Source organism: Pseudomonas sp. GD04015, from assembly GCF_029837675.1.
Classification (GTDB): Bacteria; Pseudomonadota; Gammaproteobacteria; order Pseudomonadales; family Pseudomonadaceae; genus Aquipseudomonas; species Aquipseudomonas paralcaligenes.
The window spans coordinates 1-113585 of record NZ_JAOEEE010000013.1; the positions used below are offsets into that span (position 1 = coordinate 1).

Below are 113585 nucleotides of genomic sequence, written 5' to 3' on the forward strand. Positions count from 1 at the left end.
CGGTATTGCTCGCCCGTGCCATCGGCCAGGCGCAGGCCGATAAGTCTATTGAGGCGATCGTAGTGGCGAACCACCCGCTGGCCCAGGGGATCACGGCTGGCGATGAGCCGGCCTTGGTCATCGTATTCGTGGTGGGTGGTGTGGCCCGAGCAGTCGGTGTAGCTGACCAGTTGGCCGTAGCGGTTCCAGGCCAGGGTCTTGGCACCGCCCTTGGCGTCGATGATGCGGGTGGGGCGGTCGGGCAGTTGCGGGTGGGTGTATTCGTAGCGGGTCTGTTCGCCCAGCGGGTCGAGTATATGGGTGAGGTTGCCGCGCTCGTCGCGGGTCAGGGCCCAGCGTCGGCCCTCGGCGTCCTGCAGGCCGAGCGGCCAGCCGGTCTCGGGGTCGAGGGTGTGGCGCTGCGAGGCGCCGCCGGGGCTTTGGGTTTCCAGCGGGCGGCCTTCGCCGTCCAGGTAGCGCCGGCTCGTCCGGCCCAGAGCGTCCCGGGTCGCCACCAGCCGGCCGAACAGGTCGTGTTCATACTCGACCCGGCTGCCGTCGGCGCGCACGTGGGCGCTCCAGCGGCGCAGACCGCCTTCGCCGGTGAATGCGTAGCGCTGGCTGCGGCCCAGGTTGTCGGTGACTTCGGTGTAGTCGTCGCGGTAGTGGTAGGTGTGGGTCAGGCCGTCCGCCTCGATCTGGCGCAGTACCTTGCCCTGCGGGTCGTGGCGGTCCCATTCGTAGCGCATGTCCACGCCGCCGGGCTGGCCGTGGCCGGTCATCAGGTGGTTGTGCCAGGTGAAGGTGCGCACCACCTCGCCGATGCGGTTGCGCACTTGGCTCAGGTCGCCCTCGGCGCTGAAGTCGTAGCGCACCAGCCAGTCGTTGTCCGGGTGGGCGGGGTCGAAGCCGGCGGGGATAGGGCCGGCCGGATTGGCCAGGATCACGCCGAGCAGGCGCAAGCCATGGTCCGTCTCGCGGGCCTCGAACAGGCGCTGGTAGACCAGGGCGTAGCTGCGCCCGGCGCTGTCGCGCACGCTCGACAGCACGCCCTGCTCGCCCCAGCCGAATTCGCTGCGGTAGCCGTTGCGGTCGAAAGTGGCGTGCAGGCGCCAGCGTCCGGCCGGCTCGCGGCGGAAGTGCACGAAGCCCTGGCCGGACAGTAGTACGACGGAGCCTTCGTGCTGCTGCACCGCCTCGGGCACGCCGGTCCAGCGCCGGCCCCATGGCTCGCAGGGCTGGTCCGCTTCGGCGCCGCCACGGCGCATCCACAGCCGCTCGCTGCCGGAGTAGTACGAGGCGCCCGGCTTCAGGGCAGGAAAGGCAATGCGCCGACCCTGGGCGTCGGTGAGGGTGGTGCTGTCGGTATCCAGTTCCAGGCCCAGTCCCTCGCCGGGCAGGGACCAGCCCTGGCCCAGGCTGCCGATGCGCACGTTGCGCGACAGGTAGCCACGGCTGAAGGTGAAGGGCATCGGTGCCGGCAGGACGAAGTCGGTTTCCGCCGGCAGCAGCTTGGCGCCCAGGATCGGGTTGACCGGCTGGCCGACGCTCGGCGAGCAGGCGGAGGGCTGGTCGGCCATCCCCACCGCCGTGCTGCCGACGAATACGTTGGGGGAGCCGGTAACGATCACCGCACCCGCCACTTCGTGGCCGATATGCGACACCGGCAGGCCTGCGGATTCCGTCATCTGGACCCTCCTTGGTTCAGCAGTTGATGTCGACTTTGGGCGACAGGATTTCGATTTCGCTCGGCGTGATGCGGATGATGCTCTGCCCACAGCGCAGGGTGATCTCGCTGTCCGCCTTCAGCTCGATGGTGTCGCTGCTCAGAGTGATGCTGGAGCCGTCGATGTCCACCGAACTGGCGCCACCACCCGGGGACGCTCCCTCTCCGGACGGCGCCACGATGTTCTTGGCCATGCTCTGACCACCACCGGCGCCTCCCCCACCGCCGCCACCCACGCTGAGGCTGTAGGACTTGCCCACCGACGCGCTGTGGCTCTGGCCGATGCGGTCGGAGCGGCTCATGCCCACGTTGGTGACCATCATCATGCCGACGTTGAGGTTGTACCCCAGCCCGACGTTTTCCATGCGCCCCAGGCCGACGTTCTGCATGTACGCCAGGCTGATCGTCTCGGTCTTGTTCATCCCCACGTTGATCGACCAGTTTTTGCCGATCCGGTCCGTCTCGTTCAGGTCCACCTTTTTCGTGCGGTTCTTGTGGATCGTCACCTTCTCGTTGCCATCCACCGTTTCCGTACGGTTCTGATGGATGTCGATGGTCTCGTTGCCGTCCACTTCTTCCTTGCGGTTGCCATGCACCGTGATCGTCTCGTCACGGTCCACCGTCTCCGTACGGTCGCGCTTGATGTGGCTGGTCTCGTCGCGGTCGATGGTCTTGCTGCGGTCGTTGCCTACCCAGTGCGTCTCGTCGTTCTCGACTTCGATGTCCTGGTTCTTCTCGGCGTGGATCCACAGCTGCTCCTCGCCCTTGCGGTCCTCGAAGCGCAGCGCGTTGGCGTTCTCGTAGCCACCGCCCAGGCTGGATCGGGTCAGGATGCCCGACTGGGTGGCGTTGGCCGGCAACTGCCACGGCGGCATCTGGAAGGCGTTGTACAGCCGACTGGTGATCACCGGACGGTCCGGGTCGCCGTTCAGGTAGTCGACCAGCACTTCCTGGCCGATCCGCGGCAGGTGGATGCCACCGAAGCTCGAGCCTGCCCACGGGTGCGACACGCGTATCCAGCAGGAGCTGTTCTCGTCCTTGCTGCAGTAGCGGTTCCACGGGAACGACACTTTCACCCGGCCGTATTCGTCGGTGTAGATTTCCTGGCCCTTCGGCCCCGTCACTGTCGCCGTGTCCGGGCCCATGGTCTGCGGCCGGGGTGTCAGCCGCTGGGCGCGGAACGGCTGGTCCGACGGGTGCGTCTCGACCCGGATGCGCAGTACGTGGCTGCTCGAGCCGCTGGCCGCCTCGTAGTCGTTGTCGCTGAACTGGTAGTGCGCCGCCACCACCAGGTATTCCCGGTTCTGGCTCGCGCTGGGGTGGCGCTCCAGGGTGAACAGGTAGCCCGGCGCCAGTCCCCGCGCCCGCCCCGTCGCCTGGCCGCGCAGGTGCGCGCTCTGCAGTTCCTCGACCCGCACCCGGGCGTAGGCCTCACCCTCGCCCAGGTTGGTGTAGCCACCCGGATAGTCGAAGATTTCGTAGCTGCCGTGGGCATGCCCGGGCGACTGGTCGCGGCGCACCGCCAGGTCCGAGCGCGGCATGGTGAAGTTGTAGTCGTGGGACATGTATTGCCCCGGCTTGACCGAGCCACCGGAGGACCAGGTGTCGATGTGGTCCTCGTCCGGGTAGGTCACGTCCGGGTCGAAGTAGGGAATGCTGGCGTAGCCGGGATAGGGGTTGCACAGCCCGATGTCGTCGCTGATGACCATCACGTGCTCGCCGGCGCTGTGCTCGAACCAGAACCAGATGCCCTCGTTCTCCAGCATGCGCATCACGAACTGGGTGTCGCTCTCGCGGTACTGCACGCAGTATTCCCACACGCGGTAGCTGCGGGTGAGCATGAAGCGGGTCGGGAACGGGTAGTTGCCCAGCACCTGCTTGACCATGTCCGGCGCGGTCATGTTCTGGAAGATGCGGTAGTCGCTGCGGCGCGTGCCGTACCACAGCCAGGGCTTGAGCCGGGCCTGGTAGAGGTAGTGGCGGCCTTCCTTGCCGACCAGGGCGAATTGCTCGCACTGGCCGTTGATGTGGCGCCGCGCACCGCCGGCCAGCTCGATCGCCACCGTCACTGGGGTGCCCAGGATGGCCTGGGGGTCCAGGCCCTTCTGCTCGCTCTTCATGACCAGCGTCATGTCGAACAGCCGGGAGATTTCCTCGTGGCCGTTCAGGGTCGAAAAGCGCAGCGCGTCGTCACCGAATACCGTGGTGACGTTAAGTACTCTGTTCATCCGCTCGCCTCCCTGCAAGCTACAGCTGGCCGTCGCCTCCTGCGACGGCCATACCGACCCTGTCAATTTCAACCGAACAGAGCAGCTACAACAATTCGGATTTGCCGTAAACGACGAACAGGTCTCACTTGTCGCCGGCGTTTGCAGGGTGCGCTACGCGCACCGGAAGCTGCAGAGACGCTCCTGCGCGGTGCACCCTACGAATGGCGTCATGGCGCGTGGCGGGCGGCGCTGGCCTGGACGATGCGCTGGGCCGGGGCGTGCAGTTGGGCCATCAGGTAGTCGACGAAATCGGGCGCGTAGCGCTGGCAGGCCACCGCGCGGGACATGCACACCAGCCAGGCCTCCGCCTGCTCCGGGCCGATCGGCCACTGAGCATGGAAGCTGGGAATGGCGATGGAGCCGTACTTCTCGGCGAACAGCTTCGGCCCGCCGAGCCAGCCGCTGAGAAAGCAGACCAGCTTGTCGCGCGCCACGGCCAGTTCCTCCGGGTACATCGCGCGCACCTCCGCGGCTTCCGGCAGCGCATCCATGAATCGGTAGAAGTCCTCCACCAGGCGGCGCAACCCTTCCAGGCCACCCGCGGCCCGATAGGATGCGTCGCCGACACCGTACTGTTCGCTCATTACCCGCTCCTCCTTGCAATGCCGGCATTCTAGCCCCGCCGGCAAGACGCCAAGTTGAGCTGGATCAGGCACTTAGCCCTCCCGCCGTTGCGCTGTGTGCATGGCATGCACGGCGAAGGACGGCAACTCCGGGTCGCATCCGCGACCGATCGCCGCAGGCATCGGGTGTAAGCTGCTGACCAGCGAGTCACAGGAACAGCCCATGGCCCTCAGCGTATTCGACCTCTTCAAGATCGGTATCGGCCCGTCCAGCTCCCACACGGTGGGGCCGATGCGCGCCGCCGCCCGCTTCGTCGAAGGGTTGCGCCGGGAGGGGCTGTTCGACGCCACGCAGAGCCTCAGGGTCGAGCTGTACGGCTCCCTCGGCGCCACCGGCAAGGGGCACGGCAGCGACAAGGCGGTGCTGCTCGGCCTAGAGGGCGAGCAGCCGGACCGCGTCGATACCTCGACCATCGACGCCCGCCTCGCCGCCATGCGCGCCAGCGGGCAGCTGAAGCTGGGCGGCGACAAGCCGATCCGCTTCGTCGAGAAGGAACACCTGGCGATGATCCGCAAGCCGCTGGACTACCACCCCAACGGCATGGTCTTCCGCGCCTTCGACGGCGCCGGCCTGCAGCTCCGCTCGCGCGAGTACTACTCGGTGGGTGGCGGCTTCGTGGTGGACGAGGAAGCCGCCGGCGCCGACCGCATCGTCGAGGACAAGACCGCCCTCGCCTACCCGTTCAGGACCGCCAGGGAGCTGCTCGGCCAGTGCGCCGAGCACGACCTGTCCATCAGCCAGCTGATGCTGGCCAACGAGGCGGCCTGGCGCCCCGAGGCCGAGACCCGCGCCGGGCTGCTGAACATCTGGCAGGTGATGCAGGACTGCGTGGCCGCCGGCTGCCAGAACGAGGGCATCATGCCCGGCGGCCTCAAGGTGCGCCGCCGCGCCGCCGCCCTGCACCGCCAGCTCAGCCAGAACCCCGAGGCCAGCCTGCGCGACCCACTGACAGTGATGGACTGGGTCAACCTCTACGCCCTGGCGGTGAACGAGGAGAACGCCAGCGGCGGCCGCGTGGTCACCGCGCCCACCAACGGCGCGGCCGGCATCGTGCCGGCGGTGCTGCACTACTACCGGCGCTTCGTGCCCGGCGCCAGCGACGACGGCGTGGCGCGCTTCCTGCTCACCGCCGCCGCCATCGGCATCCTGTACAAGGAGAACGCCTCCATCTCCGGCGCCGAAGTGGGCTGCCAGGGCGAGGTCGGCGTGGCCTGCTCGATGGCCGCCGGCGCCCTGTGCGAAGTGCTCGGCGGGACCATCGCCCAGGTGGAGAACGCCGCCGAGATCGGCATGGAACACAACCTCGGCCTGACCTGCGACCCGGTCGGCGGGCTAGTTCAGGTGCCCTGCATCGAGCGCAACGCCATGGGCTCGGTGAAGGCGATCAACGCCGCGCGCATGGCCCTGCGCGGCGACGGCCAGCACTTCATCTCGCTGGACCGGGTGATCCGCACCATGCGCGAGACGGGCGCGGACATGAAGAGCAAGTACAAGGAAACGGCCCGCGGCGGCCTGGCGGTCAACATCATCGAATGCTGAAGGTGGTAGAGGCCGCCTCAACCAGTATTTGAGAATAATTCTCGGGCGTATTACTCTCGCAACTTCAAGCCCAACCCTGCGCCGCCATCGAGCCATGAACACATCATCGCCCTTCCCGCCCCACCCTCTGCGCGAGCTGCACCCCATCCAGGAACTGGAACTGCTGTCGCGCCGCCTGCGCGGGCTGCCGCGACGCAGCCAGCAGGTATTCCTGCTCAGCCGCCTGGATGGTCTCTCCTACGAGAACATCGCCGAACGGCTCGGCATCTCCATGGATCTGGTGGAAAAGAACATGCTCCGGGTCCTTCGGCAGTGCCAGCGGAGCGGGACCCGAGGGTGAAGAGTTCCCCCGAACGGCAGCGCCAGGATACGGCGACCCACTGGTACGTGCGGTTGCAGAACCCGCAGCTGCCGGCCAGCGAGCGCATCGACTTCCGCCGCTGGCTGGACAGCGACCCGGCCAATGCCGAGGCGTTCCACGACGTCGAACTGCTCTGGCGGAAACTCGACGCACCGGCCCACCGGCTGGCCGGCAACGGCTGGTACCACCGCCCATCCCTGAGCCATCTGCGCGGCCCGGCGCTGGCCGCCTGCCTGCTCGGGCTGGCAATCGGCGGCCTGCTCTGGTGGGGCGCCCCCTAGGTTCTGTACAAAAAGTACCTGTGCTCGGTGATACTGCGTTAAAAAGAGACTCGGAATGCTCATTTACAGCCGTAAACTCCGCTTCCTCGCCTCTTTTGCCTTGTCTGACCTTCGCTCGACGACTTTTCGTACAGACCCTAGCGCAAACAACTATTGCGCCCAGGGAGGCGGCGGGGGTTCGTCGCGGGGGGCGTCCTCGGCGTTGCGGGCCGCCTCGCGGCGCTCCTGCTCGATCAGGGCGGCCTTGATCTCGCGCATCACCGCGCCGACGTCCGCCTGCTCCTCCGGCTCGTCGAAGTGGCCGGTGAGCGAAGTCTCGGGGGTCAGCTCGCCTTCCTCGTAGAGCGCCCACATCTCCTTGGCGTAGCGGGTCTCCAGCAGTTCCGGGGCGAACTGGCCGAAATACTCGGCCATGTTGCGCACGTCGCGCTCGAGCATGCTGAAGGCATGGTTGTTGGCAGCGGCGTCCACCGCCTGGGGCAGATCGATGATCACCGGGCCGTAGGGGTCCAGCAGCACGTTGAATTCCGAAAGGTCGCCGTGCACCAGGCCGGCGCAGAGCATCTTGACGATTTCGCCGATCATGAAGGCATGGAACTCGCGGGCATCCTCGGGCAGCAGGTCGACGTCGTTGAGCCGGGGCGCGGCATCGCCGTAGCCATCGTCGACCAACTCCATCAGCAGCACGCCGTCGAGGAAATCGTAGGGCTTGGGCACCCGCACGCCGGCCGCGGCCAGGCGGAACAGCGCGGCCACTTCGGCGTTCTGCCAGGCGTCCTCCTGTTCCTTGCGGCCATACTTGCTGCCCTTGGCCATGGCGCGGGCGTCACGGCTGTTGCGGGTCTTGCGCCCCTCCTGGTACTCGGCGGCCTGGCGGAAGCCGCGCTTGTTGGCCTCCTTGTAGACCTTGGCGCAACGCAGCTCGCCGCCGCAGCGCACCACGTAGACCGAGGCTTCCTTGCCGCTCATCAGCGGCCGTACCACCTCGTCGATCAGACCATCTTCGAGCAGGGGTTCCAGGCGTTTCGGGGTTTTCATCGAACTGATCGGGTTTCCACTGGTGACAATTCCGCCCTTATACGGCAATCCGCCCTCGCCGCCCAGCTAGCCCACCGTCAGCGAGCGCCGCAGGGCCTCGATGGCGTAGCGCACCTTGGCCGGCTGGGCGTCGCGCCGGGGCGTGACCAGGTGCAGGCCGATGGCCGCCGGCTGCCAGCGCGGCAGCACCACGAGCAGCTCGCCCCGGGCCAGCAGCTCGCGGATCTCCGGCTCCGGCTGCAGCGAGAGGCCCATGCCGGCCAGGGTGAACTGGCGCACCGAAAGAATGTTGTTGCACACCACCCGCCCCTCCACCCGCAGGCGCTGCACCGCGCCCGCCGGCCCGTGCAGCGTCACCTGGGCGCCGCGCTCTTGGCCGAGGCTCAGCCAGTCCAGTTCGCTCAGCCGCTCGGGCCCGTCGATCGGGCCGCAGCGCGCCAGGTAGGAGGGTGCGGCGCACAGCAGCATCGGCCAGTCGCCGATATGGCGTGCGACCAGACTGGAGTCCTCCAGGCTGCCGACGCGGATGGCCAGGTCGATGCGCTGCTCGATCAGGTCGATCTGCTCGTCCTGGAAGAACAGCCGCAGGCTCAGTTGCGGATGAGCGCGCAGCAGCGGCGCCAGGGCGTCGGTGATCAGGTGGCCGGAGAACCCCACCGGCGCCGCGATGCGCAACTCGCCCACCGGCGCATCGCGCAGCTCGGCCAGGCGCTGCTCGGCCTGCTGCGCCAGTTGCACGATCTGCCGGCAGCTCTGGTACAGCTGCTCGCCGGCTTCGGTCAGGGTCAGCCGGCGTGTGGTGCGGTGCAGCAGGCTGACCCGAGTGCTCTCCTCCAGCTTGCGGATCTGCTGGCTGACCGCCGAGGCGGTCATGCCCAGCGACTCGGCGGCGGCCACCATGGAACCCTTCTCCACCACCGTGGCGAACAGGGCCATGCGCTTGAGCTGCTCCATTATTAAGCTCCGCTTAATTGTCAAAGCGGATTAGGCCGCTTTTTCCTGGCTTTATCCAGCGGCGATTATGTAGACCACATTCAACGCACCCAGGAAACCTCCATGAAACTCGCCCTGATCGGCGCCACCGGCTACGTCGGTTCCGCCCTGCTCGAAGAAGCCCTGAACCGCGGCCACCAGGTGACCGCCCTGGTCCGCCACCCGGAGAAGCTGCCGCAGCACGCCAACCTCGTCGCGGTGCAAGCCGACGTGCATGACGTGGCCGCCCTCGCCAACCACCTGCGCGACCACGACGCCGTGCTCAGCGCCTTCAACCCCGGCTGGGGCGTGGCCGACATCCGCGAGCAGTTCATCGCCGGCAGCCGCGCCATCGTCGCCGCGACTAAGGCCGCCGGGCTCAAGCGCCTGCTGGTGGTGGGTGGTGCCGGCAGCCTGTACGTGGCGCCGGGCAAGCAACTGATCGACAGCGAAGGCTTCCCCGTCGAATACAAGGAAGGCGCCGAGGGCGCGCGCCAGGCCCTCGACCAGTTGCGCGAAGAGCGCGAACTGGAGTGGACCTTCCTCTCCCCCGCCGCCCACCTGGAGCCCGGCCCACGCACCGGCCAGTTCCGCCTGGGTGGCGACGAGCTGCTGCTCAAGGACGGCCAGCCGGGGCATATCTCGGTGGCCGACCTGGCCGTCGCCCTGCTCGACGAGACAGAGCAACCGCGCCACGTGCGCCAGCGCTTCACCCTGGCCTACTGAGGAGACCGTCCATGACTCATGTGCAATCCCGCGCCTTCGTCGCCACCGACACGCCAGCGCGCTACATTGGCCGCCTGTGCAAACACTTCGCCCACAAGGTCCCGGTCGAGTTCGACGAGCGCCAGGGGCGCGTGGAATTCGAGTTCGGCCTGGCCCTGCTGCAGGCGGAAGACGGCGGCCTGAGCCTGCGGGTGCAGGCTGCCAACGACGATGATCTGGAGAAGCTGGAACACGTGGTGGCCAGCCACTTCGAGCGCTTCGCCTGGCAGGAAGCGCTGGCGCTGGACTGGCAGAAGCAGGGCTGAGGCGGTCGGGCCGAAACGGCTGGAGCTGTGTCGACGGCGGGTTCTGCATCCGGGCAGTCGGGTGCAGACCCTATACGGACAAGGCATTCAGGAAATCCTGTCATTCCCGCGCAGACGGGAATCCAGTCGCGGGCAAGACAGCACATCCTGGGTCCCCGCCTGCGCGGGGACGACGGAGTGCGTGGAAGCCCAGCACCCCGCCTACCCAACCATCAATCGTCGCGGAAGATAGCGGCGGCTCTGCATCAGAGCCGTCGACTAACGACCTATACGAACAATGCAACCAGCAAATCCCGTCATTCCCGCGTAGGCGGGAATCCAGTCTCTGGGCAAGACAGCGCGTCCTGGGTCCCCGCCTTCGCGGGGACGACGGGGTCACTGAGGGGTACGTAGGGGCACAGCACCCCGCCTACCCAACCATCAATCGTCGCGGAAGATGACGGCGGCTCTGCGTCAGGCCCGTCGGCCGACGACCCCACACGAACGAGGCAACCAGGAAATCCCGTCATTCCCGCGCAGGCGGGAATCCAGTCGAGGGCAAGACAGCGCGTCCTGGGTCCCCGCCTGCGCGGGGACGACGGAGTGTGTAAAAGCCCAGCACTCCGCCTACCCAATCATCAAGCGTCGCGGAAGATGGCAGCGACTCTGTGTCAGGCCCGTCGGCTGACGACCCTATACGATCGAAGCAACCAGTAAACCCCGTCATTCCCGCGTAGGCGGGAATCCAGACGCGGGCAAGACAGCACATCCTGGGTCCCCGCCTGCGCGGGGACGACGGGAGCGTAGGTGGCACGGAGCATCCCGGTACCGATGCCCCGAACTAGGCCTCGGGAGCAGTCCTGCGCGCAGGCAGGGTCATTTCGATGGGCTCGCCGAGGGACTCTTCCAGCCGCTGCATCTCATAGTGGATGGCCGCGGCGCCGTCGGCATGTTCCCGGGCGATCCGTGCGAAGCGCTCAGCCGCCTCGATCAATGCCAACACTACCGAGGGGTCGAAGCGCGTGCCGCTGGCGGCGCTGATCTGCGCCACTGCTTCCTCATGCTCCAGCGGTTGCCGATAGGTGTGGCGGCTGGTCAGTTCCTCGTAGGCGCCGGCCACCGCCATCAGCCGCGCCGCCAGCGGGATGCTCTCACCGCGCAGCCCCTGCGGGTAACCGCCGCCATCCCACTGTTCGTGCTGGCTGTAGACGATGTCGCGGGCATCGCGCAGGAAGTTCGGCACGCTGCCCAGCTTGGCCTCGGCCGCCAGCAGCGCGTCGCGCCCGGCGATGATGTGGCCGTGCAGCAGCTCCAGGTCCTCGCCCTGCAAGGGCACCGGGCTGAGCAGGATGCGGTCCGGCAGGGTCAGCTTGCCGATGCCGTGCAGCAGCGCCGACTTGCCCAGCTGGGCGATGCGCTCCTCGTCCAGTTCGGCGGCCATGGGCGGTTGCTGACGGGCCAGGGTGGCGGCCAGTTCGACCATGTACAGCTCGATGCGCTCCAGGTGCCTGCCTCGCGGGTTTTCGCGCATCGACGCCAGCTTGGCCATGGCCTCGATGGTCACCTCCTGCAGGCGCTGAATGTCGCGGGTGCGGCGCTTCACCTCCAGCTCCAGGTACTCGCTCCTGTCGCGCTGGAAGTCGGCGCCGGCCTTGATCTGCAGGTGCGCGCGAATCCGCGCGAGGAGGAGGTGCGGGCGGATCGGCTTGGTGATGTAGTCCACGGCGCCGAGGTCGAAGCCGTACTGCTCGCCGTCGCGGTCGGCCATGGCGGTCAGGAAGATCACCGGGATCTCCGCGGTGGCGGGGTCGGCCTTGAGCCGGCGGCAGACTTCGTAGCCGTCCATCTCCGGCATCATGATGTCGAGCAGGATCAGGTCCGGCGGCGGGCTGGCGGCCGCGATGCGCAGCGCCATGGCGCCGCTGTCGGCGACCTTGACCCGGTAGCTGTCGGCCAGCAGCTCGCTCATCAGCATGAGGTTCTCAGGCGTATCGTCCACCAGCAGCAATACCGGCTGGTCGGGCCGGTCGAGCATCTCCGCCATCATCCGCTCCTTGTCCGGGGCCGCGCCGCCTCGCGCGGCGGGCCGTGAAGTATTGATCGCGCTCCGCTGAGTCGGTTCCTGGCAGGCGGCGGTTTGAAAGTCAGATGTGGATTGGCAGTACCGACGGACGGATCGACAATCGTTCCATGCAGATTCGGGGGACCGCCATTCGGCGAGCCACCACCGGGAGACCACCATGCTCGATCAGGACCACTGCTGGCAGGCCGTATGCGACCGCGACGCCGATCAGGACGGCCGCTTCGTCTTCGCCGTGCGCAGCACCGGCATCTACTGCCGGCCCAGTTGCCCGGCGCGCCGGCCGCGCCGCGACAACGTCAGTTTCCACGCCGACCCGGCCAGCGCAGAGGCCTCCGGCTATCGTCCGTGCCGCCGCTGCACGCCGCAGGGCCGCAGCCCGGCCGAACAGCTCGACGAGCTGGTGGTGGCCGCCTGCCGCCTGCTGGAGAACAGCGACAAGGCGCCGACCCTGGAACAGCTGGCGGCGCGCATCGGCCTGTCCGCCTCGCACCTGGCGCGCGCCTTCAAGGCCCGCACCGGGATGACGCCCAGAGCCTGGTTCGACGCCCGCCGCCGCCAGCGCCTGGAGGCCGCCCTGCCCCGCGCCGGCTCGGTGCTCCAGGCAGCGCTGGACGCCGGCTACTCCGGCACCCGCGCCCTGTACGAGCAAGCCTCCGCCCTGAGCCCCGCCGAGCGTCGGCGCAAGGGAGCCGGCGAAGTGCTGCGCTACGCCATCACCGACTGCCGGCTGGGCCTGCTGCTGCTCGCCACCAGCGACAAGGGCGTCTGCGCGCTGCTGTTCGGCGACGACGAGGCTGAGCTGGAAGCGGAGCTGCACCAGCGCTTCGCCGCCGCCGAACTGAAGCGTGACCAGCGCGGACTGCGCGACTGGCTGCGCGAGGTACTGGCCCAGGTCGAGGAACCGACGCGGGCCGCCAACCTGCCGCTGGACATGCGCGGCACAGCCTTCCAGCAGCAGGTGTGGCAGGCCCTGCGCAGCATTCCGCCGGGGCAGACGCGACGCTACGGCGAGCTGGCCGAGCAGTTGGGCAGCCACGCCCGCGCCGTCGCCCGCGCCTGCGCCAGCAACCCGCTGGGGCTGCTGGTGCCCTGCCACCGGGTAATAGGCGCCAGCGGCGCGCTCACCGGCTACCGCTGGGGCGTGCCGCGCAAACAGGCGCTGCTGGAAAAGGAAGCCGAGTAGGCGGGGCTTGCCGCGGCGCCCCTTCCGGCCGAAGCTATGCGCCCCGAAGGAGCGCTCCATGGACATCGCCGAACTCACCCGCCGCCTGCACGCCATCCGCGACCACAACGACTGGCGCCGCTTCCACAACCCGAAGAACCTGGCCATGGCCGCCAGCGTGGAAATGGCCGAGCTGGTGGAAATCTTCCAGTGGCTGTCGGAAGACCAGGCCCGTAAGCTCGATGCCGAGCGGCTGGAACACGCCGGCCAGGAGATCGGCGACATCGTGCTCTACCTCCTGCTGCTGTGCGCCGAGCTGGGCATCGACATGGACCAGGCGGTGCGTGCCAAGCTGGCCGACAACGAGCGGCGCTTCGTATCGTGACCCCGCCCTCGCACAGCGCCCGTGGAGGCACCCTTGACTGACCGGCACTTCGACGAACTCGCTACCCGCTTCGCCGAGAAAATCTACGGTGGCGCCAAGGGCGCCATCCGCCTGGCCGTACTCCAGGCCGACCTCAAGGAGGCGCTGCCGGAACGCCCGTTGCGGGTGCTGGACGTCGGCGCCGGGCTCGGCCACATGAGCCTGTGGCTGGCCCAGCGCGGCCACGCCGTGACCTTGGCGGAACCCGCCGAGCCCATGCTCGAAGGCGCCCGTCAGCGCTTCGCCGCTGCGGGCGTCGAGGCGCAATTCATCCAGGCGCCCTGGCAGAACCTGCTGGGCCGGCTCACCGAACCCTACGACCTGGTGCTCTGCCACGCCGTGCTCGAATGGCTGTCCGAGCCCCACGCCATCCTGCCCGTGCTGCACCAGCTCACCGCACCCGGCGGCTGGCTGTCGCTGGCCTTCTACAACAAGGATGCGCTGGTCTACCGCAACCTGCTCAAGGGCCACTTCCGCAAGCTGCGCAAGGAACGCTTCGCCGGCGAGGGCCAGAGCCTGACGCCGCAGAAACCGCTCGACCCGCGCGAACTGGCGACGCAACTCGAAGGACGCTGGCGGGTCGAAAACCGCAGTGGCGTACGCGTGTTCCACGACTACATGCCGAGCGAATTCCAGGCCAAGGCCGAACTGGCCGACCTGCTGGAAATGGAGCTGGCCTACCGGCGCCATCCCGGCTTCGCCGGCCTGGGCCGCTACCTGCACTGGATCTGCCGGCCGCTGTAGCTCCGGACACGGGGCGCACCCGGATTGCTTTCAGCTCCTGCGGAATCAGGCTGTCTACAGCGTCTTCGCAGATGCGGTTGGAGAAGGTGATTCACCCGAAAAGACGAGACTGAAAACGAGGCCTGCTCGCATCAGCTGTCACTATCGCAAAGGCTATGTCCCCGTTAGATGTTGCACGCCTTGTGGGAGCGGATTTATCCGCGAATTTCGCGGCCAATCGGAATGCCGCCCAGCCGCCCCCACTCATGGCCCCACGCGGACACACGAGGAGAACAACAACAATGACCCAGATCGCCTTCATCGGCCTCGGCCACATGGGCCTGCCCATGGCCCGCTACCTGCTCAAGAACGGCTTCGCCGTGTGCGTCTTCGACCTGGTCAAGGAAGCCGTCGACACCCTGGTCACCGAAGGCGCCCAGCCCGCCGGCAGCGCCGCCGACACGGTCAGGGACGCCGCCGTGGTGGTCAGCATGCTGCCCGCCAACCGCCACGTGGAAAGCCTCTACCTGGGCGAAGACAGCCTGCGAGCGTGACGAACCAGCTGTCACGCTCGCCCCGGCTCAGCGCAGGCGGACGATCTGCCCTTGCTGTGGCGGCAGGCGGCCGTGCACCAGACCGGAGATGATCTCGGCGGCGGCTTCGTAGCCTTCGTTATGCACCACCTCGACCAGCTGCGTGCCGCTGTTCTCCACGCGCTGGTAGAACTTCACCATGCCCTCGCCGACATAGCGCGAGACACCGCCCGAACCCCAGTCGACATTGCGTTTGCGCATCTGGATCGGCGCGAAGAACATCTTCGGCTCCGGCCCGCTGGCGGCCTTGTACTCGGCCTCCTCGGTGTTCTGCGCCGAGCCGGCCACACAGCTGTAGGTCAGCTGGTCGGCGAAGTGCGCATGCACCCGGTCGCGCAGGGCCAGGTCGCTGGAGAAATCGACGTAGACGGTCGGCACGCCGGCATCGAGTCGCTCCAGGTCCCGGTACGCCACGGCGCTGTCGTAGCAGCCAAGCTGCTCGACGAAGGCGATGTTGCCGGGCGAGGTGAGCCCGATGCACTCGATATCGTGTTCTTCCAGGCAGAACAGGGTGCAGTAGGCGGTCTTGCTGGAGGCGCTGGAGAACACCAGACGCCTGGCGCCGAAGAAATCGTTGTCGATGAGGAAATCGGCGAGCATCGCCGAGGTCAGGTACAGCGGTTTGAGCAGTGCCTGGAGGTCTTCGTGCGCCAGGCTGTAGTAGGGATCGGCCGAACACAGCGGGTACTGGTTGTACGGCGTCGGCAGCTCGGCACGGTGCTCGTCGAGGGCGCGGAAGCCACGCGGGGTCACGCCCGCCCTGATCCGGGCATAGGTGGCGATCGGGTAGTAGCCGTAGTAGCGGGCGCCCACCTCGATGCCCTCTACGCCCGACGCGACCACGTCGGCGAATCCCCACACGGGCATGTGCCCCCAGTCGGCCTCGCCTGTCGGGTAGAAATCCCAGTAGCGCATGGAGTCGCCGAACGCCGCGTAGGTGATGTTGTTGGTGGTCAGCGCGAAATGGTCGGGCTTGAGGATGACCTCTCCGGGCGCCGGGGTCAGGTCGAAGTCGAGGCTGTCGATGCGGCTCTGGTCGAGTGCGCCCTTGTGCGTGAGCAGGCGGGTCAGCTTGACGGATGGGGGCATTTGCGGGTCCTCTGGCGATCGACTGATGATGAGCCACAGGTTAGAGGGCGATGCACAAGAACGGGTTCGGAAACCGCGGCGCAACCAGCATGGAGGTGGAGAGGCCCAGAACCAAGCCGCTCAAGCGTCCACGCCAGGCACGCGCCCAGTTCACCGTGGAGGCCATCTACCAGGCCTTCGTTCGGATTCTGCAGCGCGACGGCTGGGACGCCGTCACCACCCGTGCAGTGGCGCTGGAGTCGGGCTTCGCGGTGGGCACCCTGTACGAATATTTCCCCGGCAAGGAGGCGCTGCTCTCGGGCTACATCCGCCACTGCATCGAGCAGCTGCTGGAGCACATCGACCAGCAGGTGATCACGCCGCCGCTGGACTGGCGTACCCGGCTGTCGCGCCTGCTGCGGCTGAGCTGCGGCCCGCAGGAATCCATGTACCAGCTGTTCACCTACGAAATGGCGGGGCTGGAGGCCAGAGTCGCCGAACCCAAGCACCACCTGCGTGCCTACCAGGAACTGCTCGGCAAGTGGCAGGAGGTATTCGACGCCTGCACGGACCTGCCTCAGCCCACGCCGCCAGTCCGGGTCGAGGCGCTGTTCCTGATGGTCTGGGGCGGCCGGCGCTACGCGGCACTCGGCCAGCTCGACGCCATGCGCCTGCAGGAATGGCTGGAGGAGACGGAGCGCCTGATACAGGGCGCCCTGGAAAGCCCTAGCGCTCCCTGAGCGCCTCCCCCCGCGCCCGGATGATCGGCTTGAGCAGATAGCTCAACACACTCTTGTGCCCGGTGATGATGTCCACCGACGCCACCATCCCCGGGATGATCAGTAGCGGGCTCTCCTCGCTGCCCAGGTGGCTCTTCTCCGTGCGCAGCTGGATCAGGTAGAAGCTGTTGCCTTCCTCGTCGGTGATGGTATCCGCGCCGATCTGCTCCAGCTGGGCCGGCAGGCCGCCGTAGATGGTGTAGTCGTAGGCGGTGAACTTGACCATCGCCTTCTGCCCGGGATGCAGGAAGGCGATGTCCTGCGGGCGGATGCGCGCTTCCACCAGCAGGGTGTCGTCCAGTGGCACGATCTCCACCAGGTCGCTGCCCGGCTGGATCACCCCGCCGATGGTGTTGACCAGCAGTTGCTTGACGATGCCGCGCACCGGCGAGGTGACCAGGGTGCGGTTGACCCGGTCCTCCAGCGCCTTGCCACTGGCCTGCACCTTGCTCAGCTCGGTGCGCGCCTCGTTGAGCTGGGTGAGCGCGTCGCTGCGGAAGCGCGAGCGGGTCTCGGCGATCTTGCGCTCGACCTCCTTGATCGCCGATTCGGCGCGGGGAATCGCCAGGGTGGTGGCGTCCAGCTGGCCGCGGTTCTCCACTTCCGAGCGGCGCAGGCGCAGCACTTCCACCTGGGATATCGCGCCCTTGGCCACCAGCGGCTCGGACATGTCGATCTCCTGGCGCAGCAGGTTCAGCCCGCGCTGGTACTGGTCGCGCTTGGAGACGTACTCGCGCAGTTCCTGGCGCCGCTGCACCAGTTGCTCCTCCAGGCCCGCCACCTCGTCCTGCAACTGCTGGCGGCGGCTCTGGTACAGCGCCTGCTCGCTGGCGGCCAGCCTCGGCACGGCCTCCAGCGCGTTGGCCGGCAGCTCCGGTTCGCGTTCCTCGACCTCGGCGGCCAGCCGCTCCACCCGCAGCAGCAGCGCCAGGCGATCGGCCTCGGTCTCGCCGACGTTGGAGGCGAAGCGGGTGTCGTCCAGGCGCAGCAGCGGCGCGCCGGCCTCCACCACCTGGCCCTCGCGGACGAACAGCTCGGCGACGATGCCGCCCTCCAGGTTCTGGATCTTCTGCAGCTTGGATGAGGGAATGGCCTTGCCGTCGCCGCGGGTGACTTCGTCGACCACGGCGAAATGCGCCCACAGCAGGGCGAACAGGCTGAAGCCGATCAGGCTCCAGAGGGTCAGGCGCACCAGCCGCGGGGCATCCTCGATCAGCGCCTTGCGCACTTCCGGCAAGGGCTGCCCGGCCAGGGACTCGCGACCGCGGAAGTAGCCGCGCAGCTGCTGGGAGAAGCTGTCACGCCACATGGATGCGCCCCCCCTTGAGCGCGTCCATCACCTCGGCCTTCGGCCCGTCGGCGACGATGCGACCGCGGTCGATCACCACCAGCCGGTCCACCAGGCTGAGCAGCGAGGTGCGGTGGGTGACCAGCACCAGGGTCTTGTCGGCGATGTAGGGTTTCAGGCGCTGCTTGAGGCGCTCCTCGCCGGTGTTGTCGAGCGCGCTGGTGGGCTCGTCCAGCAGCAGGATCGGCGGGTCCAGCAGCAGCGCGCGGGCCAGGGCCACGGCCTGGCGCTGGCCGCCGGAGAGCAGCTGGCCGCGCTCGCCCACCGGCAGTTCGTAGCCCTGCGGGTGCAGGCGGGCGAACTCGTGTACCCCGGCCAGTTCGGCGGCCTGCAGCACCAGTTCGTCCTCCACGTAGCGGGCGCCGCTGACCAGGTTGTCGCGCAGGCTGCCGGAAAACAGCTGGATGTCCTGGGCGACGTAGCCGATGTTGTGGCGCAGGTCGCCGACGTCCAGCTGGCGCACGTCCACGCCGTCCACCAGCAGGTGGCCGGCGTCTGCCTGGTACAGGCCCACCAGCAGCTTGGCCAGGGAGCTCTTGCCCGAGCCGCTGCGGCCGATGATGCCGACCTTCTCGCCGGGCGCGATGCGCAGGTCGATGCCACTGAGGGCAGCGCCCTGCTGCTGCGGATAGCGAAATTCCAGCTGACGGCATTCGATGGCCCCGCGCAGTTGCGGGCGGCTGAGGGTGCGGGCCTGCTCCTCGCGCTCCTGCGGCAGCGCCATCATCTGGTCGATGCTCTGCATGCTCACCCGCGCCTGCTGGTAGCGGGTGAGCAACCCGGACAACTGGCCGAGCGGCGCCAGCGCGCGGGTACCAAGCATGTAGCAGGCGATCAGCCCGCCCATGCTCAGCTCGCCCGCGATGATCAGGTACACGCCGAGAACGATGGTCACCACCCCGGCCAGTTGCTGGATGAAGCCGGTCAGGTTGAGCGCCAGGCTCGACAGCATGCGCGCGCGCAGCTCCAGGCGGCCGAGGGTGCCGATGGTCTGCTCCCACAGATACTGGCGCTCGCTCTCGGCGTTGTTGACCTTGACCGCGTCGAGCCCGGCCAGGGTCTCGATCAGGCTCGACTGGCGCTCGGCGGACAGCGCCATGGTGCGCTCCATGGTCTCGGCCAGCGGCCGCTGCAGCAGCCAGCCGAGGCCCAGGGCCAGGGGGAAGGCCAGCAGCGGAATCCACACCAGGTGGCCGCCGAGCCAGGCGATCACCGCCAGCACCAGCAGGGTGAACGGCAGGTCGATCAGGCTGGTCAGGGTCAGCGAGGCGAGGAAGTCGCGCAGCACCTGGAACTCGTGGATGTGCTGGGCGAAGCTGCCGACCCGCGCCGGGCGCATCTTCATGGCCATGCCGACGATGCGCTGGTACAGGCTGGCGGAGATGATCAGGTCGGTCTTCTTGCCGGCCAGGTCCAGGCACAGGCCGCGCATGGTCTTGAGCAGCAGGTCGAACAGGAAGGCGCCGGAAATGCCGACCGCCAGCACCCACAGGGTGGCCTCGGCCTGGTTCGGCACCACCCGGTCGTAGACGTTCATCACGAACAGCGGGGCGAACAGGCCGATCAGGTTGATCAGCACGCTGGCCGCCACCGCGTCGATATACAGCCAGCGCGAGCGCGCCAGGGTGTCGCGGAACCAGGCGCGGGTACGTGGAATCAGGCTCTCGCGGTCCTGATCGAAGGCGTGGCGCGGCTGGGCGAAGAACACTTCGCCGCTGTAGTCCTCCTCCAGCAGGTCGAGGGCCACGCACACCTCGCCGCCGTCGCTCTCGCCGAGCAGCAGGCGCGCCTGGTCGCCCTCGCGGGCCAGGAGGACGGCGGTGCGGCCCTCCTTGAGCAGCAGCAGCGCCGGCAGGGCGATGGCCGGAATCTGCCGCAGCGGCCGGTGCAGCCAGCGTCCCTGCAGGCCGGCGCGGGCGGCGGCGCGGGGCAACAGCTCGGGCGACAGGCGCTGGGCCGGCAGCGGCAGGCCGGCGCTGAGCATGGCCCGGGTGGCCGGGCGCCGGTGCAACGCGCAGAGCGCCAGCAGGCCGTCCAGCAGCGGGTCGTCATGGCGCGCACGGGGGTCGCCCAGGTGCAACGTCGGGTGGGGCACGGCGGACACGGGCTGGCTCTCGGTACTGCTCATCGGGTTCCCTCCGGCGAGCCCGGCCCGCCAACTCCTTCAGGTTCCACGCGCCCCGCCGCCGCGGCCGGCGACACGACCGTTGATCGGGACCGGGGAAGACGCCGCGCCATAGCAAAGTGACATGGCGGGGGCGATTGTTTAGCATGGCCGCCGCATGGTCAATACTTTGGCATTAACACAATAACCGCCGGGAATATGACAAATTTCTGGCGATAAAAAGTTGCCGCACCGTAGCAAACACGACGCCGGCGTCTCGCCGGCGTACGTCGGGAAGCCTGCGGAAGCCAGACAAAGGAGAGTCCGTCATGAGCAATGTCATCGCTGTTGTGAAAACCGTCGTCGGCCAGGTGATGGCCTTGTCTCCCGACGGTGTCCGGCGCCTGCTGGTCGAGGGCGACCGCCTGTTCCGCGGCGAACAGGTGCAGACCGGCGAGACTGGGCGGATCAGCCTGACGCTCGATGACGGACAGACCGTCGACCTGGGCCGCGCCAGCCAGTGGCCCGCCCCGGCCGGCGACCGGCCCGCGGTCACCGCCGCCCCAGCAGAGGCTGTCAGCGATGCGCCCTCGGCGGACGAACTGCAACAGGCCATCGCCGCCGGCGCCGACCCGACCACCGAGCTGCCGGCCACCGCCGCCGGCGCCAACCCCGGCACCACCAGCGGCGGCAGCGGCATCGCCGGCGGCCACGGCTTCGTGATGCTGGACGCCACCGCCGCCGAACTGGACCCGCAGGTGGGCTTCGAGACCCGCGGCCTGGACTTCGCCCCCCGCACCCTCGAGCGTGACGAGCGCATCGACGACTCCGTCCCCGCCGCCGCCGCGGCGGAACCGCCGCCCATCGAGCCGGAACCGGAGCCGGAAGCGCCGGAGCCGCCTGTGGAGGAACCGGAACCGCCGGTCGAACAACCCGAGCCGCCGGTGGAAGAGCCCGAGCCCCCGATCGAGGAGCCGGAGCCGCCCGTGGAGGAACCCGAGACGCCGGTCACCCCGCCCGGCCCGGTCGCCAACACGCCGCCGGTGGCGGTCGCCGACAGCTACACCCTGGCCGAGGGCGGCTCGATCAGCGGCAACCTGCTGAGCAACGACTTCGATGCCGACGGCGACAGCCTGGTCATCACCGGCTTCACCTTGAGCACCCAGCCGCTGGTCGGCCAGCCCCTCGGCAGTCCGGTCGCCATCCCCCTCGTCGGCACTCTGCTGGTCAACCCCAACGGCAGCTTCAGCTTCACCCCGCTGCCCAACTACCACGGCCCGGTGCCGGTCATCACCTACACCATCAGCGATGGCAGCAGCAGCGCCAGCACCACCGTCAGCATCGACGTCACGCCGGTCAACGACCCGCCCTTCCACCACGTGCCCCAGGCGCAGACCACCCCGGAAGACACGCCGCTGACCTTTTCTCTGCTGACCAGCAACGCCCTCGGCGCCTTCGACGTCGACCTGGACACGCTGACCACCACCCTGAGCGTGCAGCACGGCGTGCTGGAAGTGGGCCTCAACCTGCTCGGCGTCACGGTCAGCGGCAGCGGGACTGGCACTCTGGTGCTGACCGGCAGCCACGTGGCGATCAACAACGCCATGGCCCAGCTCACCTACACCCCGGACGCCAACTACCACGGCCCGGACACCCTGACCATCAGCAGCAGCGACGGCCAGGCGACCGCCACCGACAGCGTCGCGATCACCGTCACTCCGGTCAACGACCCGCCGCTGGCCGCTCCGGAAACCAACAGCGGCCCGGAAGACAGCGTGGTCAGCGGCAACCTGCTGACCCACGCCAGCGACGTGGACGGCGACGCCCTGAGCATCACCGGCTTCCGCTTCGCCGCCGCGCCGCTGGTGCAACACCCGGTGGGCACGCCGGTGCAGATCCCGCTGGTCGGCACCCTGCGGATCGACGGCGACGGCACCTACACCTTCACCCCACTGCCCAACTACAACGGCACCGTGCCCCAGGTGATCTTCACCCTCAGCGACGGCACCGACAGCGCCAGCTCGACCCTGGACATCACCATCACCCCGGTCAACGACGCGCCGATCATCCACGTGCCGCAGGCGCAGACCACCCCGGAGGACATCAGCAAGGTCTTCTCCCTGGCCACCAGCAATGCCCTCGGCGTGTTCGACCCGGAACTGGACAGCCTCACCGTCACCCTCAGCGTCACCCACGGCGTGCTCGACGTCGGCCTCAACGGGCTCGGCGCGGGCGTCAGCGGCGCGGGCACCAGCACCCTGGTGCTGACCGGCAGCCAGGCGGCGATCAACAACGCCATGGCCCAGCTCACCTATACCCCGGCCCCCGACTACAACGGCCCGGACACCCTGACCATCCTCGCCAGCGACGGCACCGACACCAGCACCGACGCGGTGGCCATCACCGTCACCCCGGTCAACGACGCCCCGACCACCAGCGACCTGGGCCTAGTCACCGACGAGAACGTACCGATCAGCAGCACCGTCACCGGTGCCGACATCGAGGGCGACACGCTCAGCTTCACCGCCACCGGTGCGCCGAGCAACGGCAGCGTGGTGCTCAACCCGGCCACCGGCGCCTTCACCTACACCCCGAACGCTGGCTACAACGGCCCGGATAGCTTCGTCGTCACCGTTTCCGACGGCAACGGCGGCTTCGCCACCAGCACGGTGACCATCGGCGTCAACCCGCTCAACGACGCGCCGGTCTCGCTGGCCGACAGCATCGTGGTCGCCGAGGGCGGCACCGCCACCGTGCTGGTCGGCGGCGCCACCAGCGTGCTGGCCAACGACAGCGACGCCGACGGCGACCCGCTCAGCGCGATCCTGGTCTCCGGCCCCGTCAACGGCACCCTGACGCTGAACGCCGACGGCACCTTCAGCTACACCCACAACGGCAGCGAGACCACCGCCGACAGCTTCACCTACCGGGCCAACGACGGCACCGTCGACGGCAACATCGTCACCGTCAGCATCGGCATCACCCCGGTCAACGATGCGCCCCAAGCCGTCGACCTGTCGGCCAACGCCGTTCAGGGCGGCGCGCCGCTGGTCATCGCCCTGTCCGGCAGCGATCCGGATATCGGCGACGCGGTGGACAGCTTCCGCATCACCTCGCTGCCCGACCACGGCACCCTGCAGATCAACGGCGTGGCCGTCAGCGCGGCCGCCGTCGCCGCGGGCACCGCCGTGATCAGCGCGGCCGACGCCGCCAGCGGCCTGCTGACCTACCTGCCGCCGGGCGACTTCGACTCGACCAACGACGGCCCCGCGCCCACCTTCGGCTACCAGGCCTTCGACGGCGACGCCTACAGCGCCGAGGCGACCGTTACCGTCAACGTCGCCGACGCGGCGCCCGTGGCGGTGGACGACTTCGTGGTACTGACCGAGGGCAGCACGGCGGCCACGGTCAACCTGGTGATCATGCTCGACACCTCGGCGACCATGGTCAGCCCGTTCCTCGGCGGCGTGGTCAGCCTGCCGGGCGGCGGCACCACCACGCGCCTGGCCCTGGCCCAGAACGCCCTGGAGAACCTGATCACCAGCTACGGCGGCAGCCTGCAGAACGTGATGCTGGTGACCTTCGACGACAACGCCACCTACCACGGCTGGTTCAACGACCCCGCAGCCGCCATCGCCGCCATCCGCGGTGTCGGTACCGGCATCGGCACCAACTTCGACGACGCCCTGAGGCAGGTCCAGGCCAACTACGGCACCCCGCCGGACGTCGACCACACCTACGTCTACTTCCTCTCCGACGGCTACCCGGCCACCCCGCTGGGCGCCAACCGGCCCTCGGTGTCGATCTCCTCCAGCGAGCGGGACGGCTGGGTGGACTTCCTCACCGACAAGGGCGTGGATTCCGTCTACGCGGTGGGCATCGGCAGCGAACTGGTCAACGACTACGCCAAGAGCAACCTGGACACCGTGGCCTGGTCGCCGAGCGGCAACCCGCCGCTGACCTGGAACACCGACGACGGCGTGCTCCACGACCCGGGCGACTTCGTCCAGGAAAGCACCGTGCACAACCCCAACACCATCGTGGTGGTCAACCCGCTCGACCTCAACGGCGTGCTGCAGGGCACCGTGCAGGTCGGCGGCCTGCTCGACGGCAGCGTCTCCGGCAACGTCGCCGACGACTTCGGCGCCGACGGCGCGGCCGCCCAGAAGATCGTCGCGGTCAGCCTGGACAGCGATGGCGACGGCACCGGCGACCTGCCCGCGACCTTCGACGGCGACTTCTACCAGCTGGACCTGGGCGCCGAGATCGGTCTGCTGAAGATCGACGCCCACAGCGGCAACTACAGCTTCAACCCGGTCACCGGCTTCAAGATCACCCAGGACGTCACCTTCAAGGTGCTCTACACCATCGCGGACGGCGACGGCAGCCAGGCCACCGCCACCCTCCACCTGACCCTGGAAAGCGGCGCCACCGGCGGACGCATGGCCCCGCTCGCCAGCGGCGCGGCGGACGACGCCAGCAGCGCCGCCCTGCTGCTGGACGAGCGCGAGGATGCCCTGCTGATCGCGGACAACGCCTTCGACCGCCCGGCCGACGATACGTCGTCCGGCAGCGGCCTCGAACCGAACCAGGAGAGCATCGACCTCAGCGATCTGTTGCAGGAAGACGGCGGGGATATCGGCGCCTACATCGCGTTCGAGGCCGGCACTGACATTCCGCCTCCGGTCGTGGAAAGCCCCCTGCCGGGCGGCGGGGGCGATGGGCTGCCGCTGGACGGCGGCGATCCGGGCATCCTGCCCGCGGCGATCATCAACTCGCTGGTGGCCGGCGCCGATCCGTCCGCCAGGCTGGACGCATAACGCGACGGGGCGGGCCTCCTGACCCGCCCCGTCGTCGCCTCAGCGCCTCATCGCCCGGCCGCGTATCTCGTGGTGCGGGCGGTGGTGCGGCTGCCGCCAACCGTCGTGGCGCTGCCAGCCGCGCCGGTCGTCGTAACGTGGCCGCCAGTCGGCGCGCGGCCTGTGGTTGTCGTGGCGACGGTACTCGCCGTGCCAGCGGTAGTGGCCGTCACGGCCCGGCGCGTAGTGGGAATGGCGCCGCTCCTGGTAGCGATCGCGGTGCCAGCGGTAGTCGCGATCATCGTAGCCCCGGGGCAGCGGACGAACCTCCTGATAATACACCTCGTGACCCGGCGCATAGCCACCGCCATAGGCGACGCAACCGCTGGCAGCGAACCCGAGCACGAGGCAGAACAGCATTCGACGAATCATGGCGGCCTCCTTCGACCGCGGAGCAAGCGCCGGCCGTCGCCGGCGCCCAGGCATGCACCTGTTCGTGAGACCCCGCCGGCGGGCGGGCCGCATGCGATGCACGGCAGCCAATTGCGTCAATTTGCTACGCCGTCACCCCGGAAACGCGAAGGCCCCATGCCGGTGGGCATGGGGCCTTGCGGGAAACCGGCCGGCCGGCCGCGTCGCGGCCCGCCAGCGGATACCTCAGCGGATGTGGGCGTCCTGGTATTCCTTCTCCGCCTCGTCGAAGCGTTTCAGCATGCTCTGGCTCGGACCGTTGCCGATGCGGCTGAACACCAGGATGGCGATGGTGCCGAGGATGAAGCCCGGAATGATCTCGTACAGGCCCAGGCCGATCCAGTTCTTCCAGATGATCACGGTCGCGGCGCCGACCACCATGCCGGCCAGGGCGCCGTTGCGGGTCATGCCCTTCCACATCAGCGACAGGATCACCACCGGACCGAAGGCGGCGCCGAAGCCGGCCCAGGCGTAGGCCACCAGGCCCAGCACCTTGCTCTCGGGGTTCTGGGCAATGAGGATGGCGATCACCGCGATCAGCAGCACCATGCCGCGGCCGACCCAGACCAGTTCCTTCTGCGAGGCGCCCTTGCGCAGGAAGGCCTTGTAGAAGTCCTCGGTCAGGGCGCTGGAGCAGACCAGCAGCTGGCAGCTCAGGGTGCTCATCACCGCGGCCAGGATGGCGGACAGGACCACGCCGGCAACCCACGGGTTGAACAGGATCTTGGTCAGCTCGATGAACACGCGCTCGCCGTTCTCGGTGACCGGGCCGGCCAGGGCCGGGTTGTTGGCGAAGTAGGCGATGCCGAAGAAGCCTACGGCCACGGCACCGCCCAGGCACAGGATCATCCAGGCCATGCCGATGCGGCGCGCCGCCGGGATCGACTTGACCGAATCGGCGGCCATGAAGCGCACCAGGATGTGCGGCTGGCCGAAGTAGCCCAGTCCCCAGCCCATCAGCGAAATGATCGCGATGAAGGACAGGTTGCGGAACATGTCGAAGTTGGCCGGGTTGGCCTGCTCGATGGTGGTCATCGCAGTATCGAAGTCGCCCAGGGCGAGGATCACGAACACCGGGGTGATGAGCAGGGCGAAGATCATCATGGTGGCCTGCACGGTGTCGGTCCAGCTCACTGCCAGGAAGCCGCCGATGAACACGTAGAGGATGGTCGCCGCGGCGCCGACCCACAGCGCGGTGCCGTAGGACAGGCCGAAGGTGCTCTCGAACAGGCGGGCGCCGGCCACCACGCCGGAGGCGCAGTAGATGGTGAAGAACACCAGGATCACCAGCGCCGAGAAGATGCGCAGGACCTTGCTGGTGTCCTCGAAGCGGTTGGTGAAGAAGTCCGGCAGGGTCAGGGCGTTGCCGTTGTGCTCGGTCTGCACGCGCAGGCGACCGGCGACGAACAGCCAGTTGAGCCAGGCGCCGATGATCAGGCCGATGGCGATCCAGCTCTCGGAAATGCCGGCGACGAAGATGGCGCCCGGCAGGCCCATCAGCAGCCAGCCGCTCATGTCGGAGGCGCCGGCGGACAGCGCGGTGACGAAGCTGCCGAGGCTGCGGCCGCCGAGGATGTAGTCGGAGAAGTTCTTGGTGGCCAGATAGGCGGCGAAGCCGATCGCGATCATCGCGGCGATGTACACCACGAAGGTAATCAGCATGGGGGTGCTAGCTGTCATGGGGTGGATACCCTCTCGCTTGTTGTTATGCGTCGCGGCCGGTAGCCCGCGACGGGTTGGCGAACACGCCCGCTCGTGGCGGACGCTGGAACACCCCGATCGTTGAACCGGGGCCGTGCAAGGCGGACGCCCGCAAGCGGCGCCACATCATATCGCTCCCCTCCCGGAAACGACCGCAGCGCCCGCATCCCGTGCTCTGCCGAAAGCGGCGACAGAGCGGGGCTCTCTCTTCGGTTGTAGCCCATCGCCGAGGCGACACAAGCGCAACGCGAAAACCCTGCCCCCGGAGCGGGATGCAGGACTCTAGTGACAGCCACGTGACGGGTTCTTGCGAAAAGCTCCGGAGTTTTTTCGCAAAACTCCGGAGTGCGGGGCGCATCGATGGGATCTGCGCGCGCGGCTCTAGAGGCGCACGTTGCCGCGCGGCCCGGCCAGCGCCCAGATGATCAGGCCGAGCACCGGCAGGAACAGGATCAGCAGCACCCAGAGAACCTTCTTGCCGGTATCCGTGCTGCTCTTGACCACGTTGATGATCGCCCAGATGTCCAGGGCGAGGATGATCAGACTGACCAGACCGCTGAGGGTGGAACCCATGACGACACTCCTGTGACGAGGGAAGGTCCGGAATAAGGATAGCCGCCACCCGCGGGAACGCCCTATTTCGCGCCCAGCGAAACGTGAAACACCCGAAAAAACACTCACATGCGACATATTCCTACGTTTTTACGACAGCATGTGACTCCAAGGTCAGGATTGATCATCCATTGTTCACAGGCCGCGGCAATACGTGCTTTCGCAGGCCAGATCGCACATTGGGCATCCTCGGAGAACAGACCCATGAACACCTCGCTCCGCGTCAACGAAGCACTTCTGATCGCAGGCCGCGCCTTCCAACCCTTCCAGTGTGTTGCCTGGCAGCCGCAGGACGGCACCGGCGAACTCAACCTCACGGTGATCGACCGCACCAACAACCGAGTCGGCCAGGCCTGCATCGACAGCCGCACCTACCGCGACCCGGAACAACTCGCCGACGTCCTGACCCGCTCGCGCGAGCAGATCCGCAGCCAGGGCTACTCCCTCGATCCCTGGAGCATGCCCGAGTAACACTTCGCCCCCCGGCCTGCCGCACCACCCGAAGCCCCCTCGGCTACCTGGCCGAGGGGGCTTCGCTTTTCTCGAACCTAACGCCTGCCGTCCCGTCTACTCACTAGGTCTGTCGATTTCGGCGCGACTGCGCTACCGATCGACGAATCCTCTCAACCACAGACGGAGAGAGCAGCATGAGCAGCGCCATCACCCTCGAAGAAGCCATGGCCATCGTCGAACAGGCCTTCCTGCCGCATGCCTGCGAGACCCGGGCGGACCGTGAGGACGCCAGCTTCTCCTTCCGCGTGTTCGACGACAGCGACGTGGAGCTGCTGTCCCAGGCCCACGTGGCGCGCTCGCAGTACGGCGACCCCACCCGCCTGGCCGGCCTGATCGAGCTGGCGCGCCTGGAGCTGAGCAAGGACGGCTACGAGCTCACCCCCTGGTCGATGCCCTGGAGCAACCCGCAGATCGGCTGAGGACTCGCCTTGGAAGCCTTCGACTGGCAACGCATCCTGCTTCACGACTTCCCGCTGGCGTTCCTCGGGGAAGTGGCGCTGAGGGCCGTCTTCGCCTATGTGGCGGTGTTCGTGTTCCTCAAGATCTCCGGCCGGCGCGGCGTGCGCCAGCTGTCGGTGTTCGAGCTGGTGGTGATCCTCACCCTCGGCTCGGCGGCCGGCGACGTGTCCTTCTACGACGACGTGCCGCTGCTGCCGGTGATCGTGGTGTTCGCCACCCTGCTCCTGCTCTACAACCTCACCACCCGGGTGATGAAGCACAGCCCGCGCTTCGGCGGCTGGGTCGAGGGCAAGCCGGTGGTGATCATCCGCGACGGCCTGTTCGAGCTGGGTACCCTGGACGAGCAGAACATCTCCAGCGACGAATTCCACATGGAGCTGCGCCGCGCCGGCGTGGAACACCTGGGCCAGGTGCGCCTGGGCATCCTCGAAGTGGACGGCGACCTGAGCCTGTACTTCTTCCCCGCCGAGGCGACCCGCAGCGGCCTGTCGGTGCTGCCCGAGCCGCTCAACCCGACCTATCGGCAGGTGCCCGGGGACGGCCTGTACGCCTGCGTCCGCTGCGGCCATCCACAGCCCCAGCAGGCCGGCCAGGGCTGCGGATGCACGCGCTGCGGTGGCACACTCTGGAGCCATGCCCTGGATGGGGAGCGCGAACGATGAGCGAACAACAAGTCCCGCCACTGGCCAAGGGCACCCGGCCGCTGCCCGCCGACGAGCGCGAGGACACCGGCACCGCGCTGTGCCCACCGCTGCCGCCGGACCTGGTGTACGTCGACGACCGCCAGGCGGGCATCCGCCGGCGCAAGCTGCGCGGGCGCTTCGCCTACTTCGACGCCGATGGCGAGCGCATCCGCGACGAAGACGAGATCCGCCGGATCAACGCCCTGGCGATTCCGCCGGCCTACACCGACGTGTGGATCTGCCCCGACCCGCACGGCCACCTGCAGGCAGTCGGGCGCGACGCGCGCGGGCGCAAGCAGTACCGCTACCACCCGCGCTGGCGCGAAGTGCGCGACTGCAACAAGTACGAGCGCCTGCTCGACTTCGGCCGTACCCTGCCCGGCCTGCGCCGCCAGGTGGAAAGCCACCTGGCCCTGCGCGAACTGGGCCGCGACAAGGTGATGGCCACGGTGGTGTCGCTGCTCGACTCCACCCTGATCCGGATCGGCAACCCGCAGTACGCGCGGGACAACAAGTCCTTCGGCCTCACCACCCTGCGCAACCGCCATGTGCAGGTGAACGGCGGCGCCATCCGCTTCCACTTCCGCGGCAAGAGCGGCATCGAGCACCGCGTCAGCCTCACCCACCCGCGCCTAGCGCGGGCGGTGCGGCGCTGCATGGAGTTGCCCGGCCAGCAGCTGTTCCAGTACCTGGACGAGAACGGCGAGCGGCGCGGCGTCAGCTCGGCGGACGTCAACCAGTACCTGCAGACCCACGCCGGCGCCGACTTCACTGCCAAGGACTATCGCACCTGGGCCGGCACCGCCCTGGCGCTGCAGCGCCTGCGCGAGCTGCGCCCGACCAGCGCCACCGAGGCCAAAAGCCAGGTGGTGGACGTCACCCGCCAGGTGGCGCGCCTGCTCGGCAACACCCCGGCCATCTGCCGCAAGTGCTACATCCACCCGGCGGTGATCGACGCCTTCCTCGACGGCAGCCTGGCCGAACTGCGCGCCGCGCGGCCGCGCCAGGGGCTGCGCGAGGAAGAGAGCCTGCTGCTGCGTTTTCTGGAGAAGCTGGCCAGGGCCGACTGAGCCGTTTGGCAAGATCTGTGGGCCTGTTGTCCTTGTTGCCAGACGGGCGCCGGTCCAGACTGGCCTCCAGCCAATGGAGGAGCGCCCCGGTGAAGACCGTCGCCAGCCTGATCTACCCCGACGTGATGAGCCTCGACATCACCGGCCCGCTGCAGGTGTTCGCCTCGGCCAACGTCGAACTGCGCCGCCTCGGCCGGGCCGAAGCCTATCGCCTGCTGGTGCTGGCCGACGAGGCCGGTCCGGTGGCGACCTCCGCCGGCCTGCGCATCGTCGCCGACCGCGCCTGGCGCGACTGCGCGCCCGGCGAACTGGACACCCTGCTGGTGCCCGGCGGCCTGGGCGAGACGGTGCAGTGCGCCAACCTGCCGCTGCTGGCCTGGCTGCGCGACGCGGAGCCGCACACCCGGCGCCTCGGCTCGGTCTGCTCCGGCGCGCTGATCCTGGCCGCCGCCGGCCTGCTCGACGGCCGCCGCGCCACCACCCACTGGGCCGACGTGGCTGCCCTGTGCTGCCACGAGCGCATCGAGGTGGACGGCGACCGCCTGCACACCTACGACCCGAGCGGCCGCGACGGCGACCCCCATGTGTTCACCTCGGCCGGGGTCACCGCCGGCATCGACCTGGCCCTGGCGCTGATCGAGGCCGACCTGGGCCGCCCGCTAGCCCTGGCTGTGGCCCGCCGCCTGGTGATGTTCCTGCGCCGCCCCGGCGGCCAGGCGCAATTCAGCGCCCTGCTCGCCCCGGACGCCAGCCGCACGCCGCGCCTGCTCGGCCTGCTCGAATGGATGGCCCAGCACCTGTCCGCCGACCTGTCGCTGGAGGCCCTGGCCCGGCAGGCCAACCTCTCGCCCCGCAGCCTGTCGCGGCTGTTCGTCCAAGAACTGGGCATGGGGCCCGGCCGCTACGTCGAGCAACTGCGCCTGGAAGCCGCACGCAACCTGCTGCAGGACAGCGGCGCGTCGATCGGCACCGTGGCCCGGCTGACCGGCTTCCGCCACCCGGAAAACCTGCGCCGCACCTTCCACAAGCACCTCTCGGTGAGCCCCCAGGACTACGCCGAACGCTTCGCTTGAACCTCAGTCATCGATAAGCCCAATCCCTGTGGGAGCGGACTTGTCCGCGAACAGAGCCAGCACAGCGAAGCTTCGCGGAGCCACGGCACTCGCCAGCAACACTCAATTGAGGAAAACACCATGCTGCAACTACGACCCGGCTGCGAATGCTGCGACCGCGACCTGCCGCCCGACTCGCCCGACGCCCGCATCTGCTCCTTCGAATGCACCTTCTGCCAGGACTGCGCCGAAGCGCGCCTGCACGGCCACTGCCCCAACTGCGGCGGCGAACTGGTGCGCCGTCCGGTCCGCCCCGCCGGCAAGCTGGAACGCTTCCCCGCCACCGCCGAACGCACCCACAACCCGGCCGGCTGCGCGGCCCGGGAGCAGGCATCGTGAGCGGCTCACCGAGCAAGACCGCCGCCGGTAGCACTTCGCTGCTGCTCCTGAGCAACCCCACGCTGCTGCGCCTGTTCCTCGCCCAGGCGCTGTTCTGGAGCTGCGCGATGATCGGCATCACCCTGACCTCACTGGTCGGCCTGCAGCTGGCGCCGCTCAACGGCCTGGCCACCCTGCCCCTGGCCCTGCTGGTGCTCGGCTACCTGCTGGCGACCCAACCGCTGTCGCAGTTCATGCAGCGCCGCGGACGCCGCGCGGGACTGCTGCTGGGCGCCGGCGCGGGCATCGGCGGCGGCCTGCTCAGCGCGGTCGGGGTGTGGCTGGCGGACTTCTGGCTGTTCTGCCTCGGCGCCCTGCCCATCGGCATCTACCAGGCCTCGGCGATGTACTACCGCTTCGCCGCGCTGGAGGCGGTGGACGCGGCGCACAAGGGCCGCGCCACCGCCTGGGTGATCGGCGGCGGCCTGTGCGCGGCTCTGCTGGCGCCGACCCTGACGCTGTGGGCACAGGGCGCCCTGGCCCGCCCCTTCGTCGGCGCCTACCTGCTGGTTTCGCTGCTCGCCGCGCTGGCCGTGCCGCTGCTCCTGGGCCTGCGCCAGGGTGCGCTGCCACCGCCGGCCCGGCGCGGCTGGGCGGGCATGCGCGCCCTGCTGGCGCGGCCGCGGGTGCGCGCCGCAGTGCTGATCACCGCGATCGGCAACGGCCTGATGGTCCTGGTGATGAATGCCACGCCCCTGGCGATGAGCTTCTGCGGCCTGCCGCTGGAGGCCGGCGCCGAGGTGATCCGCTGGCACATGGTCGGCATGTTCCTGCCGGCCTTCGTCGCCGGCCCGCTGGTGGACCGCCTGGGCTGCCCACGGGTGGCGCTGCTCGGCATCGTGCTGCTGGCGGCCAGCGCCGCCATCGCCCTGAGCGGCGAGCGGCACGCCTACTTCCTGATTTCGTCCCTGCTGCTCGGCATGGGCTGGAACCTGATGCTGGTGGCCGGCACCACCCTGCTCGGCCAGGGCCACGGGCCCGAGGAAAGCGGCCAGGCGCAGGGCCTGATGGAACTGGGCAACGGCGGTGTGGCGGCGGCCGCCTCGTTCGCCTCGGGCGCGCTGATCAGCGGCCTGGGCTGGAGCCCGGTGAACCTGGCGATGCTCGGTCTGCTGGCGGTGGCGCTGGCCGCGCTCGCCGCCGGCGCGCGGCAGCCCCGGCAAGCCTGACGCGGCTCATCGGACGCGCCGGTTCACTCCGGCAGCGGCCCGATGGGGAAGAACTCGCCGCCGCTCCACACGCCCAGCCAGGTCCGCCCCTCGATCTGTCGCTCCACCGCCAGCTCCACCAGCTGGTAGAACACGTTGCGGTGCACCAGCGCCTCCAGGTTGCGGCGCACATGCAGGTAGGGCGAGGGCTCCTGGGTCTCGGGGTCCAGCTCCACCCGCAACGGGTGCTCGGTACCGGCCTCGATCTCCTCGTCGACATTGGTGGTGAAGCGCAGCACCTGCACCTCGCCCTCGCCGACGACCTGCAGCGTCACCGCCACGAACGGCGCGTCGTCGACCACGATGCCGACCTTCTCCACCGGGGTGATCAGGAAGTACTTGTCGTCGTCGCGGCGGATGATGGTGGAGAACAGCTTGACCATGGGCTTGCGCCCGATCGGCGTGCCCAAGTAGTACCAGGTGCCGTCCCGGGCGATGCGCATGTCGATGTCGCCACAGAAATCGGGGTTCCACAGGTGCACCGGCGGCAGGCCCTTGCCTTCGCCCTTGGGAATCTGCGCCAGCAGGTCGTTGGCCTTGCCCGGGTCGCTCATGCTTGTCTCCTTCTGCTCAGCGGGCGCTCACGCCCAGCAACGTCCGCGCGTACTGCTCGAACGGCGCGCGCAGCTGGTCGGCCGGCTGGTTGTCGTAGAGTGTCAGAAAACCGCCTCGGTTGCGGATGCGTGCGGTGTCCACCAGGTAGCGGGTGCTGGTCTCGATCAGCATCAGCTGGATCACCCCGGAGTCGACCCCTACCCGGTCCAGCGCCTCCTGGTCCTCCCATTCCGTCAGCGTGCCAATGCGGTCGTCGGCGTCGGCGAAGCGGGTGTACAGCAGGTAGTGTGCGCCGGCCGTGCGCGCGTCGTTCATCGCCTCGTCCAGGCCCTGGGGCGCACTGGCGCGGCGCACCAGCGGGAAGTACTCGACGAAGGCCTTGAAAGCCTCCTGCGCCACCACGTTGGGCCTTGGGTGGGCCTCTCCCGGCGGCACGTAGTGCCCCTGGGAGATGAAGATGAAGGAGTCGGCCTGCAGCCGCCAGGAGGCGGAGCGGCGGGTGTCGCTGTGGTCGAGCACGCCGGCATCGCGCAGGTGGTACTCGGTGCCCGCGGCCATGTCGCTGACTTTCATGCAGCCGCCGAGCGCACCCAGCACCAGCAACAGAATAAAGCTACGCATCGGATTTTCCTCCCTGCCGGCGACGGAAAACCGGCGGATAGAAAGGCATAGCAGCTTCCGCGCCAACAGCTCTCCGCCGCCGCATCTGCTCACAGCCCGCGCTGCCACTCCTGGCGAAGCCCCACGCTCTGCGGCCGCTCGATGGCCTGGCGCACCTGGGCCAGCAGCCTCTCCTTGTCGGCGCCCAGGTTGCCCTTGAGCACCAGGTAGTTGGAGGCGTGATCGCTGCGGAACACGGTGTCGCGCAGTTCCAGCCCCTGCAGCAAGCGCTGCACCTCGAGGAACAGCTGGCGCTGGCCGAGCGGCTGGAAATCCTCGAAGCCGGTGCGGAAACGCGCCTCGCCCATGGGGAAGCTGACCACCAGGGTGGAGAGGAATTCCGGTTGCGCGGCGTTCATCAGGCGCGCCGAGTTGTCGGCGTGCTGCTCGCTCAGGGCGGTGCCGCCGAGGCCGTTGAGGATCATCACCGAACGAGTGATGCCCGCCTCGCCCAGCTTCTCCAGCGCGCTGAGGCTGGAGGCGAAGGTCTCGCCCTTGTTGACCCGCGCCAGCACCTCGTCGTCGCCGGACTCGCAGCCGACGTAGGCCATCCCCAAGCCGGCGTCGGCCAGTTCGCGAAGCTCCTCCACCGACTTCTTGCGCAGGTTGCGCGGCAGGCAGTAGCTGGAGACGCGCCGCACATCGGGCATGTGCTCGCGGATGGCGACCAGGATGTTCAGCAGGCGCCGCGTCGGCAGCACCAGGGCATCGCCGTCGGCGAGGAACACGCGCTGGACGATCAGGCGCTCGCCGGCGCGGCGGATCTCGTCGAGCACCTGGTCCTCGTCCCGGGCGCGGAATTTCTTCTGCGGCGCCGTGTACATCTCGCAGAAGGTGCAGTTGTTCCAGGAGCAGCCGTTGGTCACCGGCAGGATCAGGGAATGGGCTTCGCTCGGCGGTCGGAACACCGGTTCGATATAGGCGATGGGGAATTCGGCAGTCATGGGATTTCTTATGGGAACCGGGCGACGAATCAGCCGCCGATGATCTTCATCACGGTGACACCGCCGGCGAAGGCGATGTCCTGTTTATCCGCCAGCGCGCGCACCAGCAGGCGCTGCAGCGCCGGCAGCGCCTGGTGGCGGGGCTTGTCGAGCAGGTCGCCAACGTAGTGGCGGTTGCTCGACGACAGGCAGCCGTGCAGCCAGCCCGTCGAGGACAGGCGCAGGCGCGAGCAGGTGCGGCAGAACGGCACGCTCTCGTTGGCGATCACGCCGAAGAAGCCGCGGCCGGGAATCTCATAGCGCAGCGCCGTGGCGTCCAGCGGTGCCGGGGCCTGGACGAAGGCATGGCGGCCGGCAACCGTCTCCAGCAGCTCGGCCATGCCGTAGAACTGCTGCTGGAAGCTGGCGCCTTCGCGGGCCAGGTGGCCCATGCGCATCAGCTCGATGAAGCGCAGCTCGAAGCCCCGCTCCAGGCAGTAGTCGAGCATCGGCAGCACCTGGTCGTGGTTCTGCCCGCGCAGCGGCACCATGTTGACCTTCACCTTGAGCCCCGCCGCCCGCGCCTGGTCCAGGCCCTGCAGCACGGTCGGCAGGTCGCCGCCGCGGGCGATGCGCCTGAAGGCAACCGGGTCGAGGGTATCCAGGGAGACGTTGATGCGCTTGAGCCCGCACTCCACCAGCAGCGGCAGCTTGCGTGTGAGCAGTTGGCCGTTGGTGGTCAGGCCGATGTCCTGCAGACCCAGCCGGCTGGTCTCGTGCAGGAAGTGATCGAGCTTGGGGCTGACCAGCGGCTCGCCGCCGGTGATGCGCAGGCACTCGATGCCGGCCGCCTCCATCAGGTAGGCGACACCGCGCACCATGGCCTCGGCGGAGAGTTCGTCCTGCGCCGCCACCAGGCGCTTGCCGTCGGGCACGCAATAAGTGCAGGCATAGTTGCAGGCGGCCGTCAGGCTGATACGCAGGTTGCGGAAACGGCGCCCCTGGCGGTCGACGATCATGGAAGGCTCCGGCGGTGTTCACCCGGAGTATATGCCCGCCGCCGACCGCGTGAGCGCATCATTGGCGGGCTGAATGGCGTCAGGCCGAGGGCGTTTCGCTGTCGCGCTTGCGCTTGTTGCCCATGCGCACGCCGATGTCCATGAGGAACTGGAAAAAGCCTTCCTGATCCTCCAGCACGCCGCTCCAGAACGGCGAGTGGTACAGCGCCACGGCGCCGTGCACCAGGGCCCAGGCGGCGCAGTAGTGGAAGTACGGCGGCACGTCCTCCAGCTTGCCTTCGGCGATGCGGCCTTTGATCAGCTGGGTCAGGCGCTCGAAGTTGGAGGCGCGTATCTTGTGCAGTTGCTCGACCATCTCGGGCACCTGGTTGCCCTTGGCCACCTTTTCCTCCAGGCGATCGAACAGGCGATAGCGCTGGGGGTCCTGCATACGGAATTCGAAGTAGGCGCGGGACAGGGCTTCCTTGTCGCGGGCCACGTCGTCGGACAGGAACAGGGCGTTGAGGTCGCGCTCGTAGTCCAGCATCAGGCGCAGGTAGACCTCGGCCTTGGACTTGAAGTGCTTGTAGATGGTGCCTTTGCCGATGCCGACCGCATCGGCGATCATCTCGACGGTAACGCTGTCTTCACCCAATTCAAGGAAGAGCTTGAGCGCGGTATCGAGAATTTCCTGTTCGCGACGACGGAATTCACGGACTTTGCGAGGTTCTTTGTTCATGAAGTGACTACAGGATAAAAATCGAAGCGCGCCATTATGCCTGTTCAGCGCCAAAATGCACGGATCATCGGCCCAATGCCCAATTTAAACGACGAATTCCCTCTCGATCGCGACCTCTGCTATCTCAACCACGCCGCCGTCGCACCCTGGCCGAAACGGGCCAGCGAAGCCGTGCAGCGCTTCGCCCAGGAGAACATCCGCAGCGGCGCGCGCGACTACCCGCAGTGGCTGCAGGTGGAGAAGCGCCTGCGCGAACGCCTGGCGCGCCTGCTCAACGCCTCGGGCACAGCCGACATCGCGCTGGTGAAGAACACCTCGGAGGCGCTGTCCTTCGTCGCCTTCGGCCTGGACTGGAAAAGCGGCGACCAGGTGGTGATCAGCGACGAGGAATTCCCCTCCAACCGCATCGTCTGGGAGGCCCTCAAACCGCGCGGCGTGGAGGTGGTGCAGGTCAGCCTGGCCGGCAGCGACCCGGAAGGCGCCCTGCTGGCCGCCTGCGGGCCGCGCACCCGGCTGCTGTCGATCAGCTCGGTGCAGTTCGCCAGCGGCCTGCGCCTGGACCTGCCGCGTCTGGGCGCCGGTTGCCGGGAGCGCGGCGTGCTGCTGTGCGTCGATGCCATCCAGCAGCTCGGCGCCCAGCCCCTGGACGTCCAGGCCTGCGACTGCGCCTTCGCCATGGCCGATGGCCACAAATGGATGCTCGGCCCGGAGGGCCTCGGCGTCTTCTATTGCCGCCGCGACCTGCGCGAGCAACTGGCCCTGCACGAATACGGCTGGCACATGCTGGAGCACGCCGGCGACTACGACCGCACGGAGTGGGAGCCGGCCCGCAGCGCCCGCCGCTTCGAGTGCGGCAGCCCGAACATGCTCGGCGCCATGGCCCTGGAGGCCAGCCTGTCCCTGCTCGAGGAAGTAGGGATGGAACAGGTGGCGGCGCTGATCGAGGAACGCGTGCTGCAACTGCAGGAAGGCCTGGAGCGGATCGACGGAGTGCGCCTGCACAGCCCGCTGAACCCGGCGCGGCGCGCCGGCATCCTGACCTTCAGTCGGGACGGCTGGGACAACCAGGCGCTGTTCGCCCGGCTCAGGGAACGGCAGGTGATCTGTGCGCAGCGGGGCAAGGGCATCCGTCTGTCGCCCCACTTCTATACCGACCCGGCGCAGATCGAGCGAAGCCTGGCGGTACTGGGCCAGCTGCGACAAGGCTGAGTGCTCAGCAGCCGTGGCGGTATTCCAAATACGTTTAAGAAACCGCCGCGACCAATCTGGACGATGGGAAATCCTGACCAATACTCAGAAGACTGGTGTGCGGCATCTCCCCCCAAGTGCCCCCCAGTCGAGGTACCGTGGATCGTGTACCTTCGTTTTACTCCTAATGGTCTTGACCCGGATTCATCCCCCAGAACCCGGGTTTTTTTTGCCTGCCGTTTTTACGATGCGACCCGGGCCAGCGGGAACAGCCGCCTGAAGTTGGCCGTGGTCTGCGCGGCCAGCGCCTCGAACGTCTCGCCCCGGACCATCGCCAGAAATTCCGCCACCTCACGCACGTACTGCGGCAGGTTGGGCTTGCCGCGATGGGGGATGGGCGCCAGGTACGGCGAATCGGTTTCCACCAGCAGGCGGTCCACCGGCACCTTGCGCGCCACTTCGCGCAGGGCGTCGGCGTTGCGGAAGGTGACGATGCCGGAAAGAGAGATATAGAAGCCGATGTCCAGGGCCGCCTTGGCCATGTCCCAGTCCTCGGTGAAACAGTGCAGCACGCCGGCCTGCGGCAGTGCCGCCTCGCGCAGCAGCGCCAGGGTATCGGCGCGCGCCTCGCGGGTATGCACGATCACCGGCTTGCCGGTGGTCTTCGCCGCCTCCAGATGCAGACGGAAAGACTGCTGCTGCAGCTCGGCCGCCTCGGGTTCGTAGTGGTAGTCCAGGCCGGTCTCGCCGATCGCCACCACGTTGGGGTGGTTCAGCTCGTCGAGCAGCCAGTCCAGCGCCGGGGTCTCGCCCTTCTCCAGGTCCAGCGGATGCACGCCCACCGAGCAGTCGACGTCGGCAAAGCGCTCGGCCAGGGCCTTGACCGCGCCAGCATTAGCAGCGCTGACCCCGATGCACAGGAAGTGCCCCACGCCTCGGGCACGGGCGGCGTCCAGGGCCGCGTCGAGGGAGCCGTCGTGGGCCGCCAGGTCGAGGCGGTCGAGGTGGCAGTGGGAGTCGACCAGCATGGAATTCTCTGTCTCTGAAATGACGAAGCGCCCGATTCGGGCGCCTCTCGTTGAGCCTGTGCCGTGTTCCTACATGGTGTGGGTCGGGCGGTCCGACTTGAGCGCACCGGCCAGGTAGGTCTCGATCTTGTTGCGGGCGGTATTGTCACCGTCGTTGAACTGCACGCCCACGCCAGCGGCGCGGTTGCCCTGGGCGCCCTTGGGAGTGATCCACACCACCTTGCCGGCCACCGGGATCTTCTCCGGCTCGTCCATCAGGTTGAGCAGCATGAACACCTCGTCCCCCAGCTTGTAGCTCTTGGCGGTGGGGATGAACAGCCCGCCATTGCGGATGAAAGGCATATAGGCGGCGTACAGCACCGACTTGTCCTTGATGGTCAGCGACAGGATTCCGTTACGCGGCCCCAGGTTCGGTGGCAAACTCATGCACTATATCCTTGCAACTTGTCCGACTTTCGATTCTAGCCCGGTCCGGGCAGGCTTGCCCACTGCACCAGCAGGGCTTCGAGAAGCAGCGCACCGTTCAGGTTGGCCTTGCCCAATACTTTCTGGCGCTGCAGCAAAAGCCAGTCCTGCATGGTCAGCAACCTGGCCTGGGGCGTCTTGTCGGCCAGATATTGCACCACCTTGCGCATATCGGCCAGGCCCAGCCCCTCTTCGTCGCGGCTGAGCTGGTAGCGCAGCATCAGTTGGGCCCAGTCGCAGAACCAGTCGAACAGCATGGCCATCGGCAGGTTCTTCCAGGCTTCGGCCAGCTGGCTGGCGCTGGCCTGCTGCTTGAGCAGCTTCTTCACCCCCTCGACCACCAGGGCGCGCTGTTCCAGCACGCCCCGCCCATGCAGACGGCGCGCCGCCAGCGGCGAGCCGCCGGCCAGGGCCAGCAGTTCCAGGCGCTGCTCCGCGCTGCACTCCGGCAGTGCCTGCTCCAACCAGGCGAGGCTCTGCGCCTGGCTCGGCAGCGGACAGGCCTGCTGCACGCAGCGGCTCTTCACAGTGGGCAGCAGACGGCTCGGCTGGTGGCTGACCAGCAGCAGCACGGTGTCGCCGGAGGGCTCCTCCAGGCTCTTCAGCAGGGCGTTGGCGGCGTTGAGGTTCATCGCCTCCACCGGCTCCAGCAATATCACCTTGCGTCCGCCGAGCTGCGCGGTCTGTACCACGAAGCTGACCAGCTCGCGCACCTGATCGACCTTGATCGCCTTGTCCGCCTCTTCCGGCTCCAGCACGAACACGTCCGGGTGGGTACCAGCGGCCAGTAGATGGCAGCCCTTGCACTGACCGCAAGCATCCAGCCCATCGGGACTCTGGCACAGCAGGCGCGCCATCAGGCGCTCGGCCAGGTCGCGCTTGCCGATGCCGGCGGGGCCGTGCAGCAGGTAGGCGTGGGCGTGGCGAGGACGGCTGGAGAGCTGCTGCCAGAGCTGCTCCTGCCAGGGGTAGGCTTCAGCCACGGCAGCGCTCCAGGATGTCCGGCAGCAGGGCGTCGAGGGAGCGCTGCACCGCCTCCAGCGGCTGCGCGGCGTCCAGCACGCGATAGCGCGCCGGCGCGGCCTCGGCGCGGCGCAGGTAGGTGTGGCGCACGGCCTCGAAGAAATCGCGGTCCTCCTGCTCGAAGCGATCCAGCCGGCCGCGAGCGGCGGCGCGGGACAGGCCGACTTCCACCGGCAGATCGAACACCAGGCACAGGTCCGGGCGCAGCTCGCCCTGGACGAAGCGCTCCAGCTCGGCGATGCGCACCTCGTCCAGGCCGCGCCCGCCGCCTTGGTAGGCGTAGGTGGCGTCGGTGAAGCGGTCGCAGAGCACCACGGCGCCACTGGCCAGGGCCGGGCGGATGACCCGGGCCAGGTGCTGGGCGCGGGCGGCGAACACCAGCAGCAGCTCGGTGTCGCTGTCCATCGGCTCGTCGCTGGGTGCCAGCAGCAGTTCGCGGATGCGCTCGGCCAGCGGCGTGCCGCCGGGCTCGCGACTCAGCACCACCTCGACGCCCTGCTCGCGCAGGCGCGCGGCGAGGTACTCGCGGTTGGTGCTCTTGCCGGCCCCTTCCGGGCCTTCCAGGGTGATGAACAGACCGCTCACGGGGTTTCCTTATCTGGGCGCGGGACTGGAGCGGTAGTCGGCGCGGCGCTTGAGCTGGTACTCGCGCACGGCACGGTTGTGCTGCTCCAGGGTTTCCGAGAAGACGTGGCTGCCGTCGCCACGGGCGACGAAGTACAGGGTCCTGCCCTCCGCCGGGTGCAGCGCGGCGTGGATCGCCTCGCGGCCGACCAGGGCGATGGGGGTCGGCGGCATGCCGACGATCACGTAGGTGTTGTAGGGCGTCGCCTCGAGCAGGTGGGCCCGGGTGAGGTTGCCGTTGTAGCGCTCGCCGAGGCCGAAAATCACCGTCGGGTCCGTCTGCAGGCGCATGCCAAGGCGCAGGCGGCGGATGAACACGCCGGCGATCTGCCCGCGCTCCTCGGCCACGCCGGTTTCCTTCTCCACCATGGAAGCCATGATCAGGGCGTCGTAGGGCTTGCGGTAGGGCAGCCCCTCGGCGCGCTTGCCCCACTCCTCCTCCAGCACAAGGTCCAGGCGATTGCGGGCCTGCTTGAGCAGGTCCAGATCGCTCATGCCGCGCACGTAGCGGTAGGTGTCCGGGAAGAAGCGCCCCTCGGGGCTGACGCCCGGCAGGCCGAGCTTCTCCATCAGGGCCCGGTCGTCCAGCTCGGCCAGGCTCTGCTCCAGCTTCTCCTGGCGGGCCAGCGCGGCGCGCACCTGGCGGAAGCTCCAGCCCTCGACCAGGGTCAGGCTGTACTGGACGACCTCGCCGCGCACCCAAAGGCCGATGAGATCGCGCACGTTCTGCCCCGGGAGGAGACGGTACTCGCCGCTGTGCAGCGCCTGGTTCGGCAGGTTGAAGCGCCAGTACAGGCGCAGCCAGAAGGCACCATCCAGCACGCCCTCGCCTTCCAGGCGGTTGATCACACCACCGGGCGTATCGCCGGGCACGACCTCGATCAGGCGCTCGCCCTCCAGCTGGAGTGGCTGGTTCAGCGCGCCGTGCAGGCGCCAGCCGGCCAGCACCAGGGCCAGCACGATCAGCGCCAGGCCGGCAGCCAGCAGCAGCATCAACTTGCGAATCACGAATCAGGAATCCAGAAGACTGCGAACGATGGCCTGCAGTTTACGGGTGAGCGGGCCGGCCGGCCAGACACACCCGGCCAGTTCGCGCACCGGCCAGATGCCGTAGACGCCGTTGCAGACGAACACCTCGTCAGCCTGCGCCAGTTCCTCGAAGGCGATATCGCGCACCGCGCAGGGAATGCCCAGGCGCGCCGCCTGCTCCAGCAGCTCGGCACGCATCACCCCGGCGACGCCGCAGCGCGACAGGTCTGCGGTCAGCAGCACGCCGTCGCGGATCAGGAACAGGTTGCTGAACACTCCCTCGATCACCCGCCCGGACACATCCCGCATCAATCCCTCGGCGAAAGCCGGGTCGCTCCACTCTCCTCGCGCCAGCACCTGCTCCAGGCGGTTGAGATGCTTGAGGCCGGCGAGCAGCGGCTGCTCGGCCAAGCGCGTGGCGCAGGGATACAGGCGGATACCCTCCTGCGCATGGCTCGCGGGATAACTGGGCAGTGGGCTACCCAGCAGGATGCGCCTCGGCTTGCTGGGCTGCGGCAGCGCGTAGCCGCGCAGGCCGTCGCCGCGGGTGACCAGCAGCTTGGCGACGCCATCGCCAAGCTCGGCGAAGAAGGCCCGTAGCTCGGCTTCCAGCACGGCCAGATCGAGGTCGATAGAGAGCCGTCGCAGCCCCTCGCCGAGCCGCGCCAAATGGCGCGGCAGCAGGATCGCCCGACCGCCACGCACGGCGATAGTCTCGAACAGGCCGTCACCGTAGGCCAGGCCACGGTCGCCCAACGGCAGTTCCGTGGCCGGGCGGCCGTCGACCCAGCTCGGCATCAGCCGTTGAAGCGGCGGAACACCAGGGAACCGTTGGTGCCGCCGAAGCCGAAGGAGTTGGACAGCACCGCGTCGATCGCCAGCGGCTTGGCCTGGTGCGGCACGAAGTCGAGGTCGCAGCCCTCGTCCGGCTCGTCCAGGTTGATGGTCGGCGGCGCCACCTGGTCGCGCAGGGCCAGCACGCTGAAGATCGCCTCCACCGCGCCGGCGGCGCCCAGCAGGTGGCCGGTCATCGACTTGGTCGAGCTGACCGACAGCCTGTGCGCGTGCTCGCCGAACACCGACTTGACCGCGCAGGCCTCGGCCTTGTCGCCGGCCGAGGTCGAGGTGCCGTGGGCGTTGATGTACTGCACCTGGTCCGGGTTGAGGCCGGCATCGCGCAGGGCGTTGGCCATGCAGCGGGCCGCGCCGGCGCCATCCTCGGGCGGCGAGGTCATGTGGTAGGCGTCGCCACTCATGCCGAAGCCGGTCAGCTCGGCATGGATGGTCGCCCCACGGGCCTTGGCGTGCTCCAACTCCTCCAGCACCAGGGCGCCGGCGCCGTCGGACAGCACGAAGCCGTCGCGGCCCTTGTCCCACGGACGGCTGGCCCGAGCTGGCTCGTCATTGCGGGTGGACAACGCGCGGGCCGCGCCGAAGCCGCCCATGCCAAGGCCGCAGGTGGCCATCTCGGCACCACCGGCGACCATCACGTCCGCCTCGCCGTAGGCGATGTTGCGCGCGGCCATGCCGATGCAGTGGGTGCCCGTGGTGCAGGCGGTGGCGATGGCGTAGTTCGGCCCCTGCAGACCCAGGTGGATCGACAGGAAGCCGGAGATCATGTTGATGATCGAGCCCGGCACGAAGAACGGCGAGATACGCCGCGGGCCCTGCTCGAACAGCGACTTGCAGTTGTTCTCGATGTTGGTCAGGCCGCCGATGCCGGAGCCCATGACCACGCCGATCCGCTCGCGGTTGGCATCAGTGATCTCCAGACCCGCGTCGCGCATCGCCTGGAAGCTGGCGGCCAGGCCGTACTGGATAAACAGGTCGAGCTTGCGCGCTTCCTTGGCCGACAGGTACTCCTCGACGTTGAAGCCCTTCACCGAACCGCCGAAACGGGTGGAAAAGGCCGACAGGTCCATATGCTCGATCAGGCCGATGCCACTGCGACCGGCCAGAATGCCCTGCCAGCTGCTGGCTACATCGGTGCCCAGCGGCGACAGCATGCCCATACCGGTAACCACGACGCGTCTACGCGACACTGCACAATCCTCTCTTCTCGTTGAAACGGGCCGGCCCGATAAAGAAAAACCGCACGCCTTTGAGGGGCAGTGCGGCTTTTCTGGGCCGAAAACCGGCGATTACGGGCGCTTAGGAATGCGCGGTGATGTAATCGATGGCTTCCTGAACGGTGGTGATCTTCTCAGCCTGCTCGTCCGGGATCTCGGTCTCGAATTCCTCTTCCAGAGCCATCACCAGCTCGACGGTGTCAAGGGAGTCGGCGCCGAGGTCTTCGACGAAGGAAGCGCTGTTGGTCACTTCGTCCTCTTTGACGCCCAGTTGCTCGGCGACGATTTTCTTGACGCGTTCTTCGATGGTGCTCATGTCTTGTTTTCACTCCTATGGAAAATTCCGTGCAGCTGGGCTGCAGTGTATAGAAAGGGTTTTCTAAGTTTCAAGCCGGTTGCCCGGACCCTTTCCGAAACCGCCGTCTTTCGCCGGTCGCACTTTTGTAACGGACTTTAGACTGGTTCTATGACAGTTAGCTGAAAGGCCGAGTCACATTCAGCTCATGTACATGCCGCCATTCACCGGAACCGTGGCGCCGGTGACGTAGGCAGCGCCGTCTGAGGCAAGGAAACCGACCACCTTGGCGATCTCCTCGGCCTGGCCCAGGCGTCCCAGGGGAATCTGGGTCAGCAGCGCCTCGCGCTGGGCTTCCGGCAGTTCGCGGGTCATGTCGGTGTCGATGAAGCCCGGCGCCACCGAATTGACGGTGATGGCACGGGAGCCGACTTCACGGGCCAGGGCGCGGCTGAAGCCCGCCAGGCCCGCCTTGGCGGCGGCGTAGTTGGCCTGACCGGCGTTGCCCATCGCCCCGACCACCGAGCCGATGCTGATGATGCGCCCCCAGCGGGCCTTGGTCATACCGCGCAGCACGGCCTTGGACAGGCGGAACAGGCTGTTGAGGTTGGTGTTGATGACGTCGAACCACTCGTCGTCCTTCATCCGCAGCATCAGGTTGTCGCGGGTGATGCCGGCGTTGTTGACCAGGATGGCCACGGCGCCGAAATCCTTCTGGATCTGCTCCAGGACGGCGTCGACCGAGCCACTGTCGGCCACGTCCAGCATCAGGCCGGTGCCCTGGATGCCCTGCGCCTTGAGCACCTCGCCGATGCGCGCGGCGCCGGCTTCGCTGGTGGCGGTGCCGATCACCACGGCGCCCTGGCGACCCAGTTCGAACGCGATGGCCTGACCGATGCCACGGCTGGCGCCGGTGACCAGCGCGACCTTGCCTTGCAGACTCATGATGCTCTCCTTGTAATCAGGCCAGCGCCGCACGGGCGGCGGCGAAGGCTTCCGGGGTTTCCAGATTGTGGGTGTTGATGCCCTTGACGCAACGCTTGTTGAGCCCCGCCAGCACCTTGCCGGGGCCGCACTCGACCAGATCGGTAACGCCCTGGCCGGCCATGTGGACCACGCTCTCCACCCAGCGGACCGGGCTGTAGAGCTGGGCCAGCAGGTCGCGCCTGAGAACGTCGAGGTCGGCCGGCACGGCGGCCGTGACATTCTGCACCAGCGGAATCCGCGGCGCCTGCCAGGCCAGACCGTTGACCGCCTCGGCGAACTGTTCCGCAGCCGGGCGCATCAGCGCGCAGTGGGACGGCACGCTGACCGGCAACGGCATGGCGCGCTTGGCGCCACGCGCCTTGCAGGCCTCGATGGCGCGCTCGACGGCGGCGGCGCTACCGGCGATCACCACCTGGCCCGGCGCGTTGAAATTGACTGCGCTGACCACATCGCCCTGGGCGGCCTCGGCGCAGGCGGACAGCACATCGGCATCTTCCAGGCCGAGGATCGCGGCCATGCCGCCCTGACCGGCCGGCACCGCCTGCTGCATCAGCTGGCCACGGCGCTCGACCAGCCGCACGGCGTCGACGAAGCCGATGGCACCCGCCGCGACCAGCGCCGAATACTCGCCCAGGCTGTGCCCGGCGACGAACGCCGGGCTCGGGCCGCCCTCGGCCTGCCAGAGGCGCCACAAGGCGATGGAAGCGGTGAGGATGGCCGGCTGGGTCTTGTCGGTTTCGTTCAGGCGCTCTTCCGGCCCCTGCTGGACCAGCGCCCAGAGGTCGTAGCCGAGCGCGTCGGAGGCCTCGCCGAAGGTGTCGCGGATCAGCGACTGCTGGGCGCCGAGTTCGGCGAGCATGCCGAGCGACTGCGAACCTTGGCCCGGGAAGACAAATGCGAGGGAGGCAGACATCGAAACGTTCCCTTATCTGGTCGAAGGAGGCACGGAAACCGTACCGGAAATTGCAGATTGGATGGCGCGGCGGCGCCTGCGGTCACACGACGGTCAGGCTTGGAGAAGGCTCGGCGCCCGGAGTTCAGGAGACGGGAAAGCACGCCGACGGGACAGCGCCATCACAGCAGCAGGTCGCCGAGACGGCCGTGCAGGCGCTGGGGCAGGTTCTCACGGACCTCGACCACGGCCCGACGAATGGCGCTCTGGAAGCCCTCGGCACTGGCCGCGCCGTGGCTCTTCACCACGATGCCCTGCAGCCCGAGGAAGCTGGCGCCATTGTGCCGCGCCGGCGCCAGTTCACCGCGCAGGCGCTTGAGCAGCGGCAGAGCCACGGCGCCCGCCAGGCGGGACACGAAGCCCTCGTTGAACAGCGCCTCGATGCGATCGGAGATCATCGACACCAGACCCTCGCTGGACTTGAGCAGGATGTTGCCGACGAAACCGTCGCACACCACCACGTCGGCCTCGCCGCGATACAGGCCGTCGCCCTCGATGAAGCCGGTGTAGTTGAGGCCCTCGGCCTGCGCCAGCAGGCTGGCGGCCAGCTTCACCTGCTGGTTGCCCTTGATGTTCTCCGTGCCGACGTTGAGCAGCGCCACCCTTGGCCGGTTGGTGCCCTGGGCCTCCGCGACCACCGAGCCCATCACGGCGAACTGGTACAGCTGTTCGGCGCTGCAGTCGACGTTGGCGCCCAGGTCGAGCAGATGACAGACGCCACCGGCGGTGGGCACGGCCGTGACCATCGCCGGCCGGTCGATGCCCGGCAGCGGCTTGAGCACATAAAGGGAGAGCGCCATCAGCGCGCCTGTGTTGCCGGCACTGACGCAGGCGCTGGCACGGCCGCCGCGGACCAGTTCGAGCATCACGCGCATGGAGGCGTCAGGCTTGCCACGCAGGGCATGGGTAGGACGCTCGTCCATGCCGATCACCTCGCTGGCGTGCTCGACATGCAGGCGCGCGCGATCGACACCCGGGTGACGGGCAATCAGTTCTTCGAGGAGGGAGGCTTGGCCGACGAGGACCAGGTGCAGCGAGGGGAATTCAGCCAGACTGGCGATGCAGGCTGGAACAATGAGATGGGGACCGAAGTCCCCACCCATTGCATCAATCGCGATCGTGGCGGACAAGGATTACTCGTCGGAGCCCTTGTCGATCACTTTGCGGCCACGGTAGAAACCGTCCGGGGACACGTGGTGACGCAGGTGAACTTCACCGGTGCTCTTCTCGACGGACAGAGCGTTGGCCTCGAGCGCGTCGTGGGAACGGCGCATGTCGCGGGCAGAGCGGGATTTTTTGTTCTGCTGAACAGCCATAACTCAATAACTCCTAAACGTTTGGGTCACGCTTTAACTGCGCCAATACACTGAACGGGTTGGACCGCGATACCTCGTCCTCGCTCGACTCGGGTGTTTCGACACCGGCCGGCTGCTGGCATTCCTCAGGGTCATGGGCTGGAACGATGGGCAGAGCGAGCAGAAGCTCATCTTCGACCAACGTCATCAGATCCAGCGGATCCTCACCCACTTCCAGCACGTCATAGCCCTTCGGCAGCGACTGGGTATCCGCGCCTTCCTTCACCACCGCGTAATGACATTCGCTGCGGATCGGCAGGGCGACCAGTTCCAGACAACGCTGGCAAACCATCTTGACCTCAACCTCGAGCTCGCTGTGAATAGTCACAGCGCGGCGCTCGTCACGTTCGAAGACCAGCTTCGCGTGCACCGTGCCGGCGTTGTCCGCCAGCGGGTCGCACAACCGCTCGAAACTGGCCAGCGGCGTCTCCCCTTCCAGGGTGACACCGCGATCGGCGAGCTTGCGCGGATCAACGTGAGGTGGAATCGGCCCATTCGACATAGGCGCGGTATTCTAGGGATGCACCCTCCCCCTGTCAAAGGAATTTCCGCCCTGTCCGTCGGCCGCCGTGGCCGCTAGAATCGCGCGCCCAACCTGGAGATCGACCATGCCGCCCCTGGTGCTCGCCTCGAGTTCGACCTACCGCCGCGACCTGCTGGCCCGCCTGCGTCAGCCCTTTACCTGGGCGTCGCCCGATATCGACGAGACGCCGCGCCCCGGAGAAAGCGCCGAGACCCTGGTACGCCGCCTGGCCGAAGCCAAGGCCCGCGCCCTGAGCGGGCAGCACCCCGCGCACCTGATCATCGGTTCCGACCAAGTGGCCGTGCTCGGTGGAGAGATTCTGGGCAAGCCCCACGATTTCGAGCGAGCCCACCGCCAGCTGGCGGCCGCTAGCGGCACCAGCGTGACCTTTCTTACCGGCCTCGCGCTGCTCAACAGCGCCAGCGGCGCGTGCCAGGTGGACGCGATCCCCTTCACCGTGCATTTCCGCCCGCTGAGCGACGAACAGATCACCCGCTACCTGCAGGCCGAGCAACCCTACGACTGCGCCGGCAGCTTCAAGGCCGAGGGCCTGGGCGTCAGCCTGTTCCGCGCCACCGAGGGCGAGGACGGCACCAGCCTGGTCGGCCTGCCGCTGATCCGCCTGGTACAGATGCTGGACAGGGAAGGCATCGCCATTCCCTGACCGCCCTATATAAAGGAAGGAGTTGGCGCGCCCTATCAGCGCAGCGCCGGCCCCTGGAAGCCCATCCACAGCGCCAGCCGCTCGGCCACGCTGGTGCCGAGCTTCTTGGTGAAGCGGTCGAAGGGGTTTTCCTTGCGGGTGAAGTCGACGATGTCCTTGGCCCCCACCACCTCGCGCGCCACGTAGCTGCTGCTGCCCAGGGCATCTACCAGCCCCAGCTGCAGGGCCTGCTCGCCGGACCAGATCAGCCCGGAGAACAGCTCCGGATGCTCGTCGGCCTTGAGGCGCTCACCGCGGCCCTTCTTCACGCTGTCGATGAACTGCTTGTGAGTGGTTTCCAGCACGCCCTGCCAGAAACGGGTCTCGTCCTCTTTCTGCGGCTGGAACGGGTCGAGGAAGGCCTTGTGCTCGCCCGAGGTGTAGACGCGGCGCTCGACGCCGACCTTGTCCATCACGCCAACGAAGCCGAAGGAAGCCGCGGTCACGCCGATGGAGCCCACCAGGCTGGCCTTGTCGGCGTAGATCTCGTCGGCCGCGCTGGCGATGTAGTAGGCACCGGACGCGCCCAGGTCGGTGATCACCGCGTAGACCTTGATGTCCGGATGCTCGCCGCGCAGGCGCTTGATCTCGTCGTAGATGTAGCCGGACTGCACCGGGCTGCCGCCCGGGCTGTTGATGCGCAGCACGATGCCCTTGGTCTTCTTGTCCTCGAAGGCCGCGCGCAGGCTGCCGACGATGTTGTCGGCACTGGCTTCCTCGTCGGCCATGATCATGCCGCGAATCTCGATCAGCGCCGTATGGTTCTCACCCGAGGCAGAGGCCTTGTCCAGCTTCAGCGCAGGCGAGAACAGGGCCAGGGCGCCGAACAGGTAGACGAAGGCCAGCAGCTTGAAGAAGATGCCCCAACGCCGCGCCCTGCGCTGCTCGACCACGCTGGCCTGGAGGGTCTTCTCCAGCAGCTTCCAGGCCTTCTCGTCACCCGACGCCTTCCATTCATCAGACATACTCGCCCACCTCGACAGTACTAACGGTCGCGCGCCCTTCAAGCCAGGCGCGCAATTCGGAAAATTCGTTGATCGCCAGCCGCGGCCCGTGGGCACGCAGACTGCCCAGCGGCTGGGCGCCGAAGCCCACGGCCACCGAGTCGACACCGGCATTGCTCGCCATCTGCAGGTCGAAGACCGAGTCGCCGACCATCAGCGCCCGCTCCGGCGCCACGGCGCAGTGCGCCATGATCTCGTGCAGCATGCGCGGGTGCGGCTTGCTCGCCGTCTCGTCGGCGCAGCGGATGACGTCGAAATAGTCCAGCCAGCCATGGCCTTCCAGCACCCGGTGCAGGCCGCGACGCCCCTTGCCGGTCGCCACGGCGAGCTGGTAGCCCTGCTCGCGAAACACCGCCAGCGACTCGGCGACACCCGGGAACAGCGCCGACGGCTCGCTCTCCAGACTCATGTAGTGCTCGCCATAGCCCAGACGGAAGCGTTCGATCAGCGCCGCCTCGCGCAGTTCCGGATAGAGCATCTGGATGGCCTCGGGCAGGCCGAGGCCGATGATGCCCTTGATCGCCTCGTCGTCCAACGAAGGCAGGCCACAGCCGGCGGCGGCGCGGTGCATGGATTCGACGATACGGCCGATCGAATCGACCAGCGTCCCGTCCCAATCGAAGATCAGCAGCCGATAGTCAGGCACCGAGGCGCTCCAGGGTCCGTTCCCACATCTCGTCCACTTCCGCCTCCAGCTCCAGAGGCTGGCCGTCCGGCAGCTCGATCTTCAACCGGTAGGCGTGCAGGAACAGGCGCTTGCCGCCCAGCTCGCGAATCTCGCGGGTGAAATCGTCGTCGCCGTACTTGGAATCACCGGCGATGGAATGCCCGGCATGCTTGGCATGGACACGGATCTGGTGGGTCCGACCGGTGATCGGGCTGGCCTCGACCAGCGTGGCGAACTCGCCGAAGCGGCGCAGCACGCGAAACTCGGTGAGCGCCTCCTTGCCCTCGGGATTGACCTCGACCATGCGTTCACCGGAGCGCAGGTTGTTCTTCAGCAGTGGCGCCGAGACCCTCTTCTTCGAGGTCGGCCAGTCACCGCGCACCAGCGCCATGTAGCGCTTGTCCACGCCGTCGCCGCGCAGCGCCTCGTGCAGGTGGCGCAGCATGCTGCGTTTCTTGGCGATCATCAGCAGGCCGGAAGTGTCGCGATCCAGGCGGTGGACCAGCTCGATATCCTTGGCGTCCGGGCGCAATTGGCGGAATGCCTCGATCACCCCGTAGTTGAGGCCACTGCCACCATGCACGGCGATGCCGGCCGGCTTGTTCAGCACGATCAGCGCCTTGTCCTCGTAGACAATGGCCTCCTCCAGGCGCTCCAGCAGGCTCTGCGCCAGCGGCGCCGGCTCGTCGCGCTCGGCCAGGCGCAGCGGCGGCACGCGCACGATATCGCCGGCCTGCAGCTTGTACTCGGGCTTGATCCGTCCCTTGTTCACCCGCACCTCGCCCTTGCGCAGGATGCGGTAGATCAGGGTCTTCGGCACGCCCTTGAGCTGGGTACGGAGGAAATTGTCGATGCGCTGGCCGGCGAGCTCAGGCGCGACCTCGAGCAGTTGGACACCGGAGGTCGGGGAGGCGGGAGTAGTCATGCCGCGAATCATAACAATTTTTTATGGAATTGAAGCACTTAATCATTGCTGCTATAGTCGCGAACGCCGCCAAAAGCGGCCCGGCCAGCGGGTGATCATCGACAATCTGCCATCCCTGCCGAGCGCAACCCTTTCAGGGCGTCAGGCCGTCCGACGGGACTCTCGCCGCACAGAGCGCGAAGAATCCCGGAAACCAAGCCTTGAGCCAAAGAGCCCCAAGCGCGCAACTCGCGACCAGGCTCGACAGACGCGCAGGCCTAGCCTGCGGTAATGCAAACCCGCTTCGGATTCAGCGAGCGGCACCCGATTTCAGCGATACGTGTAGGGTGGAGATGCACAACCGTCGGACAGCGTAGCTACAGGCATTACCCAGACGCTTCACTTTCGTCCGCACCGACCGGTTGATTCCTCCCCTGACTGAGTGCTTCTGTCACCACAGCAAACAGGAGCGTTGTCGCGGCCCCGCCCACGTTGGCCTGGCCGCTGGACACCGGCGTGATTTACGACCACGCCGTACGCGCCCTGACACCGACCGTGAGAGTCGTGTGTGCCAAACGCCGTTTCCGGCAGCCCGGAAACCATTGGTACAACATGAAAAGAATGCTGATCAACGCAACTCAGCCCGAAGAGTTGCGTGTCGCTCTGGTAGACGGCCAGAAGCTCTATGACCTGGACATCGAGTCCGGCGCCCGCGAGCAGAAGAAGGCCAACATCTACAAGGGCCGCATCACCCGCGTCGAGCCCAGCCTCGAAGCCGCCTTCGTCGACTTCGGCGCCGAGCGCCACGGCTTCCTGCCGCTCAAGGAAATCTCCCGCGAATACTTCAGCAAGTCGCCCGAGGGCGGCCGCGTCAACATCAAGGAAGTATTGAAGGAAGGCCAGGAAGTCATCGTCCAGGTCGAGAAGGAAGAGCGTGGCAACAAGGGCGCGGCCCTGACCACCTTCATCAGCCTCGCCGGTCGCTACCTGGTGCTGATGCCGAACAACCCGCGCGCCGGCGGCATCTCCCGCCGCATCGAAGGTGAGGAGCGCAACGAACTGCGCGAAGCGCTGAATGGCCTGGACGCCCCGGCCGACATGGGCCTGATCGTGCGCACTGCCGGCCTGGGCCGCTCCAGTGAAGAGCTGCAGCTCGACCTGGACTACCTGATCCAGCTGTGGACCGCGATCAAGGAAGCCTCCCAGGGCCGCGCCGCGCCATTCCTGATCTATCAGGAATCCAACGTCATCATCCGCGCCATCCGCGACTACCTGCGCCAGGACATCGGCGAGGTGCTGGTGGACAGCATCGAGGCCCAGGAAGAAGCCCTGGCCTTCATCCAGCAGGTCATGCCGCAGTACGCCAGCAAGATCAAGCTGTACGAAGACAGCGTGCCGCTGTTCAACCGCTTCCAGATCGAGAGCCAGATCGAGACCGCCTTCCAGCGCGAAGTGAAGCTGCCGTCCGGCGGCTCCATCGTCATCGACCCGACTGAGGCGCTGGTGTCCATCGACATCAACTCGGCGCGCGCCACCAAGGGCGGCGACATCGAGGAAACCGCCCTGCAGACCAACCTGGAAGCGGCCGAGGAAATCGCCCGCCAGCTGCGCCTGCGCGACATCGGCGGCCTGATCGTCATCGACTTCATCGACATGACCCCGGCGAAGAACCAGCGCGCCGTGGAAGACCGCGTCCGCGAGTGCCTGGAAGCCGACCGCGCCCGCGTCCAGGTCGGCCGCATCTCGCGCTTCGGCCTGCTGGAAATGTCCCGCCAGCGCCTGCGTCCGTCCCTCGGCGAGACCAGCGGCATCGTCTGCCCTCGCTGCAACGGCCAGGGCATCATCCGTGACGTCGAGTCCCTGTCGCTGGCCATCCTGCGCCTGATCGAGGAAGAAGCCCTGAAGGACCGCACCGCCGAGGTCCGCGCCCAGGTGCCGATCCCGGTCGCCGCCTTCCTGCTCAACGAGAAGCGCAACAGCATCACCAAGATCGAGCTGCGCACCCGCGCGCGCATCGTGATCCTGCCGAACGACCACTTGGAAACCCCGCACTTCGAAGTCCAGCGCCTGCGCGACGACAGCCCGGAAGTGCTGAGCGGCCAATCCAGCTACGAGATGACCCCGGCGGAAGTCGAGGACGCCCAGCCGGCCAGCGCCACCCGCACCCTGGTTCGCCAGGAAGCCGCGCTGAAGACCACCCCGCCGCGCCCGGCAGCACCCGCTCCGGCAGCGCCGCTGGCTCCGGCGGCACCCGCCCCGCAGCCAAACCTGTTCAAGGGCCTGGTCAAGTCACTGGTCAGCCTGTTCGCCGGCAAGGAAGAAGAACAGCAGCCGGTCGCCGAGGCCAAGCCGGCCGAGCGCAAGCCGCGCAGCGAAGAGCGCCGCAACGGCCGCCAGCAGAACCGTCGCGACGGTCGTGGCAACCGCGAGCGCGGTGAACGTGGTGAGCGCAGCGAGCGTGGTGAACGCGAAGAGCGCAAACCGCGTGAAGAGCGCCAGCCTCGCGAAGCCCGCGAGCCGCGCGAAGAACGTCAACCGCGGGAAGCCCGTGAAGAACGCCAGCCCCGCGAGGAGCGCCAGGAGCGTCAACCGCGCGAGGCTCGCGAGTCGCGTGAAGGCCGTGAAGGCCAGGAGAACCGCCGCGAACGTGGCGAGCGCCAGCCGCGTGAGGGCCGCGAGCCGCGCGAAGAGCGCCGCCGCGAGCTGCGCGAGCCACTGGACGCCGTCGCCGCGAATGGTGAAGAGCAGCAGGAACAGCGCGCCGAGCGCAAGCCACGCGAAGAGCGCCAGCCGCGTCCGCCGCGCGAGGAGCGCCAACCGCGCACCGAGCAAGCCGAGGCTGCCAGCGAGGAAGAAGTGCTGCTGAACGGTGAACAGGCCGAAGACGATCAGGAAGGTGGTGAAGGCGGTGATCGCCCACGCCGCCGCTCCCGCGGTCAGCGTCGTCGCAGCAACCGCCGCGAGCGCCTGCGCGACGCCGACGGTAACCCGATCGCCGACGAGGGTGAAGAGGTTGCAGCAGAGGTGGAAGCCGGCACCGAGGGTGGTACCACCACCGCCGCCGAAAGCGCTGCAGTCGCCGTCGCCACCGCAGTGACCATCGCCGCCGAAGCCGAAGATGCGCCGACCCAGCCGGAGCAGGCCCCAGTGGTCGAGCAACCCGTGCAGGCTGAAAGCAGCCCGGTAGTCGAAGAACCCGCCCCCGCTCCGGCCGTCGTGGCCGAACCGGTTGCCGAGCCTACTCCGACGGAGCAGCCGGAGCCGGTCGCCCCGGTCGCCGAGGCACCTGCCGCTCCGGCCAGCGCGCCCCAGAGCGCCGGCGGTCGCGCACCGAACGATCCGCGCGAAGTGCGTCGCCGTCAGCAGGAGGCCGCGCGCCTGGCAGCCGAAGCCGCCAAGGTCGCGGAAGCCGCTCCGATCGAGGCCGCCCCGGTGGTCGAGCAGGCTCCGGTGGAAGCACCAGTGGCCGAAGCCGCTCCGGCTCCCGAGGTCGAGGAAACCGCGGCTGCCGCGGAACCGCAGGCCGAAGTCGCCAGCGAGCCGGTAGCCGAGGCGACCAGCGAAGCACAGGTCGAGCAGCCTGAAGCCCCTGCCGATGACGAAACCGCCGTGTCCAAGGCGGACGAGCAAGAGCAGGAAGCTAAACCGCAGCACTGATGGCCGCGGAACATGAAAAAGGGGATGCCTAGGCATCCCCTTTTTCTTTGGTTATGTCCACGTTGGTTGTCGCACATTCCTGTGGAAGCGGATTTATCCGCGAATGTCGCAGCCAATCGGAATGCCGTCCATAACCGCTCACACAAACGCAGGATTGCACCACCAGCACGTCACGGGGCGTAGCCTTTTCTACCCGCACTGATCATCTGCACGCAGTCAGGGCCCCAGGAATGCCGAGTCTTGACCCGAGCCTGGATTCCCGCCTACGCGGGAATGACAGAGATTTCCTACCTTGTCCGTAATAGGGCCCCTCACCCGAGGCCCTGCCTGCTCCATCAGGGCCATCGGGTGGAACAGCGGCTGTACGCACATCCCAACGCCCGTCGTCCCCGCGAAGGCGGGGATCCAGGGATACGGCACCTGGCCCCCGCATGGATTCCCGCCTACGCGGGAATGACGGGATGTTCTGGCTGCCTTGTCCGTACAGGACCTTCAGCCGATTGCCCGGATGACAAGTCGGAACGCGCTTGCGGCCGCCGGATGTTTGCGGCAGAATTCGCGCCGTCCTAGGGGAGTAGTCTCCCGTGAGCGCCCTGCTCACCCGGCATGCGTCAACACACTTGCTCCGCAGAGCATGGCGCATGCGACCCAAGGCCTTCGTGGCCTGGCGGTTTGACAAGACCTATGACACGCACACCTTGCCCGGGGCGGGAAGGTAGTACGTGTCATAGAACAGTCGAACCCGCCCCTTAGGAATGCCTGATGTTGGAATCCCTGTTCGTCCCCACCGGAATCGTCGCCCTCGCCGAAATCGGCGACAAGACGCAGCTGCTCGCCCTGCTGCTGGCGTGCCGCTTCCGTCGGCCCTGGCCGATCATCTGGGGCATCGTCCTCGCCACCCTCGCCAACCACTTCGCCGCGGGCGCCGTGGGCAACTGGGTCGCCGGCTTCTTCTCGCCGACCACGCTGAGCTGGATTCTCGCCGCCTGCTTCGCTGCCGTGGCGCTGTGGACGCTGGTGCCGGACAAGCTGGACGATGAAGAGGAATCCCACCTCAAGCGCTTCGGCCCCTTCCTGACCACGCTGATTGCCTTCTTCCTCGCCGAGATGGGCGACAAGACCCAGATCGCCACGGTGATGCTGGCGGCGCAGTACCCCGACTTCCTCATGGTGGTGATCGGCACCACGCTGGGCATGCTGATCGCCAACGTGCCGGTGGTGCTGGCCGGCAACTTCGCTGCGGATCGCCTGCCCCTGGCCCTGATCCGCCGCCTCGCCGCCCTCGCCTTCGCCGCGTTGGCGATCTATGCGGTCTGCCAGGCGCTCGGCCTGGTCGGCGGGCTCTGATGCCGAACGGCGGAAACGGGTAGCCCAGCGGGTCTTCCGGAGTGCCTCGGCATTGGTAATCTGACCGACGAATCGCGCAGCTCCAGTGCTGAAGGAGCGGTACATGTCCCTGGAAGAAATGAAGAAGCGCGTGCGCCAGCATGTCGACCTGAGCTGGAACCGGGGCCGCCTGGCACTCGCCGAGCAGATGCACGGCCCCGATTTCATCTACAAAAGCTCGTTCATCGGCCAGCCGCTGAGCAGCTCGGCCTTCGCGCGCATGGTGCAGGAAATCCGCCAGGCCATGCCCGACCTGGAGGTGGTGATCGAGGAATGCATCGCCGAGGGCAACAAGGTGGTGACCTGGAGCACCCTGATCGGCACGCTGGAGAAGCCCGCCCTGGGCTACCCGGCCAGCGATAAGGTGCTGAGCATCTCCGCCATGGCCTTCTGGACGCTGACGCCGACCGGCAGCATTCGCGAGATCTGCACCATGTTCGACATGGAAAGCTTCCACGCCCAGCTCGGCCTGGCGAACCGCCCTATCGCGGCAAAGACTCAACCCTGAAAGGGAAACGGCGCCCTCGGCGCCGTTTTTCTTTCATTTCCTGGCCTGCTCGTAAAGTGGCATCACCTTCGGGATGGCCGCCTGCAGAGAGGCGATGCGGCTGCCCGACGACGGGTGGGTGCTCATAAACTCGGGCGGCGCGCCGCCACCGGCCTGGCTCATCTTCTGCCACAGGCTGATCGCCGCGTTCGGATCGTAGCCGGCGCGTGCCGACAGCTCCAGGCCGATGATGTCGGCCTCGTTCTCGTTGCTCCGGCTGTTGGGCAGTGTCATCAGGTACTCCACCCCGGTATTGGCCATCTGCAGGCTGCCCTCCCCCACGCCGAGGACCGCGCCCAGCTGGGTCGCCATCTGCACGCCGTAGGCCTTGGACATGGCCTCGCGGCTATGCTCGCGCAGGGCGTGGGCGATCTCGTGCCCCATGACCGCGGCCAGTTCGTCGTCGGTGAGCTGCAATTTCTCGATCAGGCCGCTGTAGACGATGATCTTGCCACCGGGGCCGCAGTTGGCGTTGAGCTCGTCGCTCTTGATCAGGTTGACCTGCCAGTCCCACTGCGCGGCGTCGGCGCGGAATACCGGAGCCTGGGCGATCAGCCGCTTGGCGATGGCGCTCACCCGCCTGGCGTTGGCGCTGTTGGTGTCCAGGGCGCCCTGCCCCGAGGCTTCGCTGAGGGTCTTCTGGTAGGCCTGCGAGTACATGCTGTCGACCTCCTGGGCGGACAGCATGCTGAACATGTACTGCTTGCGCTCGACCCCCACCGCGCCGCCGCTGGTGGTGTTCACGGCCTGGCAGGCGGCGAGCAGGGAAAGACCGACCAGGACGGAGAGACGGATTGAGTTGGACATGGCGAATCTCCAGGCTGTAATGCAGGCGCCCTATGCTAGGGCGCCACGAACCGACCGACAACGTTCGACCTTGCACTCAGACCATGGGCGATCTTTGCTAGTTGCAGGGCCCCGCTCATGAATTGCCCATGGGCGGCCGATAAGCCAGGGACAGGCGAAGAAACCAACGCTGTGGGAGTCCCTATGCGATTCAAGTCCATCCAGTTTTCCGTCGCCTTCCTGGCCGGCGCAAGCATCCTGGCCGTGGTAGTGGCGCTGGTGCTGTACGCCCTGTTCGCCGGAACCCACACCCAGGCGCTGGTCCAGCAACGCACCCAGGAACTGTTGCAGGAGTCCATCCACCAGCGCCTGCGCGCCATCGCCGATGCCCAGGTCGGCAAGCTGCAGCGCCAGTTCGAGCAGCCCATGCTGCTGTCCAAGTCCATTGCCACCCTCAACAGCCGGCTCGGCCAGACTCTGGCCGGCGGCACGGTGCTGGGCACCAGCCGGGAAGAACTGAGCGCGCTGCTCGGCGAGTACCTGAAGGACAACCCCGATCTCGTCGACGTGTACATCGGCTGGGAAGCCAATGCCTTCGACCAGGACGACGACCTCTACGCCGGGCAGAAGGAAAACGGCTACGACGCCAGCGGGCGCTTCATGCCCTGGTGGTACCGCGACGGCGGCCAACTCAAGCTCGAGCCACTCACCGTCGAGATGATGGAAGACCAGAAGCGCCAGGCCACCGGCGTGCGCACCGGCGAGTACTACCTGTGCCCGAAGGAGACCGGCAAGCCCTGCGTGATCGACCCGGCCTCCTACGACTTCGGCGGCAAGCAGGTGCTGGTCGCCTCGTTCAACGCCCCGATCACGGTCGGCGGCCAGTTCAAGGGCATCGTAGGCAGCGACCTGGCCCTCGACTTCATCCAGGACCTGCTCAACCAGGCCAAGCAGCAGCTCTACGACGGCGCCGGCGAGCTGGCCCTGATCTCCGCCAACGGCAGCCTGATCGCCGCCACCAAGGACGCCGGCCTGATCACCCAGCCCGCCGTCAAGGCAGTGAACGCCGAGCTGCTGCAGCAGTTCAAGCAGAGCGGCGGTGACGCGACCATCCTGCGCGTGGACGAGCAGAACAACCTGATCCAGCTGCTGCAGCCCTTCCGCGTGGCCGGCACCGAGACCCGCTGGGCCCTGGCCATCGAACTGCCCACCGAGGCGGTGCTGGCGGAGTTGCGCCAGCTGCAGGGCGAACTGACGGAGCAGGCCCGCAAGGACACCCTTGGCATGACCGTGGTCGGCCTGCTGATCGCCGCCGCCGGCCTGTTGGTGATCTGGTTCGTCGGCTACGGCATCGCCCGGCCGCTGCGGCAGATGGTCGGCATGCTCGACGACATCGCCAAGGGCGACGGCGACCTCACCGTGCGCCTGCAGGTGGACCGCGCCGACGAGCTGGGACAGATCGCGACCGGCTTCAACACCTTCCTCAACAAGTTGCAGAACATGATCCGCGACGTGGTGACCTCGGTGCAGAAGGTCAGCGACTCGTCGGAGTACACCGCCGACATCGCCATCCGCACCAACCAGGGCGTGCAGCGGCAGATGGCGGAGATCGACCAGGTCGCCACCGCCGTGCAGGAGATGAGCGCCACCGCCCAGGACGTGGCACGCAACGCTACCCAGGCGGCGGAGGCGGCCAACCACGCCGACCACTCGGCCAACGATGGCAAGCGCATCGTCGAGGGCACCTCCAAGGCGATTTCCGCCCTCGCCAACGAGATCGGCCGTGCCGTGGGCGTGGTGCAGACGCTGGCCAAGGACAGCGAGAACATCAATGCGATCCTGGTCGCCATTCGCGGCATCGCCGAGCAGACCAACCTGCTGGCGCTCAACGCGGCCATCGAGGCCGCACGGGCCGGCGAGCAAGGGCGCGGCTTCGCCGTGGTGGCCGACGAGGTGCGCAACCTGGCGCAGAAGACCCAGCAGGCGACCGAGGAAATCCAGTCGATGATCCAGCAGCTGCAGAACGGCACGCGCGAAGTGGTCAACGTGATGGAGCAGAGCCAGGCGCGCACCGACGACAGCGTGCAGCAGGCCCAGGCCGCGGCCCAGGCGCTGGAGTCGATCACCCAGGCGGTGTCGGTGATCAACGACATGAACACCCAGATCGCCAGCGCCGCCGAGGAACAGAGCGCGGTGGCCGAGGACATCAACCGCAACGTCACCAATATCGGCCAGGTCGCCGGCGAAGTGGCGGGTGGCGCCGACGAGGCCAGCGGCGCCAGCGCCGAGCTGACCAAACTGGCCGAGCAGCAGCGGCGGCTGATCAATCAGTTCCGGGTTTGATGCCAGGGACTTATGTAGGAGCGGCCTTGGCCGCGATACCTGGGGGCTGCGGGGATCGCGGCCAAGGCCGCTCCCACCAAGCCGGTCAGGTCTTGTGTGCCCAGCGCTGGCGCAACCACTCCAGGTCTTCCGGACGGGTGATCTTCAGATTATCCGCCCGGCCTTCCACCAGCTTCGGCGCCAGCCCGGCCCACTCCAGGGCCGAGGCCTCGTCGGTCACCGCCACGTCGGCCACCAGAGCATCGGCGAGTGCCCGGTGCAGGGCGGCGAGACGAAACATCTGAGGCGTATAGGCCTGCCAGATCAGGCTGCGGTCCACGGTTTCCGCCACGCGCCCGTCGGCGCCGGCACGCTTGAGGGTGTCGCGGGCGGGCACCGCCAGCAGGCCGCCGACCGGGTCGTCGGCCAGCTCCTGCAGCAGCAGGTCGAGATCACTGCGCGCCAGATTGGGCCGTGCGGCGTCATGCACCAGCACCCAGTCGTCCGGCTGGGCGCCCAGTTCGATCAGCTGCAGCAGGCCGGCCAGCACCGAGTCGGCCCGCTCGGCGCCACCCTCGGCACGCTGGATGCGCGGATCGTCGGCGCAGGACAGCGTCGGCCACCAGGGATCGTCCGCCGCCAGGCTGAGCACCAGCCCGCGCAACCGCGGATGATCGAGGAAACAGTGGAGGGTGTGTTCGAGGATGGTCCGCCCGGCCAGGGCCAGGTACTGCTTGGGACGGTCCGCGCGCATGCGCGAACCGATGCCGGCAGCGGGGATCACCACCCAGAAGGAAGGAAGTTCGCGGCTGCTCATTCGGCCAACTGGTAGAGGGTTTCGCCTTCCTTGACCATGCCGAGTTCGTGGCGGGCGCGCTCTTCGACGGTCTCCATGCCTTTCTTCAGCTCCATCACCTCGGCTTCGAGGATGCGGTTGCGTTCGAGCAGGCGCTCGTTCTCGCCCTGCTGCTCTTCGATCTGCCGGTTCAGTTCGGTCACCTGGGCCAGGCTGCCTTCGCCCACCCAGAGGCGGTACTGCAGCCCGGACAGGACCAGCACCAGGGCAACGAACAGCCAGTAGGGAGCTTTCGACATCGGAACGGAGTTATCCATGTGAAAAGGGCAGCTTGCGCTGCCCTTTTACCATTCCCGGCTTAGCCGCGGAACTCGGCGCGGCCCTTGTAGGGTGCCTTTCCGCCGAGCTGCTCTTCGATGCGCAGCAGCTGGTTGTACTTGGACACGCGGTCGGAACGGCACAGGGAACCGGTCTTGATCTGACCGGCGGCAGTGCCTACGGCCAGGTCGGCGATGGTGCTGTCCTCGGTCTCGCCGGAGCGATGCGAGATCACGGCGGTAAAACCGGCGGCCTTGGCCATCTGGATGGCTTCCAGGGTCTCGGTCAGCGAGCCGATCTGGTTGAACTTGATCAGGATCGAGTTGCCGATCTTCTCGTCGATGCCGCGCTTGAGGATCTTGGTATTGGTCACGAACAGGTCGTCGCCGACCAGTTGCACCTTGGCGCCGATCTTGTCGGTCAGCACCTTCCAGCCAGCCCAGTCGGACTCGTCCATGCCATCTTCGATGGAAATGATCGGGTAGCGCTGGGTCAGGCCGGCCAGGTAGTCGGCGAAGCCTTCGGCGCTGAATACCTTGCCCTCGCCTTCCAGGTCGTACCGGCCATCCTTGAAGAACTCGGAGGAGGCGCAGTCCAGGGCCAGGGTGATGTCGTCGCCCAGCTTGTAGCCGGCGTTGGCCACAGCCTCGGCGATGGCAGCCAAGGCGTCCTCGTTGGAAGCCAGGTTCGGCGCGAAGCCACCCTCGTCGCCCACGGCGGTGTTCAGGCCACGGGCCTTCAGCACGGCTTTCAGGTGATGGAAGATCTCGGCGCCCATGCGCAGGGCGTCGGCGAAGTTCTTGGCGCCGACCGGCTGGACCATGAATTCCTGGATGTCGACGTTGTTGTCGGCGTGCTCGCCGCCATTGATGATGTTCATCATCGGCACCGGCATGGAGTACTGGCCGGGGGTGCCATTCAGGTCGGCGATGTGCGCGTACAACGGCACGCCCTTGGCCTGGGCGGCGGCCTTGGCGGCGGCCAGGGACACGGCGAGGATCGCGTTGGCGCCCAGCTTGCCTTTGTTCTCGGTGCCGTCGAGGTCGATCATCGCCAGGTCGAGTGCCTTCTGCTCACGGGCGTCTTTGCCCAGCAGCAGGTCACGGATCGGCCCATTGATGTTGGCCACGGCCTTGAGCACGCCCTTGCCCAGGTAACGGCTCTTGTCGCCATCACGGAGTTCCAGCGCTTCGCGGGAACCGGTGGAGGCACCGGACGGCGCGCAGGCGCTACCGATGATGCCGCCTTCGAGGATCACATCGGCTTCTACGGTGGGGTTACCACGGGAGTCGAGAACCTCGCGGCCCTTGATGTCGACGATTTTTGCCATCGCGTGTAGCACTCCAAGCTGTTGTCGGGAGGGGATGCCGGTTGCGGCCGACGGGCGCGCACTTTACCGGAGAACTGCCCGATCAGGCAGTCTCGATCGGCGAAAAACTCTTGACCAGGTCATCCAGCTGCTTGAGCTGGGACAGGAAGGGCTCCAGCTTGTTCAGGCGCAGGGCGCACGGACCATCGCACTTGGCCTGCTCCGGCTCCGGGTGGGCTTCGAGGAACAGACCGGCCAGGCCCTGGCTCATCCCGGCCTTGGCCAGGTCGGTGACCTGGGCGCGGCGGCCGCCGGCGGAATCGGCGCGGCCGCCCGGCATCTGCAGGGCATGGGTCACGTCGAAGAACACCGGGTACTCGAACGACTTCATGATGCCGAAGCCGAGCATGTCCACCACCAGGTTGTTGTAACCGAAGGAGGAACCGCGTTCGCAGAGGATCAGCTGGTCGTTACCCGCCTCTTCGCACTTGGTCAGGATGTGCTTCATCTCCTGGGGCGCGAGGAACTGGGCCTTCTTGATGTTGATCACCGCGCCGGTCCTGGCCATGGCGACCACCAGGTCGGTCTGCCGGGAGAGAAATGCCGGCAGCTGGATGATGTCGCACACCTCGGCCACCGGGGCAGCCTGGAACGGCTCGTGGACGTCGGTGATCACCGGCACGCCGAAGGTCTTCTTCACTTCCTCGAAGATCTTCAGACCCTCTTCAAGACCCGGGCCGCGGAAGGAGGTGACGGAGGAGCGGTTGGCCTTGTCGAAGCTGGCCTTGAACACGTAGGGGATGCCGAGCTTCTCGGTGACCCGCACGTATTCCTCGCAGGCCTGCATGGCCAGGTCGCGCGACTCCAGTACGTTGATGCCGCCGAACAGGACGAACGGCTTGTCGTTGGCGATCTCGATGTCGCCGACCTTGATGATCTTCTGGGCCATGGGCTCTTCCTTTATGCCTTGCCGGCTTTCTGCAACGCCGCCTTGACGAAGCCGCTAAACAGCGGATGGCCGTCGCGCGGGGTGGAGGTGAACTCCGGGTGGAACTGGCAGGCGATGAACCACGGGTGGTCCGGGGCTTCGACCACTTCCACCAGGGCGCCGTCGGCGGAGCGGCCGGTGATGTTCAGACCTGCCTGCTCCAGTTGCGGCAGCAGGTTGTTGTTCACTTCGTAGCGGTGGCGGTGGCGCTCGACGATCACGTCCTTGCCGTAGCACTCGCGGACGCGGGAGCCGTCGACCAGCTGGCAGTCCTGGCCGCCCAGGCGCATGGTGCCGCCCAGGTCGGAAGCGTCGGTGCGCAGCTCGGTGGCGCCGGTGGCGTCCTGCCACTCGGTGATCAGGCCGACCACCGGGTGACCGCTGTTCTGGTCGAACTCGGTGGAGTTGGCATCGCTCCAGCCCAGCACGTTGCGGGCATACTCGATCACCGCCACCTGCATGCCGAGGCAGATGCCCAGGTAGGGGATCTTGTTCTCGCGAGCGTACTGCACGGTGCGGATCTTGCCTTCCACGCCACGCAGGCCGAAACCGCCGGGCACCAGGATGGCGTCGACGCCCTCCAGCTTGGCGATGCCTTCGTTCTCGATCTCCTCGGAGTCGATGTAGCGCAGGTTGACCTTGGTGCGGTTCTGGATGCCGGCGTGGTTCATCGCCTCGATCAGCGATTTGTAGGCGTCCAGCAGCTCCATGTACTTGCCGACCATGGCAATGGTGACTTCCTTCTCCGGGTTCAGCTTGGCGTCCACCACGCGGTCCCACTCGGAGAGGTCGGCAGGCTGGCACTGCAGGCCGAAACGCTCGACGACGATGTCGTCCAGGCCCTGGGCGTGCAGGACCGTGGGAATCCTGTAGATGGTGTCGACGTCTTCCAGGGCGATCACCGCACGCTCTTCCACGTTGGTGAACAGGGCGATCTTGCGCCGCGAGGCCAGGTCGATCTCGTGGTCGGAGCGGCAGATCAGTACGTCGGGCTGCACGCCGATGGAGCGCAGCTCCTTGACCGAGTGCTGGGTCGGCTTGGTCTTGGTCTCGCCGGCGGTGGCAATGTACGGCACCAGGGTCAGGTGCATGAACATGGCACGCTTGGCGCCCAGCTCCACACGCAGCTGGCGCGCGGCCTCGAGGAACGGCTGGGACTCGATGTCGCCCACGGTGCCGCCGATCTCGACCATGGCCACGTCGGCGTCGCCGGCGCCCTTGATGACGCGGCGCTTGATCTCGTCGGTGATGTGCGGGATCACCTGGATGGTGGCGCCCAGGTAGTCGCCACGGCGCTCCTTGCGCAGCACGTGCTCGTAGACGCGGCCGGTGGTGAAGTTGTTGTTCTGGGTCATGGTGGTGCGGATGAACCGCTCGTAGTGGCCCAGGTCGAGGTCGGTCTCGGCGCCGTCGTGGGTGACGAACACCTCGCCGTGCTGGAACGGGCTCATGGTGCCCGGATCGACGTTGATGTAGGGGTCCAGCTTGAGCATGGTGACCTTCAGGCCACGCGCCTCCAGGATGGCCGCCAAGGAAGCCGAGGCGATGCCTTTCCCCAATGAAGAAACAACACCGCCCGTGACGAAGATGTAGCGCGTCATGAAAAATCCTAGAAGTCTGCGTTCAAGCGGTCAGCGCCGCCGGGGTATGAGCGCAGGCCGGCCTTGGCCAACCTGAATAAAGCATGCCGCTGCGGGTTCCGAGGGAGCCCACAGAAGCAGTAATAAGACGGGAGCGTAGTCTACCCGAAAGGGCCTTTCAGCTCAAATCCGAGCTTAGCCATCTGAACCGCCACTCTCCCGACGAAGGGCCGTCGAGCCCGGGCAGGTTGGCCACGGCCAGCAGCTCGTCACCACGGTAGAGCAGCGGCAGGCGACCACGCACGAAGGCCGGCACGCCGCGCTCGTTGAGCAGGCGCTTGAGGTCACGATGACCCCGCCCCGGCAGTGCCATGACCTCGCCGCCCTGCCGATAGCGCAGCCGAAGCGGGCCGGCAGGCGGCGCACCCTCCAGAAGTACCAGCCCATTGCCGTCGAGACGCAGCGGCTGCGCCGGGTCGAACCCTTCGGCCGGAGCCGGTGGGTTGAGCAGCCAGTCGCCGCGGAGCCACCACAACCGCCCGTCGGCACGCCTGAGTTCGCCACCCTCCAGTCGCCACACCGGCGCGGCGTCCACTGCCGCATCGCGCAGGTCGGCCCAGCCGGCCCAGTGGTCGCTGTCCGGCATGCGCGTCAGCGGCGCCAGCCAGTGACGCAACGCATTGCGCTGGCGCGGCTCGGGCAACGCCAGCAAGGGCGCCAGCTCCAGCGAAGGCAGCTCAAGCCACGGCAGACCGCTATCGCTGCGGGCCGCCGCGAGATCCAGCTCAGCCAGTTCCGCCAGCAACTGCTCCGTTTCACGCATGAGCTCGGCGGTGCGAGCCAGATTGGCGCCGACCTGCGGCCAGCGCCGCGCCAGCGCCGGAAACACCTCGCGCCGCAGGAAATTGCGCGCCAGCCCCGTATCGGCGTTGGACGGGTCTTCCACCCAGCGCAGACCCTGCTCGCCGGCGTAGGATTCGAGCGCCGCGCGCGGGCAATCCAGCAACGGACGCACCAGCCAGCCAGCACCGAGACGGCGCGACGACGGCATGCCGCCCATGCCCTTCACCCCGGCGCCACGTAGCAGGCGAAACAGCAGGGTCTCGGCCTGATCGTCGCGATGCTGCCCGGTCAGCAGGACTTCACCCTCCCCCAGCTGGCGCTCGAAGGCCGCATAACGGGCCATCCGCGCAGCGCGCTCCAGGCTGGCGCCGCCGTCCACCCGCACTCGCTCCACCTGCAGCGGTACGCCCAGGCCATCGCAGAAAGACTGGCAGTGCGCCGGCCAGCCATCGGCAACCGCCTGCAGGCCATGGTGGACATGCACGGCGAACAGCGGCGGCAGCGCTTCCCGCTCGCGCAGACGCACCAACAGGTGCAGCAGCACGGTCGAGTCCAGGCCCCCGGACAGGGCGACACGCCAGGCCGGCGCGTCGCGCCAGGGCCGTAGAGAACGGAGAAGGAGGGATTTGAGCGCGGTCATACCGCCAGCTTAAACAACAACAGGCCCGAAGGCCCGTCGTGCGATGCGCCTGGCCCGATCAGGCCACGCCGTAGCTCATCAGGCGCTCGTAGCGGCGCTCCAGCAGCTGGGCGTCGTCCAGGGTGCGCAGCATGTCGAGCTGCTCGACCAGCTCGGCGCGGATCGACTGGGCCGCGGTGGCCGGATCGCGATGGGCGCCGCCCAGCGGCTCGGCGATTACCTTGTCGACGATACCCAGGCCCTTCAGGCGCTCGGCGGTGATGCCCATGGCCTCGGCGGCGTCGGGCGCCTTTTCGGCGGTCTTCCACAGGATCGAGGCGCAGCCTTCCGGCGAGATCACCGAGTAGGTGGAGTACTGCAGCATGTTCAGCTGGTCGCATACGCCGATGGCCAGGGCGCCGCCGGAGCCGCCTTCGCCGATCACGGTGGCGATGATCGGCGTCTTCAGCCGTGCCATGACGCGCAGGTTCCAGGCGATGGCCTCGCTCTGGTTGCGCTCCTCGGCGTCGATGCCCGGGTAGGCGCCGGGGGTGTCAATGAAGGTCAGGATCGGCAGCTTGAAGCGCTCGGCCATCTCCATCAGGCGGCAGGCCTTGCGATAGCCCTCGGGACGCGGCATGCCGAAGTTGCGACGCACCTTCTCGCGCACCTCGCGGCCCTTCTGGTGGCCGATGATCATCACCGGCTGGCCATCCAGGCGGGCGGTGCCGCCGACGATGGCGGCGTCATCGGAGAAGTGGCGGTCGCCATGCAGCTCGTCGAACTCGGTGAAGAGATGCTCGATGTAGTCGAGGGTGTAGGGCCGGCGGGGATGGCGCGACAGCTGGGAAATCTGCCAGCTGCTGAGGTTGCCGAAGATGGTCTCGGTCAGCGCACTGCTCTTTTCCTGCAGGCGGGATATCTCGTCATTGATATTCAGCGCGTTGTCGTTGCCGACCAGGCGCAGTTCTTCGATCTTGGCTTGCAGGTCGGCGATCGGCTGTTCGAAGTCGAGGAAGTTCGGGTTCATAGGCGTCCGTCTTGCATCGGCGGCCGAAAGGCCGGGCGGCTGATTCCATCTGGCGCCCTACCTTAAGGGATAAGGCACCCAGGGTCGAGGCCGATGCGGCAGACCTGCGGACTGCCGCTCAGCGGTATTGGAGGAAGACGTTGTCTTTTCCGAACTGGTCACGCAGGGCCTGGATCAGGTTGTCAGCCGGGTCGATGTGCCATTGCTCGCCGAACTGCAGCACCGCGCGAGCCTCGCTGCCGCTGTAATCCAGGGTCAGCGGGCAGGCGCCCTTGTGCTTGCCGAACAGCTCGCCCAGCCAGCGCAGGCGGTCGCCCTGCAGCGCCTCGCGTGGCGCGCGGATGCGCAGGCTCTCGGCCAGGCCGGTGCGCGCCTCCTCCAGGCTCATCACCCGCTTGGCGCGCAGGCGCAGGCCGCCGGAGAACTCGTCATTGCTCACCTCACCCTCGACCACCACCAGGGCGTCGGTCTGCAGCAGCGCCTGGGCACTGGCGAAGGCGTCGGCGAACAGCGAAGCCTCGATCCGCCCGGAGCGGTCGTCCAGGGTGATGAAGCCCATCTTGTCGCCCTTCTTGTTCTTCATCACCCGCAGGTTGACGATCAGGCCGGCGATGGTCTGGGTATCACGGGCGGGGCGCAGCTCGACGATGCGCTGGCGGGCGAAGCGGCGCACCTCGCCTTCGTATTCGTCGATCGGGTGGCCGGTCAGGTACAGGCCGAGGGTGTCCTTCTCGCCCTTCAGGCGTTCCTTGATCGACAGCTCGCGGGCCTTGCGGTGGTTGGCGTACATGTCCGCCTCGGGCTCGGCGAACACCCCGCCGAACAGGTCCATATGGCCGCTGTCGTGGCTGCGGGCGGTCTGCTCGGCCGCCTGCACGGCTTCCTCCATGGAGGCCAGCAGCACGGCGCGGTTCTTGTCCACGCTGGCCTGGTAGGCCTTGAGCTCGTCCTGGTAGTAGGGGCCGAGGCGATCCAGCGCGCCGGAGCGGATCAGCGCCTCCAGGGTGCGCTTGTTGATGCGCTTGAGGTCGACCCGGTTGCAGAAGTCGAACAGGTCCTTGAACGGCCCGCCCTCGGCACGGCACTCGACGATGGCCTCCACCGGCCCCTCGCCCACGCCCTTGACCGCGCCCAGGCCGTAGACGATGCGTCCGTCGTCGTTGACGGTGAACTTGAATTCGGAGGTGTTCACGTCCGGCGCATCGATGCGCAGCTTCATGTGGCGGCATTCCTCGATGAGGATCACCACCTTGTCGGTGTTGTGCATATCCGCCGATAGCACCGCGGCCATGAAGGGCGCCGGGTAGTGCGCCTTGAGCCAGGCGGTCTGGTAGGAGACCAGGCCGTAGGCGGCGGAGTGCGACTTGTTGAAGCCGTAGCCGGCGAACTTTTCCACCAGGTCGAAGATGTTGCCGGCCAGGTCGGCGTCGATGCCGTTGTTGGCGCAGCCCTCGATAAAGCCGCCGCGCTGCTTGGCCATCTCCTCGGGCTTCTTCTTGCCCATGGCGCGACGCAGCATGTCCGCGCCACCCAGGGTGTAGCCGGCCATGACCTGGGCGATCTGCATCACCTGTTCCTGGTACAGGATGATGCCGTAGGTGGGCTTCAGCACCGGCTCCAGGCCAGGGTACTGATAGTCCGGGTGCGGGTAGGAAATCACCTCGCGCCCGTGCTTGCGGTTGATGAAGTCGTCCACCATGCCCGACTGCAGCGGGCCAGGGCGGAACAGCGCCACCAGTGCGATCATGTCTTCCAGGCAGTCCGGCTTGAGCTTCTTGATCAGCTCCTTCATGCCGCGTGATTCGAGCTGGAAGACTGCGGTGGTCTCCGCCTTCTGCAGCATCGCGTAGGTCGGTTTATCGTCCAGCGGAATGAAGTCGATGTTGAGGTCCGGCAGGCCCTTCTTGGCCTGCTCGCGGTTGATCGTCTCCATCGCCCACTTGATGATGGTCAGGGTGCGCAGGCCGAGGAAGTCGAACTTCACCAGGCCGGCCTGCTCGACGTCGTCCTTGTCGAACTGGGTCACCAGGCCATCGCCCGCCTCGTCGCAGGAAGTCGGCGCGAAGTCGGTGAGCTTGGTCGGCGCGATCACCACGCCGCCGGCGTGCTTGCCGGTGCCGCGCACGATGCCCTCCAGCTTGAGGGCCATGTCCCAGATTTCCTGGGCCTCCTCGTCGTTCTTGAGGAAGTCGCGCAGCACCTCTTCCTGGGCGTAGGCGGCCTCCAGGGTCATGCCGACCTCGAAGGGGATCATCTTCGACAGGCGGTCGGCCAGGCCGTAGGACTTGCCCTGCACCCGCGCCACGTCGCGCACCACCGCCTTGGCCGCCATGGAGCCGAAGGTGATGATCTGGCTCACCGCGTTGCGGCCGTACTTGTCCGCCACGTAGTCGATCACCCGATCGCGGCCGTCCATGCAGAAGTCGACGTCGAAGTCGGGCATGGAAATCCGTTCGGGGTTGAGGAAACGCTCGAACAGCAAGTCATAGGCCAGCGGATCGAGGTCGGTAATCTTCAGCACGTAGGCCACCAGCGAACCGGCACCCGAGCCCCGACCGGGACCGACCGGCACGCCGTTGCCCTTCGCCCACTGGATGAAGTCCATCACGATGAGGAAGTAACCGGGGAAGCCCATCTGGATGATGATGTCCAGTTCGAAGTTCAGGCGGTCGATGTAGACCTGTTTCTTCGCTTCGTAATCGGGGGTGTCCCTGGGCAGCAAGACCTCCAGGCGCTCTTCCAGGCCCTCGAACGAGGCGTGACGCAGGTAGTCGTCGATGCCCATGCCGTTGGGTGTGGGGAAGTCAGGAAGGAAGTACTTGCCCAGCTGCACCTCGATATTGCAGCGCTTGGCGATTTCCAGCGTGTTCTCCAGCGCCTCGGGCAGGTCGGAGAACAGCTCGGCCATTTCCTCCGGGCTCTTGAGGTACTGCTCCTCGGAGTAGTTGCGTGGGCGGCGCGGGTCGTCCAGGGTGCGGCTCTCGCCGATGCACACGCGGGTCTCGTGGGCCTCGAAATCTTCCTGCTTGAGGAAGCGCACATCGTTGGTCGCCACCAGCGGCACACCGGTACGCGAGGCCAGGTCGACGGCCGCGTGCAGGTGCTCCTCGTCGTTGACCCGATTGGTGCGCTGCACCTCCAGGTAGAACCGATTGGGGAACACCGCCATCCACTCGCCGAGCAGCTCCTCGGCACGCTTCTGCTCACCGGCCAGCAGGGCCATGCCGACTTCGCCCTCGCGAGCGCCGGACAGCGCGATCAGCCCCTCGGCCGCCTCCTTGACCCAGTCGCGCTGGATGATCACCAGGCCGTTGTCCTGGCCCTCGGCCCAGCCGCGGGAGATCAACTCGGTGAGGTTGCGATAACCCTGGGCGTTCATCACCAGCAGGGTCAGGCGCGACAGCGGGCCGTCCTCGTCCGGGCTGGCCAGCCAGATGTCGGCGCCGCAGATGGGCTTGACGCCCGCGCCCATGGCGGTCTTGTAGAACTTCACCAGCGAGCACATGTTGCTCATGTCGGTGACGGCCACGGCCGGCATGCCGGCACCGGCCACCGCCTTGACCAGGGGTTTGACCCGCACCAGGCCGTCGACCAGGGAGAACTCGGTGTGCAGGCGCAGATGGACGAAGGTGGCGGTCATGGCAATCCCGTTGGTGACACAGAAACGATAGGGCCCGGATTGTACCGGGCCTGCCTTGAAAGGACAGCCGCGTCTACGACAGTCCGGCCGCCTCCAGCACCACGCGCACCGGCGCGAAGGAGCGCCGGTGGATCGGCGTAGCCCCCAGGCGCTTGAGCGCCTCCAGGTGCACCGGCGTGGGGTAGCCCTTGTGCCCGGCCATGCCATAGCCCGGGTAGAGCAGGTCCAGCTCGACCATCTCGCGGTCGCGGCTGACCTTGGCCAGGATGGAGGCGGCGGCGATGGCCGGCACCTGGGCGTCGCCGCCGACCACAGGAGCGCTGGGCACCGCCAGTTTCGGGCAGCGGTTGCCGTCGATCAGGGCCAGCTTCGGAACGACGCTCAATCCCTCCACCGCGCGCTGCATGGCCAGCATGGTGGCATGGAGGATGTTCAGACGGTCTATCTCCTCCACCTCGGCGCGGGCAATGCACCAGGCCAGGGCCTTCTCGCGGATCTCGTCGAACAGCTTCTCGCGGCGGGCCTCGGTGAGTTTCTTCGAATCGTTGAGACCCGTGATCGGGCGCATCGGATCGAGGATCACCGCAGCGGTGACCACCGGTCCGCACAGCGGGCCGCGGCCGACCTCATCGACGCCGGCGACCAGCGCCTCGACCAGGGCGAAATCGAGTCCGAGTTGCATCAGCCCTCTCCCACCAGCTTAAGCACCGCGTCGGCGGCCTGCTGCGAGGCATCCTGGCGCAGGGCGCGATGGATCACGTCGAAGCCTTCGGTCTGCACCGCGCCATCGTCCAGCAGCGGCGCCAGGGCGTGGGCCAGGGCGTCCGGGGTAGCGGCGTCCTGGATCAGTTCGGGCACCAGCATGCGCTCGGCCAGCAGGTTGGGCAGCGAGATGTAGGGACTCTTCACCAGGCGCCTGAGGATCCGGTAGGTCAACGGTGCCACCTTGTAGGCCACCACCATCGGGCGCTTGTGCAGCAGCGCCTCGAGGGTCGCGGTGCCCGAGGCGATCAGCACCGCATCACAGGCGGCCAGCGCCTCGTGCGAACGGCCATCGAGCAGGCGCAGCGGCAGGTTGCGACCGGCGAGCATGGCTTCCAGCTGGGCGCGGCGCTCCGCGTTGGCGCAGGGCAGCACGAACTGCACGCCCGGACGCAGCGCGCGCAGGCGCTCGGCGGCATCGAGGAACAGCTCGCCGAGGCGTGCTACCTCGCTGCCACGGCTGCCCGGCAGCAGGGCTACCACCGACTCGTCTGCGGCAAGCCCCAGGGTTTCGCGTGCGCCAGCCCGGTCGGCCTGCAGCGGGATGGTGTTGGCCAGCGGGTGGCCGACGAAGCGCACCGGCACCTGGTGGTCCAGGTAGAAGCGCGCCTCGAAGGGGAACAGGGTCAGCATCAGGTCGCAGGCCTCGCGGATCTTCAGCACCCGCTTCTGCCGCCAGGCCCAGACCGAGGGGCTGACGTAGTGCACGGTGCGAATCCCGGCCTGGCACAGCTTGAGTTCCAGGGTCAGGTTGAAATCCGGGGCGTCGATGCCGATGAACACGTCCGGCTTCGCGGCGATCAGGTCCCTGATCAGGCGCCTGCGCCGCCCGAGCAGCTCGCACAGACGGCCGAGCACCTCGACCAGCCCCATCACCGAGAGGCGCTCCATGGGGAACGCGGAGACCAGGCCTTCGGCCTCCATGCGGGGGCCGCCGACACCGATGAACTCGACGTGTGGATGACGGGCCTTGAGTGCCTGCATCAGGCCGGCACCGAGAATATCGCCGGAAGCCTCGCCGGCGACCAGCGCGACAAGAAGAGGACGGCTCATGATCAGCGGGTGATGCCGCGGGTCGAGGCCTGAACGGAGTCGCGGAACACCGCGACCTCCGGGAACTGGACGGCGGATTCGGCCAGCTCGGCCAGCGCCTGCTCGACCGTCAGGCCCTGACGATAGACCACCTTGTAGGCCCGCCGCAGCGCGGCGATGGACTCGGCGCTGAAACCGCGACGGCGCAGCCCCTCGAAATTCATGCTGCGCGCCTCGGCCGGATTGCCGAACACGGTGACGTAGGCAGGCACGTCCTTGCCGATGGCCGTGCCCATGCCGGAGAAGCTGTGTGCGCCGATGCGGCAGAACTGGTGGACCAGGGTGAAGCCGGAGAGGATCGCCCAGTCGCCCATGTGCACATGGCCGGCCAGCGCGGTGTTGTTGACCAGAATACAGTGGTTGCCGATCACGCTGTCGTGGCCGACGTGCACATAGGCCATCAGCAGATTGTGGTCGCCGATGGTGGTCTCCGACCGGTCCTGCACGGTGCCGCGATGAATGGTCACGCCTTCGCGGATCACATTGTGGTCGCCGATCACCAGGCGGGTCGGCTCGCCGTTGTACTTCAGGTCCGGGGTATCTTCACCGACCGAGGAGAACTGGTAGATCTTGTTGTGCTTGCCGATAACGGTCGGGCCTTTGACTATCACATGCGGACCGACCACCGTGCCCTCGCCGATTTCCACATCGGGTCCGATGATCGACCAAGGGCCGACCTGGACGTCCGCGGCCAACCTGGCCGACGGATCGATGATTGCGCGAGGGTCGATCAAACTCATAGCTTGCGTTCCGCACAGATGATTTCGGCCGAGCACACTTCCTTGCCGTCGACGCTGGCCTGGCATTCGAATTTCCAGATGCTGCGCTTGCAGCTCAGGAACTTGGCCTGCAGCACCAGTTGGTCGCCCGGCAGAACCGGCTGACGGAAGCGTAGCTTGTCGGAGCCGACGAAGTAGTAGAGGGTGCCGTCGGCCGGCTTCACGTCGAGCATCTTGAAGCCGAGGATGCCGGCCGCCTGGGCCATGGCCTCGATGATCAGCACGCCCGGCATGATCGGGTGCTCGGGGAAGTGGCCGTTGAAGAAAGGCTCGTTGATGCTGACATTCTTGTAGGCGCGAATGGTCTTGCCTTCGACGTCCAGCTCGGCGACCCGATCCACCAGCAGGAACGGGTAGCGGTGCGGCAGATATTCGCGAATCTCGGTGATGTCCATCATTTGCGGAAAGCCTTTACTGAAAATAGGGGCGTGCCTCGGGCACGATCAGGCATCTGATGAGGCCTGGTCGGCCGGGGTCACGGCGGCGAGGCGCTTTTCCAGCTCGCGCAGGCGCCGCGCCATGTCGTCCAGTTGACGTATGCGGGCGGCGCTCTTCTTCCAGTCGGCCGCCGTTTGCATGGCGGTACCGGAGGAATAGGCGCCCGGCTCGGTGATCGAGCGGGTGACCATGGTCATGCCGGTGACGAACACGTTGTCGCACACCTCGATATGCCCCACCATGCCGACGCCGCCGGCGATCATGCAGTGCCTGCCGATCTTGGTGCTGCCGGAGATGCCGACACAGCCGGCCATGGCGGTGTGATCGCCGACCTGCACGTTGTGCGCGATCATGATCTGGTTGTCCAGCTTCACGCCGTTGCCGATCACGGTGTCGGCCAGGGCGCCACGGTCGATGGTGGTGTTGGCGCCGACTTCCACGTCGTCGCCCAGCACCACGCCGCCGATCTGGGCGATCTTCTGCCAGACCCCCTTCTCGTTGGCGAAGCCGAAGCCTTCGCCGCCGATCACGGCGCCCGACTGGATGACCACGCGCTTGCCGATCATCACGTCGTGGTAGAGGGTCACGCGCGGCGCCAGCCAGCCGCCCTCGCCGATCACGCAGCGCGCGCCGACCACGCAATGGGCGCCGATGGCGACGCCGGCGCCGATCCGCGCACCGCTCTCGATCACCGCGCAGGCACCGACACTGGCACTCGGGTCGATCTGCGCATCGGCAGCCACCACGGCGGTCGGATGCACGCCGGCGGCGGCCACAGGCTTGGTGTCGAACAGGTGGGAGAGCTGGGCGAAGGCCAGGTAGGGATTGGCCACCAGCAACACATCGCCCTCGTAACCTTCGGCATCGGCCTCGGTCAGCAGCACCACGCCGGCGCGGGTGTCGCCGAGGAACTTGCGATACTGGGCGTTGGACAGGAAGCTGAGCTGATCCGGGCCGGCATCCTGCAGAGTCGCCAGGCCACGGATCGGCTTGTCCGCGGCGCCACGCAGGGTGGCGCCGAGACGCTCGGCCAGCTGGCCGAGGGTGAAGACCGGAGCGTTCATCTTCAGCGCAGCGAGTTCATGCGCTGGATGACCTGACGGGTGATCTCGTACTGCGGCTTGACGTCGACCACGGCACCACGCTCCAGCACCAGATCGTAGTTGCCCTGCTTGATCACTTCCTCGACCGCCTTGTCCAGCTTCGGCTTGAGCTGCTTGAGCATGTCGCGGTCGGAGATCGCCTTGGCGTCGTTCAGTTCCTTGGACTGGAACTGGAAGTCCCGGGCCTTCTGCTTGAACTCCAGTTCGAGGCGCTCGCGCTCGGCCTGTTGCATCTTCTCGCCATCCTTGACCAGGCGGTCCTGGATGCGCTTGGCGTCGGACTCCAGCTGCTTGAGCTTGCTCAGCTGCGGACCGAACTTCTTCTCGGCGTCCACAGCGTATTTCTTGGCGGCGTCCGACTCGAGCAGGGCCATTTGATAGTTCATCACCGCGATCTTCATCTCGGCGAAGGCCGGGGTCGCCACCAGGGCCGCGGCAACCAGAACCAGTTGAGTCAACTTACGCACGATGCACTCCTGCAACAAGACATGTTGTCTAGCAAATTAGAAAGTTTGGCCCAGGGAGAATTGGAAGACCTGGGTGTCCGCGTTTTCCGGCTTCTTGATCGGCGCCGCCAGGCTGAAGCTCAGCGGCCCGAGAGCGGTGATCCAGGTCACGCCCACACCCACCGAGCTGGCCAGGTCGCCGAAGTCGATGTTGTTGCAGCTCGGCGAAGAGGACGCGCAGGAGGTGTCGTACACGTTACCCACGTCCCAGAACAGCGAGGTACGCAGGGAGCGCTGGTCCTTGACGAACGGCAGGGGGAACAGCAGCTCCACGCCACCCTGGACCAGCACGTTGCCACCGAAGGGGAGCGGGTCCTGGTCCGGGTCGGTGTAGCGGCCGTACTGGTCGGGAACGTCGTATACGATCTCGTTTTTCGAGTTACGCACCACGCTTGGGGTACTACGCGGGCCTAGGCTGCTGTCCTCGAAGCCACGTACCGAGTTGAAGCCGCCGGCGAAGTAGTGCTCGTAGAACGGCAGTTCCGAGGTCGAGCCGTAGGAGTCGCCATAGCCGAGTTCGGTATGGAAGCGCAGGGTGTAGTTGTCGCTGATCGGCGTGAACAGCTGGCCACGGTAGTCGAGCTTGAAGAACGACAGGTCGCTGCCCGGCACGGTGCTTTCCAGCACCAGGCTCTGGGAATGGCCACGGGTAGCCAGTACGCCGCGGTTCAGGGTCGATTCGGACCAGCCGATGGACGCCTTCAGGTTCAGGTAGTTGTCGCCTTCCTGGTTCATGAAGTCGATGATCTCGTCGACCGTGTAGCGGCCCGCGTCGATGCTGTCCTGCTGGATGGTCAGACCGTAGGTCAGGCGCGAAGTCTCGCTGATCGGGTAGCCGATGCTCACACCGGCGCCCATGCTGTCCACCGAGTAGCTGGAGACATCGACATCGAGATCGTCGTAGTCGGTGGTGCGGTAGAAGGCGTTGTAGCCCAGGCTCACACCGTCGACGGTCCAGTAGGGGTCGACGAAGCCGAAGTTGTAGCGGGTCTGGTATTCGGAGCGGGTCAGGCCGACACTGACCTTGTTACCGGTACCTAGGAAGTTGTTCTGGCTGATCGAGCCGCCGAGGATCAGGCCCGCATTCTGGGCGAAGCCGATGCTGGCGGTGATCGAGCCGGACGGCTGCTCTTCCACGGTGTAGTTGACGTCGACCTGGTCGTCGGTGCCGGGCACCTGCGGGGTCTCGACGTTGACTTCCTTGAAGAAGCCCAGGCGCTCCAGGCGGGTCTTGGACTGGTCGATCAGGTAGGTCGAGGCCCAGCCGCCTTCCATCTGGCGCATCTCGCGACGCAGCACCTCGTCCTCGGTCTTGGTGTTGCCGCGGAAATTGATGCGGTTGACGTAGGCACGCTTGCCCGGGTCGACCATGAAGGTGATGGCGACGGTCTTGTCGGCGTCGTTGGGCTGCGGCACACCGTTGACGTTGGCGAAGGTGTAGCCCTCGTTGCCGAGACGGCGGGTGATCAGCTCGGAGGTGGTGGTCATCACCTTGCGCGAGAACACCTGCCCTTCCTGGACCAGCAGCAGCTTCTCGACTTCTTCCTGCGGCACCTTCAGGTCACCGGAAAGCTTGACTTCGCTGACGCTGAACTTCTCGCCTTCCTCAACGTTGACGGTGATGTAGACGTGCTTCTTGTCCGGGGTGATGGATACCTGGGTGGAGGAGATATCCATGTTGATGTAGCCGCGGTCCAGGTAGTAGGAACGCAGGCGCTCCAGGTCGCCGGACAGCTTCTCGCGGGCGTACTTGTCGTCGTTCTTGAAGAAGGACAGCCAGTTGGTGGTCTTCAGCTCGAACAGGGCGGTGAGGTCCTCGTCCGGGAATACGCTGTTGCCCACCACGTTGATGTGCTGGATGGCGGCGACCGAGCCTTCGTTGATGGTGATCTTCAGGGCCACGCGGTTGCGCGGCTGGGGAATCACCTCGGCCTCGATCTCGGCGGAGTAGCGGCCCTGGGCCACGTACTGGCGCAGCAGCTCGTTGCGTACGCCCTCGAGCGTGGCGCGCTGGAAGATCTCGCCTTCGGCCAGACCGGACTGCTGCAGGCCCTTCATCAGGTCTTCGGTGGCGATCGCCTTGTTGCCTTCGATCTCGATGGTGGAAATCGAAGGACGCTCGATCACGTTGATCACCAGCACGTCGCCTTCGCGGCCGAGCTGGATGTCCTGGAAGAAGCCGGTCTTGAACAGGGCGCGGGTGGCATCTACCAGTCGGCGGTCGTCGACCTGGTCACCGACATTGAGCGGCAGCGCACCGAACAGGCTACCGGCGGATACCCGCTGCAGGCCGTTGACGCGGATGTCGGTGACTGTGAAGGACTCGGCGTGAACTTCGGCGATCATCAGAGCGGCGAGGACCGCAGGTAGCAGCAGACGTTTCATGAAGTCCTTTCTTATTCCAACTGATAATAAAGAAACTGCCGCGATACGCGGCAGATTCGGAATTCAGCTATTCGATTACAGACGGCTCAGATCGTTGACCAGGGCCAGCAACATCACCCCAAGCACCAGACTGATACCGATCTGAATGCCCCAACCCTGTACCCGTTCGGACAGCGGGCGACCACGCACCCACTCGGCCAGGTAAAACAGCAAATGCCCGCCATCCAGCACCGGGATGGGGAGCAAATTGAGAACCCCCAGGCTAATGCTCAGGTAGGCGAGGAAATTGAGGAAGTCCGTCACGCCCGACTGAGCCGAAGCGCCCGCCACTTTAGCAATGGTTATCGGCCCACTCAAGTTTTTTACCGACAGCTCGCCGAACAGCATTTTCTTCAGCGAATCAAGGGTTAGAACCGTCATGCCCCAGGTGCGACGCAGGCTTTCGGTGACCCCGTCGAGCGGACCGAAGCTGACTTCGCGCAGCATCTGCTCCGGCCACTCCCCTCCCTTGACCCCTACCCCCAGGTAGCCACCCCGGGCCTCGCCCTCGCCCCGCGCGCCCAGCGTGATGGGCAACTCGAGCTGCTCGTCACCGCGCTGCAGGCGCAGGGTCACCCGCTCTTCGGGCCGGGTGCGCAGCCAGTCCACCACCTGTTGCCATTCATCCAGCTTCTGCTCGTTCAGCGCCAGAAGGCGATCGCCCAGGCGCACGCCCGCCTTCCCGGCAGGCCCTTCCGGATCGAGTTCGTTGACCACGGGTTCGACCGCCGGCCGCCAGGGCGTGATGCCCAGGGACGCGAGCGGATCGGGTTCATCGACGCCGCGCAGCCAGTCACGCAGCACCAGCTGGCGTTCGGCGACCAGGGACGAGCCCTGGTCACGCACCTGCAGCTGGACCACGCCGCTCTCGCCGAGCCGGCGGACCAGGCGCAGATTGACCGCCGACCAGCCGGGCGTGTTCTCGCCGTCCACCGACACGATCTCCTGGCCGGCGCGCAGCCCCGCCGTCGCCGCCATGCTGTCCGGCTGGACCTGGCCGATCACCGGCCGCACCTGCTGGGTGCCCAGCAGGGCGATGACCCAGAAGAACAGGATGGCGAGCAGGAAGTTGGCGATGGGGCCGGCCGCGACGATGGCGATGCGCTGGCGGACCGACTTGCGGTTGAAGGCCTGGTCGAGCTGCTCGAACGGCACGTCGCCCTCGCGCTCGTCGAGCATCTTCACGTAGCCGCCCAGCGGGATGGCGGCCACCATGAACTCGGTGCCGTGGCGATCATGCCAGCGCACCAGCGGCGTGCCGAAGCCCACCGAGAAGCGCAGCACCTTGACGCCACAGCGCCGCGCCACCCAGAAGTGGCCGAATTCGTGAAAGGTCACCAGCACCCCGAGCGCGATCAGGGTGCCGAAGAACATGTACAACGCGCTCATTCCACTTTCCTCCGGGCCGCTCAGCGCCCGTGGCGATTCAACCAGTCGACTGCCAGGGCCCGGGCCCTGGCATCTGCCGCCAGCACGGCATCCAGGTCCTCGACCCGCGCCGGGGCGTCGCGATTCAGAACGTCCTCGATGATACCCGCGATCTCGGGGAAACGGATGCGCCGTTCGAGAAACGCCGCCACCGCCACCTCGTTCGCCGCATTCATCCGGGCCGGCGCACAGCCACCGGCCTCGGCCGCCTGCCGGGCCAGACGCAGGCAGGGGAAGCGTTGCTCGTCGGGATGCTGGAAGTCCAGGCGCGCCACCGCGAACAGGTCCAGCGGCGCCACGCCGGAGTCGATGCGCTCCGGCCACGCCAGCGCATTGGCGATCGGCGTGCGCATGTCCGGGTTGCCCAACTGGGCCAGCACCGAACCGTCCACGTAGTCGACCAGGGAATGGATCACGCTCTGCGGATGGATCACCACCTCCACCTGATCGGGCCGCGCATCGAACAGCCAGCAGGCCTCGATCAGCTCCAGCCCCTTGTTCATCATGCTCGCCGAATCCACCGAGATCTTGCGCCCCATGGACCAGTTCGGATGGGCGCAGGCCTGCTCGGGCGATACCTGTTCCAGCGCCGCCAGCGGCGTCTCGCGGAAGGGACCGCCGGAGGCGGTCAGCAGGATACGGCGCACCCCCACGGCGCCCAGGCCACGGGCATGGTCACCGGGCAGGCACTGGAAGATGGCATTGTGTTCGCTATCGATCGGTAGCAGCGTGGCGCCGTGCTCGCGCACCGCCTGCATGAAGAGGTCGCCGGACATCACCAGCGCTTCTTTATTCGCCAGCAGCACCTTCTTGCCCGCCCGTACCGCCGCCAGGGTCGGCTTGAGGCCGGCAGCGCCGACGATGGCGGCCATCACCGCATCCGCCTCCGGATGAGCGGCCACTTCGCACAGCCCGCCCTCCCCCGCCAGCACCCGGGTCGCCAGGCCGGCGGTCTGCAGGGCATCCTGCAGCACGCGCGCACTGCCTTCGTCGGCGGTCACAGCGAAGCTGGGCCGATGCCTGAGACACAGCTGTTCAAGCTCGTCCAGGCGGGAGAAGCCGGTCAGGGCGAAGGCCTGGTAGCGTTGCGGGTGGCGGGCGATCACGTCCAGGGTGCTCAGACCGATCGAGCCCGTCGCCCCCAGCACCACGATGCGTTGCGGTTGGCTCACTGTGCGCCCCAGCCCGCGAGCCACAGCAGCACGGCGAACACCGGTACGGCGGCGGTGAGGCTGTCGATCCGATCCAGCACGCCGCCATGGCCCGGCAGCAGGTTGCTGCTGTCCTTGATACCCGACTGGCGCTTGAACATGCTCTCGGTCAGGTCGCCGATCACCGAGACCGCCACCACCAGGGCAGCGCCGGCCAGGGCGAGCAGCAGGCTGCCGGTCTGCCAGCCCTGTTGCAGGCCGACCACCAGGGTGATCAGCAGGCTGGTGGCCAGGCCACCGTAGAAACCTTCCCAGCTCTTGCCCGGGCTCACCCGCGGCGCCAGCTTGCGCTTGCCGAAGGCCTTGCCGGAGAAATAGGCGCCGATGTCGGCCGCCCACACCAGCACCATCACCGCGATGATCAGGGCATTGGCCTGTGGCCATTGCTTGAGCAACACCAGCCCCTGCCAAGCCGGCAGCAGGATCAGCAGGCCGATCAGCAGCTTGCCGGGCAGCCCGCCCCAGTAGCGGCTGCTGTCGGGATAGCTCAGCACCAGCAGGGTCGCGGCCAGCCACCAGAGCACCGCGGCACCGAGCAGCCAGGGCGCCAGCGCCGGCACCTGCCAGGCGCCGAACAACAGGGCGGCCACTACGACCGCGTAGATCACCCGTTGCGGCTGCGCCTCCAGCCCCGCCAGGCGCGCCCACTCCCAGGCGCCCAGGCTGACCACAGCACCGATGAACAGGGCGAACCATACACCTTCGAGCAGGAAGAACCCGCCCAGGGCGATGGGCAACAGGATGAGAGCGGTGATGATGCGCTGCTTCAGCATTGACGGGCCTCGGCTTCCACCTGTTCGCTGGTCTTGCCGAAGCGACGCTGGCGGCTGGCGAAATCGGCCAGCGCCTTGCGCATGGCCTCGTGCTTGAAGTCCGGCCAGAACAGGTCGGAGAAGTACAGCTCGGAATAGGCGAGCTGCCAGAGCAGGAAGTTGCTGATGCGGTGCTCGCCGCCAGTGCGGATGCACAGGTCCGGCAGCGGCAGGTCGCCGGTGGCCAGGCAGCCCTGCAGCAGGCCGGGGGTGATGTCCTCCGCCTGCAGGTGGCCGGCCTGGACCTCGCGCGCCAGCCGCTGGGCGGCCTGGGCGATGTCCCACTGGCCACCGTAGTTGGCGGCGATCTGCAGGACGAAGCGGTTCTCGCCGGCGGTCTGCAGCTCGGCCTCGCGCATGGCGGCCTGCAGCTCCGGATGGAAGCGCGAGCGGTCACCGATGATGCGCAGGCTGATGGCGTTTTCCTTGAGCTTGCGCGCCTCGCGGCGCAGGGCGCTGAGGAACAGCTCCATCAGCGCGCCGACTTCCTCGGCCGGCCGCTGCCAGTTCTCGCTGGAGAAGGCGAACAGGGTCAGCACCTCGACGCCGGCCTCGGCGCACACCTCGATGACCGCTCGCACGGCGTCGACGCCGGCCTTGTGCCCGGCCACGCCGGGCAGCAGGCGCTTCTTCGCCCAGCGGTTGTTGCCATCCATGATGATGGCCACGTGACGAGGTATTACCGCCGGGGCTTCCTGCTTGGCCTTGCTCACATCACACCGCCATCAAGTCGGCTTCTTTGACTTCCAGGGCCTTGTCGACTTCGGCGACGAACTTGTCGGTGAGCTTCTGCACCTCGTCGGCGGCGCGGCGTTCTTCGTCTTCGCTGATTTCCTTGTCCTTGGACAGCTTCTTCAGCTCGGCCAGGGCATCGCGACGCACGTTGCGCACGGCCACCTTGGCATCCTCGGCAACGCCGCGCGCCTGCTTGGTGTAGCCCCTGCGCGTCTCTTCGGTCAGAGCCGGCATCGGTACCCGGATAGTGGTACCGGCGCTGCTCGGGTTCAGCCCGAGATCGGAGGTCATGATGGCCTTTTCGATCGCGGCGCTCAGGGTCTTGTCGTGAGCAACGATCTTCAGTGTGCGAGCATCTTCCACAGTGATCGCGGCAACCTGGTTCAGCGGCATGTCGCTGCCGTAGGCCGGGACCTTGACGCTATCCAGAATGCTCGGATGCGCACGACCAGTACGAATGGAAGCCAGGTTACGACCCAGGGACTCCAGGGACTTGCTCATACGCTCCTGGGCGTCTTTCTTGATCTCGTTGATCATTGTGCATCCTCCTCGATCAGGGTTCCTTCGCCGCCGCCCACGACGATGTTCAACAGGGCGCCAGGCTTGTTCATATTGAAGACCCGCAGCGGCATCTTGTGGTCGCGCACCAGGCAGATGGCCGTCAGGTCCATCACGCCCAGCTTGCGGTCGAGCACCTCGTCATAGGTCAGGCGCTCGAATTTCTCCGCGTTGGGGTCCTTGAAGGGGTCGGCAGTGTACACGCCATCGACCTTGGTGGCTTTCAGCACCAGGTCGGCGTCGATCTCGATGGCGCGCAGGCAGGCCGCCGAGTCGGTGGTGAAGAACGGGTTGCCGGTGCCGGCGGCGAAGATCACCACCTCGCCGGTGGACAGGTGGCGCACGGCCTTGCGGCGATCGTAGTGGTCGGTCACGCCGACCATGGAGATGGCCGACATCACCAGCGCCGGGATGTTCGAGCGTTCCAGGGCGTCGCGCATGGCCAGGGCGTTCATCACGGTGGCCAGCATGCCCATGTGATCGCCGGTAACCCGATCCATGCCGGCGGCGGACAGCGCCGCGCCGCGGAACAGGTTGCCGCCGCCGATCACCAGGCCGACCTGCACGCCGATGCCGACCAGCTGGCCGACCTCCAGCGCCATGCGATCGAGCACCTTGGGATCGATGCCGAATTCTTCCGAGCCCATCAGGGCCTCGCCGCTTAGTTTGAGCAGAATGCGTTTATAGCGAGGTTGACGACCACTCACCTGCTGAGCCATTGCGTATCTCTCCTGCGGCGTTATTTGGCTGCTTATTCTACCCGGCAGTCAGACCGCTGCCCGGAGAATTGGTGCGGGATGGCCCCGCACTTTGCAAAAGAGGCTGCACGCGCGAGCGGGCAGCCTCTTCGATGCGACAGTGTAGAACCGTCTTACTGCTTGGCAGCGGCTACCTGGGCAGCTACTTCGGCAGCGAAGTCGGACTCAGCCTTCTCGATGCCCTCGCCCACTTCATAGCGGGTGAAGGAAACGATCTCGGCACCGGCCTTCTTGACCAGGTCGCCGACCTTGACTTCCGGGTCCATGACGAAGGCTTGCTCGACCAAGCTGGCTTCGGCCAGGAACTTGGCGATACGGCCCTTGACCATGTTCTCGACGATGTTCTCCGGCTTGCCGGCGATCTTGTCGGCGTTCAGCTGCAGGAAGATTTCCTTTTCCTTGGCAACCAGTTCCTCGGAAACGTCGGACGGGCTCAGTACGGCCGGGTTGGAAGCGGCGACGTGCATGGCGACGTGCTTGGCCAGCTCCTCGGTGCCGCCCTTCAGGACGACCAGCACGCCGATGCGATGGCCGTGCAGGTAGGAGCCCACGACTTCGCCTTCGACGGCGGTCAAGCGACGGATGTTGACGTTCTCGCCGCACTTGGCAACCAGGGCCTCACGGGCGGATTCGCGGGAAGCGATCAGCGGGGCGGCGTCGGTCAGCTTCTGCTCGAAGGCTTCGTCCAGGCTCTCCTTGACGAAGGCCTTGAAGTCGTCCTGCAGGGCCAGGAAGTCGGTCTGCGAGTTGACTTCGATCAGCAGGCCGCGACCACCTTCCACACGAGCGGCGATGGCGCCTTCGGCGGCGATGTTGCCGGCCTTCTTGGCGGCCTTGATGGCACCGGAGGCGCGCATGTCGTCGATGGCCTTCTCGATGTCGCCCTCGGCGGCAACCAGGGCCTTCTTGCACTCCATCATGCCTTGGCCGGTACGCTCGCGCAGTTCTTTAACCAGGGCTGCAGTGATTTCTGCCATGTTCACAATCCTCTTGAAGTGGTGTTCAACCATTCAACCCGGCCACGCCGGGCACAAAATTTGCGACAAAATTCGCAAGAGGCAAAAAGGGGGCCTAGCCCCCTTCTCGCGCAACGGGATGCTCGCTCCCGTTATCAGCCTTCGCTGGCCTCGGAGGCGGCTTCTTCGACGAACTCGTCGGTGCCGCCAGCGGAGTTGCCACGACCACGGATCACGGCGTCGGCCATGGCACCCATGTACAGCTGGATGGCGCGGATGGCGTCGTCGTTACCCGGGATGATGTAGTCAACGCCTTCCGGGCTGCTGTTGGTATCGACGATGCCGATGACCGGGATGCCCAGCTTGTTGGCTTCGGTGATGGCGATACGCTCGTGGTCGACGTCGATCACGAACAGCGCGTCCGGCAGGCCGCCCATGTCCTTGATGCCGCCCAGGCTGCGATCCAGTTTTTCCAGATCACGGGAGCGCATCAGGGCTTCTTTCTTGGTCAGCTTGGCGAAGGTGCCGTCCTGGGACTGGGTTTCCAGCTCGCGCAGGCGCTTGATCGAAGCACGGATGGTCTTGAAGTTGGTCAGCATGCCGCCGAGCCAGCGGTGATCGACGTACGGAGAGCCGCAGCGCGCAGCTTCTTCGGCGACGATCTTGCCAGCGGAACGCTTGGTGCCGACGAACAGAATCTTGTTTTTACCGGAAGCCAGCTTCTCGACGAACGACAGAGCGTCATTGAACATCGGAAGGGTCTTTTCCAGGTTGATGATGTGGATCTTGTTGCGCGCGCCGAAAATGAACTTGCCCATTTTCGGGTTCCAGTAACGGGTCTGGTGGCCGAAGTGCACACCGGCCTTCAGCATATCGCGCATATTGACTTGGGACATGATAGTTCCTTGATAAGTCGGGTTAGGCCTCCACGCATCCCAATCTCCAACCCTTGCGGGCACCCAGGAAATCGTGTCGATACGTGTGCGGGTTAGGCTCTGCGGGCCTACTGCCCGTAAAGCGGCGCGTTTTATACCACAGTCTGCGTCCACAGGCTAGCCGAACCCCACTTTGCCGCGCCGGGCGGCTTTCTTTGTTAGAATCGCCCCCTTCCCTGATTTGCCTAGCGCCATCGGCGCCGAGAGATATCGCATGACCGTGACCATCAAGACGCCCGAAGAGATCGAAAAGATGCGCGTGGCCGGCCGCCTGGCCGCCGAAGTGCTGGAGATGATCGGCGAACACGTCAGGCCGGGCGTCACCACCGAGGAAATCGACCGCATCTGCCACGACCATATCGTCAACGTGCAGAAGGCCATCCCCGCCCCGCTCAACTACGGCGCCGCACCGGGCCGCCCGGGCTTCCCCAAGTCGATCTGCACCTCGATCAACCACGTGGTCTGCCACGGCATCCCCAACGACAAGCCGCTGAAGGACGGCGACGTGCTGAACATCGACGTCACCGTGATCAAGGACGGCTACCACGGCGACACCAGCAAGATGTTCATGGTCGGCAAGGTACCGGAGTGGGCCCAGCGCCTGGCCCAGGTCACCCAGGAATGCATGTACAAGGGCATCCAACTGGTCCGCCCGGGCGCGCGCCTGGGCGACATCGGCGAGGTGATCCAGAAGCACGCCGAGAAGAACGGCTTCTCGGTGGTCCGCGAATACTGCGGCCACGGCATCGGCGCGATCTTCCACGAGGAGCCCCAGGTGCTGCACTACGGTCGCGCCGGCACCGGTGTGGAACTCAAGGAAGGCATGACCTTCACCATCGAGCCGATGATCAACCAGGGCCGTCCGGAAACCCGCCTGCTGGGCGACGGCTGGACCGCCATCACCAAGGACCGCAAGCTCTCCGCCCAGTGGGAGCACACCGTGCTGGTCACCGCGGACGGCTACGAGATTCTCACCCTGCGCCGCGACGACACCCTGCCGCGCACCTCCGCCTGAGCCCACGTATATAGAAGGTAGGTGCGCATGCCCCAGATGGACCCGGAGTTGTTCGACCACGGCCAGTTCCAGGCGGAACTGGCGCTCAAGTCCAGTCCCATCTCGGCCTTCAAGAAGGCCATCAAGCAGGCGCGCGAGGTGCTCGACGAGCGCTTTCGCGAGGGGCGCGACATCCGCCGCCTGGTCGAGGACCGCGCCTGGTTCGTCGACCAGATCCTCCGGGAGGCGTGGAAGCGCTTCGACTGGAGCGAGGACGCCGACATCGCCCTGCTGGCGGTCGGCGGCTACGGTCGTGGTGAACTGCACCCCAATTCCGACATCGACCTGCTGATCCTGCTGGACAGCGCCGACCACGAGACCTTCCGCGAGCCCATCGAGGGCTTCCTGACCCTGCTCTGGGACATCGGCCTGGAAGTCGGCCAGAGCGTGCGCAGCGTCGACGAATGCGCCGAGGAGGCGCGCGCCGACCTGACGGTGGTCACCAACCTGATGGAGAGCCGCACCATCGCCGGCCCCGAGCGCCTGCGCCTGCGCATGCAGGAGGTCACCAGCCCGCAGCGGATGTGGCCGAGCAGCGAATTCTTCATCGCCAAGCGCCGCGAAGCCAAGGCGCGCCACGCCAAGTACAACGACACCGAGTACAACCTGGAGCCCAACGTGAAGGGCTCCCCCGGCGGCCTGCGCGACATCCAGACCATCCTCTGGGTCGCCCGCCGCCAGTTCGGCAGCCTCAACCTGCATTCCCTGGTGCAGCAGGGCTTCCTGGTCGACAGCGAGTACAGCATGCTGGCCTCGGCCCAGGAATTCCTGTGGAAAGTGCGCTACGCCCTGCACATGCTGGCCGGCCGCGCCGAGGACCGCCTGCTGTTCGATCACCAGCGCAGGATCGCCGGCCTGCTCGGCTTCGAGGACGGCGACGGCAAGCTGGCCGTCGAGCGCTTCATGCAGAAGTACTACCGGGTGGTGATGGGCGTCGCCGAACTGTCCGACCTGATCAACCAGCATTTCGAGGACGTGCTGCTGCGCGGTGGCGGAAGCGGCGTGGCACAGCCGCTGAACAGCCGCTTCCAGGTCCGCGACGGCTACATCGAGGTGGCCCACGCCAATGTCTTCAAGCGCACGCCATTCGCCATCCTCGAGGTGTTCGTGCTGCTGGCCCAGCACCCCGAACTGAAGGGCGTGCGCGCGGACACCATCCGCCTGCTGCGCGACAGCCGCTACCTGATCGACGACGAGTTCCGCCGCGACATCCGCAACACCAGCCTGTTCATCGAGCTGTTCAAGTCGCCCCAGGGCATCCACCGCAACCTGCGGCGGATGAACCGCTACGGCATCCTCGGCCGCTACCTGCCAGAGTTCGGCCACATCGTCGGGCAGATGCAGCACGACCTGTTCCACATCTATACGGTCGACGCCCACACCCTCAATCTGATCAAGCACCTGCGCAAGCTGAAGTGGCCGGAGATGGCGGAGAAGTACCCGCTGGCCAGCAAGGTCATCGACAAGCTGCCCAAACCCGAGCTGATCTACATCGCCGGCCTCTACCACGACATCGGCAAGGGCCGCGGCGGCGACCACTCTGAACTCGGCGCGGTGGATGCGGAAGCCTTCTGTGCCCGCCACCAGCTGCCGCTGTGGGACAGCCGGCTGATCGTCTGGCTGGTGCAAAACCACCTGGTGATGTCCACCACCGCCCAGCGCAAGGACCTGTCCGACCCGCAGGTGATCTTCGACTTCGCCCAACTGGTCGGCGACCAGACCCGCCTCGACTACCTCTACGTGCTCACCGTGGCCGACATCAACGCCACCAACCCCAGCCTGTGGAACTCCTGGCGCGCCAGCCTGCTGCGCCAACTCTACACCGAGACCAAGCGCGCCCTGCGCCGCGGCCTGGAGAACCCGCTGGACCGTGAGGAACAGATCCGCGCCACCCAGGTCGCCGCCATCGACATCCTAGTGCGCAACGGCATCGACCAGGACGACGCCGAGCAGCTGTGGAGCCAGCTTGGCGACGACTACTTCCTGCGCCACACCGCCAGCGACGTGGCCTGGCACACCGAGGCCATCCTCCAGCACCCGGCCGGCAAGGACCCGCTGGTGCTGATCAAGGAGACCGCCCAGCGCGAGTTCGAGGGCGCCACCCAGATATTCATCTACGCGCCGGACCAGCACGACTTCTTCGCCGTGACCGTGGCGGCCATGGACCAGCTCAACCTGAACATCCACGACGCCCGGGTGATCACCTCCACCAGCCAGTTCACCCTGGACACCTACATCGTCCTCGACGCCGACGGCGGCCGCATCGGCGACAACCCGGCGCGCATCCGGGAAATCCGCGACGGCCTGGTGGAGGCGCTGAAGAACCCGGACGACTACCCGTCCATCATCCAGCGCCGGGTGCCACGCCAGCTCAAGCACTTCGCCTTCGCCCCGCAGGTGACCATCCACAACGACGCCCAGCGCCCGGTCACCGTGCTGGAGATCACCGCGCCGGACCGCCCCGGCCTGCTGGCGCGGATCGGCAAGATCTTCCTCGACTTCGACCTGTCGCTGCAGAACGCCAAGATCGCCACCCTCGGCGAGCGGGTGGAGGACGTGTTCTTCGTCACCGACGCCAACAACCAGCCGCTCTCCGACCCCGAACTGTGCGCCCACCTGCAGGACACCATCATCCGGCAGCTGTCCCAGGCCAACGGCGAAACCCTCGACCTCGGCTCGATCAGCATCTGAACCCGGCCGCACCGCGCAAGAAAGAGACCTCATGAACCACGCCCTGACCCAGCTGCAGCCCTACCCCTTCGAGAAACTGCGCGCCCTGCTCGCCGGCATCACCCCGCCGGCGGACAAGCGGCCGATCGCCCTGTCCATCGGCGAACCCAAGCACAAGTCGCCGGACTTCGTCGCCAAGGCCCTGGCGGACAATCTCGATCAGCTGGCCGTCTATCCCACCACTCTGGGCATCCCGTCCCTGCGCGAAGCCATCGCCGCCTGGTGCGAACGCCGCTTCGGCGTGCCAAACGGCTGGCTGGACGCCGCCCGCCATGTGCTGCCGGTCAACGGCACCCGCGAGGCGCTGTTCGCCTTCACCCAGACCGTGGTGCAGCGCGATGCAGGCGGCCTGGTGGTCAGCCCCAACCCGTTCTACCAGATCTACGAAGGCGCGGCCCTGCTCGCCGGCGCCGAGCCGCACTACCTGCCGTGCCGGGAAGACAACGGCTTCAACCCGGACTTCGACGCCGTGCCGGCCGACGTCTGGCGGCGCTGCCAGATTCTCTTCCTCTGCTCGCCGGGCAACCCCACCGGCGCGCTGGTGCCGCTGGAACAGCTGAAGAAGCTGATCGCCCTGGCCGACGAGTACGACTTCGTGATCGCCGCCGACGAGTGCTACAGCGAGCTGTATTTCGACGAGGACAACCCGCCGCCCGGCCTGCTGACCGCCTGCGCCGAACTGGGCCGCCGTGACTTCAAGCGCTGCGTGGTGTTCCACAGCCTGTCCAAGCGCTCCAACCTGCCGGGCCTGCGCTCCGGCTTCGTCGCTGGCGACGCCGACATCCTCAAGGCCTTCCTGCTGTACCGCACCTACCACGGCTGCGCCATGCCGGTGCAGACCCAGCTGGCCAGCGTCGCCGCCTGGCAGGACGAGGCCCACGTGCGCGCCAACCGCGACCAGTACCGGGCGAAATACGATGCCGTGCTGGAAATCCTCCAACCGGTGCTGGACGTGCAGCGCCCGGACGGCAGCTTCTACCTGTGGGCACGCACCCCGGGCGACGACACCGTCTTCACCCGCGAACTGTTCGCCCGCGAGCACGTCACCGTGGTGCCGGGTTCCTATCTGTCGCGCGAAGTGAATGGCGAGAATCCGGGCGCAGGCCGCGTGCGCATGGCGCTGGTCGCGCCGCTGGCCGAATGTATCGAGGCCGCGCAACGCATTCGCGACTTCATCCGGGGCTGATCAGCGGGCAAAAGAAACCCGGCACGGGGGCCGGGTAGGGAGAGCATCACGGTGTCACCTTGACCGGGTGGACGTGAAAAGAATGTGAAAAGCCCGCCCGCGTCTTCCAGCGCTGCCCAACGGGCATCCTAAAACCAAATAATATCCAGGAGGATCAATGCCTTACGTTCTTTACGGAATCAAGGCCTGCGACACCATGAAGAAGGCCCGCACCTGGCTCGACGAGCATGGCGTCGCCTACGACTTCCACGACTACAAGGTCTCCGCCATCGACCGCGCCAATCTGCAGAAATGGTGCGCCGAGCATAGCTGGGAAACCGTGCTGAACCGCGCCGGCACCACCTTCCGCAAGCTGGACGACGCGCAGAAAGCCGATCTGGACCAGGACAAGGCCATCGAGCTGATGCTGGCCCAGCCCTCGATGATCAAGCGCCCGGTGCTGGACCTCGGCAACAGGACGCTGGTCGGCTTCAAGCCGGACCTCTACGCCGCCGCCCTCGAGTAGCCGCCCAGCTCCGGGAGACGATTCATTGATCTCGATCTATAGGGCTCCCGGCGCGACTCGATAGTGTTCCCTCCCGTCCACCCAGCGAGAGGGAGCCCCCATGTCCGCCTCCATCCAGTACGACCCGACGCGCCACGGCGACATGCCCGAAGTCTGGCGGCAGATCGGCATGCCCGCCGCCGCCGTGCTGCTCATCGGCTATGAAGACACCGTCGGCAGCGTGGTCGAGCGGGTGATCGATACCCGCATGTTCGCCAACCTGGCCTTCGGCCCCACCATCCTGGCCCACTGCCGGCTGCGCGACGCCGTGCGCGAGTTCCGCATCGACCGCATCCACAGCTGCTTCGACGAGAGCACCGGCCAGCCGGTCGAGGATGTCTACGAGTACCTGCACGGTCTGTACATGAGCACGCCGGACTACACCCTCGACTGCCTGATGAACGAGCAGCACGACGTACTGCGCGTGCTGCTCTATCTGCTGGAGGCCGGCGACAACACCTCCGAGCAGGTCACCGCCGCCCTGGCCGAGACCTGTCGCCACCTGAGCGGCGACGAGCGCATCAGCGACGCCGCGCTGGACGAGCGCCTGACGCCGATCCGCGGCGCCGGCGCCCAGGCCTACCGCGCCTGGGTCGGCCGCCTCGGCAAGCGCCTGACCGGCGACGCCCGGCACCTGCTGCTGCGCCTGGCCAACCGCCTGGTCAAGCGCGAGGGTAACCTCAACGAGGCGCAGCGCGACGCCCTGGACTACCTGTCCGCGCGCTTCACCCAGGTGGCCTGAACGCCCGCGGAGACATGCGGCAGCGATTGGGGCTCGGGAATACGCCCGGACAGTTGTAAACTGCGCGCCACACAATCCGGTTCGCAGTCCGGGCCGGCGCATGGCCGCCCCTGCCCTCCATTCGTCTTGTCACAAGGAATCCCCACATGTCGCAATCCCTGTTCAGCCTGGCCTTCGGTGTCGGCACCCAGAACCGCCAGGGCGCCTGGCTGGAAGTCTTCTACGCGCAACCGCTGCTGAACCCGGCCGCCGAGCTGGTCGCACTGGTCGCCGGGAAGCTGGGCTACGCAGGCGGCAACCAGGCCATCGCCATCAGCACCACCCAGGCCGCCGAGCTGGCCGCCGCGATCAAGGGCGTGGACGCCGCCCAGGCCGCCCTGCTCACCCGCCTGGCCGAGAGCCACAAGCCGCTGGTCGCCACCCTGCTGGCCGAAGACGCGACCCTGGCCTCCACCCCCGAGGCCTACCTCAAGCTGCACCTGCTGTCCCACCGCCTGGCACGGCCCCACGGCCTGAACCTGGCAGGCATCTTCCCGCTGCTGCCCAACGTGGCCTGGACCAGCCAGGGCGCCGTCGACCTGGGCGAGCTGGGCGAGCGCCAGCTGGAAGCGCGCCTCAAGGGCGAGCTGCTGGAAGTGTTCTCGGTGGACAAGTTCCCGAAGATGACCGACTACGTGGTGCCGGCCGGCGTGCGCATCGCCGATAGCGCCCGCGTGCGCCTGGGCGCCTACATCGGCGAGGGCACCACGGTGATGCACGAGGGCTTCGTCAACTTCAACGGCGGCACCGAGGGCCCCGGTATGATCGAAGGCCGCGTGTCCGCCGGCGTGTTCGTCGGCAAGGGCTCGGACCTGGGCGGCGGCTGCTCGACCATGGGCACCCTGTCCGGCGGCGGCAACATCGTCATCAGCGTCGGCGAAGGCTGCCTGATCGGCGCCAACGCCGGCATCGGCATCCCGCTGGGCGACCGCAACACCGTGGAGTCCGGCCTGTACGTCACCGCCGGCACCAAGGTGGCCCTGCTCGACGACCAGAACAACCTGGTGCGGGTGGTCAAGGCCCGCGAGCTGGCCGGCCAACCAGACCTGCTGTTCCGCCGCAACTCGCAGACCGGCGCGGTGGAGTGCAAGACCAACCGCACCGCCATCGAGCTGAACGAGTCCCTGCACGCACACAACTGATCCATGGCGGGGCGGCTCACGGGCCGCCCCGCCATGCACGGCCATGCAGACACTCGACGTCTCCGCCTTCGTCAGCTTCACCCTGGCGATCCTCCTGCTGTTCGCCGGCAAGGCGCTCACCCACGCCTTCGAGCCGTTGCGCCGCTACAGCATCCCGGAGTCGGTGATCGGCGGCTTCATCTGCGCCGCCGCCACCGCCATCCTCTACTACGGTTTCGACCTGCAGCCGCGCTTCGAACTGGAAGTGCGCGACCTGCTGCTCCTGTATTTCTTCGCCGCCATCGGGCTGCGCGCCGACCTCTCGACCCTGCTCAAGGGCGGACGGGCGCTCACCGTCCTGCTGGCCTTGGCGACCACCTATATCCTCGCGCAGAACCTGCTCGGCATGGGCCTGGCCGATGCCTTCGGGCTGGACGCCAAGGCCGGGCTGATGCTCGGCTCCATCTCGCTGACCGGCGGCGTGGGTACCACCCTGGCCTGGTCGCCCTACTTCATCGACAGCCTCGGCATCGACAACGCCCTGGAACTGGGCATCGCGGCCAACACCATGGGGCTAATCGCGGCCTGCCTGATCGGCGGCCCCATCGCCCGCTACCTGCTGACCCGCCACCGCCTGCCGCCGCCGGAGACGACCCGGCTGGACGTCGGCCTGAGCTTCGCCGAGGAGCGCCCAAAGCTCGACTACTACGGCGTGCTCTGGGCCTGGATGTGGCTCAACCTGACGCTGCTGATCGGCGAGGGCCTGCACGGCCTGCTCGCCCGCACCGGCCTGACCCTGCCGGAGTTCGTCAGTTGCCTGATGGCCGGCATCGCCCTGCGCAACGGCCTGCCGCCGCTGCGGCGCTGGCTGTTCCGCAGCCGCCTGCTCAGCCCGCGCACGGCCCGGGCCAGCAGCTGGCTCAACGCCAAGGACGGCCTGGCGCTGATTTCCGACATCTGCCTGGGGCTGTTCCTGACCATGGCGCTGATGGGCCTGCGCCTGTGGGAGCTGGAAGGGCTGCTCGGCCTGATCCTGCTGGTGATCGGCCTGCAGGTGCTGATGTGCGTGGCCTTCACCCTGCTGGTAGTATTCCGCCTGATGGGCCGCGACTACGAGGCCGCCGTGATCTGCTCCGGCTTCGGCGGCATCGCCCTGGGCTCGACCGCGACGGCCATCGTCAACATGACCGCCGTCACCCAGCAATATGGCGCGGCGCACCGGGCCTTCATCCTGGTGCCGCTGGTGTGCGGCTTCTTCATCGATCTGGTCAACGCCCTGATCATCAACCTGCTGGTAACCCTGTGAGTTCGCTCGTTTCGCCCTGGCGCCAGGACTTCCCGGCCCTGGCGGCCTTCGACGCCGAAGGCCAGACCTACCTGGACAGCGCCGCCACCGCGCAGAAGCCCCGGGTCATGCTCGACGGCCTGCTCGGCCACCTGGCCGGCGGTGCGGCCAACGTGCACCGCGCCCAGCACCTGCCCGGCGAGCGCGCCACCCGCGCCTTCGAGGCCACCCGGGACCAGGCCGCGGCCTGGCTGAACGCGGCCAGTCGCGACGAGATCGTCTTCACCCGTGGCGCCACCGAATCCCTCAACCTGCTCGCCTACGGCCTGGAGCACCTGTTCCAGCCCGGCGACCGGATCGTCGTCAGCGCCCTGGAACACCACGCCAACCTGCTGCCCTGGCAACAGCTGGCGCTGCGCCGCAGCCTTGAGCTGGTGGTGCTGCCGCTGGACGCCGCCGGCACCATCGACCTGGAACGGGCCGCCGGGCTGATCGGCCCGCGCACCCGCCTGCTTGCGGTATCGCAACTGTCCAACGTGCTCGGCCGCTGGCAGCCGGTGCGGGAGCTGGCCGCCCTCGCCCGCGCCCAGGGCGCGCTGAGCGTGGTCGACGGCGCCCAGGGCGCGGTTCACGGCCGGCACGACATCCAGGCCCTGGGCTGCGACTTCTACGTCTGCTCCAGCCACAAGCTCTACGGCCCGGACGGCGTCGGCCTGCTGCACGGCCGGCGCGAGGCCCTGGAGCGGCTGCGCCACTGGCAGTTCGGCGGCGAGATGGTGTTGCAGGCCGACTACGAGGAATCCCGCTTCCGCGCCGCGCCGCTGGGCTTCGAGGCCGGCACGCCACCGATCTCCGGCGTCATCGCCCTGGGCGCGACGCTGACCTACTTGGCCGGCTTGGACGCCGCCGCCGTCGCCCGCCACGAAGCCGCGCTGCACGCCGAACTGCTCGCCGGCCTGGCCGTCCGCGACGGCGTGCGCCTGCTCGGCGAGCCGCAGCTGGCCCTGGCCAGCTTCACCGTGGACGGCGTGCACAGCGCCGACCTGGCCCACCTGCTGACCGACCAGGGCATCGCCGTGCGCACCGGCCACCACTGCGCCATGCCGCTGCTCAAGCGCCTGGGCCTGAGCGGCGCGATCCGCGTGTCCCTCGGCCTGTACAACGATGGCGCCGACTTGGAGCGCTTCTTCGCCGCCCTCGACCAGGCCCTGGAGCTGCTGCGATGAAGCGCAATTCCCGTGGGAGCGGCTTCAGCCGCGAACCCTCGGCATCATCTGCTTTCGCGACTGAAGCCGCTCCCACAAGGGTGTGTCCATGAGTCTGCCGGACGCTGCCCAGCAAGCCCTGGAGGCCTTCTCCGCCTGCCCCGGCTGGGAGCAGCGCGCGCGCCTATTGATGCAGTGGGGCGAGCGTCTGACGCCGCTGGGCGAGGACGAGCGCAACGAGGCCAACCGGGTCAGCGGCTGCGAGAGCCAGGTCTGGCTGGTGGGCGAGCGCGACGGCGCCACCTGGCGCTTCCGCGCCGCCAGCGACGCCCGCCTGATCCGCGGCCTGCTGGCCGTGCTGCTGGCGCGGGTCGAAGGCCTGGACGATGCCGAGCTGCAGCGCCTCGACCTGGTCGACTGGTTCGCCCGGCTCGGCCTCTCCCGCCAACTGTCGCCCTCGCGCAGCAACGGCCTGAACGCCGTGCTGCTGCGCATGCGCGAGCTGGCCGCTGGCTAGCGACGCATCGCCTCGAACAGAGCGAACTCCCAGCGCCGCATCGCCAGCACCAGGGTGTAGCCCTCGCGCTCGTGCGAGGCCAGCTTCTGGTCGGCCAGGTGCTGCTGGGCGAATTCCTGCGCCACCCGCTGCAGGCGCTCCACGAAGGACGGCGCCAGCGCCCGGCTGATCCGCCCGTGCACCAGCAGCAGGCCCTCGTCGTCGCCGGCGAAGTGGCCGGCGTAGTAGTCCTGTAGCGCCTGTTTGCGGAAGTAGCGCATCACCGGGCCATCCGGCTGCCAGCGGAAGGTCTTGGCCAGCTTCAGCCGGTAACGGTTCAGCGGCTTGAGTTCTATCACCCCGAGCCGGTCCAGGCGGATCAGCGCACGCACCGCCTCGGCGTCACTCAGGCGGTAGGTGGAGACGATCTGTTCGAAGGTCCACTGGCTGAGCACGCAGATCGCCACCAGCAGCAGTTGCTCGTCCGCCACCACGGCCTGCTCCTGTTCCAGGCTCAGCCGGCCCAGCAGCGGCTGCGCCTCCACCACCTGGCGGGCCAGGTCGGCGAAGTCCAGCTGCAGCACGCGGCAAATGGCATCTACCCGCGACAGCGGCATGTCCGCCCTGGCGAGCATGCGCTTGACGTTGGATTCGGACATGCCCAGCTCCCGCGCCAGGTCCGCGTAGGTGAGCTGACGAGCCTTCAGCTCGCGCTTAATGATGTCTACCAGATCGATGGTCGCGCCCATGGGTATCGCCTGAGTGAACCAGATGGCCAGTTATACGCCACCCAGCATACCCAAGAGAGACTTTTCGCCACCCCGGAAACAGACTGCCGCCATCGCAACCGACCTGATGGAGCAGACCGATGACCGCCACCCCGCCACGCCACTTGCCTCTCCCGCTCGCCCTGTTCGGCCTCAGCCTGGCGCTCATCGCCCTCTTCGGCCCCGCCGTGCAGCAGCCGGAGCACTACCACGCCTTCGCCGACCAGCGCGCCCTGCTCGGCATTCCCTGCGCCATGGACGTGCTCAGCAATCTGCCCTTTCTGCTGCTCGGCCTGCTCGGTCTGGCCCGCCTGCCGCGCATCGCCAACGCGCGCTGGCGCGGCCTCGGCCTGCTGCTGAGCCTGGGGCTGCTGACCACCTTCCTCGGCTCCGCCGCCTATCACCTGGCGCCCACCGACGGCGGGCTGCTCTACGATCGCCTCGGCATGCTGGTGCTGTTCGCCGGCGTGCTCGGCCTGGCGACCGCGGACCGCATGGGCCTGGCCGCCGGCGGCATGACTTCGTTCGGCGTGCTGGCCGGCGGCGCGGCCGGCCTGTGGGTGTGGTGGAGCCAGGGCGACCTGCTGCCCTGGGTCGTGCTGCAGGGCGGCGGCATGCTGCTCCTGGCGCTGCTCGCCGTCGCCCGCCCGGTACGTGGCGGCCATGGCTTCAGGCTGGGGCTGTGCGTCGCCTGGTATGGCCTGGCCAAGCTGTTCGAGCTGGGCGACGGCTACCTGTTCCAGCTCAGCGGCGAGCTGCTCTCGGGGCATAGCGTCAAGCACCTGCTGGCCGGGCTCGCCGTGCTGCCGGTGCTGTTACCGCTGATCGGCTGCCAGCCGGCCCGCAAGGCCGGGCGGCTGCCCGGACTTCTGCTCAGGCGCTAGGCCGGCGCTCCGAAGGCCGGCGGGTGCCGGCCACCAGCTTGTCGACGATGCGCGCGGCGGCGGCCATGCCGAAGCTGGCGGTGACCATCATCACCGCGCCGAAGCCGCCGGCGCAGTCCAGCCTGACCCCTTCGCCGACGAAGCCCTTGGCCTGGCACACGGTGCCGTCCGGCTTCGGGTAGCGCAGCTGCTCGGTGGAGAACACGCAAGGCACGCTGTAGCTGCGCCCCGGCGTGCGGGAGAAGTTGTAGTCGCGGCGCAGGGTGGAACGCACCTTGGCCGCCAGCGGATCGTTGAAAGTCTTGTTGAGGTCGGCGACCTGGATCTGCGTGGGGTCGACCTGCCCGCCGGCGCCGCCGGTGGTGACGATCTGGATCTTGCGCCGCTTGCACCAGGCGATCAGCGCGGCCTTGGCCGCCACGCTGTCGATGCAGTCGATGACCCCGTCGAGCTGCTCGGTGATGTACTCGGCCATGGTCTCGCGGGTGACAAAGTCGGCCACCGCGTGCACCACGCACGCCGGATTGATCGCGCGGATGCGCGCCGCCATCTCGTCGACCTTGGCCTTGCCCACGGCACCTTCGATGGCGTGCACCTGGCGGTTGGTGTTGGTGATGCACACGTCGTCCAGATCGAACAGCGAAATCTCGCCCACCCCGGAGCGGGCCAGCGCCTCCGCCGCCCAGGAGCCGACGCCGCCGATGCCCACCACCGCCACGTGCGCCGCCGCCAGGCGCTCCAGCCCCTCGCGCCCGTACAGCCGGGCTATGCCGCCGAAGCGCTGTTCATCCGTCATCTCGCATCCCCTGGAAATCCGGCCGGCATTATAAGCCGCGCGCGGCGCATCCGGGCGGAACCCATCGGGCCAGCGGCGGCCCAATGAGCGACCATCGGCTGCGCTATACAGTCCGGATGGCGCGGAGTAGCATGCGCGCCATCCGGCGTTCGCCGGCCTTCTCCAGTTCCTTTTCGCGGAACCCCCAAACAGCCATGCCAACGCGCAAACTCGGAATCAACCTGGTGGTCATCGTGGCGATCGCCGCCCTGTTCACCGGCCTCTGGGCACTCTACAACCGCCCGGTCAGCGCCCCGGAATGGCCGGAGCAGATCTCCGGCTTCTCCTACTCGCCCTTCCGCGCCGGGCAGAACCCGCAGCAGAACATCTACCCCGACGACGCCCAGATGCGCGCCGACCTGGAGCTGCTGAGCCAGCACACCGACAGCATCCGCACCTACTCGGTGGACGGCACGCTGGAGCACATCCCGCTCCTCGCCGAGGAGTTCGGCCTGCGGGTGACGCTGGGCATCTGGATCGGCACCGACCTGGAGCGCAACGAGCGCGAGATCGCCAAGGCCATCGAGATCGCCAACAACTCGCGCAGCGTGGTGCGGGTGGCGGTCGGCAACGAGGCACTGTTCCGCAGCGAGATCAAGGTCAAGGACCTGATCGCCTACATCGACCGGGTGCGCGCGGCGGTCAAGGTGCCCGTCACCACCTCCGAGCAGTGGCACATCTGGCAGGAATACCCTGAGTTGGCCGACCACGTCGACCTGATCGCCGCCCACGTTCTGCCCTACTGGGAGTTCGTGCCGATGGAGGACTCCACCGACTTCGTCCTCGAACGCGCCAAGGACATGCGCCGGCTGTTCCCGAAGAAGCCGCTGCTGCTCTCCGAGGTGGGCTGGCCGAGCAACGGCCGCACCCGTGGCGGCGCCGAGGCCGACCAGGCGGACCAGGCCATCTACCTGCGCACCCTGGTCAACGCGCTGAATGCCAAGGGCTACAACTATTTCGTCATCGAGGCCTTCGACCAGCCGTGGAAGGCCAGCGACGAGGGCTCGGTGGGCGCCTACTGGGGCGTCTACAACCTGGACCGACAGCCCAAGTTCGCCTTCGAGGGCCCGGTGATCGCCATTCCCCAGTGGCGCCTGCTGGCCGTGGCTTCGGTGGTGATGGGCCTGCTGGCCCTGGCGCTGATGCTGATCGACGGCAGTTCGCTACGCCAGCGCGGCCGCACCTTCCTCACCTTCGTCGCCTTCGTCGGCGGCTCCGCCCTGGTGTGGATCGCCTACGACTACAGCCAGCAGTACAGCACCTGGTTCAGCCTGACCGTGGGCTGCCTGCTCGGCATCGGTGCACTGGGCGTGTTCATCGTCCTGCTCACCGAGGCCCACGAACTGGCCGAGACCGCCTGGGTGCGCAAGCGCCGCCGGCCGTTCCTGCCGGTGATCGCCGACACCGCCTACCGGCCCAAGGTGTCGATCCACGTGCCCTGCTACAACGAGCCGCCGGAGATGGTGAAGCAGACCCTGGACGCCCTGGCGGCCATGGACTACCCGGACTTCGAAGTCATCATCATCGACAACAACACCAAGGACCCGAAGGTGTGGGAGCCGGTAGAAGCTTACTGCCAGCAGCTCGGCCCGCGCTTCCGCTTCTTCCACGTGGCGCCCATCGAGGGCTTCAAGGGCGGCGCGCTGAACTATATCCTGCCGCACACCGCGCCGGATGCCGAAGTGATCGCGGTGATCGACTCCGACTACTGCGTCGACCGCAACTGGCTCAAGCACATGGTGCCGCACTTCGCCGACCCGAAGATCGCCGTGGTGCAGTCGCCGCAGGACTACCGCGACGGCGACGAGAACACCTTCAAGAAGCTCTGCTACGCCGAATACAAGGGCTTCTTCCACATCGGCATGGTCACCCGCAACGACCGCAACGCGATCATCCAGCACGGCACCATGACCATGATCCGGCGCAGCGTGATGGACGAGCTGAAGTGGGCCGACTGGACCATCTGCGAAGATGCCGAGCTGGGCCTGCGCGTGTTCGAGAAGGGCTACTCGGCGGCCTACGCCCACGAGAGCTTCGGCCGTGGCCTGATGCCCGACACTTTCATCGACTACAAGAAGCAGCGCTTCCGCTGGGCCTACGGCGCCATCCAGATCATGAAGGGCCACGCCCGCAGCCTGTTCCGTGGCCAGGGCTCGGAGCTGACTCGCGGCCAGCGCTACCACTTCATCGCCGGCTGGCTGCCGTGGATCGCCGACGGCCTGAACATCTTCTTCACCGTCGGCGCGCTGCTCTGGTCGGCGGCCATGATCATCGTGCCCAACCGGGTCGACCCGCCGCTGATGATCTTCGCCATCCCGCCGCTGGCGCTGTTCTTCTTCAAGTTCGGCAAGATCATGTTCCTCTACCGCAAGGCCGTGGGCGTGGACCTGGCGCGCTCGTTCCAGGCGGCCATCGCCGGCCTGGCGCTGTCGCACACCATCGCCAAGGCGGTGCTCTACGGGGCGTTCACCAAGACCATCCCGTTCTTCCGCACGCCGAAGATGGCCAGCAACCACGGCATCCTCGTGGCCCTGGCAGAGGCCCGTGAGGAAGTGTTCATCATGCTCCTGCTGTGGGGCGCGGCCATCGGCATCGCCTTCGCCCAGGACATCGGCAACGCCGACGTGAAGTTCTGGGTCGCCACCCTGCTGGTGCAGTCCCTGCCGTACCTGGCGGCGCTGCTGATGGCCCTGCTCTCCTCCCTGCCCAGGCCAGCCGGGGAAGAAGCCGCGCAAACCGCATAGCCCACCTCGACGGTGGTGGGTCGATGCCATGGTGGGAGCGGCCTTGGCCGCGATAGGTGCCGGCCAAAGCGTGGTCTCCCACAAGAGCTTTCTCGTCGCTCTGGCGTGCGCCCGCTCACCGAAACGGCGGCCTTGGGGCCGCCGTTTTGCTTTAAGATGGCGAGCTTTCCGATATCCGCCGCTCCGGAGCCGCAATGACCGCCCTTTCCCCCACCCTCGAACTGGCCTTCGACCTGATCCGCCGTCCCTCCGTCACCCCGGTCGACGAGGGTTGCCAGGAACTGATGATGCGGCGCCTGGCCGCGGTGGGCTTCGCGGTCGAACCGATGCGCATAGAGGATGTGGAGAACTTCTGGGCGCGGCGCGGCGGCGAGGGCCCGGTGCTGTGCTTCGCCGGCCACACCGACGTGGTGCCGACCGGCCCGCTGGACGCCTGGCAGTACCAGCCGTTCGAGGTCTGCGTCGACCAGCAAGGCATGCTCTGCGGCCGCGGCGCAGCGGACATGAAGGGCAGCCTGGCGTCGATGATCGTCGCCGTGGAGCGCTTCGTCGCCGACCACCCGGACCACAAAGGCGCCATCGCCTTCCTCATCACCAGCGACGAGGAAGGCCCTGCCCAGTACGGCACCAAGGCGGTGGTCGAGCGCCTGCGCGAACGCGGCGAGCGGCTGGACTGGTGCATCGTCGGCGAACCCTCCAGTACCACCCTGCTCGGCGACGTGGTGAAGAACGGCCGGCGCGGCTCCCTCGGCGGCAACCTCACCGTGTACGGCAAGCAGGGCCACGTGGCCTACCCGCATCTGGCGAAGAACCCCATCCACCTGGCCGCCGGCGCCCTGGCCGAACTGGCTGCGGAGCACTGGGACGACGGCAATGCCTACTTCCCGCCGACCAGCTTCCAGGTCTCCAACCTTAACTCCGGCACCGGCGCCACCAACGTCATTCCCGGCGAGCTGAAGGCGGTGTTCAACTTCCGCTTCTCCACCGAATCGACCGTGGAAGGCCTGCAGCAGCGGGTCACCGACATCCTCGACAAGTACGGCCTGGACTACCACATCGACTGGTCGCTGTCGGGCCTGCCCTTCCTCACCCAGCCGGGCGAGCTGCTCGATGCCGTGGCCGCCAGCATCCGCGCCGTCACCGGCCGCGAGACCACGCCGTCCACCTCCGGCGGCACCTCGGACGGGCGCTTCATCGCCACCCTGGGTACCCAAGTGGTCGAGCTGGGCCCGGTCAACGCCACCATCCACCAGATCAACGAGCGGGTGCTGGCCAGCGACCTGGACCTGCTCACCGAGGTCTACTACCAGACCCTGGTCAAACTCCTCGCATGAAAATCCATGAACATGCCTGCTACGCAACCCGATAGCTGCGTTGGGCGGTACTCGCTCCTCGCCTATCTATTCGATATGTCTCGTCGCTGCGTTCCGTCCGCCTTGCTCTCGGGTCGCTCGCGACGGCCTGTTCATGGATTTTTCGCATGTTGACCTGCCCGATCTGCCAGGCGCCGCTCAGCACGGTCGACAACGGCCTGGCCTGCCCGGCCAATCATCGCTTCGACCGCGCCCGCCAGGGCTACTACAACCTGCTGCCGGTGCAACACAAGAACAGCCGTGACCCGGGCGACAACCAGGCCATGGTCGAGGCGCGCCGGCGCTTCCTCGACGGCGGCCACTACGCCCCGCTGGCCCGGCGCCTGGCCGAACTGGCCGCCGAGCGCGGCCCGCGCAGCTGGCTGGATATCGGTTGCGGCGAGGGCTACTACACGGCCCAGCTCGCCGGGCTGCTGCCAGACGCCGACGGCTACGCCCTGGACATCTCCCGCGAGGCGGTCAAGCGCGCCTGCAAGCGCGCGCCGCAGCTGAGCTGGCTGGTGGCGAGCATGGCCCGCGTGCCGCTGTCCGATGCCAGCTGCGACCTGCTGGCCAGCGTGTTCAGCCCGCTGGACTGGCAGGAAGCGCTGCGCCTGCTCAAGCCCGGCGGTGGCCTGCTGCGCATGGGCCCGACCCGCGTGCACCTGATGGAACTGCGGCAGAAGCTGTACGACGAGGTCCGCGACTACGACGACCAGAAGCATCTGGAACTGATCCCCGAGAGCATGCGCCTGGCCCACAGCGAGACCATCAGCTTCCCGCTGCTGCTGGCCGATGCCCAGGCCCGCGCCGACCTGCTGGCCATGACCCCGCACGGCTGGCGCGCCAGCGCCGAACGCCGCGCCGCGGTGATCGCCGAACCCTTCGAAGTCACCGTCGCCATTCGCTACGATTGGATCGAGAGAATCTAGAGAGCCCCGCCATGCGCCAACCCGATATCGAGATCTACCTCAAGGACGCCAGCCAGGACGCCATCACCGCCTGGCTGAGCGAAGCGCTCGGCTCCTGCAGCGAGTGGCAGCAGCGCGGGCAGACCTTCCAGTGCCGGGCCGGCGAGATTCCGGTGGTGTTCCTGCCCAGGGCCGTGGGCAAATGGCACAGCCTGATGCTGGAGAGCGGCGCCACGCCCTGGCAGGACGACATCGCCTGCGCCCACGCCGCCTTCGCCGCACTCGGCGTGGAGGTCCGCTGCTCCACCGGCGGCTGGAGCGAGGAACAGGGCGAGGAAGACGCGGACCGCTGGATCAAGGTCAATGCGGAAGGCGAGCAGGAATTCATCTGGCGAACCGATTGATCCGGCGCCAATCGCGGGTTTCACCCGCCCTACACGCGGGACTCCCCTCTCCCTCCGGGAGAGGGGCCGGGGGTGAGGGTCAGCCAGGCCACTCCGAGCGCCGACCATCCCCCAAAGAGAAAGCGTAAAAAGCAGAAGGCCCGTCGATGACGGGCCTTCTTTTTTGTGCCGCGCGGGTCGTCAGACCTTGGACACATCTTCCGCTTGCAGGCCCTTCTGGCCCTGGATCACGGAGAACTCGACCTGCTGGCCTTCGACCAGAGAACGGTGGCCTTCGCCACGGATGGCGCGGTAGTGGACGAATACGTCCGGACCGCTTTCGCGTTGAATGAAGCCATACCCCTTGGAATCATTGAACCACTTGACGGTTCCGATCTCACGATCAGCCATTACCACTTCCCTCGATTCTCGATTTTATTGTTGCCCTTGCGGGCTCGACGGCTCGGCGCAAACGTTGTTCTTCGTCATTTCCGACCCCGATCGATACGAGCGTGGAGCGGTATTCCGAATGGCGTCCTGATGCGACCGCCTGGCGAGTATAAAACAAGCGTTCGGCTTGCCAAGGGATTTTTTCGGCCGGCTGCAAGGCCCGTGGCTCATGGGCTGCAGGGATTTTCTGTCACTCCTTGGCCAGCAGGTCGGTCAGCTTTTTGGCCAGGCTCAGATACTGGTAGGGCTCGATGCGATAGGCCCAGTCGCTGCGCCCGGGCAGCTCGGCGGCGGACAGATCGCTGCCCTTCTCCAGCAGCAGCCAGTGCTGCTCGCCCTTGGCGAACACCCGCCCTTCCAGGCGCTTGTCGTCGAAGGTGACGAGCCTGAACTGCAGTGCGGGCTTGCCTTCGAAGGTCAGCTGGGCCAGCGGCGCGGCGTCGGCGAAACGTAGGTTGGCGAAGAAGGTGGCCAGACTGTTGGCGGCGCCGTCGAACGCCAGCCGCTTGCCTTTGGGCAGCTCGCGCACGCGCAGGTTGGCGTCCTCGGCCTTGTCGCGGAACAGGGTCAGGCGCTCGCCGCCGGCATGACGCAGCTCCAGTTCGCGCACGGCTGTGAAGGGCACGGCGGCGACGCGCCGGTCCAGCCACTCCAACTCGGTGGTCGGCAGCTCGATGCGCTGGCTGACCAGCCAGCTCTGGGCCTCGCCGGCACCGCGCACCAGGGTGCCGTCGCCCTGGCCGGCATTGCCGATCAGCAGCGCGCGCGGCGGCTGGTCGCCCTGCTCCAGCTTGAGGCGCACGGCCTGCTGCTGCGCGTCTCCGTCCTCGGCCAGGCCGAGACGGCCGTAGAGTTCGGGGTTGGCGGTGCGCGGCTCGACCTTGCGCGACTCGGCCAGGGCCTTGAGCAGCGTGCTCACGGCCGCCGGGTCGGCCGGGTAATCGGCCTTGGCCGGCAGTATCCAGCCCTGTTCGCGACGTTCGATCCGCACCAGAGGCTGGTCGGCGCGCTGGACTTCGATGGCGGACACCTGCTGCGGCCGCAGGCCCGGCAGCCAGGCCTCGGCCTGGACCGGCACCGGCGGCCTGCTCACCTGACGGGTGAAGTACCAGCCGGCCACCAGGGCCAGCACCAGCACGGTCAGGATGGACAGGGTTCTGCGATTCATGGCGTTGCTCTCCTCGCTCTAGGGATGGGAGTTGAATGGAGCGAGCGGCGAGAGGCTGGAGGAACAAGGGCGTCGGCCATGCCGGCGTGACGCCCTCGCTTTCACCGGGAGAGGTTCACTCGCGCAGAAGCCTGATGACCTCGGCGCGGCTCTCGTCCGGCTGCGCACTCTGCAACCGCTCCGCTACTTGCAATGGCGTCTGCCCCTCGCTGTCCGGCTTGGCCTTGTCGGCGCCGTGTTCGAGAAGAAACGCGACATTGTCCGGCTGATTCAGGATGACCGCACTGTGCAGGGCCGAATGGGTTCGATCACCGGGCCCCGGGCGGACATCGGCATTCACATCCAGGCCCTTGTCGATGAACCGCTCGGCCAGTTCGAACTTGCCGGGGGCGCCGGACTCCAGCACGAACGCCAGGCCGCCACCGGCCTGCAGGTCATCGATGTCGTCCTGGTTCATACGGAAGTGCAGCAGGTACTGGCGGCACAGGGGCGCCGGAATGGCGAAGCCCGTACCGGGCTCACTGCACAGCACGAGCTGCTCGATACGGAAGTTGCTCATCGCGTAGAACGCCATGCCCGCGCCGATCGCGAGCAACAGGACGAGTGCACCGAATATCCGCTTCATCATGCCACCCCGCCCTGGCCGGCAGGCCGCCAGGCAACGGCGAGCTGGTTGCGATAACGCGCCGCGCTCGCCTGCGCAGTGTGCAGGTAGGTGCGGAATCGCCGGCTCATCTCCACGCGCACCGACTCGTATATCTTCGCGTCCATCAGGTCGCTGGCCCTGGCGTGCTTGAACCAGTGCTTGGCCGCCTTCTTGCCGAAGCCCTTGATCAGCTTGCCCGCGTTCGCGCCCGAACGACCCAGGCTGGAAAAGAGCGCCTCGACGTAGCCCATCGCGTAGGTGGCGTCGATGCCCGCCACCAGCAGTGCCTGGGCGAAGGAGCGGAGCTGATCGTTGACGGCCATGGCGTCGATATGCGCGCCATCGTGGGGAAAGAAGAACTTCAACGCGATACGGGTTTCGTTCTCGTCGAGGACGAGTTCATTGCCGCTGAACGAGCGCAGGTAGATATCGGCTGCCATGGAAACCTTCCTTGGGTAGGGGCTGGGATAGGAGCGGCCGAGCATAGTCGAGCGGAAAACGTCAGGCGTGGGAACGGATCACATCTCTGCCCGCCGCAATCTCGGGGAAAGGGCAAAACGCCCCTTCCCCGGTAAAACTCACGCAACCTTGCGCCGGCGCCACAGCCACAGGGCCAGCACGCCGAGGGTCAACAGCAGCGGCACGGCGAGGATGTTGAGCAGCTTGAGGGTGCGGCCCAGCTCCTCGATCCTGGCGTTGAGCTGGAAGCGCACCTCGCGCAGCTCCTTGCGGATACGCAGCTTCTCGGCGATGAACTGCTGCACCGCGGCCTGCTGCTCGGGGGTCAGTTCCAGCGCCTTTTCCGGGTCCTGCTGCTGCAGCGAGGCGAGCTGCTGGTCGGTTTCGGCCAGGCGCTTCTGCAGGTCCTCTTCCTTGACCCGGAACTGCGCCTCGGCGTCGCGCTGCAGCGCCTCGACCACCTCGAACGGGCGGCTGAAGCGGCCACGGGAACGCACGCTGATCAGCGCGTCGCTGCCGGACAGGTTGTCCAGGGCGTTGATCGCGAAGCCGGCGTTGTCGGCGAACGGCTGCGGCACGCGCTGGCCGAAGAAGTCCTGCACCTGCACCCACATGCGGTCGGTGAGCACGTCGGTGTCGGCCACGGCGATCACGTTGATGTTCTCCGCGGACTTCAGGCCGTCCTTCTGCCCCTCGATGCCGTTCGGGTAGGCGGACTCGGCCGGGCCGCTGATGCGCGCGGCGACGGCGTAGCGCTCGCCGGTCGGCTCCAGGTCGCGCATCAGCTCCTCGGGGTTGGCCAGCATGGCGAAGCGATCCACCTCCAGCGGCATGGCGTATTCAGAGCTTTGCAACAGCGGCACGAAACGGGTCCTGGCGCCCTCGACCGGTTCGAGGATGCCGGCGGTGGCGATGTTGATGCTCTCCAGGCCGGCGGTGGCCACGTCGTCCTGGCTCATGGCCCGCTGCGGCAACGCCAGCCAGGCCGCATGACGCGCCGGGCGCTGGCCCTGCCCCATGCTCACCGAGATCGCGTAGGAGCCGTCGCCCAGCACCTTGCCCGGCACCATGCGCAGGCCCCAGGCCTTGAACAGCGGTTCCAAGTCGGACGCTTTGTCCTGCTCGTCGCCCGGCATCATCGGCTGGGCGTTGTCCGCCTCGGCGAGCGGGTCGACGAACACCAGCAGCTTGCCGCCACGCAGGACGAACTGGTCGACGGCGTACAGGGTCGGCTCCGGCAGGTGCTTCGGATGCACCAGCAGCAGCACCGAGACCTCGTCCGGGATCTTGTCGATGCCGGCCTTGAGGCTGTCGATCCGGAACAGCTGGCGGACTTCCTCCATCACCATCCAGGGCGGCGTCGGCTGGCGCGCCGCCATGTCGAAGCCGCCGTTGAGCTGCAGCCCGGAGAGCAGGCCGACCACCGGCCGCTCCGGCTTGGCCAGGCCCTGCACCAGCTGGCTCAGCTGGTATTCGAGGAACTCCTCCTGGTCCAGCGGGAAGAACGGGATGACCTGCTTGTCGTCCACCGCGTTGGTGCCGGCCAGGCCGAAGTAGATCTGCTCGCCGCTCTGGTTGGCCGGCACGGCCTGCAGGCCGAAGCCGGCGGCCTTGTCCTCGTCCTCGGAGAACGGCTCGGGGTCGACGATGTGCAGCTTGATCTTGCCGTTCGCCTCGCGCTCGTAGGCCTTGAGCATTTCCTCCACGCGCATGGCGTAGTTGCGCAGCACCGGTAGGTCGCGGGCGGCCTTGTCGGAATAGAAGAAGTACAGGTTGATGGGCTCGTCCAGCTCGCCGAGGATGCGCTCGGTGCCCTCGGAGATGGTGTAGAGCTTCTGCTCGGTCAGGTCCAGGCGGATGTTGCCCAGGCCCAGGGCCGAGAGCATGTTGAAGGCCAGGAAGGCCACGGCGATCAGCAGCAGGCCGGCGCCGGAATACATCAGTTTCTTCATGGTCAGTCAGCCTTCTTCAGATCGACCACGATGGCGGTGGCGGCGAGCCAGGCGGCCATCAGGGATATGAAATAGAGCAGGTCGCGCAGGTCGATCACGCCCTTGCTGATTGCGTCGAAGCGGGTCAGGAAGCTCAGCGAGGCGACCGCGTCGAGCAGCCACTGCGGCGCCCAGGACAGCGCGTCGAGCACCATCGGGAAGCCGCTGACGATGAACAGGAAGCAGGCGCTCACGGCGAGGATGAAGGCGATCACCTGGTTCTTCGCCAGGGCCGACATGCACGAGCCGATGGCGAGATAAGAGCCCGCCAGCAGCCAGCTGCCGAAGTAGCCGGTGAAGATCGCGCCGTTGTCCGGCTGGCCCAGATAGTTGACCGTGATGATCATCGGGAAGGTCAGCAGCAGGGCGATACCGGCGAACACCCAGGCGGCAAGGAACTTACCCAGCACCGCCTCGGTGCGGGTGATCGGCAGGGTCATCAGCAGCTCGATGGAGCCGGACTTGCGCTCCTCGGCCCACAGGCGCATGGCGATGGCCGGTACCAGGAACAGGTACAGCCAGGGATGGAAGTTGAAGAACGGCGACAGGTCCGCCTGGCCGCTCTCGTAGAAGCCGCCGAGGTAGAAGGTGAAGACCCCGGACAGCACCAGGAAGATCAGGATGAACACATAGGCGAGCGGTGTGGCGAAATAGCTGGCCAGCTCGCGCTTGAAGACTACGGGCAACTGCTTCATGCCGCCTCCCCCCGGGTCAGGCTGCGGAACACCTCGTCGAGCCGGCCGCGCTCCACGTCCAGCTCCTTCACGTGCCAGCCGCGCTGGCGGATCAGCTCATTCACCTGTGGGAAGATCACCTGGCCCGGCTGGGCCACCAGGGTCAGGCTGCCCTCGGCGTTGTCTTCCACGGCGATCACGCCTGGCAGCGAGGCCAGGGCATCGCGGTCCACTTCGCCGGCGGCGACCAGGGTCACCGCCTGGTGGTAGCGCGAGCGGCTCTCCAGCTCCAGCGGCGTGCCGTCGGCCACCACCTTGCCGGCGGCGATCACCACGGCGCGGGTGCACACGGCGGAAACCTCCTCGAGGATGTGGGTGGAGATGATCACGATCTTGTCCCTGGCCAGGCTCTGGATCAGCTGGCGCACCTGGTGCTTCTGGTTGGGGTCGAGGCCGTCGGTGGGCTCGTCGAGGATCAGCACCTTGGGATCGTGAAGGATGGCCTGGGCCAGGCCGACGCGGCGCTTGAAGCCCTTGGACAGCGTCTCGATGCTCTGCTCCAGCACCTTCTGCAACTCCACCTGCTCGACCGCGCGCTGCACCCGCTGCTTCTTCTCGGCGCCGCGGAAGCCGCGCACCTCGGCGATGAACTCGAGGAAACCGCGCACCGTCATGTCGCCATAGCAGGGCGCGCCTTCCGGCAGGTAGCCGATCTGCCGTTGGGCCTTGAGCGTGTCGGTCTGGATGTCGAAGCCGAGGATGCTGGCGGTGCCGGAGGTCGGCGCCAGGAACCCGGTGAGCATCTTCATGGTGGTGGATTTACCGGCCCCGTTGGGACCGAGAAAGCCCAGCACTTCCCCCTGCCGGACCTGGAAACTGAGGCCGTCGACGGCCGTGTGATGGGCAAAACGCTTGGTCAGGTTTCTTATTTCGATCATGGCCTCTCACCGTCGCGAAAGCGCCTGCGCCCAGCGAAATCGCCGCAGGGGCGCAGACCGCAATACCGCCGGGCAACAGCACGTTCCCGGACGAGGGCAAGACAGTAGCACAGCGAAAAAGTTCAGTGGCCGGCTGAAATATGGAGTAAATGGAATATGGTGATCAGCGATCGAGCGGGCTCAGAACCGCCAGACCACCCCGATTAAGCACATGGGTATAGATCATGGTCGTCTTCACGTCGGAGTACCCCAGCAACTCCTGCACGGTACGAATGTCCTGGCCCGCCTCCAACAGATGTGTCGCAAAGGAATGGCGCAACGAATGAGGCGTTGCATGCTTGATAAGACCCGCACGCCGCGCCGCCTCGCGCACAGCTCGCTGGATGGTCTTCTCGTGCAGGTGGTGGCGAAAGATCTCCTGGCCATGAGGATCACGCGAACGATTGACCGACGGGAAGACAAACTGCCATCCCCACTCCCTGGCAACTCCCGGATACTTGCGCGCCAGCGCGAAGGGTAAATTGGCCTCGCCAAAGCCCTCGGCCAAGTCCTCCCGGTGCAACCGCTGAACCTTCTCCAGATAGGCCTGCAATGGTTCGCTCACACGCTTCGGCAGCATGGTCACCCGGTCCTTCTGGCCCTTGCCATCGCGCACCACAATTTCACACCGGGTGAAACCCACGTCCTTGACCCGCAGCCTGAGCGCCTCCAGCAAACGCAAGCCAGAGCCATACAGCACATTGGCAACGAGCCACTGCACGCCCTGCATTTGCGCAAGCAGCACCTCCACCTCTTCACGGGTCAACACCACCGGCAAGTGCCGGGGTTTCTTGGCGCGAACGACGTCCTGCAGCCGGGGTAGCTCCAGCTTGAGTACCTCCTTATAGATGAACAACAGAGCAGCCAAAGTCTAATTTTGCGTCGAGGCCGAAACATCGCGCACCACCCCCATCTCCGAAGGATGCCGGTAGTGGTGGAAGCGGATATAACGTTTCACCCACTCGGCATAGACAGTTTCGGTACGAATAGAATAGTTTTTGACCCGAATCTGTTGGCGCAACTGATCCAGCAGCTTGGGCTTGCCCTCCTCCATGTCGCGTTTCTCCCTGAATGCTGTCGCGTTTACCGTGACCATTCTCAAGCTAGACAAGGACTTGCAGGACGACAAGGAAGATTATGCGACAGCTGTCGTGGAGAAACGCGACAGCAATGTCGCCTAATAATAGTTAGCCGCCAAATCAACCTGGAGTTCTAGATATGGCATTCCCAGAAATAATTGAACGCCTTGAGGTGGTGGAAGATGGACCTACCTTTCAGAAGCTAATCGAGCAAGCAGTTCCGGCCTTAGCAAGCGAAATTCAAGGGAAAAGTGTATTGCTGTTACCTTCTCATGGTTCTGAGGACGCTTTTTATGCTGGAAGCCTTGATACTCTTGACTATCTGAATGAAAACGGCCTAGATGCTGATCTCTATTCCACAGATGAAGAATATAAGGAGCTGAGCCTTCATGGCGCTGACCTCTGGCTTGGAACCTTTTTATTCCAAAGTATAGTAATTCCAGTGTTTTGCGGTGTGATCTCGTCCTATATATACGATAAATTAAAGGCTAATCCCGGCGACAAAATATCCCTTAAGTTCATAATCGAGAAGAAGGATAAGTCGTCTGTAACTGTGAGTTACGACGGCAAAGTTGAGAATGTTGAAAAGGCCTTAAATGCAGTGAAGGAATTCGCAGATGACTGATAATCGCCATTCGGTCAATCTGAATAATCAAACTGAGGTTGAATCAACCCTCGCTGCACTTGCTGATGCAAAAAGAATCGCCGCTGAGAAAGGCGAGGAAAGTCAGGCCAATCAGCTTTGGCGAGAAATTCAAGCGCTGAAGATTGTCTCAACATACGTCATTGCCATCAATAACATTAAGCAACAGAAATACCGTGATGCCTGGTGCGAACTTGAGCAATGCGAAATTACTTGTAAATTTCTTGGAGAGAACTCTAGCAAAGAGTTCTATCAGAATTCGGGTGCATATTTTGTAGAAAAATACGTCAGTAAATGGCAGTCACTTTACCCATATTGTGTGTTCGCAAGCCCGGCGATGGTTGTCGGCTACTACACCTGCAGCATATGCAACCACAAGATTCGTCCTCGCTCCAGATGCGAACATATTAGGGGGCGCATATATAATGGAGAGTTATGCACGCACCAAGCACATGTTCTGGAAATCCGAGAAATTTCGATTGTCACGAATCCTGTGCAGAAATATTCCGTAGTTCACGATGATGAAACTCTGGATTTTTCTCTTTTAGAGTATCTTTGTTCGCATGTCAGCAGTCCATTCGATGAATGGGATGCCCATTGGACAACAAAAAAGTTCCCGAAGGCTCGTTTCCATTCTGTCTCGGAAGACCATAAATGCCCCTGTCAGAGCGGCAAGAACTTTGGACAATGCTGTGCGGATAAGGTTGAAATTGAGATTCCGCATGTGGATTTTGAGCTTAAAAACGGCCTAAACGAGAACGCCGAAGTTGAAAAGTTCCCGTACTAATGGCGGCTAACAAATGGCTGTTGTCGGACGCACCTACGCTGACGCTCCGGTACGCCACAAAGCCATGGCGTTAGCCACCAAGAGAAAGTTATGCAGCCAGCCATAAAATTAATAATTCTGACTCTTGGGCTTTCCCTTTCGGTTCACGTCCAAGCACTACCATTTTCCTCGATAGAATGCATCCGAACAGAAGAACCCCAATCACCAGAAAAGCTCATATCTAAAAATAACGAATATGAGCTTAAGAAATTGAGCTATACCGCTACTGTCTATAGCTATGGCCAAAATGGTCAGCAGGCCACGCCTATTGAGCAGATTCCTCACGTGGCGGTAA

At 66.8% G+C, this 113585-nt stretch carries 106 protein-coding genes, 2 pseudogenes and 1 riboswitch (1 of these 109 running past the window's edge); of the genes and pseudogenes, 41 read left to right on the forward strand and 67 right to left on the reverse strand.

The features are described from left to right. The 3 genes from N7640_RS13035 to N7640_RS13045 all read right to left on the reverse strand — a co-directional run. A partial coding sequence (locus N7640_RS13035; protein ID WP_279906079.1) for a DUF6531 domain-containing protein occupies positions 1–1667 on the reverse strand: 1667 nt, incomplete at its 3' end. Positions 1668–1683: 16 nt separating this feature from the next. Next, positions 1684–3933: a type VI secretion system tip protein TssI/VgrG gene (tssI, locus tag N7640_RS13040; protein ID WP_279906203.1), complete on the reverse strand. Its 2250-nt coding sequence runs from the start codon at positions 3931–3933 to the stop codon at positions 1684–1686. 209 nt (positions 3934–4142) lie between these two features. Next, positions 4143–4559 (reverse strand): group II truncated hemoglobin, encoded by a 417-nt coding sequence (locus N7640_RS13045; protein ID WP_279904426.1) that lies wholly within the window; start codon positions 4557–4559, stop codon positions 4143–4145. Positions 4560–4761: 202 nt separating this feature from the next. Between N7640_RS13045 and N7640_RS13050 the strand changes: the two genes are divergently transcribed. From N7640_RS13050 to N7640_RS13060, 3 genes are all read left to right on the forward strand, one after another. Continuing rightward, positions 4762–6138 carry an L-serine ammonia-lyase gene (locus tag N7640_RS13050; protein ID WP_279904425.1) on the forward strand — a complete coding sequence of 459 codons (1377 nt, stop codon included), beginning with the start codon at positions 4762–4764 and terminating at the stop codon, positions 6136–6138. Between the two features lie 94 nt (positions 6139–6232). Beyond that, positions 6233–6478 (forward strand): sigma factor-like helix-turn-helix DNA-binding protein, encoded by a 246-nt coding sequence (locus N7640_RS13055; RefSeq protein WP_279904423.1) that lies wholly within the window; start codon positions 6233–6235, stop codon positions 6476–6478. Further along, positions 6475–6780 (forward strand): DUF4880 domain-containing protein, encoded by a 306-nt coding sequence (locus N7640_RS13060; protein ID WP_279904422.1) that lies wholly within the window; start codon positions 6475–6477, stop codon positions 6778–6780. Before N7640_RS13055 ends, N7640_RS13060 begins: the two co-directional genes overlap by 4 nt. A 150-nt stretch (positions 6781–6930) precedes the next feature. On the opposite strand, the gene N7640_RS13065 is transcribed toward N7640_RS13060, so the two are convergent. Then, positions 6931–7818 (reverse strand): PA4780 family RIO1-like protein kinase, encoded by an 888-nt coding sequence (locus N7640_RS13065; protein ID WP_279904421.1) that lies wholly within the window; start codon positions 7816–7818, stop codon positions 6931–6933. 66 nt (positions 7819–7884) lie between these two features. Beyond that, on the reverse strand, positions 7885–8772 hold the full coding sequence (locus N7640_RS13070; RefSeq protein ID WP_279904419.1) for a LysR family transcriptional regulator: 888 nt from the start codon (positions 8770–8772) through the stop codon (positions 7885–7887). 102 nt (positions 8773–8874) lie between these two features. On the opposite strand from N7640_RS13070, the gene N7640_RS13075 reads away from it, so the two are divergent. Both N7640_RS13075 and N7640_RS13080 read left to right on the forward strand, forming a co-directional pair. Next, positions 8875–9516, forward strand: a complete 642-nt coding sequence (locus N7640_RS13075) for an NAD(P)-dependent oxidoreductase (RefSeq protein WP_279904418.1) — start codon at positions 8875–8877, stop codon at positions 9514–9516. Between the two features lie 11 nt (positions 9517–9527). Next, positions 9528–9821 carry a DUF2218 domain-containing protein gene (locus N7640_RS13080; RefSeq protein ID WP_279904417.1) on the forward strand — a complete coding sequence of 98 codons (294 nt, stop codon included), beginning with the start codon at positions 9528–9530 and terminating at the stop codon, positions 9819–9821. 820 nt (positions 9822–10641) lie between these two features. Here N7640_RS13080 and N7640_RS13085 read toward each other — a convergent pair. Next, on the reverse strand, positions 10642–11844 hold the full coding sequence (locus tag N7640_RS13085) for an HD domain-containing phosphohydrolase (protein WP_279904416.1): 1203 nt from the start codon (positions 11842–11844) through the stop codon (positions 10642–10644). 196 nt (positions 11845–12040) lie between these two features. On the opposite strand from N7640_RS13085, the gene ada reads away from it, so the two are divergent. From ada to N7640_RS13105, 4 genes and pseudogenes are all read left to right on the forward strand, one after another. Then, positions 12041–13066, forward strand: a complete 1026-nt coding sequence (gene ada / locus N7640_RS13090; RefSeq protein WP_279904415.1) for a bifunctional DNA-binding transcriptional regulator/O6-methylguanine-DNA methyltransferase Ada — start codon at positions 12041–12043, stop codon at positions 13064–13066. A 58-nt stretch (positions 13067–13124) separates the two neighbouring features. After that, positions 13125–13430, forward strand: a complete 306-nt coding sequence (locus N7640_RS13095; RefSeq protein WP_279904414.1) for a nucleotide pyrophosphohydrolase — start codon at positions 13125–13127, stop codon at positions 13428–13430. 33 nt (positions 13431–13463) lie between these two features. Then, positions 13464–14213 carry a methyltransferase domain-containing protein gene (locus tag N7640_RS13100; RefSeq protein ID WP_279904413.1) on the forward strand — a complete coding sequence of 250 codons (750 nt, stop codon included), beginning with the start codon at positions 13464–13466 and terminating at the stop codon, positions 14211–14213. A gap of 281 nt (positions 14214–14494) precedes the next feature. Continuing rightward, a pseudogene (locus N7640_RS13105) lies at positions 14495–14737 on the forward strand (NAD(P)-binding domain-containing protein); the annotation flags it as partial. A gap of 36 nt (positions 14738–14773) precedes the next feature. Here the strand turns inward: N7640_RS13105 and N7640_RS13110 are convergent. After that, the gene (locus N7640_RS13110; protein ID WP_279904412.1) at positions 14774–15874 is read right to left on the reverse strand and encodes a DUF2855 family protein; all 1101 of its coding nucleotides are present in this window, start codon (positions 15872–15874) and stop codon (positions 14774–14776) included. Between the two features lie 95 nt (positions 15875–15969). Here N7640_RS13110 and N7640_RS13115 point away from each other — a divergent pair, with 95 nt between their 5' ends. Beyond that, on the forward strand, positions 15970–16593 hold the full coding sequence (locus N7640_RS13115) for a TetR/AcrR family transcriptional regulator (RefSeq protein WP_279906204.1): 624 nt from the start codon (positions 15970–15972) through the stop codon (positions 16591–16593). Here N7640_RS13115 and N7640_RS13120 read toward each other — a convergent pair. Together N7640_RS13120 and N7640_RS13125 are read right to left on the reverse strand one after the other, a co-directional pair. Continuing rightward, entirely contained in the window at positions 16580–17941 is a 1362-nt protein-coding gene (locus N7640_RS13120) for an HlyD family type I secretion periplasmic adaptor subunit (protein WP_279904409.1), read from the reverse strand. The genes N7640_RS13115 and N7640_RS13120 overlap by 14 nt on opposite strands. Next, entirely contained in the window at positions 17931–20108 is a 2178-nt protein-coding gene (locus N7640_RS13125; protein WP_279904408.1) for a type I secretion system permease/ATPase, read from the reverse strand. The genes N7640_RS13120 and N7640_RS13125 overlap by 11 nt, the downstream gene beginning before the upstream one ends. 305 nt (positions 20109–20413) lie before the next feature. Between N7640_RS13125 and N7640_RS13130 the strand changes: the two genes are divergently transcribed. Further along, positions 20414–24904, forward strand: coding sequence for a retention module-containing protein (locus N7640_RS13130; protein ID WP_279904407.1), 4491 nt, complete (start codon positions 20414–20416; stop codon positions 24902–24904). Between the two features lie 39 nt (positions 24905–24943). On the opposite strand, the gene N7640_RS13135 is transcribed toward N7640_RS13130, so the two are convergent. From N7640_RS13135 to N7640_RS13145, 3 genes are all read right to left on the reverse strand, one after another. Further along, a complete protein-coding gene (locus N7640_RS13135) occupies positions 24944–25315 on the reverse strand; it encodes a hypothetical protein (RefSeq protein ID WP_279904406.1) in 372 nt (123 codons plus the stop codon). Between the two features lie 225 nt (positions 25316–25540). After that, positions 25541–27034, reverse strand: a complete 1494-nt coding sequence (gene putP, locus N7640_RS13140) for a sodium/proline symporter PutP (RefSeq protein ID WP_279904405.1) — start codon at positions 27032–27034, stop codon at positions 25541–25543. Positions 27035–27436: 402 nt separating this feature from the next. Then, on the reverse strand, positions 27437–27628 hold the full coding sequence (locus N7640_RS13145) for a PLD nuclease N-terminal domain-containing protein (RefSeq protein ID WP_220815976.1): 192 nt from the start codon (positions 27626–27628) through the stop codon (positions 27437–27439). Between the two features lie 243 nt (positions 27629–27871). Here N7640_RS13145 and N7640_RS13150 point away from each other — a divergent pair, with 243 nt between their 5' ends. From N7640_RS13150 to N7640_RS13180, 7 genes are all read left to right on the forward strand, one after another. Further along, a complete protein-coding gene (locus tag N7640_RS13150; RefSeq protein WP_220815975.1) occupies positions 27872–28138 on the forward strand; it encodes a hypothetical protein in 267 nt (88 codons plus the stop codon). A gap of 176 nt (positions 28139–28314) precedes the next feature. Further along, positions 28315–28599 carry a DUF1652 domain-containing protein gene (locus N7640_RS13155; protein WP_279904404.1) on the forward strand — a complete coding sequence of 95 codons (285 nt, stop codon included), beginning with the start codon at positions 28315–28317 and terminating at the stop codon, positions 28597–28599. A gap of 9 nt (positions 28600–28608) precedes the next feature. Then, positions 28609–29301: a DUF421 domain-containing protein gene (locus tag N7640_RS13160; RefSeq protein WP_279904403.1), complete on the forward strand. Its 693-nt coding sequence runs from the start codon at positions 28609–28611 to the stop codon at positions 29299–29301. Next, entirely contained in the window at positions 29298–30392 is a 1095-nt protein-coding gene (locus N7640_RS13165) for a DNA topoisomerase IB (protein ID WP_279904401.1), read from the forward strand. Before N7640_RS13160 ends, N7640_RS13165 begins: the two co-directional genes overlap by 4 nt. 89 nt (positions 30393–30481) lie before the next feature. Continuing rightward, positions 30482–31465 (forward strand): helix-turn-helix domain-containing protein, encoded by a 984-nt coding sequence (locus tag N7640_RS13170; RefSeq protein WP_279904400.1) that lies wholly within the window; start codon positions 30482–30484, stop codon positions 31463–31465. A gap of 120 nt (positions 31466–31585) precedes the next feature. Continuing rightward, positions 31586–31843 (forward strand): DUF1272 domain-containing protein, encoded by a 258-nt coding sequence (locus N7640_RS13175; protein WP_220815970.1) that lies wholly within the window; start codon positions 31586–31588, stop codon positions 31841–31843. A 41-nt stretch (positions 31844–31884) separates the two neighbouring features. Beyond that, a complete protein-coding gene (locus N7640_RS13180; protein ID WP_279904431.1) occupies positions 31885–33051 on the forward strand; it encodes an MFS transporter in 1167 nt (388 codons plus the stop codon). A 23-nt stretch (positions 33052–33074) separates the two neighbouring features. Here N7640_RS13180 and N7640_RS13185 read toward each other — a convergent pair whose 3' ends face one another. The 5 genes from N7640_RS13185 to N7640_RS13205 form a co-directional block, all read right to left on the reverse strand. Beyond that, a complete protein-coding gene (locus N7640_RS13185; RefSeq protein ID WP_279904397.1) occupies positions 33075–33644 on the reverse strand; it encodes a DUF1285 domain-containing protein in 570 nt (189 codons plus the stop codon). A 16-nt stretch (positions 33645–33660) separates the two neighbouring features. After that, on the reverse strand, positions 33661–34266 hold the full coding sequence (locus N7640_RS13190; RefSeq protein ID WP_279904396.1) for a DUF4823 domain-containing protein: 606 nt from the start codon (positions 34264–34266) through the stop codon (positions 33661–33663). Positions 34267–34355: 89 nt separating this feature from the next. Then, a complete protein-coding gene (locus tag N7640_RS13195) occupies positions 34356–35249 on the reverse strand; it encodes a radical SAM protein (RefSeq protein WP_279904394.1) in 894 nt (297 codons plus the stop codon). Between the two features lie 29 nt (positions 35250–35278). Then, positions 35279–36247, reverse strand: a complete 969-nt coding sequence (locus tag N7640_RS13200; protein ID WP_279904393.1) for a radical SAM protein — start codon at positions 36245–36247, stop codon at positions 35279–35281. A 79-nt stretch (positions 36248–36326) separates the two neighbouring features. Further along, entirely contained in the window at positions 36327–36965 is a 639-nt protein-coding gene (locus tag N7640_RS13205) for a TetR/AcrR family transcriptional regulator (RefSeq protein WP_220815965.1), read from the reverse strand. Positions 36966–37040: 75 nt separating this feature from the next. Between N7640_RS13205 and N7640_RS13210 the strand changes: the two genes are divergently transcribed. Continuing rightward, on the forward strand, positions 37041–38174 hold the full coding sequence (locus N7640_RS13210; RefSeq protein WP_279904392.1) for an aminotransferase class V-fold PLP-dependent enzyme: 1134 nt from the start codon (positions 37041–37043) through the stop codon (positions 38172–38174). A 221-nt stretch (positions 38175–38395) separates the two neighbouring features. Here the strand turns inward: N7640_RS13210 and N7640_RS13215 are convergent, their stop codons facing one another. From N7640_RS13215 to N7640_RS13275, 13 genes are all read right to left on the reverse strand, one after another. Further along, positions 38396–39181 carry a TatD family hydrolase gene (locus N7640_RS13215; protein ID WP_279904391.1) on the reverse strand — a complete coding sequence of 262 codons (786 nt, stop codon included), beginning with the start codon at positions 39179–39181 and terminating at the stop codon, positions 38396–38398. 69 nt (positions 39182–39250) lie between these two features. Next, positions 39251–39607: a PilZ domain-containing protein gene (locus N7640_RS13220; protein WP_043310025.1), complete on the reverse strand. Its 357-nt coding sequence runs from the start codon at positions 39605–39607 to the stop codon at positions 39251–39253. A gap of 35 nt (positions 39608–39642) precedes the next feature. Continuing rightward, positions 39643–40629 (reverse strand): DNA polymerase III subunit delta', encoded by a 987-nt coding sequence (locus tag N7640_RS13225; protein WP_279904390.1) that lies wholly within the window; start codon positions 40627–40629, stop codon positions 39643–39645. After that, on the reverse strand, positions 40622–41254 hold the full coding sequence (gene tmk / locus N7640_RS13230) for a dTMP kinase (RefSeq protein WP_279904389.1): 633 nt from the start codon (positions 41252–41254) through the stop codon (positions 40622–40624). The genes N7640_RS13225 and tmk overlap by 8 nt, the downstream gene beginning before the upstream one ends. 9 nt (positions 41255–41263) lie before the next feature. After that, positions 41264–42301 (reverse strand): endolytic transglycosylase MltG, encoded by a 1038-nt coding sequence (gene mltG / locus N7640_RS13235; protein WP_279904388.1) that lies wholly within the window; start codon positions 42299–42301, stop codon positions 41264–41266. Positions 42302–42304: 3 nt separating this feature from the next. Beyond that, positions 42305–43120, reverse strand: coding sequence for an aminodeoxychorismate lyase (pabC, locus tag N7640_RS13240; RefSeq protein ID WP_279904386.1), 816 nt, complete (start codon positions 43118–43120; stop codon positions 42305–42307). Beyond that, on the reverse strand, positions 43120–44364 hold the full coding sequence (gene fabF / locus N7640_RS13245; RefSeq protein ID WP_279904385.1) for a beta-ketoacyl-ACP synthase II: 1245 nt from the start codon (positions 44362–44364) through the stop codon (positions 43120–43122). The genes pabC and fabF overlap by 1 nt, the downstream gene beginning before the upstream one ends. 109 nt (positions 44365–44473) lie before the next feature. Next, the gene (acpP, locus tag N7640_RS13250; RefSeq protein WP_220815957.1) at positions 44474–44707 is read right to left on the reverse strand and encodes an acyl carrier protein; all 234 of its coding nucleotides are present in this window, start codon (positions 44705–44707) and stop codon (positions 44474–44476) included. Between the two features lie 180 nt (positions 44708–44887). Further along, entirely contained in the window at positions 44888–45631 is a 744-nt protein-coding gene (gene fabG / locus N7640_RS13255; RefSeq protein ID WP_279904383.1) for a 3-oxoacyl-ACP reductase FabG, read from the reverse strand. Positions 45632–45647: 16 nt separating this feature from the next. After that, positions 45648–46586, reverse strand: coding sequence for an ACP S-malonyltransferase (fabD, locus tag N7640_RS13260; RefSeq protein ID WP_279904382.1), 939 nt, complete (start codon positions 46584–46586; stop codon positions 45648–45650). 161 nt (positions 46587–46747) lie between these two features. Then, positions 46748–47755, reverse strand: a complete 1008-nt coding sequence (gene plsX / locus N7640_RS13265; RefSeq protein WP_279904381.1) for a phosphate acyltransferase PlsX — start codon at positions 47753–47755, stop codon at positions 46748–46750. A 3-nt stretch (positions 47756–47758) separates the two neighbouring features. Continuing rightward, entirely contained in the window at positions 47759–47941 is a 183-nt protein-coding gene (gene rpmF, locus N7640_RS13270; RefSeq protein WP_007160601.1) for a 50S ribosomal protein L32, read from the reverse strand. 13 nt (positions 47942–47954) lie between these two features. Next, positions 47955–48482, reverse strand: a complete 528-nt coding sequence (locus tag N7640_RS13275) for a YceD family protein (RefSeq protein WP_279904380.1) — start codon at positions 48480–48482, stop codon at positions 47955–47957. A gap of 106 nt (positions 48483–48588) precedes the next feature. Between N7640_RS13275 and N7640_RS13280 the strand changes: the two genes are divergently transcribed. Beyond that, a complete protein-coding gene (locus N7640_RS13280) occupies positions 48589–49167 on the forward strand; it encodes a Maf family protein (RefSeq protein ID WP_279904379.1) in 579 nt (192 codons plus the stop codon). Between the two features lie 35 nt (positions 49168–49202). Here the strand turns inward: N7640_RS13280 and sppA are convergent, their stop codons facing one another. Genes sppA through rluC form a run of 3 tightly spaced genes read right to left on the reverse strand, consistent with a single transcriptional unit; the run spans position 49203 to position 51802 of the window. After that, a complete protein-coding gene (sppA, locus tag N7640_RS13285; RefSeq protein WP_220815951.1) occupies positions 49203–50171 on the reverse strand; it encodes a signal peptide peptidase SppA in 969 nt (322 codons plus the stop codon). Then, positions 50164–50856 carry an HAD-IA family hydrolase gene (locus N7640_RS13290; RefSeq protein ID WP_279904377.1) on the reverse strand — a complete coding sequence of 231 codons (693 nt, stop codon included), beginning with the start codon at positions 50854–50856 and terminating at the stop codon, positions 50164–50166. Before N7640_RS13290 ends, sppA begins: the two co-directional genes overlap by 8 nt. Further along, positions 50849–51802 carry a 23S rRNA pseudouridine(955/2504/2580) synthase RluC gene (gene rluC, locus N7640_RS13295; RefSeq protein ID WP_220815949.1) on the reverse strand — a complete coding sequence of 318 codons (954 nt, stop codon included), beginning with the start codon at positions 51800–51802 and terminating at the stop codon, positions 50849–50851. Before rluC ends, N7640_RS13290 begins: the two co-directional genes overlap by 8 nt. A 591-nt stretch (positions 51803–52393) precedes the next feature. Here rluC and rne point away from each other — a divergent pair. The 3 genes from rne to N7640_RS13310 all read left to right on the forward strand — a co-directional run bounded on the left by rne (position 52394) and on the right by N7640_RS13310 (position 57332). Beyond that, the gene (gene rne / locus N7640_RS13300; protein ID WP_279904376.1) at positions 52394–55438 is read left to right on the forward strand and encodes a ribonuclease E; all 3045 of its coding nucleotides are present in this window, start codon (positions 52394–52396) and stop codon (positions 55436–55438) included. Between the two features lie 557 nt (positions 55439–55995). Further along, positions 55996–56112, forward strand: a riboswitch (yybP-ykoY riboswitch). Between the two features lie 91 nt (positions 56113–56203). Next, positions 56204–56785 carry a TMEM165/GDT1 family protein gene (locus N7640_RS13305; protein ID WP_220815980.1) on the forward strand — a complete coding sequence of 194 codons (582 nt, stop codon included), beginning with the start codon at positions 56204–56206 and terminating at the stop codon, positions 56783–56785. Between the two features lie 103 nt (positions 56786–56888). After that, positions 56889–57332, forward strand: a complete 444-nt coding sequence (locus N7640_RS13310) for a ketosteroid isomerase-related protein (protein ID WP_220815947.1) — start codon at positions 56889–56891, stop codon at positions 57330–57332. Between the two features lie 33 nt (positions 57333–57365). Here N7640_RS13310 and N7640_RS13315 read toward each other — a convergent pair whose 3' ends face one another. After that, positions 57366–58178: a M48 family metallopeptidase gene (locus N7640_RS13315; RefSeq protein WP_279904375.1), complete on the reverse strand. Its 813-nt coding sequence runs from the start codon at positions 58176–58178 to the stop codon at positions 57366–57368. Positions 58179–58361: 183 nt separating this feature from the next. On the opposite strand from N7640_RS13315, the gene N7640_RS13320 reads away from it, so the two are divergent. Continuing rightward, positions 58362–60500, forward strand: a complete 2139-nt coding sequence (locus tag N7640_RS13320; RefSeq protein WP_279904374.1) for a methyl-accepting chemotaxis protein — start codon at positions 58362–58364, stop codon at positions 60498–60500. An 85-nt stretch (positions 60501–60585) separates the two neighbouring features. Here the strand turns inward: N7640_RS13320 and ispD are convergent, their stop codons facing one another. The 23 genes from ispD to rpsB all read right to left on the reverse strand — a co-directional run bounded on the left by ispD (position 60586) and on the right by rpsB (position 86060). Continuing rightward, positions 60586–61296 (reverse strand): 2-C-methyl-D-erythritol 4-phosphate cytidylyltransferase, encoded by a 711-nt coding sequence (ispD, locus tag N7640_RS13325; protein WP_279904373.1) that lies wholly within the window; start codon positions 61294–61296, stop codon positions 60586–60588. Next, complete coding sequence (ftsB, locus tag N7640_RS13330; protein WP_220815943.1) at positions 61293–61574, reverse strand: cell division protein FtsB; 282 nt, start codon at positions 61572–61574, stop codon at positions 61293–61295. The genes ispD and ftsB overlap by 4 nt, the downstream gene beginning before the upstream one ends. A gap of 59 nt (positions 61575–61633) precedes the next feature. After that, positions 61634–62923 carry a phosphopyruvate hydratase gene (gene eno / locus N7640_RS13335; protein WP_279904372.1) on the reverse strand — a complete coding sequence of 430 codons (1290 nt, stop codon included), beginning with the start codon at positions 62921–62923 and terminating at the stop codon, positions 61634–61636. A gap of 82 nt (positions 62924–63005) precedes the next feature. Beyond that, the gene (kdsA, locus tag N7640_RS13340; RefSeq protein WP_220815941.1) at positions 63006–63851 is read right to left on the reverse strand and encodes a 3-deoxy-8-phosphooctulonate synthase; all 846 of its coding nucleotides are present in this window, start codon (positions 63849–63851) and stop codon (positions 63006–63008) included. Between the two features lie 11 nt (positions 63852–63862). Then, positions 63863–65491, reverse strand: coding sequence for a CTP synthase (locus N7640_RS13345; RefSeq protein ID WP_279904371.1), 1629 nt, complete (start codon positions 65489–65491; stop codon positions 63863–63865). 157 nt (positions 65492–65648) lie between these two features. Continuing rightward, positions 65649–66953 (reverse strand): tRNA lysidine(34) synthetase TilS, encoded by a 1305-nt coding sequence (gene tilS, locus N7640_RS13350; protein ID WP_279904370.1) that lies wholly within the window; start codon positions 66951–66953, stop codon positions 65649–65651. Positions 66954–67011: 58 nt separating this feature from the next. Further along, positions 67012–67962, reverse strand: a complete 951-nt coding sequence (locus N7640_RS13355; RefSeq protein WP_220815938.1) for an acetyl-CoA carboxylase carboxyltransferase subunit alpha — start codon at positions 67960–67962, stop codon at positions 67012–67014. A gap of 118 nt (positions 67963–68080) precedes the next feature. Continuing rightward, positions 68081–71602 (reverse strand): DNA polymerase III subunit alpha, encoded by a 3522-nt coding sequence (dnaE, locus tag N7640_RS13360; protein ID WP_279904369.1) that lies wholly within the window; start codon positions 71600–71602, stop codon positions 68081–68083. A gap of 73 nt (positions 71603–71675) precedes the next feature. Further along, on the reverse strand, positions 71676–72284 hold the full coding sequence (rnhB, locus tag N7640_RS13365) for a ribonuclease HII (RefSeq protein ID WP_279904368.1): 609 nt from the start codon (positions 72282–72284) through the stop codon (positions 71676–71678). Then, positions 72284–73417, reverse strand: a complete 1134-nt coding sequence (lpxB, locus tag N7640_RS13370; protein ID WP_279904367.1) for a lipid-A-disaccharide synthase — start codon at positions 73415–73417, stop codon at positions 72284–72286. Before lpxB ends, rnhB begins: the two co-directional genes overlap by 1 nt. A gap of 2 nt (positions 73418–73419) precedes the next feature. Continuing rightward, positions 73420–74196, reverse strand: a complete 777-nt coding sequence (lpxA, locus tag N7640_RS13375) for an acyl-ACP--UDP-N-acetylglucosamine O-acyltransferase (RefSeq protein WP_220816211.1) — start codon at positions 74194–74196, stop codon at positions 73420–73422. Then, a complete protein-coding gene (gene fabZ, locus N7640_RS13380) occupies positions 74193–74633 on the reverse strand; it encodes a 3-hydroxyacyl-ACP dehydratase FabZ (RefSeq protein ID WP_220816212.1) in 441 nt (146 codons plus the stop codon). The genes lpxA and fabZ overlap by 4 nt, the downstream gene beginning before the upstream one ends. A gap of 45 nt (positions 74634–74678) precedes the next feature. Beyond that, positions 74679–75737, reverse strand: a complete 1059-nt coding sequence (gene lpxD, locus N7640_RS13385; RefSeq protein WP_279904365.1) for a UDP-3-O-(3-hydroxymyristoyl)glucosamine N-acyltransferase — start codon at positions 75735–75737, stop codon at positions 74679–74681. 2 nt (positions 75738–75739) lie between these two features. Then, on the reverse strand, positions 75740–76243 hold the full coding sequence (locus tag N7640_RS13390; RefSeq protein WP_220816194.1) for an OmpH family outer membrane protein: 504 nt from the start codon (positions 76241–76243) through the stop codon (positions 75740–75742). A 36-nt stretch (positions 76244–76279) separates the two neighbouring features. Continuing rightward, the gene (gene bamA, locus N7640_RS13395) at positions 76280–78667 is read right to left on the reverse strand and encodes an outer membrane protein assembly factor BamA (protein ID WP_279904364.1); all 2388 of its coding nucleotides are present in this window, start codon (positions 78665–78667) and stop codon (positions 76280–76282) included. A 75-nt stretch (positions 78668–78742) separates the two neighbouring features. Next, positions 78743–80095, reverse strand: coding sequence for a sigma E protease regulator RseP (gene rseP, locus N7640_RS13400; protein WP_279904363.1), 1353 nt, complete (start codon positions 80093–80095; stop codon positions 78743–78745). Between the two features lie 20 nt (positions 80096–80115). Beyond that, positions 80116–81306: a 1-deoxy-D-xylulose-5-phosphate reductoisomerase gene (ispC, locus tag N7640_RS13405; RefSeq protein ID WP_279904362.1), complete on the reverse strand. Its 1191-nt coding sequence runs from the start codon at positions 81304–81306 to the stop codon at positions 80116–80118. Then, the gene (locus N7640_RS13410) at positions 81303–82118 is read right to left on the reverse strand and encodes a phosphatidate cytidylyltransferase (RefSeq protein ID WP_279904361.1); all 816 of its coding nucleotides are present in this window, start codon (positions 82116–82118) and stop codon (positions 81303–81305) included. The genes ispC and N7640_RS13410 overlap by 4 nt, the downstream gene beginning before the upstream one ends. Further along, a complete protein-coding gene (gene uppS / locus N7640_RS13415) occupies positions 82112–82870 on the reverse strand; it encodes a polyprenyl diphosphate synthase (protein ID WP_279904360.1) in 759 nt (252 codons plus the stop codon). Before uppS ends, N7640_RS13410 begins: the two co-directional genes overlap by 7 nt. A 1-nt stretch (position 82871) precedes the next feature. Next, positions 82872–83429 carry a ribosome recycling factor gene (gene frr, locus N7640_RS13420; protein WP_220814847.1) on the reverse strand — a complete coding sequence of 186 codons (558 nt, stop codon included), beginning with the start codon at positions 83427–83429 and terminating at the stop codon, positions 82872–82874. Next, positions 83426–84169 carry a UMP kinase gene (gene pyrH, locus N7640_RS13425; protein ID WP_220814846.1) on the reverse strand — a complete coding sequence of 248 codons (744 nt, stop codon included), beginning with the start codon at positions 84167–84169 and terminating at the stop codon, positions 83426–83428. Before pyrH ends, frr begins: the two co-directional genes overlap by 4 nt. A 152-nt stretch (positions 84170–84321) precedes the next feature. Continuing rightward, a complete protein-coding gene (gene tsf / locus N7640_RS13430) occupies positions 84322–85185 on the reverse strand; it encodes a translation elongation factor Ts (protein ID WP_220814845.1) in 864 nt (287 codons plus the stop codon). A 134-nt stretch (positions 85186–85319) separates the two neighbouring features. Beyond that, positions 85320–86060 (reverse strand): 30S ribosomal protein S2, encoded by a 741-nt coding sequence (gene rpsB / locus N7640_RS13435; protein ID WP_043306949.1) that lies wholly within the window; start codon positions 86058–86060, stop codon positions 85320–85322. A 253-nt stretch (positions 86061–86313) separates the two neighbouring features. Here rpsB and map point away from each other — a divergent pair, with 253 nt between their 5' ends. The 9 genes from map to N7640_RS13480 all read left to right on the forward strand — a co-directional run bounded on the left by map (position 86314) and on the right by N7640_RS13480 (position 96522). Further along, positions 86314–87114: a type I methionyl aminopeptidase gene (gene map, locus N7640_RS13440; RefSeq protein WP_220814844.1), complete on the forward strand. Its 801-nt coding sequence runs from the start codon at positions 86314–86316 to the stop codon at positions 87112–87114. Between the two features lie 27 nt (positions 87115–87141). Next, positions 87142–89844, forward strand: coding sequence for a [protein-PII] uridylyltransferase (locus N7640_RS13445; RefSeq protein ID WP_279904359.1), 2703 nt, complete (start codon positions 87142–87144; stop codon positions 89842–89844). A 31-nt stretch (positions 89845–89875) separates the two neighbouring features. Beyond that, on the forward strand, positions 89876–91069 hold the full coding sequence (dapC, locus tag N7640_RS13450) for a succinyldiaminopimelate transaminase (RefSeq protein WP_279904358.1): 1194 nt from the start codon (positions 89876–89878) through the stop codon (positions 91067–91069). Positions 91070–91226: 157 nt separating this feature from the next. Then, entirely contained in the window at positions 91227–91574 is a 348-nt protein-coding gene (locus N7640_RS13455; RefSeq protein WP_279904357.1) for an ArsC family reductase, read from the forward strand. 100 nt (positions 91575–91674) lie between these two features. Further along, on the forward strand, positions 91675–92355 hold the full coding sequence (locus tag N7640_RS13460) for a hypothetical protein (protein WP_279904356.1): 681 nt from the start codon (positions 91675–91677) through the stop codon (positions 92353–92355). A gap of 146 nt (positions 92356–92501) precedes the next feature. Then, a complete protein-coding gene (gene dapD, locus N7640_RS13465; protein WP_279904355.1) occupies positions 92502–93536 on the forward strand; it encodes a 2,3,4,5-tetrahydropyridine-2,6-dicarboxylate N-succinyltransferase in 1035 nt (344 codons plus the stop codon). Between the two features lie 43 nt (positions 93537–93579). Next, a complete protein-coding gene (gene gltS, locus N7640_RS13470; RefSeq protein ID WP_279904354.1) occupies positions 93580–94821 on the forward strand; it encodes a sodium/glutamate symporter in 1242 nt (413 codons plus the stop codon). Next, a complete protein-coding gene (locus N7640_RS13475; RefSeq protein ID WP_279904353.1) occupies positions 94818–96026 on the forward strand; it encodes a cysteine desulfurase in 1209 nt (402 codons plus the stop codon). Before gltS ends, N7640_RS13475 begins: the two co-directional genes overlap by 4 nt. Before the next feature lie 88 nt (positions 96027–96114). Then, positions 96115–96522 (forward strand): SufE family protein, encoded by a 408-nt coding sequence (locus N7640_RS13480; protein WP_279904352.1) that lies wholly within the window; start codon positions 96115–96117, stop codon positions 96520–96522. On the opposite strand, the gene N7640_RS13485 is transcribed toward N7640_RS13480, so the two are convergent. After that, positions 96519–97250 (reverse strand): helix-turn-helix transcriptional regulator, encoded by a 732-nt coding sequence (locus N7640_RS13485; RefSeq protein ID WP_279904351.1) that lies wholly within the window; start codon positions 97248–97250, stop codon positions 96519–96521. The genes N7640_RS13480 and N7640_RS13485 overlap by 4 nt on opposite strands. A 119-nt stretch (positions 97251–97369) precedes the next feature. Between N7640_RS13485 and N7640_RS13490 the strand changes: the two genes are divergently transcribed. Next, the gene (locus N7640_RS13490; RefSeq protein WP_279904350.1) at positions 97370–98152 is read left to right on the forward strand and encodes a hypothetical protein; all 783 of its coding nucleotides are present in this window, start codon (positions 97370–97372) and stop codon (positions 98150–98152) included. Here the strand turns inward: N7640_RS13490 and tcdA are convergent. Continuing rightward, positions 98142–98948, reverse strand: a complete 807-nt coding sequence (tcdA, locus tag N7640_RS13495; RefSeq protein WP_279904349.1) for a tRNA cyclic N6-threonylcarbamoyladenosine(37) synthase TcdA — start codon at positions 98946–98948, stop codon at positions 98142–98144. The two genes, N7640_RS13490 and tcdA, sit on opposite strands and share 11 nt — an antisense overlap. A 194-nt stretch (positions 98949–99142) precedes the next feature. On the opposite strand from tcdA, the gene N7640_RS13500 reads away from it, so the two are divergent. The 4 genes from N7640_RS13500 (at position 99143) to N7640_RS13515 (ending at position 104398) form a co-directional block, all read left to right on the forward strand. Next, positions 99143–101731: a glycosyltransferase gene (locus N7640_RS13500; protein WP_279904348.1), complete on the forward strand. Its 2589-nt coding sequence runs from the start codon at positions 99143–99145 to the stop codon at positions 101729–101731. Between the two features lie 194 nt (positions 101732–101925). Beyond that, entirely contained in the window at positions 101926–103065 is a 1140-nt protein-coding gene (gene dapE / locus N7640_RS13505) for a succinyl-diaminopimelate desuccinylase (RefSeq protein WP_279904347.1), read from the forward strand. Between the two features lie 146 nt (positions 103066–103211). Continuing rightward, positions 103212–104015 carry a putative RNA methyltransferase gene (locus tag N7640_RS13510; RefSeq protein ID WP_279904346.1) on the forward strand — a complete coding sequence of 268 codons (804 nt, stop codon included), beginning with the start codon at positions 103212–103214 and terminating at the stop codon, positions 104013–104015. Between the two features lie 11 nt (positions 104016–104026). Beyond that, positions 104027–104398 carry a hypothetical protein gene (locus N7640_RS13515; RefSeq protein WP_279904345.1) on the forward strand — a complete coding sequence of 124 codons (372 nt, stop codon included), beginning with the start codon at positions 104027–104029 and terminating at the stop codon, positions 104396–104398. 180 nt (positions 104399–104578) lie between these two features. Here N7640_RS13515 and N7640_RS13520 read toward each other — a convergent pair whose 3' ends face one another. From N7640_RS13520 to N7640_RS13555, 8 genes and pseudogenes are all read right to left on the reverse strand, one after another. Then, complete coding sequence (locus N7640_RS13520) at positions 104579–104788, reverse strand: cold-shock protein (RefSeq protein WP_220814828.1); 210 nt, start codon at positions 104786–104788, stop codon at positions 104579–104581. A 229-nt stretch (positions 104789–105017) separates the two neighbouring features. Beyond that, positions 105018–105995: a DUF4340 domain-containing protein gene (locus N7640_RS13525; RefSeq protein ID WP_279904344.1), complete on the reverse strand. Its 978-nt coding sequence runs from the start codon at positions 105993–105995 to the stop codon at positions 105018–105020. Between the two features lie 115 nt (positions 105996–106110). Continuing rightward, a complete protein-coding gene (locus tag N7640_RS13530) occupies positions 106111–106623 on the reverse strand; it encodes an ankyrin repeat domain-containing protein (RefSeq protein WP_279904343.1) in 513 nt (170 codons plus the stop codon). Then, positions 106620–107081 carry a hypothetical protein gene (locus N7640_RS13535; RefSeq protein ID WP_279904342.1) on the reverse strand — a complete coding sequence of 154 codons (462 nt, stop codon included), beginning with the start codon at positions 107079–107081 and terminating at the stop codon, positions 106620–106622. Before N7640_RS13535 ends, N7640_RS13530 begins: the two co-directional genes overlap by 4 nt. A 138-nt stretch (positions 107082–107219) precedes the next feature. Next, a complete protein-coding gene (locus N7640_RS13540) occupies positions 107220–109052 on the reverse strand; it encodes a Gldg family protein (protein WP_279904341.1) in 1833 nt (610 codons plus the stop codon). Positions 109053–109054: 2 nt separating this feature from the next. Then, complete coding sequence (locus tag N7640_RS13545) at positions 109055–109786, reverse strand: ABC transporter permease subunit (RefSeq protein ID WP_279904340.1); 732 nt, start codon at positions 109784–109786, stop codon at positions 109055–109057. Beyond that, complete coding sequence (locus N7640_RS13550) at positions 109783–110703, reverse strand: ATP-binding cassette domain-containing protein (RefSeq protein ID WP_279904339.1); 921 nt, start codon at positions 110701–110703, stop codon at positions 109783–109785. Before N7640_RS13550 ends, N7640_RS13545 begins: the two co-directional genes overlap by 4 nt. 163 nt (positions 110704–110866) lie before the next feature. Beyond that, positions 110867–111796, reverse strand: a pseudogene (locus N7640_RS13555) (integron integrase). 164 nt (positions 111797–111960) lie between these two features. Here N7640_RS13555 and N7640_RS13560 point away from each other — a divergent pair. The 3 genes from N7640_RS13560 to N7640_RS13570 form a co-directional block, all read left to right on the forward strand. Further along, a complete protein-coding gene (locus tag N7640_RS13560; RefSeq protein ID WP_279904338.1) occupies positions 111961–112446 on the forward strand; it encodes a hypothetical protein in 486 nt (161 codons plus the stop codon). Then, positions 112439–113251 carry an SEC-C metal-binding domain-containing protein gene (locus N7640_RS13565; protein ID WP_279904337.1) on the forward strand — a complete coding sequence of 271 codons (813 nt, stop codon included), beginning with the start codon at positions 112439–112441 and terminating at the stop codon, positions 113249–113251. The genes N7640_RS13560 and N7640_RS13565 overlap by 8 nt, the downstream gene beginning before the upstream one ends. Before the next feature lie 90 nt (positions 113252–113341). Continuing rightward, positions 113342–113585 carry the beginning of a hypothetical protein gene (locus tag N7640_RS13570; protein ID WP_279904336.1) on the forward strand. It continues 389 nt past the right edge of the window, so the window shows 244 of its 633 coding nt (coding positions 1–244); it begins with the start codon at positions 113342–113344; its stop codon lies off the right edge, out of view.

Excerpts from the sequence above, each read along its gene's own strand:
- tssI (WP_279906203.1), bottom strand. The coding sequence starts at position 3,933 with ATGAACAGAGTACTTAACGTCACCACGGTATTCGGTGACGACGCGCTG.
- N7640_RS13045 (WP_279904426.1), bottom strand. The coding sequence starts at position 4,559 with ATGAGCGAACAGTACGGTGTCGGCGACGCATCCTATCGGGCCGCGGGT.
- N7640_RS13050 (WP_279904425.1), top strand. The coding sequence starts at position 4,762 with ATGGCCCTCAGCGTATTCGACCTCTTCAAGATCGGTATCGGCCCGTCC.
- N7640_RS13055 (WP_279904423.1), top strand. The coding sequence starts at position 6,233 with ATGAACACATCATCGCCCTTCCCGCCCCACCCTCTGCGCGAGCTGCAC.
- N7640_RS13065 (WP_279904421.1), bottom strand. The coding sequence starts at position 7,818 with ATGAAAACCCCGAAACGCCTGGAACCCCTGCTCGAAGATGGTCTGATC.
- N7640_RS13070 (WP_279904419.1), bottom strand. The coding sequence starts at position 8,772 with ATGGAGCAGCTCAAGCGCATGGCCCTGTTCGCCACGGTGGTGGAGAAG.
- N7640_RS13075 (WP_279904418.1), top strand. The coding sequence starts at position 8,875 with ATGAAACTCGCCCTGATCGGCGCCACCGGCTACGTCGGTTCCGCCCTG.
- N7640_RS13080 (WP_279904417.1), top strand. The coding sequence starts at position 9,528 with ATGACTCATGTGCAATCCCGCGCCTTCGTCGCCACCGACACGCCAGCG.
- N7640_RS13085 (WP_279904416.1), bottom strand. The coding sequence starts at position 11,844 with ATGGCGGAGATGCTCGACCGGCCCGACCAGCCGGTATTGCTGCTGGTG.
- ada (WP_279904415.1), top strand. The coding sequence starts at position 12,041 with ATGCTCGATCAGGACCACTGCTGGCAGGCCGTATGCGACCGCGACGCC.
- N7640_RS13095 (WP_279904414.1), top strand. The coding sequence starts at position 13,125 with ATGGACATCGCCGAACTCACCCGCCGCCTGCACGCCATCCGCGACCAC.
- N7640_RS13110 (WP_279904412.1), bottom strand. The coding sequence starts at position 15,874 with ATGCCCCCATCCGTCAAGCTGACCCGCCTGCTCACGCACAAGGGCGCA.
- N7640_RS13120 (WP_279904409.1), bottom strand. The coding sequence starts at position 17,941 with ATGTGGCGTGACAGCTTCTCCCAGCAGCTGCGCGGCTACTTCCGCGGT.
- N7640_RS13125 (WP_279904408.1), bottom strand. The coding sequence starts at position 20,108 with ATGAGCAGTACCGAGAGCCAGCCCGTGTCCGCCGTGCCCCACCCGACG.
- N7640_RS13130 (WP_279904407.1), top strand. The coding sequence starts at position 20,414 with ATGAGCAATGTCATCGCTGTTGTGAAAACCGTCGTCGGCCAGGTGATG.
- N7640_RS13135 (WP_279904406.1), bottom strand. The coding sequence starts at position 25,315 with ATGATTCGTCGAATGCTGTTCTGCCTCGTGCTCGGGTTCGCTGCCAGC.
- putP (WP_279904405.1), bottom strand. The coding sequence starts at position 27,034 with ATGACAGCTAGCACCCCCATGCTGATTACCTTCGTGGTGTACATCGCC.
- N7640_RS13145 (WP_220815976.1), bottom strand. The coding sequence starts at position 27,628 with ATGGGTTCCACCCTCAGCGGTCTGGTCAGTCTGATCATCCTCGCCCTG.
- N7640_RS13150 (WP_220815975.1), top strand. The coding sequence starts at position 27,872 with ATGAACACCTCGCTCCGCGTCAACGAAGCACTTCTGATCGCAGGCCGC.
- N7640_RS13155 (WP_279904404.1), top strand. The coding sequence starts at position 28,315 with ATGAGCAGCGCCATCACCCTCGAAGAAGCCATGGCCATCGTCGAACAG.
- N7640_RS13165 (WP_279904401.1), top strand. The coding sequence starts at position 29,298 with ATGAGCGAACAACAAGTCCCGCCACTGGCCAAGGGCACCCGGCCGCTG.
- N7640_RS13175 (WP_220815970.1), top strand. The coding sequence starts at position 31,586 with ATGCTGCAACTACGACCCGGCTGCGAATGCTGCGACCGCGACCTGCCG.
- N7640_RS13185 (WP_279904397.1), bottom strand. The coding sequence starts at position 33,644 with ATGAGCGACCCGGGCAAGGCCAACGACCTGCTGGCGCAGATTCCCAAG.
- N7640_RS13190 (WP_279904396.1), bottom strand. The coding sequence starts at position 34,266 with ATGCGTAGCTTTATTCTGTTGCTGGTGCTGGGTGCGCTCGGCGGCTGC.
- N7640_RS13195 (WP_279904394.1), bottom strand. The coding sequence starts at position 35,249 with ATGACTGCCGAATTCCCCATCGCCTATATCGAACCGGTGTTCCGACCG.
- N7640_RS13200 (WP_279904393.1), bottom strand. The coding sequence starts at position 36,247 with ATGATCGTCGACCGCCAGGGGCGCCGTTTCCGCAACCTGCGTATCAGC.
- N7640_RS13205 (WP_220815965.1), bottom strand. The coding sequence starts at position 36,965 with ATGAACAAAGAACCTCGCAAAGTCCGTGAATTCCGTCGTCGCGAACAG.
- N7640_RS13210 (WP_279904392.1), top strand. The coding sequence starts at position 37,041 with ATGCCCAATTTAAACGACGAATTCCCTCTCGATCGCGACCTCTGCTAT.
- N7640_RS13215 (WP_279904391.1), bottom strand. The coding sequence starts at position 39,181 with ATGCTGGTCGACTCCCACTGCCACCTCGACCGCCTCGACCTGGCGGCC.
- N7640_RS13220 (WP_043310025.1), bottom strand. The coding sequence starts at position 39,607 with ATGAGTTTGCCACCGAACCTGGGGCCGCGTAACGGAATCCTGTCGCTG.
- pabC (WP_279904386.1), bottom strand. The coding sequence starts at position 43,120 with ATGCCGAGCTGGGTCGACGGCCGCCCGGCCACGGAACTGCCGTTGGGC.
- acpP (WP_220815957.1), bottom strand. The coding sequence starts at position 44,707 with ATGAGCACCATCGAAGAACGCGTCAAGAAAATCGTCGCCGAGCAACTG.
- fabG (WP_279904383.1), bottom strand. The coding sequence starts at position 45,631 with ATGAGTCTGCAAGGCAAGGTCGCGCTGGTCACCGGCGCCAGCCGTGGC.
- fabD (WP_279904382.1), bottom strand. The coding sequence starts at position 46,586 with ATGTCTGCCTCCCTCGCATTTGTCTTCCCGGGCCAAGGTTCGCAGTCG.
- rpmF (WP_007160601.1), bottom strand. The coding sequence starts at position 47,941 with ATGGCTGTTCAGCAGAACAAAAAATCCCGCTCTGCCCGCGACATGCGC.
- N7640_RS13275 (WP_279904380.1), bottom strand. The coding sequence starts at position 48,482 with ATGTCGAATGGGCCGATTCCACCTCACGTTGATCCGCGCAAGCTCGCC.
- N7640_RS13280 (WP_279904379.1), top strand. The coding sequence starts at position 48,589 with ATGCCGCCCCTGGTGCTCGCCTCGAGTTCGACCTACCGCCGCGACCTG.
- sppA (WP_220815951.1), bottom strand. The coding sequence starts at position 50,171 with ATGTCTGATGAATGGAAGGCGTCGGGTGACGAGAAGGCCTGGAAGCTG.
- rluC (WP_220815949.1), bottom strand. The coding sequence starts at position 51,802 with ATGACTACTCCCGCCTCCCCGACCTCCGGTGTCCAACTGCTCGAGGTC.
- rne (WP_279904376.1), top strand. The coding sequence starts at position 52,394 with ATGAAAAGAATGCTGATCAACGCAACTCAGCCCGAAGAGTTGCGTGTC.
- N7640_RS13310 (WP_220815947.1), top strand. The coding sequence starts at position 56,889 with ATGTCCCTGGAAGAAATGAAGAAGCGCGTGCGCCAGCATGTCGACCTG.
- N7640_RS13315 (WP_279904375.1), bottom strand. The coding sequence starts at position 58,178 with ATGTCCAACTCAATCCGTCTCTCCGTCCTGGTCGGTCTTTCCCTGCTC.
- N7640_RS13320 (WP_279904374.1), top strand. The coding sequence starts at position 58,362 with ATGCGATTCAAGTCCATCCAGTTTTCCGTCGCCTTCCTGGCCGGCGCA.
- ispD (WP_279904373.1), bottom strand. The coding sequence starts at position 61,296 with ATGAGCAGCCGCGAACTTCCTTCCTTCTGGGTGGTGATCCCCGCTGCC.
- ftsB (WP_220815943.1), bottom strand. The coding sequence starts at position 61,574 with ATGTCGAAAGCTCCCTACTGGCTGTTCGTTGCCCTGGTGCTGGTCCTG.
- eno (WP_279904372.1), bottom strand. The coding sequence starts at position 62,923 with ATGGCAAAAATCGTCGACATCAAGGGCCGCGAGGTTCTCGACTCCCGT.
- kdsA (WP_220815941.1), bottom strand. The coding sequence starts at position 63,851 with ATGGCCCAGAAGATCATCAAGGTCGGCGACATCGAGATCGCCAACGAC.
- N7640_RS13345 (WP_279904371.1), bottom strand. The coding sequence starts at position 65,491 with ATGACGCGCTACATCTTCGTCACGGGCGGTGTTGTTTCTTCATTGGGG.
- tilS (WP_279904370.1), bottom strand. The coding sequence starts at position 66,953 with ATGACCGCGCTCAAATCCCTCCTTCTCCGTTCTCTACGGCCCTGGCGC.
- N7640_RS13355 (WP_220815938.1), bottom strand. The coding sequence starts at position 67,962 with ATGAACCCGAACTTCCTCGACTTCGAACAGCCGATCGCCGACCTGCAA.
- dnaE (WP_279904369.1), bottom strand. The coding sequence starts at position 71,602 with ATGACCGCCACCTTCGTCCATCTGCGCCTGCACACCGAGTTCTCCCTG.
- rnhB (WP_279904368.1), bottom strand. The coding sequence starts at position 72,284 with ATGCAACTCGGACTCGATTTCGCCCTGGTCGAGGCGCTGGTCGCCGGC.
- lpxB (WP_279904367.1), bottom strand. The coding sequence starts at position 73,417 with ATGAGCCGTCCTCTTCTTGTCGCGCTGGTCGCCGGCGAGGCTTCCGGC.
- lpxA (WP_220816211.1), bottom strand. The coding sequence starts at position 74,196 with ATGAGTTTGATCGACCCTCGCGCAATCATCGATCCGTCGGCCAGGTTG.
- fabZ (WP_220816212.1), bottom strand. The coding sequence starts at position 74,633 with ATGATGGACATCACCGAGATTCGCGAATATCTGCCGCACCGCTACCCG.
- lpxD (WP_279904365.1), bottom strand. The coding sequence starts at position 75,737 with ATGAACGCTCCGGTCTTCACCCTCGGCCAGCTGGCCGAGCGTCTCGGC.
- bamA (WP_279904364.1), bottom strand. The coding sequence starts at position 78,667 with ATGAAACGTCTGCTGCTACCTGCGGTCCTCGCCGCTCTGATGATCGCC.
- rseP (WP_279904363.1), bottom strand. The coding sequence starts at position 80,095 with ATGAGCGCGTTGTACATGTTCTTCGGCACCCTGATCGCGCTCGGGGTG.
- N7640_RS13410 (WP_279904361.1), bottom strand. The coding sequence starts at position 82,118 with ATGCTGAAGCAGCGCATCATCACCGCTCTCATCCTGTTGCCCATCGCC.
- frr (WP_220814847.1), bottom strand. The coding sequence starts at position 83,429 with ATGATCAACGAGATCAAGAAAGACGCCCAGGAGCGTATGAGCAAGTCC.
- pyrH (WP_220814846.1), bottom strand. The coding sequence starts at position 84,169 with ATGGCTCAGCAGGTGAGTGGTCGTCAACCTCGCTATAAACGCATTCTG.
- tsf (WP_220814845.1), bottom strand. The coding sequence starts at position 85,185 with ATGGCAGAAATCACTGCAGCCCTGGTTAAAGAACTGCGCGAGCGTACC.
- rpsB (WP_043306949.1), bottom strand. The coding sequence starts at position 86,060 with ATGTCCCAAGTCAATATGCGCGATATGCTGAAGGCCGGTGTGCACTTC.
- map (WP_220814844.1), top strand. The coding sequence starts at position 86,314 with ATGACCGTGACCATCAAGACGCCCGAAGAGATCGAAAAGATGCGCGTG.
- N7640_RS13445 (WP_279904359.1), top strand. The coding sequence starts at position 87,142 with ATGCCCCAGATGGACCCGGAGTTGTTCGACCACGGCCAGTTCCAGGCG.
- dapC (WP_279904358.1), top strand. The coding sequence starts at position 89,876 with ATGAACCACGCCCTGACCCAGCTGCAGCCCTACCCCTTCGAGAAACTG.
- N7640_RS13455 (WP_279904357.1), top strand. The coding sequence starts at position 91,227 with ATGCCTTACGTTCTTTACGGAATCAAGGCCTGCGACACCATGAAGAAG.
- N7640_RS13460 (WP_279904356.1), top strand. The coding sequence starts at position 91,675 with ATGTCCGCCTCCATCCAGTACGACCCGACGCGCCACGGCGACATGCCC.
- dapD (WP_279904355.1), top strand. The coding sequence starts at position 92,502 with ATGTCGCAATCCCTGTTCAGCCTGGCCTTCGGTGTCGGCACCCAGAAC.
- gltS (WP_279904354.1), top strand. The coding sequence starts at position 93,580 with ATGCAGACACTCGACGTCTCCGCCTTCGTCAGCTTCACCCTGGCGATC.
- N7640_RS13480 (WP_279904352.1), top strand. The coding sequence starts at position 96,115 with ATGAGTCTGCCGGACGCTGCCCAGCAAGCCCTGGAGGCCTTCTCCGCC.
- N7640_RS13485 (WP_279904351.1), bottom strand. The coding sequence starts at position 97,250 with ATGGGCGCGACCATCGATCTGGTAGACATCATTAAGCGCGAGCTGAAG.
- N7640_RS13490 (WP_279904350.1), top strand. The coding sequence starts at position 97,370 with ATGACCGCCACCCCGCCACGCCACTTGCCTCTCCCGCTCGCCCTGTTC.
- tcdA (WP_279904349.1), bottom strand. The coding sequence starts at position 98,948 with ATGACGGATGAACAGCGCTTCGGCGGCATAGCCCGGCTGTACGGGCGC.
- N7640_RS13500 (WP_279904348.1), top strand. The coding sequence starts at position 99,143 with ATGCCAACGCGCAAACTCGGAATCAACCTGGTGGTCATCGTGGCGATC.
- dapE (WP_279904347.1), top strand. The coding sequence starts at position 101,926 with ATGACCGCCCTTTCCCCCACCCTCGAACTGGCCTTCGACCTGATCCGC.
- N7640_RS13510 (WP_279904346.1), top strand. The coding sequence starts at position 103,212 with ATGTTGACCTGCCCGATCTGCCAGGCGCCGCTCAGCACGGTCGACAAC.
- N7640_RS13515 (WP_279904345.1), top strand. The coding sequence starts at position 104,027 with ATGCGCCAACCCGATATCGAGATCTACCTCAAGGACGCCAGCCAGGAC.
- N7640_RS13520 (WP_220814828.1), bottom strand. The coding sequence starts at position 104,788 with ATGGCTGATCGTGAGATCGGAACCGTCAAGTGGTTCAATGATTCCAAG.
- N7640_RS13525 (WP_279904344.1), bottom strand. The coding sequence starts at position 105,995 with ATGAATCGCAGAACCCTGTCCATCCTGACCGTGCTGGTGCTGGCCCTG.
- N7640_RS13530 (WP_279904343.1), bottom strand. The coding sequence starts at position 106,623 with ATGATGAAGCGGATATTCGGTGCACTCGTCCTGTTGCTCGCGATCGGC.
- N7640_RS13535 (WP_279904342.1), bottom strand. The coding sequence starts at position 107,081 with ATGGCAGCCGATATCTACCTGCGCTCGTTCAGCGGCAATGAACTCGTC.
- N7640_RS13540 (WP_279904341.1), bottom strand. The coding sequence starts at position 109,052 with ATGAAGAAACTGATGTATTCCGGCGCCGGCCTGCTGCTGATCGCCGTG.
- N7640_RS13545 (WP_279904340.1), bottom strand. The coding sequence starts at position 109,786 with ATGAAGCAGTTGCCCGTAGTCTTCAAGCGCGAGCTGGCCAGCTATTTC.
- N7640_RS13550 (WP_279904339.1), bottom strand. The coding sequence starts at position 110,703 with ATGATCGAAATAAGAAACCTGACCAAGCGTTTTGCCCATCACACGGCC.
- N7640_RS13560 (WP_279904338.1), top strand. The coding sequence starts at position 111,961 with ATGGCATTCCCAGAAATAATTGAACGCCTTGAGGTGGTGGAAGATGGA.
- N7640_RS13565 (WP_279904337.1), top strand. The coding sequence starts at position 112,439 with ATGACTGATAATCGCCATTCGGTCAATCTGAATAATCAAACTGAGGTT.